94 protein-coding genes (2 of these 94 cut by a window edge) are annotated in these 115343 nt (G+C 33.4%); 31 read left to right on the top strand and 63 right to left on the bottom strand.

Annotated features, from left to right (window positions below; genetic code table 11):
- A protein-coding gene (locus tag KWG70_RS17955; RefSeq protein WP_230935221.1) for a LytTR family transcriptional regulator DNA-binding domain-containing protein crosses the window boundary here: on the bottom strand, positions 1-336 show its start. It extends 462 nt beyond the left edge of the window; the window shows 336 of its 798 coding nt (coding positions 1-336); it begins with the start codon at positions 334-336; its stop codon lies off the left edge, out of view.
- Positions 337-437: 101 nt separating this feature from the next.
- Between KWG70_RS17955 and KWG70_RS06675 the strand changes: the two genes are divergently transcribed.
- Positions 438-1220: a tRNA pseudouridine synthase A gene (locus KWG70_RS06675; protein WP_230935220.1), complete on the top strand. Its 783-nt coding sequence runs from the start codon at positions 438-440 to the stop codon at positions 1218-1220.
- Between the two features lie 589 nt (positions 1221-1809).
- Here the strand turns inward: KWG70_RS06675 and KWG70_RS06670 are convergent.
- Genes KWG70_RS06670 through tsaD form a run of 3 tightly spaced genes read right to left on the bottom strand, consistent with a single transcriptional unit; the run spans position 1810 to position 3621 of the window.
- Positions 1810-2136, bottom strand: coding sequence for a TfoX/Sxy family protein (locus KWG70_RS06670; RefSeq protein ID WP_230935219.1), 327 nt, complete (start codon positions 2134-2136; stop codon positions 1810-1812).
- Between the two features lie 3 nt (positions 2137-2139).
- Positions 2140-2598, bottom strand: coding sequence for a hypothetical protein (locus KWG70_RS06665; protein WP_230935218.1), 459 nt, complete (start codon positions 2596-2598; stop codon positions 2140-2142).
- Positions 2599-3621: a tRNA (adenosine(37)-N6)-threonylcarbamoyltransferase complex transferase subunit TsaD gene (gene tsaD, locus KWG70_RS06660; RefSeq protein ID WP_230935217.1), complete on the bottom strand. Its 1023-nt coding sequence runs from the start codon at positions 3619-3621 to the stop codon at positions 2599-2601.
- Positions 3622-3727: 106 nt separating this feature from the next.
- Here tsaD and KWG70_RS06655 point away from each other — a divergent pair, with 106 nt between their 5' ends.
- From KWG70_RS06655 to KWG70_RS06640, 4 genes are all read left to right on the top strand, one after another.
- Positions 3728-8128 carry a translocation/assembly module TamB domain-containing protein gene (locus tag KWG70_RS06655; protein ID WP_230935216.1) on the top strand — a complete coding sequence of 1467 codons (4401 nt, stop codon included), beginning with the start codon at positions 3728-3730 and terminating at the stop codon, positions 8126-8128.
- 137 nt (positions 8129-8265) lie between these two features.
- A complete protein-coding gene (gene pfkA / locus KWG70_RS06650; protein ID WP_230935215.1) occupies positions 8266-9252 on the top strand; it encodes a 6-phosphofructokinase in 987 nt (328 codons plus the stop codon).
- Between the two features lie 51 nt (positions 9253-9303).
- The gene (gap, locus tag KWG70_RS06645; protein ID WP_230935214.1) at positions 9304-10305 is read left to right on the top strand and encodes a type I glyceraldehyde-3-phosphate dehydrogenase; all 1002 of its coding nucleotides are present in this window, start codon (positions 9304-9306) and stop codon (positions 10303-10305) included.
- A 58-nt stretch (positions 10306-10363) separates the two neighbouring features.
- Positions 10364-11224: an N-acetylglucosamine kinase gene (locus KWG70_RS06640; protein ID WP_230935213.1), complete on the top strand. Its 861-nt coding sequence runs from the start codon at positions 10364-10366 to the stop codon at positions 11222-11224.
- A gap of 84 nt (positions 11225-11308) precedes the next feature.
- Here KWG70_RS06640 and KWG70_RS06635 read toward each other — a convergent pair whose 3' ends face one another.
- Positions 11309-11731 carry a hypothetical protein gene (locus KWG70_RS06635; protein WP_230935212.1) on the bottom strand — a complete coding sequence of 141 codons (423 nt, stop codon included), beginning with the start codon at positions 11729-11731 and terminating at the stop codon, positions 11309-11311.
- Positions 11732-11862: 131 nt separating this feature from the next.
- Complete coding sequence (locus tag KWG70_RS17950) at positions 11863-12234, bottom strand: hypothetical protein (protein ID WP_317206752.1); 372 nt, start codon at positions 12232-12234, stop codon at positions 11863-11865.
- A 203-nt stretch (positions 12235-12437) separates the two neighbouring features.
- Between KWG70_RS17950 and KWG70_RS06625 the strand changes: the two genes are divergently transcribed.
- Positions 12438-13118: a DUF2461 domain-containing protein gene (locus tag KWG70_RS06625; RefSeq protein WP_230935211.1), complete on the top strand. Its 681-nt coding sequence runs from the start codon at positions 12438-12440 to the stop codon at positions 13116-13118.
- Here the strand turns inward: KWG70_RS06625 and KWG70_RS06620 are convergent.
- The 3 genes from KWG70_RS06620 to KWG70_RS06610 form a co-directional block, all read right to left on the bottom strand.
- The gene (locus KWG70_RS06620) at positions 13115-13528 is read right to left on the bottom strand and encodes a glyoxalase (protein ID WP_230935210.1); all 414 of its coding nucleotides are present in this window, start codon (positions 13526-13528) and stop codon (positions 13115-13117) included. The two genes, KWG70_RS06625 and KWG70_RS06620, sit on opposite strands and share 4 nt — an antisense overlap.
- Positions 13529-13676: 148 nt before the next feature.
- Positions 13677-14426, bottom strand: coding sequence for an SDR family NAD(P)-dependent oxidoreductase (locus KWG70_RS06615; protein WP_230935209.1), 750 nt, complete (start codon positions 14424-14426; stop codon positions 13677-13679).
- 53 nt (positions 14427-14479) lie between these two features.
- Positions 14480-15085, bottom strand: a complete 606-nt coding sequence (locus tag KWG70_RS06610; protein ID WP_230935208.1) for a TetR/AcrR family transcriptional regulator — start codon at positions 15083-15085, stop codon at positions 14480-14482.
- A gap of 95 nt (positions 15086-15180) precedes the next feature.
- Here KWG70_RS06610 and KWG70_RS06605 point away from each other — a divergent pair, with 95 nt between their 5' ends.
- Entirely contained in the window at positions 15181-16065 is an 885-nt protein-coding gene (locus KWG70_RS06605; protein WP_230935207.1) for a DUF72 domain-containing protein, read from the top strand.
- Positions 16066-16068: 3 nt separating this feature from the next.
- Here the strand turns inward: KWG70_RS06605 and KWG70_RS06600 are convergent, their stop codons facing one another.
- Positions 16069-16683, bottom strand: coding sequence for a dioxygenase family protein (locus KWG70_RS06600; RefSeq protein WP_230935206.1), 615 nt, complete (start codon positions 16681-16683; stop codon positions 16069-16071).
- A 129-nt stretch (positions 16684-16812) separates the two neighbouring features.
- Here KWG70_RS06600 and KWG70_RS06595 point away from each other — a divergent pair, with 129 nt between their 5' ends.
- Positions 16813-17202: an acyl-CoA thioesterase gene (locus tag KWG70_RS06595; protein ID WP_230935205.1), complete on the top strand. Its 390-nt coding sequence runs from the start codon at positions 16813-16815 to the stop codon at positions 17200-17202.
- Here KWG70_RS06595 and KWG70_RS06590 read toward each other — a convergent pair whose 3' ends face one another.
- Complete coding sequence (locus KWG70_RS06590) at positions 17203-18441, bottom strand: mechanosensitive ion channel family protein (RefSeq protein WP_230935204.1); 1239 nt, start codon at positions 18439-18441, stop codon at positions 17203-17205.
- Positions 18438-18731: a DUF3817 domain-containing protein gene (locus KWG70_RS06585; RefSeq protein ID WP_230935203.1), complete on the bottom strand. Its 294-nt coding sequence runs from the start codon at positions 18729-18731 to the stop codon at positions 18438-18440. The genes KWG70_RS06590 and KWG70_RS06585 overlap by 4 nt, the downstream gene beginning before the upstream one ends.
- Before the next feature lie 447 nt (positions 18732-19178).
- Between KWG70_RS06585 and KWG70_RS06580 the strand changes: the two genes are divergently transcribed.
- Positions 19179-27953, top strand: coding sequence for an HYR domain-containing protein (locus KWG70_RS06580; RefSeq protein WP_230935202.1), 8775 nt, complete (start codon positions 19179-19181; stop codon positions 27951-27953).
- A 143-nt stretch (positions 27954-28096) separates the two neighbouring features.
- Here KWG70_RS06580 and KWG70_RS06575 read toward each other — a convergent pair whose 3' ends face one another.
- A complete protein-coding gene (locus KWG70_RS06575) occupies positions 28097-28924 on the bottom strand; it encodes an OmpA/MotB family protein (protein WP_230935201.1) in 828 nt (275 codons plus the stop codon).
- 196 nt (positions 28925-29120) lie between these two features.
- Between KWG70_RS06575 and KWG70_RS06570 the strand changes: the two genes are divergently transcribed.
- The 3 genes from KWG70_RS06570 to KWG70_RS06560 all read left to right on the top strand — a co-directional run bounded on the left by KWG70_RS06570 (position 29121) and on the right by KWG70_RS06560 (position 34164).
- Positions 29121-31595: a zinc-dependent metalloprotease gene (locus KWG70_RS06570; RefSeq protein WP_230935200.1), complete on the top strand. Its 2475-nt coding sequence runs from the start codon at positions 29121-29123 to the stop codon at positions 31593-31595.
- A gap of 114 nt (positions 31596-31709) precedes the next feature.
- Entirely contained in the window at positions 31710-32432 is a 723-nt protein-coding gene (locus KWG70_RS06565) for a DUF6090 family protein (RefSeq protein WP_230935199.1), read from the top strand.
- Positions 32433-32505: 73 nt separating this feature from the next.
- The gene (locus KWG70_RS06560) at positions 32506-34164 is read left to right on the top strand and encodes a tetratricopeptide repeat protein (protein ID WP_230935198.1); all 1659 of its coding nucleotides are present in this window, start codon (positions 32506-32508) and stop codon (positions 34162-34164) included.
- A gap of 7 nt (positions 34165-34171) precedes the next feature.
- On the opposite strand, the gene KWG70_RS06555 is transcribed toward KWG70_RS06560, so the two are convergent.
- Positions 34172-35158: a lipase family protein gene (locus KWG70_RS06555; protein ID WP_230935197.1), complete on the bottom strand. Its 987-nt coding sequence runs from the start codon at positions 35156-35158 to the stop codon at positions 34172-34174.
- Between the two features lie 87 nt (positions 35159-35245).
- A complete protein-coding gene (locus KWG70_RS06550) occupies positions 35246-35518 on the bottom strand; it encodes a hypothetical protein (protein WP_230935196.1) in 273 nt (90 codons plus the stop codon).
- A gap of 199 nt (positions 35519-35717) precedes the next feature.
- Between KWG70_RS06550 and KWG70_RS06545 the strand changes: the two genes are divergently transcribed.
- Complete coding sequence (locus KWG70_RS06545; RefSeq protein WP_230935195.1) at positions 35718-36365, top strand: class I SAM-dependent methyltransferase; 648 nt, start codon at positions 35718-35720, stop codon at positions 36363-36365.
- Positions 36366-36590: 225 nt separating this feature from the next.
- A complete protein-coding gene (locus KWG70_RS06540; protein WP_230935194.1) occupies positions 36591-36932 on the top strand; it encodes an HNH endonuclease in 342 nt (113 codons plus the stop codon).
- Positions 36933-37106: 174 nt separating this feature from the next.
- Here the strand turns inward: KWG70_RS06540 and KWG70_RS06535 are convergent, their stop codons facing one another.
- From KWG70_RS06535 to KWG70_RS06455, 17 genes are all read right to left on the bottom strand, one after another.
- Complete coding sequence (locus KWG70_RS06535; RefSeq protein WP_230935193.1) at positions 37107-38915, bottom strand: CocE/NonD family hydrolase; 1809 nt, start codon at positions 38913-38915, stop codon at positions 37107-37109.
- 13 nt (positions 38916-38928) lie between these two features.
- Positions 38929-39540 (bottom strand): hypothetical protein, encoded by a 612-nt coding sequence (locus tag KWG70_RS06530; protein WP_230935192.1) that lies wholly within the window; start codon positions 39538-39540, stop codon positions 38929-38931.
- A 120-nt stretch (positions 39541-39660) separates the two neighbouring features.
- Positions 39661-40383 (bottom strand): LytR/AlgR family response regulator transcription factor, encoded by a 723-nt coding sequence (locus tag KWG70_RS06525; protein WP_230935191.1) that lies wholly within the window; start codon positions 40381-40383, stop codon positions 39661-39663.
- Positions 40370-41599 (bottom strand): sensor histidine kinase, encoded by a 1230-nt coding sequence (locus tag KWG70_RS06520; protein WP_230935190.1) that lies wholly within the window; start codon positions 41597-41599, stop codon positions 40370-40372. The genes KWG70_RS06525 and KWG70_RS06520 overlap by 14 nt, the downstream gene beginning before the upstream one ends.
- 402 nt (positions 41600-42001) lie before the next feature.
- Complete coding sequence (locus KWG70_RS06515) at positions 42002-42415, bottom strand: VOC family protein (protein WP_230935189.1); 414 nt, start codon at positions 42413-42415, stop codon at positions 42002-42004.
- 1 nt (position 42416) lies between these two features.
- Entirely contained in the window at positions 42417-42668 is a 252-nt protein-coding gene (locus KWG70_RS06510; RefSeq protein WP_230935188.1) for a hypothetical protein, read from the bottom strand.
- A gap of 40 nt (positions 42669-42708) precedes the next feature.
- A complete protein-coding gene (locus KWG70_RS06505) occupies positions 42709-43017 on the bottom strand; it encodes a hypothetical protein (RefSeq protein ID WP_230935187.1) in 309 nt (102 codons plus the stop codon).
- Between the two features lie 10 nt (positions 43018-43027).
- A complete protein-coding gene (locus KWG70_RS06500) occupies positions 43028-44002 on the bottom strand; it encodes a deoxyhypusine synthase family protein (RefSeq protein WP_230935186.1) in 975 nt (324 codons plus the stop codon).
- Complete coding sequence (gene speB / locus KWG70_RS06495) at positions 43992-44930, bottom strand: agmatinase (protein ID WP_230935185.1); 939 nt, start codon at positions 44928-44930, stop codon at positions 43992-43994. Before speB ends, KWG70_RS06500 begins: the two co-directional genes overlap by 11 nt.
- A 1-nt stretch (position 44931) precedes the next feature.
- Entirely contained in the window at positions 44932-46386 is a 1455-nt protein-coding gene (locus tag KWG70_RS06490) for a type III PLP-dependent enzyme domain-containing protein (protein WP_230935184.1), read from the bottom strand.
- Between the two features lie 603 nt (positions 46387-46989).
- Entirely contained in the window at positions 46990-47175 is a 186-nt protein-coding gene (locus tag KWG70_RS06485) for a hypothetical protein (protein WP_230935183.1), read from the bottom strand.
- Positions 47176-47179: 4 nt separating this feature from the next.
- Positions 47180-47899: a hypothetical protein gene (locus KWG70_RS06480; protein ID WP_230935182.1), complete on the bottom strand. Its 720-nt coding sequence runs from the start codon at positions 47897-47899 to the stop codon at positions 47180-47182.
- A 2-nt stretch (positions 47900-47901) separates the two neighbouring features.
- Positions 47902-49392 (bottom strand): hypothetical protein, encoded by a 1491-nt coding sequence (locus tag KWG70_RS06475; RefSeq protein WP_230935181.1) that lies wholly within the window; start codon positions 49390-49392, stop codon positions 47902-47904.
- Between the two features lie 254 nt (positions 49393-49646).
- Complete coding sequence (locus KWG70_RS06470) at positions 49647-50036, bottom strand: response regulator (RefSeq protein WP_230935180.1); 390 nt, start codon at positions 50034-50036, stop codon at positions 49647-49649.
- Positions 50037-50165: 129 nt separating this feature from the next.
- Entirely contained in the window at positions 50166-52160 is a 1995-nt protein-coding gene (locus KWG70_RS06465; protein WP_230935179.1) for a serine hydrolase, read from the bottom strand.
- Between the two features lie 35 nt (positions 52161-52195).
- On the bottom strand, positions 52196-53440 hold the full coding sequence (locus KWG70_RS06460; RefSeq protein WP_230935178.1) for a serine hydrolase domain-containing protein: 1245 nt from the start codon (positions 53438-53440) through the stop codon (positions 52196-52198).
- A 19-nt stretch (positions 53441-53459) separates the two neighbouring features.
- Entirely contained in the window at positions 53460-55307 is a 1848-nt protein-coding gene (locus KWG70_RS06455) for a class A beta-lactamase-related serine hydrolase (protein WP_230935177.1), read from the bottom strand.
- Between the two features lie 176 nt (positions 55308-55483).
- Here KWG70_RS06455 and KWG70_RS06450 point away from each other — a divergent pair, with 176 nt between their 5' ends.
- From KWG70_RS06450 to KWG70_RS06440, 3 genes are all read left to right on the top strand, one after another.
- Positions 55484-56494 carry a sensor histidine kinase gene (locus KWG70_RS06450; protein ID WP_230935176.1) on the top strand — a complete coding sequence of 337 codons (1011 nt, stop codon included), beginning with the start codon at positions 55484-55486 and terminating at the stop codon, positions 56492-56494.
- On the top strand, positions 56487-57182 hold the full coding sequence (locus tag KWG70_RS06445; protein ID WP_230935175.1) for a LytR/AlgR family response regulator transcription factor: 696 nt from the start codon (positions 56487-56489) through the stop codon (positions 57180-57182). Before KWG70_RS06450 ends, KWG70_RS06445 begins: the two co-directional genes overlap by 8 nt.
- 381 nt (positions 57183-57563) lie before the next feature.
- Positions 57564-58346 carry a hypothetical protein gene (locus KWG70_RS06440; RefSeq protein ID WP_230935174.1) on the top strand — a complete coding sequence of 261 codons (783 nt, stop codon included), beginning with the start codon at positions 57564-57566 and terminating at the stop codon, positions 58344-58346.
- 3 nt (positions 58347-58349) lie between these two features.
- Here the strand turns inward: KWG70_RS06440 and KWG70_RS06435 are convergent, their stop codons facing one another.
- The 15 genes from KWG70_RS06435 to KWG70_RS06365 all read right to left on the bottom strand — a co-directional run bounded on the left by KWG70_RS06435 (position 58350) and on the right by KWG70_RS06365 (position 77413).
- Positions 58350-59261 carry an AraC family transcriptional regulator gene (locus KWG70_RS06435; RefSeq protein ID WP_230935173.1) on the bottom strand — a complete coding sequence of 304 codons (912 nt, stop codon included), beginning with the start codon at positions 59259-59261 and terminating at the stop codon, positions 58350-58352.
- A gap of 169 nt (positions 59262-59430) precedes the next feature.
- A complete protein-coding gene (locus KWG70_RS06430; protein ID WP_230935172.1) occupies positions 59431-60531 on the bottom strand; it encodes a type 1 glutamine amidotransferase domain-containing protein in 1101 nt (366 codons plus the stop codon).
- A 157-nt stretch (positions 60532-60688) separates the two neighbouring features.
- A complete protein-coding gene (locus tag KWG70_RS06425) occupies positions 60689-61114 on the bottom strand; it encodes a hypothetical protein (protein ID WP_230935171.1) in 426 nt (141 codons plus the stop codon).
- A gap of 65 nt (positions 61115-61179) precedes the next feature.
- Complete coding sequence (locus KWG70_RS06420; RefSeq protein ID WP_230935170.1) at positions 61180-63474, bottom strand: T9SS type A sorting domain-containing protein; 2295 nt, start codon at positions 63472-63474, stop codon at positions 61180-61182.
- 177 nt (positions 63475-63651) lie between these two features.
- Complete coding sequence (locus KWG70_RS06415) at positions 63652-65346, bottom strand: tetratricopeptide repeat protein (RefSeq protein ID WP_230935169.1); 1695 nt, start codon at positions 65344-65346, stop codon at positions 63652-63654.
- Between the two features lie 223 nt (positions 65347-65569).
- On the bottom strand, positions 65570-66025 hold the full coding sequence (locus tag KWG70_RS06410; protein ID WP_230935168.1) for a GNAT family N-acetyltransferase: 456 nt from the start codon (positions 66023-66025) through the stop codon (positions 65570-65572).
- A gap of 32 nt (positions 66026-66057) precedes the next feature.
- Entirely contained in the window at positions 66058-68088 is a 2031-nt protein-coding gene (locus KWG70_RS06405) for a M13 family metallopeptidase (RefSeq protein WP_230935167.1), read from the bottom strand.
- 67 nt (positions 68089-68155) lie between these two features.
- On the bottom strand, positions 68156-69226 hold the full coding sequence (locus KWG70_RS06400) for a hypothetical protein (protein WP_230935166.1): 1071 nt from the start codon (positions 69224-69226) through the stop codon (positions 68156-68158).
- On the bottom strand, positions 69214-70179 hold the full coding sequence (locus KWG70_RS06395) for a CHAT domain-containing protein (protein WP_230935165.1): 966 nt from the start codon (positions 70177-70179) through the stop codon (positions 69214-69216). The genes KWG70_RS06400 and KWG70_RS06395 overlap by 13 nt, the downstream gene beginning before the upstream one ends.
- 7 nt (positions 70180-70186) lie before the next feature.
- A complete protein-coding gene (locus KWG70_RS06390) occupies positions 70187-71116 on the bottom strand; it encodes a DNA/RNA non-specific endonuclease (RefSeq protein ID WP_230935164.1) in 930 nt (309 codons plus the stop codon).
- 193 nt (positions 71117-71309) lie between these two features.
- A complete protein-coding gene (locus KWG70_RS06385; RefSeq protein ID WP_230935163.1) occupies positions 71310-71996 on the bottom strand; it encodes a DJ-1/PfpI family protein in 687 nt (228 codons plus the stop codon).
- A gap of 13 nt (positions 71997-72009) precedes the next feature.
- On the bottom strand, positions 72010-72474 hold the full coding sequence (locus tag KWG70_RS06380) for a hypothetical protein (protein ID WP_230935162.1): 465 nt from the start codon (positions 72472-72474) through the stop codon (positions 72010-72012).
- Positions 72474-74072, bottom strand: coding sequence for a hypothetical protein (locus KWG70_RS06375; protein ID WP_230935161.1), 1599 nt, complete (start codon positions 74070-74072; stop codon positions 72474-72476). The genes KWG70_RS06380 and KWG70_RS06375 overlap by 1 nt, the downstream gene beginning before the upstream one ends.
- Positions 74073-74122: 50 nt before the next feature.
- The gene (locus KWG70_RS06370) at positions 74123-75628 is read right to left on the bottom strand and encodes a tyrosinase family protein (RefSeq protein WP_230935160.1); all 1506 of its coding nucleotides are present in this window, start codon (positions 75626-75628) and stop codon (positions 74123-74125) included.
- Between the two features lie 93 nt (positions 75629-75721).
- The gene (locus KWG70_RS06365; protein WP_230935159.1) at positions 75722-77413 is read right to left on the bottom strand and encodes a patatin-like phospholipase family protein; all 1692 of its coding nucleotides are present in this window, start codon (positions 77411-77413) and stop codon (positions 75722-75724) included.
- A gap of 188 nt (positions 77414-77601) precedes the next feature.
- On the opposite strand from KWG70_RS06365, the gene KWG70_RS06360 reads away from it, so the two are divergent.
- Together KWG70_RS06360 and KWG70_RS06355 are read left to right on the top strand one after the other, a co-directional pair.
- Positions 77602-78516: a M23 family metallopeptidase gene (locus tag KWG70_RS06360; protein WP_230935158.1), complete on the top strand. Its 915-nt coding sequence runs from the start codon at positions 77602-77604 to the stop codon at positions 78514-78516.
- 203 nt (positions 78517-78719) lie between these two features.
- A complete protein-coding gene (locus KWG70_RS06355; protein ID WP_230935157.1) occupies positions 78720-79334 on the top strand; it encodes a hypothetical protein in 615 nt (204 codons plus the stop codon).
- Between the two features lie 81 nt (positions 79335-79415).
- On the opposite strand, the gene KWG70_RS06350 is transcribed toward KWG70_RS06355, so the two are convergent.
- Entirely contained in the window at positions 79416-80285 is an 870-nt protein-coding gene (locus KWG70_RS06350) for a hypothetical protein (RefSeq protein WP_230935156.1), read from the bottom strand.
- 183 nt (positions 80286-80468) lie between these two features.
- Positions 80469-81098, bottom strand: a complete 630-nt coding sequence (locus KWG70_RS06345; protein WP_230935155.1) for a peptidase associated/transthyretin-like domain-containing protein — start codon at positions 81096-81098, stop codon at positions 80469-80471.
- 517 nt (positions 81099-81615) lie between these two features.
- Here KWG70_RS06345 and KWG70_RS06340 point away from each other — a divergent pair.
- The 6 genes from KWG70_RS06340 (at position 81616) to KWG70_RS06315 (ending at position 96997) form a co-directional block, all read left to right on the top strand.
- A complete protein-coding gene (locus KWG70_RS06340) occupies positions 81616-82068 on the top strand; it encodes a hypothetical protein (protein WP_230935154.1) in 453 nt (150 codons plus the stop codon).
- 273 nt (positions 82069-82341) lie between these two features.
- On the top strand, positions 82342-83652 hold the full coding sequence (locus tag KWG70_RS06335) for a hypothetical protein (RefSeq protein ID WP_230935153.1): 1311 nt from the start codon (positions 82342-82344) through the stop codon (positions 83650-83652).
- A 74-nt stretch (positions 83653-83726) separates the two neighbouring features.
- Positions 83727-85193, top strand: coding sequence for a T9SS type B sorting domain-containing protein (locus tag KWG70_RS06330; RefSeq protein ID WP_230935152.1), 1467 nt, complete (start codon positions 83727-83729; stop codon positions 85191-85193).
- Between the two features lie 4 nt (positions 85194-85197).
- A complete protein-coding gene (locus KWG70_RS06325; protein ID WP_230935151.1) occupies positions 85198-87678 on the top strand; it encodes a PorP/SprF family type IX secretion system membrane protein in 2481 nt (826 codons plus the stop codon).
- A 75-nt stretch (positions 87679-87753) separates the two neighbouring features.
- Positions 87754-95970: a T9SS type B sorting domain-containing protein gene (locus KWG70_RS06320; protein ID WP_230935150.1), complete on the top strand. Its 8217-nt coding sequence runs from the start codon at positions 87754-87756 to the stop codon at positions 95968-95970.
- 22 nt (positions 95971-95992) lie between these two features.
- Positions 95993-96997, top strand: coding sequence for a PorP/SprF family type IX secretion system membrane protein (locus tag KWG70_RS06315; RefSeq protein ID WP_230935149.1), 1005 nt, complete (start codon positions 95993-95995; stop codon positions 96995-96997).
- A 7-nt stretch (positions 96998-97004) separates the two neighbouring features.
- On the opposite strand, the gene KWG70_RS06310 is transcribed toward KWG70_RS06315, so the two are convergent.
- On the bottom strand, positions 97005-97445 hold the full coding sequence (locus KWG70_RS06310; RefSeq protein ID WP_230935148.1) for a hypothetical protein: 441 nt from the start codon (positions 97443-97445) through the stop codon (positions 97005-97007).
- Between the two features lie 175 nt (positions 97446-97620).
- The gene (locus KWG70_RS06305) at positions 97621-98487 is read right to left on the bottom strand and encodes a winged helix-turn-helix domain-containing protein (protein WP_230935147.1); all 867 of its coding nucleotides are present in this window, start codon (positions 98485-98487) and stop codon (positions 97621-97623) included.
- 129 nt (positions 98488-98616) lie between these two features.
- On the opposite strand from KWG70_RS06305, the gene KWG70_RS06300 reads away from it, so the two are divergent.
- From KWG70_RS06300 to KWG70_RS06290, 3 genes are read left to right on the top strand one after another with little or no spacing between them, the layout of a single operon-like run.
- Positions 98617-99195, top strand: coding sequence for a YceI family protein (locus KWG70_RS06300; RefSeq protein ID WP_230935146.1), 579 nt, complete (start codon positions 98617-98619; stop codon positions 99193-99195).
- Entirely contained in the window at positions 99192-99788 is a 597-nt protein-coding gene (locus tag KWG70_RS06295; RefSeq protein WP_230935145.1) for a hypothetical protein, read from the top strand. Before KWG70_RS06300 ends, KWG70_RS06295 begins: the two co-directional genes overlap by 4 nt.
- A gap of 37 nt (positions 99789-99825) precedes the next feature.
- Positions 99826-100017 (top strand): CpXC domain-containing protein, encoded by a 192-nt coding sequence (locus KWG70_RS06290; protein WP_230935144.1) that lies wholly within the window; start codon positions 99826-99828, stop codon positions 100015-100017.
- 1 nt (position 100018) lies between these two features.
- Here KWG70_RS06290 and KWG70_RS06285 read toward each other — a convergent pair whose 3' ends face one another.
- From KWG70_RS06285 to KWG70_RS06275, 3 genes are all read right to left on the bottom strand, one after another.
- Positions 100019-100471 carry a YybH family protein gene (locus tag KWG70_RS06285; protein ID WP_230935143.1) on the bottom strand — a complete coding sequence of 151 codons (453 nt, stop codon included), beginning with the start codon at positions 100469-100471 and terminating at the stop codon, positions 100019-100021.
- 32 nt (positions 100472-100503) lie between these two features.
- Positions 100504-101262 (bottom strand): subclass B1 metallo-beta-lactamase, encoded by a 759-nt coding sequence (gene bla / locus KWG70_RS06280; protein WP_230935142.1) that lies wholly within the window; start codon positions 101260-101262, stop codon positions 100504-100506.
- Between the two features lie 118 nt (positions 101263-101380).
- A complete protein-coding gene (locus KWG70_RS06275) occupies positions 101381-102553 on the bottom strand; it encodes a metallophosphoesterase (protein ID WP_230935141.1) in 1173 nt (390 codons plus the stop codon).
- A 213-nt stretch (positions 102554-102766) separates the two neighbouring features.
- Between KWG70_RS06275 and KWG70_RS06270 the strand changes: the two genes are divergently transcribed.
- Positions 102767-103588 (top strand): sensor histidine kinase, encoded by an 822-nt coding sequence (locus tag KWG70_RS06270; protein WP_230935140.1) that lies wholly within the window; start codon positions 102767-102769, stop codon positions 103586-103588.
- Positions 103585-104283: a LytR/AlgR family response regulator transcription factor gene (locus tag KWG70_RS06265; RefSeq protein WP_230935139.1), complete on the top strand. Its 699-nt coding sequence runs from the start codon at positions 103585-103587 to the stop codon at positions 104281-104283. Before KWG70_RS06270 ends, KWG70_RS06265 begins: the two co-directional genes overlap by 4 nt.
- A 1-nt stretch (position 104284) precedes the next feature.
- Here the strand turns inward: KWG70_RS06265 and KWG70_RS06260 are convergent, their stop codons facing one another.
- Both KWG70_RS06260 and KWG70_RS06255 read right to left on the bottom strand, forming a co-directional pair.
- Positions 104285-104830, bottom strand: a complete 546-nt coding sequence (locus KWG70_RS06260) for a DUF4251 domain-containing protein (protein ID WP_230935138.1) — start codon at positions 104828-104830, stop codon at positions 104285-104287.
- A 64-nt stretch (positions 104831-104894) separates the two neighbouring features.
- A complete protein-coding gene (locus KWG70_RS06255; protein WP_230935137.1) occupies positions 104895-106016 on the bottom strand; it encodes a DEAD/DEAH box helicase in 1122 nt (373 codons plus the stop codon).
- Between the two features lie 81 nt (positions 106017-106097).
- Here KWG70_RS06255 and KWG70_RS06250 point away from each other — a divergent pair, with 81 nt between their 5' ends.
- Positions 106098-106904: a DUF1853 family protein gene (locus KWG70_RS06250; RefSeq protein ID WP_230935136.1), complete on the top strand. Its 807-nt coding sequence runs from the start codon at positions 106098-106100 to the stop codon at positions 106902-106904.
- A gap of 273 nt (positions 106905-107177) precedes the next feature.
- Here the strand turns inward: KWG70_RS06250 and bshA are convergent, their stop codons facing one another.
- From bshA to KWG70_RS06215, 7 genes are all read right to left on the bottom strand, one after another.
- A complete protein-coding gene (gene bshA / locus KWG70_RS06245) occupies positions 107178-108314 on the bottom strand; it encodes an N-acetyl-alpha-D-glucosaminyl L-malate synthase BshA (RefSeq protein ID WP_230935135.1) in 1137 nt (378 codons plus the stop codon).
- A 12-nt stretch (positions 108315-108326) separates the two neighbouring features.
- Entirely contained in the window at positions 108327-111281 is a 2955-nt protein-coding gene (locus tag KWG70_RS06240) for a glycoside hydrolase family 3 N-terminal domain-containing protein (RefSeq protein ID WP_230935134.1), read from the bottom strand.
- 166 nt (positions 111282-111447) lie between these two features.
- The gene (gene serB, locus KWG70_RS06235; protein ID WP_230935133.1) at positions 111448-112671 is read right to left on the bottom strand and encodes a phosphoserine phosphatase SerB; all 1224 of its coding nucleotides are present in this window, start codon (positions 112669-112671) and stop codon (positions 111448-111450) included.
- Between the two features lie 17 nt (positions 112672-112688).
- Complete coding sequence (locus KWG70_RS06230) at positions 112689-113174, bottom strand: ABC transporter ATPase (protein ID WP_230935132.1); 486 nt, start codon at positions 113172-113174, stop codon at positions 112689-112691.
- Between the two features lie 33 nt (positions 113175-113207).
- Complete coding sequence (locus tag KWG70_RS06225; protein WP_230935131.1) at positions 113208-114719, bottom strand: PH domain-containing protein; 1512 nt, start codon at positions 114717-114719, stop codon at positions 113208-113210.
- Positions 114694-115212: a PH domain-containing protein gene (locus KWG70_RS06220; RefSeq protein WP_230935130.1), complete on the bottom strand. Its 519-nt coding sequence runs from the start codon at positions 115210-115212 to the stop codon at positions 114694-114696. Before KWG70_RS06220 ends, KWG70_RS06225 begins: the two co-directional genes overlap by 26 nt.
- Before the next feature lie 7 nt (positions 115213-115219).
- Positions 115220-115343: the 3' portion of a hypothetical protein gene (locus tag KWG70_RS06215; protein WP_230935129.1), read on the bottom strand. It continues 74 nt past the right edge of the window; 124 of the gene's 198 nt are visible here — the last part of the coding sequence; its start codon lies beyond the right edge, outside the window — the gene reads right to left on this strand; its stop codon occupies positions 115220-115222.

The raw sequence follows: 115343 nt of genomic DNA, 5'->3' as shown, positions 1-115343 counted from the left end.
ATTGGGATGCCATTCAACAATAAAATGTAGGTAAAACAAGCGCAGAGCAATAATGGCAATACCAATAAAAATGGTTATTAAGAGTAATTCGTTTGATAATTTCCAAGTCGCTCCGTTCTTTTTGTATAGCCATGTTTGTATTGGTAATATGACAACATACAATAAAGCGCCAATCAATCCGTAGATGGGTAAATAAATAAGTTTTTCTGTGTCTCCAAACTCATTTACGTCTAGTGGTTCTGTGAAGTATAGGAAGACAAAAATCCAAATTGCTAAACCTAAAGCAATAATAAGATGATGTTTAATTGAAGGGTCAAATGGATATCTCGTATTCACTAGCACATTTTATGCTTAAAAATAATGCTTCAATAGATAATTACCAATAACATTAGCTGCAAAAATTTTGTAAAAACTCACAAATTAGCGTTCTTGCCTTTATGTTCAACAAACGCTTTTACTATTTAATAAAGATCCAATACTTAGGCTATCGTTTTCATGGTTGGCAAAAGCAACCTAAACTCAAAACGATTCATTTAATGATCGATAGAACACTTAATTTTATTCTCGACGGAAAGCAATTTAAAACGTTGGGCTCAGGACGTACAGATGCTATGGTATCTGCCAATGAAACAGCATTTGAACTTTTTATCTATGAGAAAATTGAAGATGAAGAGGCTTTTTTAGCATTGTTCAACCATAATTTGCCTCAGGATTTAAGAGCACTAGCAATTGAGGAAGTAGATGCCGACTTTAATATTATTCAGCATTCGAAAATAAAAGAATATGTATACTTGTTTACTTATGGTCAAAAATGTCATCCGTTTTGTGCGCCAATCATGACTACCATTCTTGATGATTTGGATATTGAACTCATGAAAAAAGGTGCACAATTGTTTCAAGGCACGCATAATTTTAAGCCGTATTGTTTTAGAGCGACAGACAATGGTTTGTATGAAAGAACAATAGATAGTTGTAGTCTCGTTGAAAATGATTTGTTTACAGCTAATTTCTTTCCGAAGAACACCTATACACTTATTGTCAAAGGAAAAGGCTTTGGTCGAAACCAAATCCGTTTAATGATGGGAATACTTATTAAACTTGGTAGAGGTGAAGTGGATCTGTCTTACATTGAAAATTCATTAAAGCCAGAAAGCACATCTGTTATGGATTTTATTGCACCAGCTTCTGGATTGATACTGAATTCAGTAGAGTTTGAATAAATTACTCCAATTTAGATTTGCGTTTAATGACGAAACTTATAAAAACTAGAGCACAAAATAATATACAAGCTTCTATAATATGTGATGCCACAATTAATAGCATCTCCGATTCAAATTGAGAACTTTCAGTGAAAACACTTCGATGATAGGATGCATTTATAATCACCAGTTTTTCAAACATAGCGCCCGAAAACAATGTTGCTATTGAAATTGGTATCATCAATAAACCAACGTAACGCATCTTTGAGCGTACAGTTTTTAACCAGAATAATTGTATTAATCCACAAAATATAAATGGTCGTAGTAACATCAGCCAATAAGCCCAAGCATACGGACCTGTAGTTCTTTTTTTAAAAAACTCAAAATCACTAGAATGATAATAGGATATCGTCGAGGCCAGATACAAAATTAAATAGATAATGGCCAAAATTCTAGCTACTCTGATTGAGTGCTGTATAAAATTATAAATCAGCTTAGTTTTAAAGAACAAATACGTAATTAATGCAAATATGGTTATTAATGCAAAACCAAAAAATAAATTGTCTAAAAATTGGTTGAATAGCCTTGAGATGACATGAAAATCGCTCATCTATAATTTACTTTTTGCATGTTCTAATCCTAATTCGATATAATGTAATAATTCAGTTTCTGTTTTAACCCCTTCGTTAGACACATAGACGAACTCTTTCATTGGTCTTTTTGTAAAATCCATTGGTCTTACTGTAGGTTTGGCTAATTCAACTTCCATTTTATCTGCAATAATTCTTACTGCTAAATCTTCTTTAATGATGCCTACGGTCATTTTACCTTCGTATAGAAATGAGAGACCTCCAAACATTCTTTTTTCAGTAAACGTTTCGGGAAAGAACTTGAGTTGTTCTCTAATGCGGTTGGCGAGTTGCTCGTTGAATGCCATATTTTATTTGCTTTTCGTTTTTAGATGTCTGAATATAGAAATTATAATATTAACTATAAAAAGCAGTTGTACTATTAATAACGAAAAATACATAGTAAGATTGAAGATGTTCTCATTATTGCTGAGTAGTGAAGTAAAAGGGTCTGGGTCGCTAAAGTAAGTGAAGTATAGTAATCCTGCGTGATAAAAATAAATGCCACCAAGAGTAATAATAGTATGAGTTGCAGTTAGTGTTGAGTATAATTTAATGGACAATTTCTGAAATATCCAATACATAAAACCTGCTAATAGGTACAGAACACATAATACAATTGCCATTTCTCGTTGAGCAATAACAAAATAGGTGTCATGAACATTAATATCTAATGCACTATTACCAAGGTGGAATATCGACGCTTCTCCAATTAAAATAATCACAAACGCTGTGATAAAGAAATAGATATGTGGATAATACTGTTTCAATTAGATTTTTAATCTTGCCGAAGCCATCACACTTTGATCTGCATAATTACCTTCAAGGTATTTTAAATGGCCAACAATAGCAATCATAGCCGCATTGTCTGTTGTATATTCAAACTTTGGCACATAGGTGGTCCAGCCAAACTTATGTTCACCATCTTTTAAGGCCTGACGTATTCCAGAGTTTGCTGAAACACCACCACCAATGGCAATATGTTTAATTCCAGTTTGTTTGGTCGCAAGCTTAAGTTTGTCAATTAATATCCCAATTATTGTATACTGAATAGAAGCACAGACATCATCTAAATGTGCTTCGATAAAGTTGGGATTGGCTTTTACTTGCTTTTGAATAAAATAAAGAATAGCCGTTTTTAATCCAGAGAAACTAAAATTAAGTCCGTCAACTTTTGGCTTAGTGAAGGCATAGGCTTTTGGATTACCCAATTTAGCACGACGGTCTATTTCGGGTCCTGCAGGATATCCTAATCCTAGTATTTTTCCACTTTTATCAAAGGCCTCTCCAACAGCATCGTCAATAGTTTCACCAATAACTTCCATGTCAAAATACGAATTCACTTTCACGATTTGGGTATGACCTCCAGATATGGTCATTGCTAAAAACGGAAAAGGAGGTTTTTTAAAATCGGCCTCATCAATAAAATGAGCTAAAATGTGTGCCTGCATATGATTGACATCAATAAGAGGAATATTCAAACCATAAGCCAACGATTTTGCAAATGAAGTTCCAACCAATAAAGAGCCCATTAACCCAGGACCTCTTGTAAAAGCAATAGCGCTGAGCTGTTCTTTATTTACACCTGCTTTTTTTAATGCTTGATCAACTACAGGAACGATATTTTGTTGGTGTGCTCTTGAGGCTAATTCTGGAACCACGCCACCATAGGCTTCATGTATTTTTTGATTAGCAACAATGTTACTTAAAATCTTTCCGTTATGCATTACAGAAGCTGCAGTATCATCGCATGATGACTCTATAGCAAGAATATATATATTTTGTGATGTCATTAATATAAATTAGGCACAATAATTGTTAATTTTGAGGTCAAAGTTATAACTTTCATAGCGTATCAAGAAATTCCTAAAAATAGTATCAAAAATATTAGCAATTATTTTGCTATTATTCATCATTTTGGTGTTGGTATTTTCTATACCTGCAGTTCAAACAAGCGTTGGGAAATATGTGACAAAACGAGTTAATGATGATTTTGGTACGAATATCAATATTGGTAAGGTCGGACTTCAATTTAATGGTGATGTAGAACTCAAGGAGATTTACATTGAAGATTACAAAAAAGATACACTTATTGCCATTGACGAGCTAAACACATCCATCTTAAATTATCGTAATATTTCTAACGGTAAATTAAATTTTGGCGATATAGATATCATGAACCTCACCTTTAATGTTAAAACCTACGAAGGTGCCAATGATACTAATCTAGATGTTTTTGTTGCAAAGTTTGATGAAGATAACCCAAGAAAAGAGAAAAGTGAATTTTTGTTATCCTCTAGTGATGTGTCTATATATGATGGTACATTTAGACTCATTGATGAAAACCGAGACACACATAAAGTTTTGGAGTTTAACGACCTCAATATTAACGCTACCAATTTTGTTATCGCAGGTAGTGATGTCAATGCTCGTATAAACACATTAAACTTTAAAGATAGTCGTGGTGCTTATGTCAAGAATATGTCTACCGATTTCGAGTACACACTAACACATATGACTTTTGATAATCTTAGTATCAAAACCGACAACTCTAGTCTTATTGGAAATGTGCGGTTCGATTACAATCGAGAAGATTTCAAAGAATTTGAAGACAAGGTTAAGGTAACGGCAAATTTTAGAAACTCAGAAGTGTTCTTAAATGATCTTAATACATTCTATGACGAATTTGGTAAGAACCAAAAAGCAAAATTGAGTGTTAGCCTTACAGGAACTCTTAATGATTTAAATGCTGAAGACCTTCAGCTTAATACTAATGGAAGAAGTAAAATCTATGGTGACATAAACTTTAAAAACCTCTTTAGTAAAACTGAAGGCGATTTTTCTATGAATGGTCGTTTTGATAATTTGTCATCAAACTACTACGATTTAAGAGCGTTGCTTCCCAACATATTGGGAGAATCTATCCCTAGCGTATTTTCAAAACTTGGTAACTTTACCATTACCGGAACATCGTTCATTACAGATACTAGAATCGATGCAGATTTAAATATCAACACGCAACTTGGTTTGATCGTATCTGATATGGAGATGAATCATGTAGATGATATTGATAATGCGAGTTATAAAGGAAATGTGGTTTTTGATGAATTTAATATTGGAGCTTTATTAAATGATCCAAAAGTAAAGGCCACCTCATTTAATTTGGATGTTGATGGTCAAGGATTTACTCTTGATAATTTAAGCACCCAAATTACTGGTAAAGTATTTCATATTGAATACAATGATTATGATTACAAAGATGTTGATGTTTCGGGTAAATTAGGAAATCAAATTTTTAATGGATTATTACAATCTAATGATCAAAATTTCAAATTTAAATTTAACGGATTAGCAGATCTTTCAAAAGAAGTAAAGACATTCGACTTTAACGCCAACGTTGAATATGCCAACTTAAAAGCACTTAACTTTATTACCAAGGACAGCACCTCTGTATTTCGTGGAAATGTGACCACTTCGATGAAAGGTTCTACAATTGATGACGCCTACGGAACTCTAAATTTCAAGAATACAACCTATGTTAATCAAAATGATGAATACTATTTTAAAGATTTTAAAATTGAATCTAGATTTGATAATCAAAAACGAATCTTAACTATAAATTCGCCAGACATTATTCAAGGAACGATGAGTGGTGATTTTAAATTTAAAGACATTGGTAAACTGGTAGAAAATTCGGTAGGCAGTATTTACACCAATTATATTCCAAATGAAATTGAAACAGATCAATACCTTGAGTTTGATTTCAAAGTTTATAATAAAATTGTTGAAGTGTTCTATAACGATGTGCAACTCGGACCAAATACTACGATAAAAGGACGAATAGAAACCGATGAGAAACAGTTTAATTTAACATTTAAATCACCGCAAATAAAATTATTCGATTATTTCGCTAATGATATTTCATTGCTCATAGATAATAGTAATCCGCTATTCAATACCTATGTTGAAATTGACACTTTAAGCACCAAGTACTACGATGTATCGAAGTTCAATTTGATTAACGTTACCCAGCGTGATACGCTATTTATTAAATCAGAATTTAAAGGCGGAAAACGAAATGCTGATGATTTTAACCTCAGTATGTTTTATACCATTGATGAGAATAATAAATCGGTTGTAGGGTTTAGAAAATCTGACGTTACCTTTAAAGGAAATACCTGGACCATAAACGAAGAAAAGAATAACCTTCATAAAATAGCGTTTACAAGAGATTTCAAAAATTTTGATATTGGCCAAATGGTAATGAATCATTTTGATGAGCGAATTGAATTGTCTGGTGTTCTCCAAGGTGGTAATTACAAAGATTTAAAATTAGACTTTACAGATGTAGATCTTACCAAAATCACACCTAGAGTGGATAGTTTAGAACTAGAAGGACGGGTTAATGGAAAGTTAGAGGTTCTCCAAAATGAGGGTGTCTATTTGCCTAATTCTACTGTTGTGATTAGTGATTTAAAAGCCAATGATTATGAGCTGGGTGAGTTAAATGCATTGATAAAAGGAAATCAATCCTTAACCAATTATGATGTTGATGTAACGCTTACAAATGACAATTTAAAATCGCTTGATGCCAAAGGAACCATTGATGTAGATTCTAACGATATTGATCTCGATGTTGTTTTTGAAGAATTTCTTTTAGACCCTTTAGATCCTTTTGGTGAAGGCGTAATTACCAACATAAGAGGTTTAGTTTCAGGAAACGCAAAAGTGTCTGGTAGTTTAAAAAAGCCACAATTTGATGGCGATTTATTGCTGGATAATGCTGGATTGACTATTCCATATCTTAATGTGGATTATAGTTTCGATTTTGATTCTCAAGTCAAATTAGAATCCCAAAAGTTTATATTTCAAGATGTAGAGATTACCGATTCTGAGTTTTTCTCTAAGGCGACTTTAAATGGATTTATTGGTCACCAGAATTTTTCAGATTGGCGATTAGGCTTAAAGATTGAAACCGATCGCTTATTGGTTCTTGATACCGAATATGATGAAGAAGAGTTGTATTATGGAACTGCATTTGTTAATGGTACTGCTGATATTGTTGGTCCAACAAATGAATTGAAAATTGAATTTAATGGTAGTACTGCTGAAGGAACAATCTTTAAAATCCCTTTAAATGACTATGAAACCTACGGAGAAAACTCTTATATACGCTTTATTAGTCCAGAAGAAAAAGAAGCTCGTGAAAAAGGCAAAGTAGCTACAGCAAAAGAAGTAAAAGGTTTAGAGTTAGAGTTTAACTTATTTGTTAATCCGTATGCTGATATTGAAATTGTAATTGATAGAAACCAAGGAAGTACCATTCAAGGAAAAGGAAATGGAAATTTACTATTTGATATCAATACCAACGGAAAGTTTCAGATGTTTGGAGACTTCCAAGTCGTAGAAGGGAATTATAATTTTGCTTATGGAGGATTGGTACAAAAGAAATTACAGGTGGTCCCAGGTGGAAGTATACGTTGGGAAGGTGACCCTCTAAAAGCGAATATAGACTTAACAGCTGTTTACCAAACCGAAGCGAATCCATCTGTACTACTTGATAATCCAATTAATCGAAGTATTGATGTTGAAGTAGAGATAAATCTTATCGGACAATTAGAACAGCCAGAATCTGATTTTACATTTAATTTCCCAACAGTGAATTCTACAATTAAATCTGAGCTTGATTATCGTTTAGAAACTAAAGAAAGTCGTTTCACACAAGGAACATTCTTACTTGTTACAGGTTCGTTTCAAAGTGACATTGGTCTAGGGCAGCAAGCTTATGGAACGGTTGCCGACAGAGTTAATGGGTTGATAAATAGTATATTGTCAACAGGAAATGATAAAGTGCAAGCATCTTTTGGGTATAAGCCAGGTGAACAAACGGCCGATTATCAAACTGGTGATCGATTAGATCTTACCTTAAGTACTAAAATAAGTGATCGCGTTCTTATTAATGGTAAAGTTGGTGTGCCTATTGGAGGCGTTGAGGAAACCGTAATTGCAGGAGATGTTAGAATTGATGTGTTACTTAATGAAGATGGGACACTAAAGGCTTCATTTTTTAACAGAGAAAATAGCATTAGAAATTTTGGAGAAGAAATAGGCTATACGCAAGGAGCTGGTATTACTTATAATGTCGAATTTGATACGTTCAAAGAATTACTACAGATTATATTTTCTGGTAAGAATAAAAAGGATAAAGAAAAACCTGTAAAGAAAAAGGAACAAGACCTTGAAAAATTAACTCCAGACTTTATCAATATCAAATCAAAAAATGACTCAAAAAACAATTAATCTCTCTCATTTTTAACATTTTTTCTTTTTTTTATTAACGAAAACGTTTGAGTTTTTGTCACCTTGTTAAATAAACTCCAATTCCATTTTTATTGTAGTTTTTGTTTACTAGCTTTACTTTTTGAAATAGAAATTATATGTCAAAAAAGATAAAAAAAGTTGGTGTAATGACCTCTGGAGGAGACTCTCCAGGAATGAATGCTGCCATAAGATCTGTGGTGAGAACCTGTGCATTTCATAATATTGAATGTGTTGGTATTTACAGAGGCTATGAAGGTATGATCGAAGGTGACTTCAAATCTATGGATGCCCGAAGTGTAAAAGGGATCATAAATAAAGGTGGTACTGTTTTAAAATCGGCACGCTCTCATGAGTTTAGAACTACTGAAGGTAGAAAACAAGCCTATGAAAAATTGACTGAAGCAAATATTGATGCGTTAGTCACAATTGGAGGTGATGGAACATTCACAGGTGCCATGATCTTTAACAAGGAGTTTAATTTTCCTGTTATAGGAATTCCTGGAACCATTGATAATGATATCTATGGGACATCACATACGTTGGGATACGATACAGCACTAAATACTGTAGTAGATGCTATAGATAAAATTAGAGATACGGCAAGTTCTCATAATCGATTATTCTTTATAGAAGTCATGGGACGAGATGCTGGTCACATTGCACTAAACGTTGGTATAGGAGCAGGAGCGGAAGAAATTTTAATTCCTGAAGAAGATCTAGGCTTAGATCGATTACTAGAATCCTTAAGACGTAGTAAGCAATCTGGAAAATCATCAAGCATCGTTGTCGTAGCCGAAGGTGATAAAATTGGTAAAAACGTGTTTGAACTTAAAGATTATGTCGAAGAACATATGATCGAGTATGATGTTCGTGTATCAGTATTAGGACACATGCAACGCGGTGGATCGCCATCTTGTTTTGACCGTGTTTTGGCAAGTAGAATGGGAGTTAAAGCTGTGGAAGCTTTGTTAGAAGAAAAAACCAATTTAATGGTTGGTCTTTTAAATGATAAAATAGCATTAACACCTCTAGATAAAGCTGTAAAAGGTAAATCTGAAATCAATATGGAATTGTTACGCGTCTCTGATATTATGACTGTATAATTCCGACTAAAAAATCAAATAATAACATAATAAAAATAAATAAAGAAGAAAATGTCAAATTTAAAATTAGGAATAAACGGTTTTGGTAGAATTGGAAGAATCGTGTTTAGAGCAACTGTAAAACGTGACGATGTAGATGTTGTTGCAATTAATGATTTGCTAGATGTAGAGCATTTAGCATATTTATTAAAGTATGATTCTGTACATGGAAATTTTGACGGAACTGTAGAAGTGAAAGATGGACATTTAGTTGTAGATGGAAAAACAGTAAGAGTAACTGCTGAAAGAGATCCTAAAAATTTAAAATGGGATGAAGTAGGAGCAGAAGTAATAGCAGAATGTACAGGTATTTTTACAACATTAGAAACTGCAGATTATCATATCCAAGCAGGTGCTAAGAAAGTTGTGATTTCTGCACCAAGTAAAGATGCACCAATGTTTGTTATGGGTGTTAATGACGATGAGCTTACTAGAGATCATAATATTGTTTCAAATGCGTCTTGTACAACAAATTGTTTGGCTCCAATGGCAAAAATAGTTGATGATAACTTCGGATTGGAAGAAGCGCTAATGACAACTATTCATGCTAGTACAGCTACACAATTAACTGTTGATGGCCCTTCTCGTAAGAATTACCGTTTGGGACGTTCAGCAATCGTTAATATTATCCCATCAACTACTGGAGCAGCAAAAGCTGTTGGTAAAGTTATTCCAAAACTAAATGGTAAGTTAACTGGTATGGCGTTTAGAGTGCCAACTGCCGACGTATCTGTGGTAGATTTAACTGTTAGAACAAAAGAAGAAACATCATTAGAAGCTATTAAAGAAGCATTCAAAAAAGCATCTGAAGGTTCTATGAAAGGTATCTTAGGTTATACCGAAGATGCTGTAGTTTCTCAAGATTTTGTGAGCGATACACGTACAAGCATTTTTGATGCTGACGCTTGTATCGAACTCAACTCAAGGTTTTTTAAACTTGTATCATGGTATGATAATGAGTTTGCTTATTCTAATAAGTTAGTTGACCTTGCTCAAAAAGTAAATACATTATAATATTCATTTAAATCCGTAGCTATTCATAAACTACGGATTTATTTTTTATACCTAGCACATGATTTTAATTACTGATAGTGGCTCTACAAAATGCGATTGGATTGCTGTTGATAAAAATGGCGAACAACTTCATGAAAAAATCCGTACCAAAGGACTTAATCCAGCAATTTTAAAAGAGAAAAAACTTAATAAGATTATAAAGAAGAGTGACGAACTCATGCAATTTAAAGATCAGGTCACTCACATCTTTTTTTATGGCGCAGGTTGTGGAACAACGAATCCAAAATTAATTCTTACAGGTGTATTAGAATCTATTTTCACTAATGCAGTAGTAGATGTGCAAGAAGACACTATGGCTGCTGTAAGAGCAACGCTTAATCATAACGATGAGGCTGCAGTAGTTTGTATTTTGGGAACTGGTTCTAATTGTAGTTATTTTGATGGTCATAAGTTGCATCAACGCGTTGTATCATTGGGCTACACAATTATGGATGATGCTTCTGGTAATTACTTCGGAAAAGAGCTCATCAAAGATTATTACTATAATAATATGCCAGAAGATATTAAAGTTGCGTTTGAGCATAAATATAATTTGGATGCAGATTACATAAAATACAATTTATACAAGCAGCCAAATCCGAATGCATATCTAGCTAGTTTTGCAGAGTTTATGTTTTTGAATAAAGATTCAGAATATATAAAAACACTTATCAAAAGTGGAATTCGAGTATTTACTAATAATATGATCTTTCAATATAAGGAAGAGCTCAAGACGGTGCCTGTACATTTTGCAGGCTCTATAGCGTTCTTTTCTGAAACGGAAATACGCGAAGTTGCTGATGAATTAGGATTTACAGTAGGAAATTTTGAAAGACGTCCTATTGAAGGTCTAGTCGCTTATCATATTAAAAATATGTGATGTATGAGTTAAATCATATGAAAATAAAAAAAGGCATTAGAATTTTCTAATGCCTTTTTAGGATAAAATAGGTTGGTTAGATTGTTATTTTATCCAAGTTTTTGACTTTGCCATTTTTGAGAACCATATCAAAAATAGGCAAACAATGACAATCATTATTGGCATTACTTTATCTGTACCTTCTACTTCCATTACATAATAGATTTGTTGTGCTGTAGCACATAAAAATGATATTATAAAAAGTAAATAGGCCCATTTTTTTCTTAGTAATAAACCTAAACATCCTAACACTCCTCCAAATACGGCAATAGCAAATATAGCTGTATACCAAGCTGGATGCTCATAAGCCATTTCAAATTGTAGTTGTGGCTCTAACTCGGCTATCATTTCATCTGTCATAAAATGTCGCGATAAATAAGCTCCAACACCAAGAAGGTTCCAAATTAGTGCTAACACGCTTACGATCCAAAACCAAACAGGTGGTTTATTGGTTGAATAATCTGTCATAATTAAGTAATTTTAGTTAGTAAAACATAACAATTTATAAAAATTAATGCGATAACATAAAAAAACTCAACTCAATTTTATAATAACTATAAAACTAAGTTGAGTTTGTAACACTTAAATTTATGTGTACTTTAATCTTCTACAACATGAAGTACAGGTGTTTTATTAACCCATTTTCCATTTTTAGATTCACCTAAAATAAGAACATCTTTGGAATGCTCATATTCTTTTATAGTTCGCATCATCTGTTCCTTGGTGTCTCTGTGTAATTTAATTCCAGTACTTTTACCTTTATTTCGTATTTCTAAATAGAATCCATCTCTGAATTTTATTGGTCTTGTTGGAGGTCTTCCCATGTATATATATTTGTAGTAATAGTCTCGCATATTAGTAAAAAAAACACCAATATGCAAGCTATTTATTAATAATTCAAAGGTAGCGATTTTAAATCCTGTAAACCAGCTATTTACATAGATATAACTTATTGCCTTATAGATGGTCATTATGCCTAAAAGATACTATGCTTTCAAATTACTGCTTTTTTAATAAATGATATGGAGCAAAATATAAAAGTTTAATACTGAGTGTGTCCTTTATTCGTTTTTATGTTAGCGAACGTATGATCAAAGCGTTAGTTTTAGTATGTATTTAACTGTTTATTACAATCAATACTTTTTCGTATTTTTAAACTGAAAAAACAGATCAAATGGCAACTCCAAAATTCTCAAAAGAAATTCTAGATTTCTTTAAAAAACTAGAAAAAAATAATGATCGTGATTGGTTTAACGAGCATAAAAAAGAATTCAAGACCAATGAAGCAAAAGCAAAAGAGGCATACCAATTTATCTATGACACTTTAAATAAACATGACGTTGTTGATGGATTTAAATTATTCAGAATTTATAGAGATGTACGATTTTCAAAGAATAAGTTGCCATATAAAACGCACTTCGGTGGATCTTTCCACAGAAAAAAGCCAGAGCTAAGAGGTGGGTATTATGTTCATATTCAACCCAATAATGAATCTTTTATCGCGACTGGTTTTTGGGAACCAAATAAAGATGACTTATTAAGAATACGTCGAGAGTTTGAACAGGATGATGATGAGATACGCAAAATTATTGGTCAGAAAAAATTTAAGTCCGTTTGGGGAGATTTTGTTGGAGATGAACTAAAAACTGCGCCAAGAGATTTTGATAAAGATCATCCAGCTATAGATCTTATTAGGAAAAAACAATACATTTTCACTAAAAAATATACAGATAAAGAGGTAACAAGCGACAATTTTATTGACGATGTCAACACCTCGTTTAAAGCTATTAGACCATTTTTTGATTATATGAGCGATGTGTTAACGACCAATTTAAATGGAGAGTCTATTATTTAAATAGCTTTAGCCAATGGTTGTGTAAATAATTGGATATTGCTAACAAGGCGTTCTTTGACAATATTCATCATACGCTTATTTAATGCTGAAGAATTTTGAATATATAGCTCATATTCTTCGACGGTGAATTGTCCGATGATCATTCCCTTTACCGAGTTTCTAAACTTCATATCTTTATGAATGGCATTTTCTATATAAGCTAATTGCTTAGTCAAGGATAGATCATAAAATACATTTTTCCGCTTTTCTATATAGTTTCTAAATACCAGAATCAATAGGTGGTTTTGCATTTTTATAATTGGACGTAAGGTCGCATTTTGAAAGCACTCTTCAGTGGTCATTGAATCATTAACTTGTGCTGAAGCTATTATAGGACGTATAGATTTTAAGTTAGTAGATCGATCATTCATGGCTTTAATTTTTATTAAATATAGACATTAAGCATTCTAAATATTTAGACTGTTTTATATGTTGTCAACGGTGTTATTAACAAAAAGCGTAATGTTTACAATTACATTACGCTTTTTGAAACCAATCTAATCAATCTATCAATTTCATTTATATCTGGCTTAAACCTCCATCAACCTCAAGCTCGATTCCGTTAATATATGATGCAGCATCTGAAGCCAAAAACAATGCAGTTTTAGCAACTTCTTCAGATGTTCCAAAACGACCTAAAGGTACTTGTTGAGCAAACCCTTTACCCATCTCTTCAACAACATCTTCTGGTAATCCCATTTTCCCATAAATTGGAGTGTTAATAGGCCCTGGAGCAATAGAATTTACTCGAATTCCTCTTGATTTAACTTCTGAAGTCAATACTCTGGCAAAAGATCTAAGTGCTCCTTTGCTTGCCGAGTACACTCCTAATCCGTCAAACCCCTTTTGGTTTACTATAGAACTAGTGAACAAAATAGTTCCACCGTCATTTATGTGAGGAAGTGCTTCTTTAGTGGTTAATATTGGACCTTTTACATTGATATTAAATATTTCATCGTAATGCGCTTCAGTAATATCTGTAGTTGGAGTAGGAGGTGCAACTCCAGCATTTAGAAAAAGAATATCAATATTTCCGTATGCATTCTTGGCTTCTTGAATTAAATTTATGTTATCTGATGGTTTAGCAACATCTGCAACCACAGTTATAAATTCACCTTCCAAATTCTTAGCAACCTCTTCGAGTGCTTCTTTTCGTCTTCCGGCTAGAACAACTTTTGCTCCTTCTTTTAAATATAGTTTTGCTGTTGCTAAACCTATTCCGCTATTTGCGCCAGTAATCACGGCGACTTTATTTTGTAATGTATTCATAAAATATAATTATTGTTATTTGAAACAATCGTTTCAAATTGAATTAAAAAAAATTAAATTAATGTTTGAAGTATTGTTTTAATAATACTTTTTAAATGATCTTTATCTTGAACCAAAATGCCGGTCATTCTAAATCCCTGTAGAGAACTAAAAAGATACAAGGCATATTCGCTCGCTATTTTATTAGTATTAATGTCACCTTGATTTTGACCTCTAGAAACCAAATCTTCAAGAAAGTCTAAAGTGTTTTTTTGGTCTCGATTTAAAAACGATGTTATTTTATCATCGTGATTAGCCATTTCAGACTTGCAATTTGCAATAAGACAGCCTCTGTCATTGCTGTGACTGATCATTTCTTCTAAATACATATTAAATAGTAATTCAATGGCTTCAATAGCATTTGTAGCATCCAATAAGACATTGGAGTTTTTCTTTTGATATTTATATTGATAGGCTTTTAAACAATCTAAATATAAATGTAATTTGCATCCAAATGAGTTGTAAATACTTGATCGATTTAAACCAGTTGCATCTACTAAATCTTGCATAGAGGTTGCGTTATAACCTTTGTCATGAAATACTTCTGTGGCTTGTGCTACTACAAAATCTCTATTGAAAGTTTCTACTTTTGGCATATCTATTTGAAATGAGCGTTTCAAAATTAAGCATTATTTTTTTATCAGACTGTTAAGGTTTTGTTATACTGAAATTTCTTAAAAATGGAGAATACATTATCTTTGGTAAAAACAACAATATGAAATTTGGAAGTGTAGAGAATCCTCAGGATTTAGACCTTAGTTTACCTCAAGATCATATAGATACAGCTGGAGTTTTGAGCAAGTTTAAAGATGATAATATTCCAGAGATCTATGTTGGTTGTGCAAAATGGAATAGAGCCGATTTAAAAGGGTTTTATCCTAGAGGGACTAAAGATGAATTGGCTTATTATTCTAACCAGTTTAACTCAATAGAGCTAAATGCCACGTTCTACCGAATTTTTCCACCTGAACAATTTTCAAAATGGTACGATAAAACACCTGAAGGATTTAAGTTCTTTCCTAAATTAAATCAGGAAATTAGTCATTGGAAACGCCTTAATGAAGTGAGTTCAGTCGTTGATAGTTACTTGGATAGTGCCATCAACCTCAAAGAAAAACTCGGAACCATATTTTTACAAATGCATTCAAATTTTGCGCCGAAAGATTTCAATAGAGTAGTGCACTTTATTGAGAGTTGGCCCAAAGAAATAGATTTGGCCGTTGAGTTTCGACATACAAATTGGTATAATGATGAAGCTGTGGCGAATCAGTTATATGATTTATTAGAGCGTAATAATATTTCTAATGTGATTGTAGATACTGCTGGAAGACGAGATTTAATGCATATGAGACTAACAAATGCGACGGCTTTTGTGCGCTATGTTGGTGCAAATCATACAAGTGATTATACACGATTGGATGATTGGGTTATTCGTTTAAAAGAATGGAAGGAGCAAGGCATAAAGGAAATAGACTTTTTTATTCATCAAAACATTGAAAAAGAATCCCCATTATTATCTGCTTATTTTATTAAAAAGCTAAATGCTGAACTAGGTTATGATTTAAAAGTTCCAAATGAAGACAATGGCACCTTATTTTAGGTTCTAGTAGTTTGGAATATTCAATCCTAATATAATATCTCTACTGGCCGATTTAATCAACCCATTACCTTTTAATGTTATAACTCCCGATCCGCCTCTAGGTTTCTTTCGGTTTAAAATATTTGGTGTAATATTTGGATCATCAGAAAAATAAAAATCCTCAACGTAATAGGCATTAATATCTTGTTCTTTAACTGTTATGTGTATATGTTGTGGTACAGTAGAGTTTGGGTATGAAGCTGGACGTGTTGTGTAAAACTCATAGCGACCATTCTTATCTGTCTTTAACCATGTTCTTAAATAACCATGATCTTTTTCCCAACCCTTTGATGATGCATTTGTTGGATAACGACCATTTTGATCGGTATGATACACATATAAAATAACATCCTTAGCAGGTGTTTTTGCATCGTTTTTGTAAACGGTACCACTGACCTTAATTTTATTTGGCATGGTATCAAAACCATAAATTGTATCAACAGATTTTAATATTCTTTGTCCGTATTCATTAACAGCTTCACAGCCTTGACATGGTCCTCCAACTTTGGTATTTTGTGATTGAGCGCAAGCACTTACAAGTAATACTATGCAAACTACTAGTGTAATTAAATGTTTCATTTTGATTGATTTAGCCTTATAAAAATACTATTCCCACAACATTTGAAGGTCTGATTAAGAAAAGTTTAGAAAAAGATTAACAACAGATTATGTGTTTTGCCAATAAATGCCAATCTTTACATAAAAAATATGAGATTTCACACACGTAAATGGGTAAAACCTGAAGACTTAAACCCTAACCATACCTTATTTGGAGGACAGCTACTAGCATGGATCGACGAAGAAGCAGCCTTATATACGATCATTCAGTTGGAAAATTCAAAAATAGTCACAAAGTATATGTCTGAAATCAACTTTATGGCTTCTGCCAAGCAAGGTGATATTATAGAAATTGGTATAGAAGTTATTAAGTTTGGTCGCTCATCTTTAACTATGAAATGTGAGGTTCGGAATAAAATGACTAGAGAAACCATACTCACTGTAGACAATATCATTATGGTTAACCTAGGTGATGATGGAAAACCAGCACCTCATGGTAAAACTGAAGTGGAGTTTGTAAGAGATAGGTTAGAGGAGTAACTATGTTGTTATTCCTGTAGTCAATTCATAAACCTCTAATTCAAAATAAGGGACGGCAGCTAAAGCATGATCGAAGATATCGGACATGATATACTCATAATTTTCCCAGCGTTTATCACTACTAAAACAGTAGATTTCTAAAGGCAATCCTTGTGGTGTTGGTGCTAACTGACGCGTCATAATGGTCATGTCTTTATTAATCGCTGAGTGATTTTCAATATAGGTTTGAATGTACTTTCTAAATACGCCTATGTTGGTAAAATTTCTACCGTTAATGAGTATAGACTTATCCACATTTTTTTCCTCATTAGATGCTCTTATAACAGTTTGTCCATGATTTAAATAATCACTGATCAGCTCTATTTTTTTCAATTTTTCTATCGACTGGTCATCTAAATATTTAACACTAGTCGCTTTTAAGATAATTGAACGCTTAATGCGTCTGCCACCAGACTGACTCATACCTCTCCAATTTTTAAAAGAATCAGATATTAATGCATACGTTGGAATTGTAGTTATTGTTTTATCAAAATTTTGGACCTTAACTGTTGCTAGATTGATCTCGATAACGTCACCATCTGCACCATATTTTTCAAAAGTAATCCAGTCACCAATGCGTACCATGTCATTTATCGATACCTGAATGCTAGCCACAAAACCAAGAATAGTATCTCTAAACACTAAGATAATCACTGCTGAGGCAGCTCCTAAAGTCGTAACGAACTTCCAAAATGAAATACCACTAATAATAGCAAAAGATGAAAATATACCAATGACCCATGCAAAAATCATGAAGACTTGAATATAGCTATCTATGGGTTTATCTTTAAAACGATCTAATGTTTTGAGATAATCTTTAATAGTATTTAAAACACTTCTAGCAATCCATAATGTCAGTATGATTCCAAATACTTTTGAACCCTTTTCTATAATGGTTTCTAGATAGTCAAAATCTGAAAAAATGATAGGAATAAATTCAATAGCGATTAATAGAGGGATAATATGGGCAATATTTCTTGGAACCTTATTCTTAACAAGAATGTTATCGAAATTTGTTTTAGATCTTACAGCAAAAGCATTAAACGCATTTACAAGAACCTTTCTAATAATATAATCAATGATGAATAATACAATCAATAAAGAGATACTAAGCACAAGCATATTTACATACTTTGCAGAAGTGTCATTTAATCCAATAGAGATTAAATAATCATAGATGAAGTGTCGAATATCCATCATAAGGCTTTATTTTTCAGATATTTTTTTTCAATATAAAACGTTCCAAAAGGAATGATAGAGGCCACTAATACAATTAGCAATGTTCTTGTTTTCCATTTAAGGTCTTGCCCAACCATAATGGCCAAAACGATGTAAGCTAGAAATAGTATTCCGTGAGGCATACCAAGTAATTTTACATACATTGGGTCATCGCCTAAATATTTTATTGGTGTTGCTACAAATAATAATAAAATGTAAGACACACCTTCTAAAAGTGCTATAATTCTGAAACTATTTAATAAAGATAACATTGCATTTTAATTTGTTGCAAAATTACCTCATGTGATACGAATAGCCTCAATATTTAGCTGTTTTTTTTAATCCACTTATCCTTTCTTATTAATTTGTAAAACTTGAAGAATTATTTTTTTTGATGGGGTTAAATTATCAAATTGATAAATTCAACTACAACGTTGTAGTGATTTTTGCCGATTATTCATTCATCCATTTTTTTTAACAACTTGTCGAAAATGCCAATAAAATCATGGTTTTTATCCACAAAAAATGCGAATAGTAGATTTTATTTTTAACTTTAAAAAGCTATTAATCGACAGAATTGTTCCGTTGATTTCCCAAAATTTACAATAAACACGTAAAAGTGCTCTGTTAAGTACAGTTTCATAATGTACTTTTCATGGTTATTTATGGTCTATATGTTTGGTATATAAACTAATTAGATAACTTAATAACCAACTCAAATGGAGAAAAAACTGTTTTTTCTATCGTCCCTAACCTTCCTGCTATTTATTAATCTAAATCTGTATTCACAAAACTCTGGAATCTTTGAAGCCTATGTCATAACCGATACAAATGGAGGTGGGAACTTTTATAATAATTTAGTTCCTTCAGGTGGTTTTAACGGTGCAAATTTTGGAGATTTTAACCCTAGTAACACGCTTATTTTAAGAGGTGGTCAAGCCAAAACATTTAAAAATGGGAGTCATAATGTTTTTAATAGTAGTCTGTTTTACCGAGTTTATCAAACAGGTTCTCCTTCTGGATCATTTATTGAAATCAATTTAAACTTTGACCAAAATTTAAGTAATCCTGGCGATCAACAATGGGATAATGTCCAAACTGGTAATCAGCAAAATATTGATTTGTTATCTGGCTTATCGACAGGGAATTATACCGTAGAGGTGTTTGTAAGGTCTCAAGTTGACACTAATAATGACAATCAAATCGATTTAGATAATTTTTGGAGTGACTTCGGAAATAACTTTAAAGCAACCTTTAATTTTTATGCAGATGCTGATAATGATGGCTTTGCTAGTGACGTAGATTGTGATGATACTAATCCTGCTATTAATCCTGGTGCTACAGAAGTATGTGATGGGATTGATAACAACTGTAATGGTGATGTTGATACGGCCGATAGCAATTTAGTCGATACTGAAGCGCCTACAGCAGTTTGTCAAGATCTTACGGTTGAATTAGATGTCTCTGGAAATGCAACAATAACTGCTGCAGACATTGATAATGGGTCTTCCGATAATTGTGGCTCTGTGACTTTAGGCCTAAGTCAAGATACCTTTAGCTGTGCTGATATTAATAGTGGAGGCCCTGGGATTTCAGAATTATTCATTTCAGAATATATTGAAGGATCATCTTCAAATAAATATATTGAAATCTATAATGGAACAGGTGCAGATGTAGATCTTTCAGATTATCAATTGCGCTTGTATTCTAATGGCAGCGGTTTACCATCAACAACAAATACCTTATCAGGAACATTAGCTAATGGTGATGTGATCGTCTATAGAAATTCTGGTGCAACACTTTATGGAGGCCCTACAACAGTACTTTCAGCTGTTAACTTTAATGGCGACGATGCTGTAGAACTTTATAAACTAAGTACTGGAAGTGCAGTTGATATTTTTGGTGAAATAGGTAATGATCCAGGTTCACAATGGACCGTTTCTGGTAATAACACACAAAATCAAACCTTGATTAGAAATCCAGAAGTACTAGCAGGTAACACAGTTAATAGTGCTGGTTTTCCAACCTTAGGTACAGAATGGACTGAAACAACTCAGGATGATATTTCAAACTTAGGAAGCCATACTGTGAATACGCCAAGTGCAGGGCTGGAAGTTACGCTAACTGTTACTGATAATGCTGGTAACCAATCTACATGTATAGCAACTATAACTGTTGTTGATCTTTTAGGACCAACACTAGACATAGCAAATTTACCTGATGTGGAAGAACAATGTGAAGTAACATCGTTAACAGCTCCAACAGCAACCGATAATTGTGGTGGAACAGTTACAGTAAATAATGATGCAACATTACCAATTACAACTCAAGGAACGACCATTATCACCTGGACTTATGAAGATGAAAACGGAAATACTTCAACACAAACACAAAACATTATAATTGATGATACCGAAGCGCCTACAGCAGTTTGTCAAGATATCTCAGTTGAATTAGATGCCTCAGGAAATGGGACAATTATACCTTCTCAAGTAGATAATGGATCTTCTGATAACTGCGGAAATGTAGCCCTAAGTTTAAGTCAAACAGCAGTTACATGTGCCGATATAGGTGGTGGATCTTCTGGATCTGGTATTACCGAACTTTTTATTTCAGAGTATGTTGAAGGTAGTTCAAATAATAAGTGTATAGAAATTTACAACGGTACAGGTGCATCAGTAGACCTTGATGCTGAAGGATACATTCTGATAAGATACACAAATGGAAGCTCAAGCGGAACAAATATTCCTCTAAGCGGAACGATAGCTGATGGTGATGTCCATGTAATATGTAATGGACAATCTTCCAATGCTATTTTAAGTATAGCCGACCAAACATCGGGATCGATAACATTCAATGGTGATGACGCTATGGTTTTATTTAAGGACGGAACGGCTATTGATATTTTTGGTCAGATTGGTAATGACCCAGGTTCACAATGGTCAGTCGGTGGGAATATGACAGCAAATAGAACCTTGATAAGAAATTCAGACGTACTTGTGGGCAATACCATTAATACTCCTGGTTTTCCAACGTTAGGAACAGAATGGACAGAATTTCCTGAAGATGATATCTCTAACTTGGGAAGTCATACAGTAGACACACCAAGTGCAGGACTGGAAGTAACGCTCACTGTTACTGATGATGCTGGTAACCAATCGACATGTATAGCGATCATAACTGTTGTTGATCTTTTAGGACCAACACCAGACATAGCAAATTTACCTGATGTGGAAGAACAATGTGAAGTAACGTCATTAACGGCTCCAACAGCAACCGATAATTGTGGTGGAACAGTTACAGTAAGTAATGATGCAACATTACCAATTACAACTCAAGGAACGACCATTGTCACCTGGACTTATGAAGATGAAAATGGTAACACTTCAACACAAACACAAAATATTATAATTGATGATACTGAAATGCCTACTGCTGTATGTCAAGATTTAACAGTTGAATTAGATGCCTCAGGAAATGCAACAATAACTGCTGCAGACATTGATAATGGGTCTTCCGATAATTGTGGCTCTGTGACTTTAAGCCTAAGTCAAGATACCTTTAGCTGTGCTGATATTAATAGTGGAGGCCCTGGGATTTCAGAATTATTCATTTCAGAATATATTGAAGGATCATCTTCAAATAAATACATTGAAATCTATAATGGAACAGGTGCAGATGTAGATCTTTCAGATTATCAATTGCGCTTGTATTCTAATGGAAGCGGTTTACCATCAACAACAAATACCTTATCAGGAACATTAGCTAATGGTGATGTGATCGTCTATAGAAATTCTGGTGCAACACTTTATGGAGGCCCTACAACAGTACTTTCAGCTGTTAACTTTAATGGCGACGATGCTGTAGAACTTTATAAACTAAGTACTGGAAGTGCAGTTGATATTTTTGGTGAAATAGGCAATGATCCAGGTTCTCAATGGACCGTTTCTGGTAATAACACACAAAATCAAACCTTGATTAGAAATCCAGAAGTATTAGCAGGTAACTCAGTTAATAGTGCTGGTTTTCCAACCTTAGGTACAGAATGGACTGAAACAACTCAGGATGATATTTCTAACTTAGGAAGTCATACAGTTAATAGTTCAGGAGGAGGAATAGAAGTCACTCTAATTGTTACTGATGATAGTGGAAATCAATCGACTTGCACAGCAACTGTAAACGTAATAGATAAATTGGCGCCTACTCCAGATGTGGCTGCGCTTGCCGACATCACTGCAGAATGCGAAATCACAAGTTTAGTAGTACCAACAGCAACTGATAATTGTGGTGGACTAGTGACAGTAAGCAATGACGCATCATTGCCAATTTCAACACAAGGCACGACTGTTGTCACATGGACTTATGAAGATGAGAATGGTAATACAGCTACACAAACTCAAAATGTAGTTATTAATGATGTCACAGACCCAGTTGCGGTTTGTCAAGATATTACTGTAAGCCTAGATGCCAATGGAATTGCATCGTGGTCTGCAGCAGATATTAATAATGGAAGCACAGATAATTGCGGGATATCATCTATTTCAGTTGACAATACAATTTTCGATTGTAATGATGTGCCTAAATTGGTGATTTCAGGCGTCATCGATGGCCCTTTAAGTGGTGGTGTTCCAAAAGCAGTAGAACTATATGTATTATCAGATATTGCTGATCTTTCAGAATTTGGAATTGGAACATCATTTAATGGCAATTCTTCCAATGGAGCAGATTTCACATTTCCTTCAACATCTGTTTCGGCAGGAACCTATATTTATGTGGCTTCGGAGACAACAGGCTTTGTGAATTTCTTTGGTTTTTCACCAGATTATACATCTGGAGCACTTGGCGTTAATGGTGATGATGCTTTTGAATTATTCCAAAACGGAACAGTAATCGATTCATTTGGAGAAATTGGTGTTGACGGAACTGGACAACCATGGGAATATTTAGATGGTTGGGCTTATCGTGTAAGTAATACAGGACCTGATGGAGATATATTTAATTTAAGTAACTGGACATTTAGTGGAACTAATGCTTTAGACGGTGAAACTGAAAATAATACAGCAACAACTCCATTCCCTGCAGGAGGATTTACAGCGAGCTCGGGATTAACATTTAATACGACTGTTGTTTTAACAGTGACAGATTCCAATGGGAATAGTAGCTCATGTACAGCTACAGTAACTGTTGAAGATAATAGTCTACCAGAAATCTCTTGTCCATCAGATGTTGTTGTCAATAATGATGTTGGTGAATGTGGTGCGATTGTTACATTTGTTGCTCCTGTAGGCACAGATAATTGTATTGGTGCAGCGACCACTCAAACTGCAGGCTTAGAATCAGGTTCTTTATTCCCGATAGGCACAACGACAAATACATTTGAAGTTACTGATAGCTTCGGAAATAGCGTAGAATGTAGTTTTACCGTAACCGTTGTAGATAATGAAGCGCCTAGTATTACTTGTCCATCTGATATTATAGTTAATAATGATGCAGGTGAATGTGGTGCTACTGTAACTTATGCAATTCCAACATCAGATAACTGTCCTGGTGCAACAATTACACAAACCGCTGGATTAGCTTCTGGAGATGTTTTCCCAATAGGAACGACAATAAATTCATTTACAATTTCGGATGCTTCTGGAAATTCGGTGTCATGTAGCTTTAATGTTACAGTTACTGATACTGAAGCACCAGTTATTACTTGTCCGTCAGATATTATTGTTGATAACGAATTAGGGCAATGTGGTGCAACAGTAGTTTACAATATTTCTGGAACAGATAACTGTACTAATGAAACACTGACCATGATTTCTGGATTAGCTTCTGGGGAATTTTTCCCAATTGGAACCACAAATATAGCTTATGAGCTTGTAGATGCCTCCGGCAATACTGTTTCATGTGCATTCACAATTACTGTAAATGATACGGAAGCTCCAACTATTAATTGTCCAAGTAATATTGTAGCGGTCAATGATCCAGGACAATGTTCGGCAATAGTGAACTACACAATAACTTCAGGAGATAACTGTCCGGGAGCGACTGTAACGCAAACTAGCGGATTGCCTTCTGGAGTGGCTTTCCCAATAGGAGTAACGACAAATACATTTGTTATTACTGATGCATCAGGAAATTCGCAATCCTGTAGTTTTGATGTTGTTGTTAATGATTCTGAAGCGCCAGCCATTGCTTGCCCTTCAGATATTTCGGTTGTAAATGACCCTAATTCTTGTGGTGCTGTGGTTGATTATAATATTACAGGTTCAGACAATTGCCCAGGCCTTAGTATTACTCAAATATCAGGATTGGCATCAGGAGACATATTTCCTGTAGGAATAACTACTAATAGCTTCGAAATCGTTGATGCCTCTGGCAATACAACAAGTTGTTCGTTTAATGTGATTGTAACCGATTCTGAAGCACCATCTATAACATGTCCTTCACCTATCATCGTGGATAATGATCCTGGATTATGTGGTGCAGCGGTGAATTATAGTGTAGATTTTTCAGATAACTGTCCGGGAGTTACTATAAATCAAACATCAGGATTTGCGTCAGGAGCATTATTTCCAATAGGAACAACGCTAAATACATTTATCGTCACCGATGCAGCTGGAAATACAAATACCTGCAGTTTTGAAGTCACTGTAAACGATAATGAAGTTCCTGTCATTGCTTGTCCGTCAGACATTCTTACAGGAAATGATATTGGTTCTTGTAGTGCTATTGTGACTTATGATATAACGAGTAGTGATAATTGTCCAGGAACTGTAATAACACAAATAGAAGGATTACCGTCAGGATCACAATTTCCTATAGGAGATACCACTAATAGGTTTCAAGTTACTGATGCTTCTGGAAATACAGCGATATGCTTTTTTATAATTACTGTAGAGGATACAGAATCACCTACACCTGGAGCTGCATTACCAGATATTATTGCGCAATGTGAAGCTACAATTGTACCACCAACTGCGCCAGATAATTGTAAGGGCACTGTAACTGGAACAACCAACGACCCAACAACGTATACTGAACAAGGTGTGTATGTCATCACATGGACGTTTGATGATGGTAATGGTAATACATCGCAACAATTACAAAATGTAATTATTGAAGATACAACGGCTCCTGATATGCCAATAATCAATGATTTTGTAGATCAGTGTTTTGCGGCAATTCCTGTTCCGACGACAACAGATAATTGTGCTGGACTCATTTTTGGTACGACGACAGACCCAACTAATTATACTGAACAAGGCATATATAATGTCAACTGGACGTTTGATGATGGCAATGGAAATAGTATTGTTGTGCCACAAACTGTGATTGTAGATGATACTGGTAATCCGATTCCAGATACTACTAATTTGCCTACACTAACTGCTGAATGTAGCTTAGATATTACTGATATTCCTACGGCATCAGATGATTGTCTCGGAACTATTCAGGGAACAACTACCGATGCATTATCGTATTCAGATCAAGGAACTTTTACAGTGACATGGACGTATGATGATGGTAATGGCAATGTAGTAACGCAAGCACAAACGGTAATCATAAATGACACCACTGCACCAGACGCTATTGTATTAGCTGATGTAGTTGAGCAGTGTGAAGCTAATATAATACCTCCAACGACCACCGATAATTGTGTAGGTTTAGTTACAGGTACAACATCTGATCCATTAGTTTACACAGAACAGGGTAATTATTTGATTATCTGGACTTTCGATGATGGTAACGGAAATAGTTTTAATGTATCTCAAAACGTTATTATTGATGATACTGAAGCTCCTATTCCTAATGATGCTAGTTTGCCAGATGTTATAGGCGAATGTGAGGCCATAGTTTTAGATATACCAGTGGCTACTGATAATTGTGAAGGCGCAGTTATAGGTCAAACGAATGATCCATTAACTTATACTGATCAAGGTACATATGTCATCACATGGAATTTTGATGATGGCAATGGAAATATATCGTCACAAACTCAAAATGTTATTGTTGAAGATACTACAGATCCAGTAATTACAGATTGTCCATCAGACATTACACTCTGTGGTGCTCAAGCTGTAATATGGGTTATGCCTTCAGCAACAGATAATTGTGATGTCACATTAACAAGTACTCATGAACCTGGAGATGTTTTTGATGTTGGAACCACTAAAGTTATATATACAGCAACAGATAATGCTGGAAATACAGCAATATGCAGTTTTGATGTTATTATTAATCCTGTTCCAATGATTACTATAGAGGAAACACCTCTTGATGGTTTCTGTCAAGGCTTAGGAGAATTAACGGTTGATATTTCTAATGCATCAGACTTTAGTCAGCCATTGTCTATTCAATGGTCTACAGGAAGTCAGGATGATTCGATTATAATTGATGATAATGATACTTATACGGTTACTGTAACTAGTGCATCTGGTTGCGTAGCAACAGCATCATATACCTCTAGTACTAATCCTGAAGATGTATTAAGCGGATATGTTCTTGTGGGTAAACGAGGCGTGAGATTATTTGGCAGTCGTGTGATTGGAGGAGGCGTAGGTGTTACCGATAATAATCGTACAGCGCAAGTGAGAGCCTTTAGTCAGGTGTATGGCTTTGTGAAATCTGATAATATTTTTATTGATTGGTTTAGTTATGTTCAGGATCCTATTTACAGTGATGCTGATATAACCTTACCAACATTCTATAACAATACAGCAAGTAGTTATTGTGGTGATGATATAACAGTTCAGCCTTATGATACAGTTGTATTAGATGAAGAAGTGTATGATGATGTCTATGTACGTTATGGAGGAACATTAATCATTGATTCACCTGAAGTCTACATTGATAAGTTTAAAACTGAATCTAATGTGACCATCATTTTCAATCAATCCTCTTCAGTGATGATTGATGAGCAAATGCGAATAGGTAAAAACAATACGATTAGTCGTAATGGGAATGGTGCTATATTCTATGTAGAAAAAGATGTTCGAATTGATAGAAGTGCTGATGTTGATGTTAATATTTATTCTAAACGAAGCATTAAAGTAAATCGATCAAATTTCTTTGACAGAACAAAAATGCGCGGATTATTTATTGCTTTGAAAAATATAGAATCGTCCTTCTTTGTAGATTGGTATCCATCAACAGGATGTGCTACAACACCAATTCCAGATGGACCACCTTCATGTTACAATTATCATAGAGATGTTGTAGAGACAGATCTAGAGATCGAAGAGGATGACGTTAAGCTTTATCCTGTACCTACAGTTGATGTTTTAAACATCGCTTTAGAAAGTCCAGTGGCTACCAAAGCGAGTTATTCGATTGCAAGTATGCGAGGAGAGGTTCCTATTCAAAGTGAATGGGATATCAACCAAGGACATAATGAGGTAAAAGTAGATGTAACGCGTCTATCAGATGGCCTTTATAACCTAATTATAAATATCAATGGAGAAACCATTAGCAAACAGTTTGTGGTGAAACGTGGTAAATAATTTATAGTAGTAAATGAAAATGAAAAGGCAGCTCACAATGAGCTGCCTTTTTTAATGCGATCTTAAACTATAAAAAAAGACTGTTGCTGGAAAACAACAGTCTTTTCATGGATCAATTAACCATAATTTTATAGGTCAAGTAATTATTCGTTTGAAGCCATCATTGCAAAAAACTTATCGATATTTGGTAAAATTACGATGCGAGTTCTACGGTTTTTGGCTCTATTTTCTTTAGTCTCATTATCTGTTAATGGCTGATAAAAACTACGTCCTGCAGCAATTAATTGCTCTGGTGCCACGTCGTAATCATTCTGTAATTTTTTAACAACAGATGTCGCTCTAAGTACACTTAAATCCCAGTTGTCTTTTACAGCAGCACTGTTTTTCATTAACTTGTTATCAGTATGTCCTTCGACCATAACGTCTAAGCTTTCTTCAGAGTTAATGACATTGGCGATTTTTTGTAAGATATCATTGGCCTTGTTGCTCACTTTATAGCTTCCAGAATTGAATAACATTTTATCTGAAATTGAGATCATTACTACAGTCTCTTCAATATTAACAGCAATGTCCTCGTCCTCTTCAATATTATCCATCGATTGCTTAAGATTGAATTGTAAGGCAAGATTCATAGAATCTTTTAATGTCTTTGCTGTCGCCATGTATGCAGGAGGCACATTTCTTAATGACTCGCGCATCGCTTCTTTTTGATTTTTGGAAACAACTACACCGTCTACCGAAACTAATTTAGCGTCGTTATCTTGAGTGAGTTCATTTATTTTAGAATTATAGCTATCTACACGTCTTTGAATTTTTTCAAATTGCATCTCTAATTCTTCTTTTTCGACTTTAGTTTTAGTCAATTCGCTTTTTAATTCTCCGTTATTTTGCTCTAAAGCGAGGTATTTCTTCTTAGAAACACAAGCGGTTAAAAATAAAGCTGACAGTACTATTACTGAAATTCGTTTCATAATTGTTATGTTTAAGTTTTTGGTTATGTGTATATCTACGAAGTAAAACCGATTACGGACTTTTCTACCACAGATTATTTATTAACCATTAATTGTTAACTACTGAAATTGGAGCCCTTAAAATTTTGTGAAATCCATTCACATCCTGACTTACTTTGATTAATTTTAAGGCATAATCACACGAAACTATCCAATTATGAAAAACGTATTGCTTTTTACATTGACATTACTCTTTTGTTTAATGCCAATGTCACACCAAGCACAGTCCAAAAGAAAAAAGAAAAAGAATCAAAAAACAGAAGTTGCTAAACCGGCTCCAAAGAAGAACAACGGAAAAATAAAACCTTATGATCAGGTCATCACCAAAGATGCCGTAACTGATGACGGCTTATTCAAAGTTCATAAAGTAGGAGAGAAGTACTTCTTTGAAATACCAAATGTACACCTCGGAAAAGACATGCTTTTAGTTAGTAGAATCGCGAAGCTACCAGCTAACTTAGGAGGCGGTTATATTAACGCAGGATCGAAAACAGGAGAACGCTTAGTCGCATGGGAACGTTTTGATAAAAAGATATTAATAAAAGAACGCTCGTATAATTCGGTAGCAGATGAAGAACTGCCTATCAGTATTTCTGTTAAGTCAAATAACTACGAGCCTACTTTATATGCTTTTGATATTGCAGCATTTAGTAAGGATTCATCAGCAGTTGTCGTCGATGTTACTAAGTTTTACAGTAGTGATGTTAAAGCCATTAGTGGTTTGCCTGGACGATTAAGAACTACCTATAAAGTAAGGAACTTAGATGGTTCACGTAGTTTCATTAATTCAATGAAAAGCTTTCCGCAAAATATAGAAGTTGTACAAGATATGACCTATAATGCGTCACAGCCACCTTCGGCACGTTCGGCAGAGACCATTAGCTTACAAATGAATCAATCTATGATTTTATTGCCTGAAGAGCCAATGCAACCTCGTTTTGCCGATGATCGTGTAGGTTGGTTTACATTTAGTCAAGTCGATTATGGTAGTGAGAAATTAAAAGCAGATACCAAAACTTATATTCGCAGGTGGCGATTAGAACCAAAAGACCCTTCAGCATACGCCAGAGGAGAACTTGTTGAGCCAGTGAAGCCAATTGTATATTACTTAGATCCAGCGACGCCTGAGAGTCTTAGAAAATATATCAAGGAAGGTATTGAATTATGGCAAGGTCCATTTGAGCAGGCAGGTTTTAAAAATGCCATAATTGCAAAATATCCACCAACAAAAGAGGAAGATCCAGATTTCAGTCCGGAAGATATACGCTACTCTGTTGTACGTTATGTGGCTAGTGAAACACGAAATGCAGTTGGACCAAGTGTGTCTGATCCAAGAAGTGGTGAAATCATAGAAAGTGATATCATATGGTATCACAACCATTTACGTTCGTACAGAAACCGTTATTTACTAGAGACAGGAGCTGCAAATCCTTCGGCGAGAACCTTAGATACACCTGCGGAGGAAATAGGAGAGATGATGAAAATGGTGATTGCTCATGAGGTTGGTCATGCACTTGGATTACCGCATAATATGAGTGCTAGTAAAGCTTATGATGTTGAGAGTTATAGAAATGGGGCGTTCACACAAGAATTTGGTATTGCTTCAACGATTATGGACTATGCACGTTATAATTATATCGCACAGCCTGGAGATCAAAATGTTCGATTTATTCGTCAAATTGGTCCTTATGACAACTACGCTATAAATTGGGGTTATCGTATGATTCCTGGTGCAAGCTCTCCAGAAGCCGAACGTAATATGTTGGATAAATGGATCATGGAAAAAGCTGGTGATCCTAGATATGTATACGGAAGACAAAGTAGCCGATTTGATCCTACATCTCAAACTGAAGATATTGGAAACGATGCCATCAAGGCTTCGGACTATGCCTTAAAGAATTTGAAGTATGTGTCTGAAAACTTACCACAATGGACGAGTAGTCAGACCAATGATTACGATGATTTACAGGAATTATATGGTGAATTATTAGGCTGCTATAATCGCTATATCGGTCACGTACTTAGTAATGTAGGTGGTGTTGAAGAGAATCTTATTACACCAAGACAAGGCGGTATTGCGTACAAAGCCGTTCCGAAGGCAAAACAACAAGCATCAATGCAATGGTTACACAAAAATGCCTTTGCAACACCAACATGGCTAGTAGATAAATCTATGCTGCAAAATATTGATTATGCAGGCTATACTGAGCGTTTACGTCGTTTGCAGAGTAGGTATGTTAATGGTTTATTGAGTTTTGACCGTTTGGGCCGACTTATCGATCATGAAACTTTAGACCCAACAAATTACAGCGCCTTATCCATGATGCAAGATCTAAGAAAAGGTATTTGGAGTGAAGCCAATATGACAAAAAACGTCGATGTATACCGTCGTAACCTGCAACGCGCTTATATAGATCGTATGGCGTATTTAATGACCGAGGATATGGATGCTCGATTTGGTTCAAAGGCTTTTAATGTATCCCAGTCTGATATTAGAGCTTTGGTACGTGGTGAATTAAATACCTTAAAGCGTCAGGTTGCCGCAGCTGGAAATAGAGGCGTGAATTTAGTAACCAAGTATCACTATAGAGATATTGTAAAACGTATCGAAGATATTTTAGATCCTAAGTAGAATAGGCGTCTTAACTCTTATTAAAGCACCTTTTTTGAATCACTTCAGAAAGGTGCTTTTTTATTGTCGGAACATTGAACTATATTTATGGAGCAAAGTTTTTAAAGACATCTCATGAGTATTTTTAACACTAAACGTATGGCAGCATTATCTAAAAAAGGCATTTTCAAATACATCACTTATGGTATAGGTGAGATTATCTTAGTCGTTATTGGTATTTTGATTGCCGTAAATATTAATAATAAAAACCAAGAGCGTAATGCCCAGAAGAAACTTCAAAGCTATCTGCAAGTCTATCAACAAGATTTGGAACAGGATACTTTAGTGGTCGGTCAGGTTTTAAAATACGTAGATGATAGAAAAGAATTCTTTAAACTATTTCTTAGTGATACGGTAACTGCTCAAACCTATCAAAAGAATTTAGAGGGTTTCGGACTCGTATTATCGTATTCGCCATTTAAACTTCAGAAGAAAGGGATTAATCTGTTGGAAAACTATGTCAATGATAATGAAACAGAGCAGGATACGCTTATTTCAAGAATATTGACCAATTATAGAGCTTTTGATAATTTATTAGTTGAAACTAATGAAAGGATAGGAGATGACATCGATAATAACCTACTGTATTTCAAGGAAAATGAACCTTGGATTGCAGATTTACTCATGGGCAGAATATCCAATCCAGATATGCTCACGTATTTCTTGAGTGATAGTTATAGAGCGCGATTAGCGATACATTCTACCTTGATCTACGGAAATTTAGAACCTATGTTAAAAGGACTTCAGAAGTACAACAAGGAAACTTTAGAGATGCTCAATAAACGATTGGAAGAATAAAAGGCCATTGAAGTGTAACAACATTCTGGTTTTAGGCTCTTATAAGTACAATCAATCAAATCATCATCAATTCATGAAAACATCACTTCGCTTTATCAGTATTAGTTTCATGCTTATAATGAGCATGTGTTTAAACGCTCAAAATGCCTTATCTGCAGCAGAATGGCAAGAAGATCTTAGATATTTACAAAATATCATTCACAAGGAATATCCCATTTTATTTAAAAAGATCACAGCTAAAGATTTTGATGCCACTGTGGAGCGACTATATAAGGAGATTCCGTCTTTAGAAGCTCATGAAATTCCTGTGGCTTTTGCAAGAATTGTGTCTTCGTTTGAATATGGTCATACTCAAATTACGTTTAGTACAGTCGCAAAAAACGGCGTACTTCCTGTAAATCTTTACCATTTTAGTGATGGAGTTTACATTGAAGGCGTACAAAAAGCACACGAAAAGACATTAGGAGCCAAAGTACTAAAAGTAGGAGGTATGCCTGTTGAAGAGGCTTTGGCCTTAATACGTCCAGTAGTTCCTGCAGAAAATGATTCCTATTTTAAAGGTTATGGCTTGCGATTTTTAACGGTTCCTGATGTGTTACATGCACAACGTGTGATACCAGAATTATCAGATACGATTACATTAACACTCGAAAAAGACGGAAATGTATTTGAGTATACATTTCCGAAGATTGGCTTAAAGGAGTTGTCAAGAGGCTATTTGTATACGATACCAAATGACACTTGGATAAGTTCAAGGGCAATGGATAAAACACCATTGTATCTCAAACATTTAAATGATAAGTACTTCTTTTTTGAATACCTGAAAGATAGTAAAACGTTGTATGTACGTCAGAGTACTGTGGTTAATCACGAATCTGAAACCCTAAAGGATTTTTACAATCGGTTATTTGATTTTATTGATAGTAATGATGTGGAGAAGCTCATTTATGACGTACGTTTAAATGGTGGCGGAAATAACTATAACAATGTGCATTTGATTAAGGGATTAATGGCACGACCAAGCATTAATAAGAAAGGACATTTCTTTTATATAATTGGACGAAATACATTTTCGGCATGTCAAAACCTTACCAATGAGATTACCAACTACACCGAAGCGATTTTGGTAGGTGAGCCTACGGCCGAAAACGTTAATTTCCTTGGCGATAACAAACCCGAAAGGCTCCCAAATTCTAATATTACTGCGTATTTATCGTATGCATGGTGGCAAGACAAACCACAATGGGAAAATCGTGATGCCACCTTACCACACATTGCTGTAGATATGAGTTTTGACGACTATATCAACAATGAAGATCCAATAGTGCATGCAGCTATGAATTTTAAAAATGATGGCGATTTTATTTTAGATCCGATGGCGCACTTAACCCAGTTATTTACCGAAGGTAAGTATGACCAAGTGAAGTCTGATGGTGCAAAAATCGCAAAGAATCCTCAATATCGTTATTATGATTTTGAAAATGAGTTTAGCAAAGCAGGCAATCGATTGGTTCAAAGCGGAAATCTGCAAGCCGGACATTTCGTCTTGGAATTAGTGGCCGACTTATATCCCGAATCGGTAAGTGCAATATACAGTCTGGCTAATGTGCAAGAGCAGTTAAAGCTGACTGATAAAGCCATAGTGAGCTATAAGAAAATCATAGATTTAGACCCAAAAGGCTCTTTAGCTACAGTTGCTAAAAGTAGGATAGAAGCGCTAAAAAAACAGTAATTAAGAACTAGAACGTACAGACATTACTAGAACCACAAACGCCTTTCATATAGCGGTATCCACAGCTTACATGATGTGCATCACCAACTTGGATGAGCCCTTGTTTTCCTTTTGTGAGTTCTAATAAGATTTCACCAAATCGGAGTATAGGGTTGGAGGCTGGGAAACTGTTGTCAATTACACCATGTTTATTTATAAACTGAACGTTTTTGGTACCTACAGGTTCATAATCCCATTGCGCAGCCTTCTCTAATAATTCTTTTATAATCTCTGGAAGCAACGGAAATTTCTCTAGAAGTTCTATAAATGTTTTTCCTGGTGCTAAAAACGGTACAAGATCTAAATAGTTTTCAAAATTAGTACTATTAGGAAATGCCGCATCATAATTAGAAGCGAAGACCGCATCGCCAGGTTTTGGTCCAGCGAAAGTCACAACATGATTAGCTGTAAATAAGCTTTTATTTTTAAAATATAGCGCAGCTATAGGAGCCATAGCGCCACCTTTACTGTGCCCAGTTAAATAAATGGGTTTTTCCTTACGAGGATCGAGCTGACTTAAAGCATACAAGATTCCGGTTTCTAAAGACAATAAAGCATCGAGAAAACCCTCATGAACTTTTCCAGGATATCCAGTAATGTAAGGCACAGTATTGGCGTAGAATATATTTTGAATCCAATCGGCTATCGACTGAGCAGTTGGAGGGATAGGCGGCAAGGTTCCTCTAAATGAAATGATAATACCTTCGGCTGTTTCACCAATAAAGCAAGCTTCAATCTTTAGAAACTCATTAGGTTTTAAAGGAGAAGCCACGACAACAAAAGGATCGCTCAATAATTTAATTGCATTATACTGATTGATTGTATTATGATTATCCGGATTTTTAGTTGGTTTCGGTCTTAGATCTTTACGATAGACACCATTTGGAAATGAGGTTTCGATAAGATACGCTGAAGCAGAAGCACATAATAATCTGCAATGATCTATAGTTGCCATAAGTCTGATATTTTGATTTATCCAAAGATAATTTCAGAATATGAGATACAGGCCAGTAGAATTACGTGGTTTTAAAATCCCGAAATACTAAGCAGTACGTCTTTGATCGGCATGCACAGATGCTTTAATTTGCAGCAAATGATTGACAATAGAGGACAATTCGAATTTTAAGAGACGTGCATCTTTTCGGCTAAAATCTTCTACATGATGTTTGTAGATAGATTCGACACCTTTCTTAATGGAAATAAAGTAGCTATCGTCGCTCGCATCAAAGGTAACAGAGCTTTTGAAATTACTTTCTTTTAATAACCAATACGACAAACTATTGATCTGATTGAATAAGGCTAAATTTTCGTCCATAATAGTAGATTTTAATAGTTTTGAGGGATACTCTAAGTTACTACTGAAAGAACAGTTTTGATACAATTTAGGGTCAAACAACCCATAAAATCGCCAAGCGAAATGCATATGTTAGATTTTACCGTTGAATGACTTCATAATGTTATAAATTGATGTTAATTAACATCTGCAACTTGTATTTGTTTTTTAACTTGTGTGTATGAGATTTTTTGTAATATGCTTATTATTAGGCGTTTATCCAATTCAAAGCTTTTCTCAATATAAAGAAATGGATTGGAAAGAACGTGACACATGGATGTCTTTAGATACCATATTTACGGCTATTGGCATAGACAAAGGCGATCATGTTGCAGATATTGGTTGTCATGAAGGGTATTTAAGCGTACGATTGGCCAAAAAGGTTGAAAAAGACGGAAAAGTGTATGCAGTTGATCTTCGTACAGATCGCTTAGAGACTTTAAAAACAATAGCCAAAGAACGGAAACTAGATCATATTAAAACCATAGTTGGTGATTATGACAATCCGAATCTACCCAAAGGACGACTAGACACGGTTATTATTATGGACACGTACCATGAAATGACCGATTACATGGAGATTCTAAAACATGTGAAAAAGTCATTAAAGCCAGGTGGCCAGATTGTAATTATAGAAAAACTCAAGTCGCGTATTGTAGGCAAATCCCGAGATGAGCAAACTGATGCTCATAGTTTAGGTCCAGAGTATGTAGAGAAGGAATTAAAAAAAGCTGGATTTAAAATCCGATACCAAAACAACGATCTAGGTGATTGGGAGAATGATCCAGATAAAGTGATTTGGATGTTGATTGCAATTAAGGGGAAGTAAAAAACCACAGCCATACAAAAGCTGTGGTCTTCATCAATTAGTTACTATGAGCCTGTATACAACACAGATTAGTAATAATTACTTTATATATAATTGTACTATAATTTATATTATGTAAAATAAAAATATGCTGACATAATGAATTCTCACCTATTTGAATAAAATAAGATATTACATATCGCTGAGATTCGTGTATTTAAAATTTTTCTGAACGATTCTTATGATATGGAAAAGCTATCTCAATTAACTAGTGATGATTATAAAATCATCCTAGTGTTCATTATAGTAATTCTTATTCTAATAATAAAATATTGTTATAAAAAGTACGTTTGGCGGCGTCAATGGAAAGCACGACGAGATTATTACAGAGATGTCTATTTAAAATCTGAAGCCTGGCAGCGAAAACGTTATGTAGTCTTGAGACGAGATAATTGGGAATGTGTGCATTGTGATTCCAAAGCCACTCAAGTACATCATACGCGTTATGCTAAATACAATATTGGTAAAGAAACTATTGAATGGCTAGAGTCGGTATGCAAACCTTGTCATAATGGTTTGCACTCTTAATTTACTAACTACTTCTCTATTATATGTAATTTGAATCATCCACGGGATAATTCTCTTGAAATAACCTATTGTTTTAGCCAAATTGACGAAGGAGATTCATGAATACCTTTGAAAAACAATAAGAATCTTGTGAATAAAATTTTATGAGGCCAAGGTAAACATCGAAATTCTATTTTACATATTAACCGGAAAATGAATATAGCTATCAGTATACCATTTAATTTTTAAAGGCTCTTCAGCATCTTTAATATTTTCTTCACTCACATCTTTTCCTGTACCATAGTTTAATTGTGAAAAAGGATGTTTAATTCCATTTAATAGAACAACTATTCTACTTCCCTTTTTAATTTTTTTACTGGTCATTCTAAAATTATGAATGGGTATTGACGTCTTTTTATTTGGAGTCAATAAGTTTCTGTTTTCTATATCCTTAGATATACTTGCTCTTGTAGTAAATGGTAGTGTCAAGCTAAAAAAAGATCCGTCAGCCGTTTGTTCGTATAGTAAAACGTTACAATCAAAATCTTTTTTATTGATGGACACATTTAAAACTCCACTTACAGAACCACTAAGTTCTACATCTTCATCGAAGGGTTCTGTGACAAATGAAAATCCTTGGCCAACAGTTAAAGTTTCTGATATAATGTTTCGATCTCCACTTAAATTCCAAGAAAATTGACTACGATCAGAAAAATCAATCTCTTGTTCTATATAACTTGTTTCATTAGAAATATTAGATAAACTAAAGTGTTCGTTTACCCCAAAATTTCCAGTATTATAGGTCGATTTAAACGCCACACCAGAACGATGTTTACTCAAATATACCTTTAATGTATCAGTCGCAATTTTATCGAGCGATGTTATATGTTTCCAAGTATTTGCACCCATCACTTGATAATTGATTTTATCCTTTAGCAAAACAGGCTTTTTGGCATTTTTAAAAATGTAGTCGAACCAATCAAAAATTAAATTTTTAATATTTACCTGTGCTACAGGGTCTATGGTATAACCCAAAATATTCTTTTCAGGAAGTTCTTGCGCTCCAAAATGTGAATAAGGCCCAATCAAAAGATAATGCTCTGCATTTGTATTGAATTGATAATGAGATTTTAAATAGTGCATAGTTCCAAACTGCCCACCATCATAATAACCTGTAGTACTTAAGATGGGAATATTAATTTTAGAAAAATCCTCTTTAAACAGTGTCATATTTTTCCAATAAGCATCAAATGTTGGATGCTCTAATTTTTGATTGAATCCTGGATTTGGCATACTATCTAAACTATCCAAATTTTTATAAGCCACTCCTTTTTTATACCAATCGAAATACAAATCATTCCAACGTTTTCCATTATAATAAGAAACTGTATCAAGTGTTTTGTTATTCGTTACATAATGCCACCAAGGGTAATGAAAGTTAAAATAAACACCATTTTCCATTGGTTCAGCAATACCTGGAGCTGCAGCAACAGATGGTACTATAGTTTTTAACGCTGGATGCACTTTTTCTTTCATAGAAGCCCACTGAACAAAGCCTACGTAACTACCTCCATACATGCCAACTTCATCATTGCTCCACTCCTGCTCTGTAATCCAATCTATGACATCGTACACATCGTTACCTTCATGAACATAAGGAATTATTTTATTTGGACTTAAGTTTTTACCTCTTGTATAAGATACAACTCCTACATATCCTTTATCTGCTGCCTCATAAGCTCTATTGATATCATCTTTTCGAGTATATATTGTATGAAATAATATAGCTGGTTGTGGTTCTTTTTCTGCTTTACTTCTAACTATTATTGCAGATATTTTAGCACCGTCTCTAGTTGAAATTAGAATAGAATCTTGCACAAAATACTCTTTGCCTTTTATACTTACTGCTCTTGGTTCTTGCTGTTCCTCTTTTATAGAATTACAAGAAACTAATGCTACTAACAGCAGGAAAAATGTGACCTTTAATATTTGTATGAATTTCATTTTAATGGTTGCTTTATTTTGAATATTCAATTAATTCCTCGGTATAAGAAAAACCGTCTTGAACTTGAGTCATTTTTATAAAATTCTTAATTTCTGGAGCATATAACCAAACTTCATCTGTTTTAGCACTATAGCCTCTTGAATTTGAAACGGTTCCTTTGTACTCAATGGTGTAGGCCATAAATGCCCCTGCTCCTACTGTTTCTTTTTTAAAGGAAAGCACTTCTACATCCTGACTTTGATTTCCTGTAGTACCATCTTGACTGGTCCAGTCTTTTTCATATTTCCACTTTTTACCGACTTCTAAAGGCCATTTATATTTTGGTGTATCACTTTTTTCTGGCTTTACAATTTCAGACACCAAAACGGTATCTTTGTCTATGGTCATTCCCAAGGCGCCATTAAAATCAACTATTTTCCGAGTATCGGTTCCATCCGATCTTACTTCACCTTCATCAGTAACACCTTTATATTTCCATACCCATTTCTCTCCAATTGTATAATCAGTTAATACGGGTTGTTTAGTAGCGGTTGTTTCTGGATTACTTTTGCAAGAGTCCAAAAAAGATATTGCCACAATCAATACTAATTTGGCAATGTAATTTAGAACTGTAATAATTTTCATAAAATTAGTTTTTAATGATTTATGATACAAATTAAAGACAGTTAACTGGATCAAAAAACAAAAAGTACAGGAGCGTTAATAAATGTAAATGAACGTTAGAAAATTGAACGATTATTTTTTTTATAAACTATTCCAGTTTTTAAATTTTACCGATTGTCTGCTAGATACTTCAACTTTTTCTCCAGTAGTTAATATAATTTGTAATTTATTATTGAAGTATGGATGAATCTCTTTAATGTAATTTATATTAATCATTTGACTTCGATTAACACGGAAAAAGACTTTAGGATCTAATTTCTCTGCTAGTAAATTTAAAGAACGCTTTATCATCGCTTTATTCGAGCCAAAATAAAGACGTGCATAGTTTTCTAAAGATTCAATAAAATGAATATCTGTTAGTGGAATAAAATGACATTTTTCACCATCTTTTATAAATATCTTTTGATGCATTGGTATAATTGTAGGCTCTAATTTTACTCTTTTAGATAATTCTACCTTTACCTTTTCAATGGTTTTAGAAAAACGTTCATCTCTCAACGGTTTTACTAAATAATCCAACGCATTCATGTCAAAAGCTTTTACAGCATATTGGTCATAAGCCGTTGTAAAAACGACATCTGGTACATTTGTTAATTCTTCTAATAAATCAAATCCAGATTTACCAGGCATGTGAATATCCAAAAATAAAATATCTGGTTGTAATTCTTCAATTAAAGGTATGGCCTCATCTACATGACTTGCTTCACCAATAATTTCAAACTCTTGATGTTTTTCTAATGCACGTTTTACTTCTTCTCTCGCTAAACGTTCGTCATCAATGATTATGGTTTTATATCTTTTCATCTTCTACATGCATTGGAATTATTATTTCTGCAACTACATATTCATTTTCTTTCACTGTTAAACTAAAACTAGCCTTACCTTTATATTGAATTTCTAGGCGTTTTTTTAAGTTTTTTAAACCTAATCCAACACTTTTATGTTGGTTAATTACTCCTGGGTTATCAACTGTAATACAAATATTACTATCCTGTTTATTAATTTTCAAGAAAACAACACCACCTCCAACTTTTAAGTCGATTCCATGTTTAATGGCATTTTCAACTAACAACTGAATACTTAACGTGGGAATCTTATAATTAATGAGGTCATTGTCAATATTGGTATTTAGTTGCAGTCGTTCTTCAAAACGCATTTTTTCTAATTCAATATAATCATAAACTAAAGCAAGTTCATTTTTAATAGATATTAAACCTTTGTCTTTTTCATATAATGATGAACGCAATAAATCTGATAATAAATCAATTGCTCTTCTTGCAACGTTAGGATTTTCGATTACCAATGATTTAATTGAGTTTAAGGAGTTGAATAAGAAATGTGGATTTAATTGAGCCAATAAATTATCTAATTGAACTTGTTTAGCTATTAAAGATAATTGAGCATTTTCTTTAGCCGTAACAACTTCTTTTTGATAGTAATGATACAAGTGATACGCCAATATCCAAATAGACATTAGTCTAAGTCCTGTAAGTAAAATTGGATCCCAGTAAATTATGGCTTCAAAGAAATTTTTACCCTCGCCTGCAATAAAAGTCCAGTACGCATACCATTTTAAATTGTTTATTAATACATATAAAACAGCTAATAAAATTATAGTAGGTACTAAACGGATTAGTAATTTTTTTATGGGTAAACTACTCCATTTTGCTTTTAAGGCAAATAGTCTGTACATATGTGTTAAAAATATTCCTATAGAAATGTCTAATACATAATTTAACAACGTACAAAAAATCCCGTAATTATCTCTTGTATATACTGTATAAGCCCAATAAACTGAAACAATACTCCATCCAATTAATTGACATTTCCAATATAGAGATATCCTTGTTTTATTATTATTTATTTTATTGTTGATATCCATTCTTAAGCAAAGCAACGAAATACTTTTAAATAGTGAAAGGAAAAGTACAGGAACGTAAGATATGAGGTTTAAATGTAATTTATAAAAATTATATTCCATTCCACACACATTACGCTTCCCTCCTACGTCGCTTCGCATAAAAAGTGTTTTACTCCTAATTTTTTATTTTTAAAATAAGGTGCTCGTGAACCTTGAATGAGTCTAGCTAGCGCTGAATCTCATTCTTCGATTTCATTAACATCGAAGAGAAACATTTCTCAAGAAAAAAATAAAGAAAATGAAGTAATGTCAAAGCGCAAGCTGGCTCATTCACTAAAAAGGTCTACTAGACCTTTTCTTAACGTTCTGTCCTGCTTTTTACCAAATCGAAGATTCACGAATTCATTAATATAATATGAAAACCAATGAGTAAAGCTCAAGTTACATAACGCAGAACATTATAGTACATTTAATACAATTTGCGTCATAGACTCATTTATGAGACCAAGTTTAACATAGAAATTCTATTTTACATAATAATTAATCTTCTAATCGAATTAATTATAGATCAAAAACATGTTTTGGTTCCTTAAAACTTTTAAACTCCAACATATAGCCATTTGGGTCTTTAACAAAAAATGATAAATGTTCGCCAGGATTGTTTTTTAAAAACGTTGTTTGTGTTACTAATTCTAAATTGAGGTTATTCAGTTTTGTATACATTTTCCCCCATTCTTCAACATTTAATATAATTCCAAAATGAAAAGAAGGCAAAGTTTTTCCCTCGAATACATAATTAGGACAATTAAAATTAAATTTACCTGCTTGAGTAAACGTTATTTGATGTCCAAATAAATTAATATCTACCCAATTATTAGAATATCTTCCTAAAGTAGCTCCTACTGTATCTACATAAAACATTTTAGTTTCAACCAAATTTATACAAGGCAATGAAAGGTGAAATAAATTATCCATATTAATTTGCGTTAATTAGTTCTAAATATTCTATTCTATATATAATAAAGTCATCTTCATCATCAACAATATCTTCAGAGTAAGCTATATGAAATACTTTGTTTAGCAGAGTTTTATCATTTTTTAAATCAAACCTCATTAATATTTGAGGATGTATCTCTTCAAAATCCATATCTACACCATTATCAAAAGTAAATGTATAGAATCCGTTTTCATAAGATTTAAAAATTACTGTTTCATACATTGGTTTCATAACTACTTAGTTTATAATTATGGTTTTTAATTTTCATAGATTATTCTAAATCCTCTTCATTTAAAGCATCAATATCTATATTATCATTAATAGAATCATTATCATCCTCATCGTCATTATCGACCTCTAGTTCTTCTTCATGTTCTTCCATAGCTTGAACTAATCGTTTTCCAACTTTTATTAAATAGACAGTATCTTCAGTTCTTACTTCAACCGCTTCAATATATTCATTTTGGGCATTTCTAAAGGCTATTATATCTTTGTCAGCATATCCTTCAGGGAATTTTTCTATTAGAAGATTTAAAATATCTTCATTCAGTTTTTGGTAATCTACAATTTTACGAATCATTTGTTTAGTATTACATGCCTAACAAATAGGCAAAGATTAATGGAGCAACAATCGTAGCATCACTCTCAATTATAAATTTTGGTGTATTAATATCTAATTTTCCCCAAGTTATTTTTTCATTAGGAACAGCACCAGAATACGAACCATAACTTGTAGTAGAATCACTTATTTGGCAGAAATAACTCCAAAAAGGTGTATCTGTTCGTTCCATATCTTGATATAGCATTGGCACGACACAGATTGGGAAATCTCCTGCGATTCCACCTCCTATTTGAAAGAAACCAATTCCGTTTTTAGAATTATCAGTATACCAATCTGCTAGAAAGGTCATATACTCGATTCCAGACTTCACAATATTTGCATTTACTTCTCCTTTTAACACATAGCTTGCAAAAATATTTCCCATAGTACTATCTTCCCATCCTGGGCATACAATTGGTAAGTTCTTTTCTGCAGCTGCATACATCCAAGAATCTTTTAGATCTATTTCATAGTATTCTTCTAGTACTCCAGATAATAATAGTTTATACATATACTCATGTGGTAAGTATCTTTCTCCTCTTATATCGGCTTGCTTCCAAATTTCATAAATGTGTTTTTGCAATCTTCTAAATGCTTCTTCTTCTGGAATGCAAGTATCTGTAACGCGATTGAGTCCTTGTTCTAATAAATCCCATTCTTGTTTAGGTGTTAAATCACGATAATCAGGAATTCGCTTATAGTGAGAATGTGCAACTAAGTTCATGATATCTTCTTCTAAATTTGCTCCTGTGCACGAAATAATATGTACTTTATCTTGACGTATCATTTCAGCAAAAATCTTTCCTATTTCAGCTGTACTCATTGCTCCAGCCAAAGACACTAACATTTTAGAGCCTTTAGTTAATTGAGTTTCATAGGCTTTTGCAGCATCAACAACTGTAGCAGCATTAAAATGTAGAAAGTATTCTTCTATAAAGTTGGTAATGGTGCCTTTAGTAGTCATCTTCTTCTTTAAATTTTAAATAGTTACCTAATATATTAGACTCATCGTAAGTCTCTTCATAATTATCTTCAGAATCCTCGTTTTGAAATTTATAACTCAACATTTTATAGTATAATTTGGCTGCAAGAAAATCTGATGATTTATCTATTTCATTAGGGCATAATTCAACAATATCAAAACCGACGACATTTTTTTCTGCAAAGACTTGTTTCAAAAAATCTAAAGTTTCATACCAGAACAAACCTCCAGGCTCGGGAGTACCAGTACTTGGCAAAATGGAAGGATCAAAAGCATCTAAATCGAATGTAATAAATACATTGTCTGTCATTTGATCAATCGCTGAATCCATCCAAGAATCATCCATAACCATTTCATGTGCAAAATAGGTTTTATCTAGATTCATAATGGATTTCTCCATAATGTCCATAGATCGAATACCTACTTGAATTAAATTTGTGTTTTGACTGGCTTCATAAACTGCACAAGCATGATTACAAGTACTACCATCATAACTTTGTCGCAAATCTGCATGAGCATCAATATGCAATACTGTTAAACTTGGGAACATTTCATTAAATGCTCTAATTGTTCCAATAGATATAGAATGTTCTCCGCCAAAAACAGTCACAAATTTGTTCTTTTTTATATAGCTTTTAGTTTCCTGATGTACAGCATCTACCATAGCTTCTGGTGTAGCATTTATCGTTATAGGTTGAGTTAAGTATATGCCTTGTCTATAAACTTCAGAATCGGTTTCAATATCATAGAGTTCCATGTTTTTAGAAGCTTCTAAAAATGCTTTAGGTCCTTTATCTGCACCTTTTTGCCACGTACTTGTTCCATCATAAGGGACAGGAATCAATACAATCTTCGAATGCTCTAATTTTGCATACTCTTCTGATATTCCAGCGTAAGTTTTAATTTCCATTTTATTTGTCTGCTAATTGTAATTCAGTATTTAAATTTTGAATCGTGTTAATTTTAGGTTCTTTATCATAGCCTAAAATCTCAAGTAACTCTTCACTTTTTTGTTGTTCTCTAAATAATTGTGTTGTAATATTTCCATGTGCATCTTTATTTATTAAAATATGCTTGGGAGCAGGAATTAAACAATGCTGTAAACCTCCATAACCACCTATAGATTCTTGATAAGCTCCAATGTTGAAAAAGCCTATATATAATGGTTTGTCTTTATGATATTTTGGTAAATAGATAGCATTCATGTGTTGCTCGCTATTATAATAATCATCACTATCACAGGTTAAACCTCCGAGAAGAACACGCTCATAAGCATCATTCCAACGGTTTATGGGCAACATAATAAAGCGTTTATTAATCGCCCAAGTATCTGGAAGTGTTGTGATGAATGAAGAGTTTATCATATTCCATTTTTCTCTATCATTCTGCTGCTTTTGATACAAGACTTCATAAATTGCTCCACCACTTTCACCAACTGTAAAACTTCCAAACTCTGTGAAAATATTGGGGACATCTACACCTTCTTCTTCACAAGTCAATTTAATTTGATTGATGATTTCATCAATAATGTATTCATAATCAAAATCAAATGCTAATGAGTTCTTAATAGGGAATCCACCTCCAATATTTAAACTATCAAGAGTTGGACATATCTTTTTCAAACTTGTATATACTTTAAGGCATTTTAAAAGTTCATTCCAATAGTACGCATTATCTCTAATACCAGTATTAATGAAGAAGTGAAGCATTTTAAGCTTTACTTTTGGGTCGGCTTTAATTTGCTTGTTATAGAATGGAACTATGTTTTTATAACCGATTCCTAATCGAGAGGTGTAAAATTCAAATTTGGGTTCTTCTTCCGAAGCTATACGAATGCCTATATTATAGTTTCCATGAATCTCATTTGACAGTAAATCAATCTCCTCATAATTATCAATAATTGGAATACAATTTTGATGACCATTATTGATTAACCTTGCGATATTCGTTACATATTCTGCTCTTTTAAAACCATTACTAATAACATACGTATTATTGTTTATTTTTCCTTCTTCTTTTAAAATCTCTACGATATCTATATCAAAAGCAGAAGATGTTTCAATATGAATATCATTTTTTAAAGCTTCGTTCAAAACATGATTAAAATGTGAGCTTTTTGTGCAATAACAATAGTTATAGCTACCATTATAGTTATGCTTATTAATGGCAGTATTAAACCATACTTTTGATTTATTAATATTTTCGGAGATTTTAGGTAAGTATGTGAATTTTAATGGTGTTCCATAAGTTTCAACCAATTTATTTAGGTCAACATCATGAAAGTGCAAGTAATCTTTGTCAAGAAGAAATTCTTCTTGAGGAAAATCAAATGTCTGATTGATTAAATCAATATATTTTGTGTTCATTATAAATGTGATAAAAGTTATTAGAATACGAAAGCATGTAGCTTTCCTAAAAAGAATTAATAACTAAAATCAAATCATAATTTGATATTGCATTTTGGGGATAAAACACAATTTATATAGAGTAGATATATTTTTTACTACGGAAGTTAGCTTTAAATTTCGGTGACTTACTCCGTAAGCTTCTTTTGAATATGACTTCCTAATTTTCAAAAGACCGAACTTATAAACATGTTTCACTTTGTTCAGCTAAAAGCTCCTATGATAAAAGCTTTTGTAATACTAAATTAAATACAAAAATTTAATATTTCACTGTTTTTTAATTTTTTTTATAACATTCTCCCATTCCACACACATTATGCTTCCCTCCTACGTCGTCGCATAAAGAGTGTTGCATTAACATCGTAGAGAAACATTTGTCAAGAAAAAAATAAAGAAAAAGATGTATTAAACTTTCGCTTTTACCCAAAGCTCAAGTTACATAACGCAAGTACATTATAGTACACTTATGTGCCGTTTGCGTAATAGCTCATTTATGAGGTATTTGACATACTATTAAAATATGATGATTCTGTAGATGAATAGTTTTTAAAGGCATACAATGTTTTAAGGATAACATTTCCATATTAAATCTTTTTTAATAGGATCCCACTCCCAGCCACAATTAATTAGTATTCCGGGATCTGAAGATTTTTCTTTAAAACTTATTTTTATAGCCTGTAAATTTTGGGCATTTATTGATTCCAAAAATATTTCAATTGCCGCATTGATTTGTTCTGTTTGTACTTCCATATTTTTAATCGTTATTAGTTACATATATTTGAATTTGATTAGTGATACCAATTGGTAAACCTTCATCATCTATTATTGTAGCCGTTAAATTTATAAACTGATCAGGGTTCACTGGTCCAGGGCTATAAATAAAAGATATTTGACCATTGTTTGTAACTAATGACGTATCTCGAAATAATCCATTTACCGCTATGCCATTTTCGAATGTATCGCTAATTATTATTTGATAACCATTAGAAGCTTTTTTTCCCTCGCTATTTAATATAGTACCAGTTATTTCAATTTCACTTTCAAAACTATTTGCTACGCTAAAAGCTGAAGCTTGGAGGCTAATAGTTGCTGGAACAGATTTAATACTACTCAATTTCGAGATGGTCTTAAACTCGTTGATATTGAATATGACTTTTAAACTATCAACAATAGTAGTACTGATAACACCAATGTTTGCTCTAATAACTCCATCTGGGTCTTTAACAGGTTGTATCTCTAACTCATTAGTATTAGAATCAATAAATCTACCATTAATGATTTGAGCGTTTGCATTTATTAGATTAATATCACTTCCTGCATTAAACCTTACGGTAAATACGGCACTATCAAAGCCATCTGCTTTAATAACTTCTTTATTTTTCGTGACTATTGCTAAGTCATTAAATCGTACAGTTTCTGTACTACAAGCATATACAAATATTATTGCTAATAAAGCTTTACTTAATTTTTTCATAATTAAAATCCTATTAATTTGGTTAATTTTGAGGCCTCACTAAATAGTCCTAAATCAAATGACAAACTTAGATATGGAGCTAACTCAACTTTCGTATTTTCTACAATTGGATTTGGTTTTTTTTCGCGTACAAATAATGTTCCGAATCCAACTCTAATTTGCCTTGTTAGCCTGTAGTTCATTCCTAAAGTTGGACTTATTCCGTTATAAAAATCTTCATAATCCTCAGTATCAATTTTTCCCAATGTTATTCCAACTGAGACAGACCACCTGTGTCTAAATTTTAAATTTGGAATTTCTCGTAAATATTGTGTTCTATTAATACCAGAAAAATGCCAGTTTAATCCAAGATAAGGTCGAGCAATATACTTTATATCACCGGAGCTGTTATATCCCACAGCATTAACGATGCCAACATCTGGTACTAAGGCACTAGAATTTGACGTTTTTAGGTCATTACCAAGTGTTGTTGCATGTATTAATATTATTTCTGGCAGTTGAGCATTTACGAGGTTTTTTAACTTAACATTAAATGCTACTAGACTTTGAAGATTGGATTTTAATGTATTAATTTCATTAATAACAAAACTCGTATAAAAAAGGTTTATGTTTCCATTATTTTGAATTAATTGCAATGTTTCAACTTCTTTTTTTAGCTTTTCTAATAACTTTATATTGTTTTTTAAATTTATAATTCTTTGATCGTAGTTATAAATTTTCACTTTGTTATCCATACCAAAACTAAAGGATTGAATTTTTAAATTTTGGCCATTAAGAAACATTGGCATTACCTCATTAAATGTTTTAGATTCGAGATCTTTATCTTTAAAACTATTTGCTATCGTAGAAATAATTGCTGGCGTAATTCTTGGATCTATTACTATAGCATTCAAATTTGGCTGGTTTATTGGGTTATTATAAAAGCCAAGAATAGGTGTTATTCTTGCAATGAAACCAGCAAAATTACTTGGAAAGGCAGAAATCGGAATTGTAAACTTATCCAAATTATCTCTTAATGGAATTATATTATCTTTAAAGTAGTTAATTTGATCTTGAACTGAAGCTGGTCTAGAAACCATATCAAAAAAATTATTAAAAATCAATTGATTTGAATCAGAATTTTTTTTGAACACTGTAATTACGTAAGTTCTTTCTGGGTCTAAGGGTGATACAATACTCTGACTTGAACTCTTATGCTCTTTATTTTTATTTATTGTTAAATTTTGTAATCTCTTGGCAACAGTTGACAATTGTACTCCTGGTCCTTGAACCAAATTGTTTTTTGTTTTTACTTTAAGTTTGTCTTCTTCATATTTTACTTCAAATAAATATGCTTTGTAAATATTATTTGGATCAATTCCTTTGAAGATTATTTTAAAATAGTCATCAAATGGCATTTTACCGGTTAATTCATCCTTGGAATAGTCATAAGTTAATTTTGATAACTTTTCTTGATTTATTTCTTGCGCTAGAATATTATTTATTCCAAACAAGAATAGTAATAAATAGTAAAAATTAGACTTCATATCAAGACGGTTTTATTATTGAATAAAATTGGTTATAATAGTCAATAGAAAAAATACCCAATACTGGGTAATTCATAAAAATTATGCTGCTTTATGACTAAATAGGGAGAGATAATCACTAACAATCAAGTGATTACCTTAAATATACTAAAAATATTTTAATTGGTTCTAGACATAATGCTTCCCTCCTACGTGGTTGTATAAAAAGGTACTCGTGAATCTCATTTAAAATTATTTAAAGCTAATTCTATGGCTATGCTGACCTGACGTTCATTAAATGGTTTTAATATATAAGCATAAGGCTTTGTTTTACTAGCTTTCTCTACAATGGATGAATCTGAATAAGCCGTTAGAAAAATGAATGGAATATTGTATGTTTCATTTATGATACCAGCTAATTGAATACCATCTAATTCGCCCTCCAAAACAATATCTAACAATAGTATATCTACATCTGGATGTTGTGATATGAGTTCTAGTGCGTTCTGAGCGGTACCAGCAATACCTAAGATTTGATAGTTGCTATTACCAAGTCTATTTGAGATATCTTGAGCAATGCGCTTGTCATCTTCAACAATGATTATTTTAGCCTTTTTTGTTTTAATAGTCATGCGTTATTAAATTAGATTCTATTCAACATTGTTTATGGAATAGAACATTTTATGAGCATGTATAAATGTAATCAAAGCATTTTAATCTGAATAAAAATGTTATGTTTAAGTCTATGTATGTGAGGATTGTTATTTAGCAAATGTAGGCACTACAGTGTCAAAAATAGGCATCATGATTTTATCGTCGTCTCTATCATGACCAGAAATGACAATGGTTAAATCCAATTCTTTGACGACCATAACGCGTTGGCCTCCGCCTCCCCAAGCCAATGTCATATCATAGCTTTTATCACCAACCTTAACTGGCGTATAGTACCAAAAATAGCCATAACGATAGTTTTTAGGCATCCAATCTATTGCTGGTGTTACAATACCACTTGTGGCTTTGGCAAGATAGTCTTCAGAAATAAGTTGCTCGCCATTTAATTTACCATTATTGAGCACCAAATGTCCTAGTTTGAGCATGTCACGAGACATTAGACTGGCGCGCCATCCTGCTTGAGGTAATCCACTTACGTGTTTTGACCATTTATAATCGGTAATACCAAGTTTATCAAGTAGCTCGGTTTTAATAAAGTCTTCGGCTGTTCCTGGAACAACAGCATCAATGACTGCCATTACCATTATCGGATTAAAATTACCATACAAAAACGTCTGAGACGCATCGGTTATAGGTGCGCTTTGCTCAAGAAGCGTTTGAACCAGCCCTTGACCTTTTAATCGAACGGAATCCTTCTCAAATGCTTTCCATTCTTCTCTGTCAATAGTTAGTCCTCCATGCATGGTCAATGCCTTATGAAGTGTGATGTTTTCGGCCCCTTTGGCAAGTGTTTCAGGGTTAATCTCTTTTAGAAAACTAATCAAGGGTTTGTTGAGATCTTCCATAGATAAGTACCCCATTTGAATGGCTCTACCTAAAACCAAACTGGTATATCCTTTTACAGCTGATGCTTGTCCGTGTGGTACGTTAACACGCCCTTTTTTATAATAGGATTCATAAACCAATGTATTCTTATGCGAAATAAGTAGCGCATCGTAATTACCATATTTGCCGTCAAAAATCTCTTGGGAAACTTTGCGAATCATCTCCTGATCTTTATTACTCACAGCTAAGGTGTCAACCAATATGCCATCGTTTCTATCCTCTGGTGTTGTACTGACATAGGGCTTGTTGAGATTTGGAATCGACCAGAATGATACCTCTTTACCCAAACTTGAAATAGGATGTATCAAAGATGACAACCAAGCGGCACTGCGAACTGCTGTTGTGGGGAATGCAGTACTATGGTTCCCATCAATCACTTCTTTATATACAGATAAACCATCATCTCGTCTATCATTTAATAATTTAATAAATGCCTCCATAGGCGCAACCACGCTCTCTTCTTCCAATGAGCCATATGCAATAAAAACATTGGCATTCAAACTTGAGTTTCTATTGGATGGTTCATAAGGTCCAAATTTGGCATTCATTTCCGTTAGATAATCGACTTCACCTTTAACTGTTGGACTTCCAATAATGTAATTATTAAAGGTATCAGGTTGAGTCATTAGAATATACGCACCAAATTCACCACTCAATGAATAGCCAAAGTAGGTGCGACTGTTTGGGTCTGTACGAAAGGTTTTGTCTACATAGGGAATGATGTCATTACGAATAAAGTCAAGATGCTTATGAGCTTGTCCAAACTGTATTTTTTTTTGAATTTCAGGATTGCTGTGTTCTCTTATCGAGTAATCTCGAAACCTACTCACATAGACTCCTACGTCTTTTTTTAGATTCTCATTGATGTCCAATTGATAAGAAATTCCAACTAGAATAACATCTTCAAGAATAAATTCTTGGCAGGAAGAGAGTATTTCAAGATGCCACTTAGCGTCTGTATAATAAAGTACAGGATAGGTTTTATTCGTGTTCTCTGAATAATCTTCTGGCAACTCTATATACAATTCATACTGTCGTTCTGTTTGCGTATCTTTTATTGGAATGACTTGAATTTGTGGTACTACTAAGGACGAGCTATTTACGGCTTGGAAATCTTTGTTTGCATTTATTTCTTGTGCAAAGGTATTCGCTGTTTGCAATAGAACTATTAATAGTAGAAGTCTTATTTTGTTTTTCATAATTTCTGTGTGTCTTAAATGTTTGATGTTGTATATTAGTCAAGATCAAACAATCCAGATTTGGAAAGTTGTCTAGATATGATATTAAGTTGATTCCGTTCTCGATCAATATTGGCGGTTCCAAAATAGGCGATTACCAAATCTCTAGAAGGTGAAATATAAAGACCTTGACCTCCATGTGCGCCTTTATACAAATCGCCATCTTCATACACAGCTCCCCATTGATAACTGCTGTATATCGTGTCTCCAGTTTGTCGTGATTTTATTTTAAGGTTTTTATTGACATCTCGGATTTTATATAAGTGTGCATCAGAAATTATCGGATTGGCATTTTTTCTACCACTAGGTGTAAAAGCAAGACCAAATCTGGCAAGGTCTCTAAGTGTTGTAGACATACCATCGGCATATGAAATCGAGGTTCCATTGGTATTGAATCCTAAAAGAGCACTGTGTTCAGCTCCTATCTTTTTCCAAATTTCCTGTTCCACAAAATCCCGAAAGGTAAGACCACTAATTTTCTCAACGAGTAAGGTTAATACCATAGCATCTGCATTACTAAATTGAATTTCTGCTCCAGAAGGTTTGCTAGATTTTGCAAGAGCTAAATCTTTAATTGGATCAAAACTTGCTTCATAGGTCTCCAATGGGACACGATCAATGCCAGAACTCATAGAAAGTATATCTATTACTGGAACACCTTCCCAACCTGAGTTTTTTAGACCATCAAAGTAATAATCAATGGGTTTGCTCGTGTCGATTAAACCTCTATCCTCCAAAATAGCTACTGAAGTACTTACAAAGACTTGGGTTATTAGCATGTTAATATGCAAATCGGTTGGAAACATTCTTGGATAGCCTTCAAAAACGATTTTACCTTTATGAATTATAATTAAGCCATTTACTTCAACTTGCTGTACATAGTCATTTAATGATAGTCCTCCACCCTTTTTTAAATTGGCTGGAGTAATAAAATGTTTCACATCATCTCTTGGTGTTTCCTCAAGAATTTTTGGTGTATCAGCTCTCAGTATGCGTGAGTGTTTTTTTATCTCGGAGAAGTTTAAATAAAAATACCGCTCCAAATCGCCATATTCGGTCCAATTGCCGCCTTCATAAATGCGCTTATGGAATCCATAGATCTCTTCTTTTGTAAATCCGGAATAATTATAGGTTTCATATTTTGGAGTTCCAGTATTTAAGATATCGGTGTTCTTTTTTGGCTCATTTTTACATGTAAGAAAAAGAACAATTAAAAGTAGTAGTCCTAATTTTTTTTTCATAATCTCTTAGTATTTATAACTATTTGTTAGCGACTGCTTGCTTGCTTTTTTGTAATTCCGTAAGCCTGTACTTGGCTTCGTTATTTTGTGGATTTAATTCAAGTGATTTTGAGTAATTTAAAATGGCCTGATCAGTATCTCCAATTTTCGCACAAGCTTTTGCATAACTTTCGTAGACTCTAAAACTTTTTGGATAGAGCATGATGTTCAATTTGAAAGTGTTTTGCGCTAATTTCATTCTGTTATCATGGTAAAAATCATAACCTATGTCATTGAGATAGTCTTCAGTAACTCTAGGGTTAGAAGGATCATATTTGATTAAAGTTCTATAGGCTTTAAGCGCATTTTCAAAGTCATCTTCGAGAAGGAATTCTATAGGCTCTTTTTTATCTGTATTGGTCTTGACAAAAGTTGCAGCTAAGGCCTTATCGCTTCTATAAAGATGAATTAAATTGATAGTTTCGTCTTCGGAATTTGGTTTGAACTGGATAAATCGGCTAGAATTTCTTCTAACAAAATTATGATCTGAGACTTTGATGAGTTCATCAGCTTCTACGTCAAGTATATTTTTATAGAATAGTAGGTTGTCCTTTTCAAAAACTTCTACAGTGACGTTATCGGACTCGTATCTACCAGTAATTTCATCAACTAAAGACTGTTCAATTTTCATTTTTTTATATACAGGAACATAATTATCCCAATTATATGTTTGTGCTACCGAGCGTATCACTTCAGCATTAAATTCTGGAAATGTAGAATTGGTCATTACAACCACGCCATAACCTTTATCTCTATGAGCTACTATTTCGGTATAGAAACCTGTATTCCATCCGTGATGTCTTAGGTAGATTTCATCCTTTTTATTAAAAAGCTGAAATCCTAAACCCAATGTAAATGACCAAGTAGAATTATCCACTCCATATGGTGTCCCCATTAATTTTGTCAGGTCTTTTGATAATCCTTTAGTACTCTTACCTTCTAGGGTTTGCTGTACGTTGGTAATAAATTTTGCATAGTCCTCAGCAGTAGTCCATAGCCCACTTGAAGCCATTGATGGGCTAATATGCCTTCTGCCTTCAACCATAGAACCATCTGATAAATAACCAGTGGCCGTCATCGCTAATTGTTCTTTAGTAAGTGATTGGTTAAACGTGCTGTTGTTCATTTCTAAGGGTTGCAACACGAATTCATGCATGATCTCTGGGAATGTTTTTTCTTCAACATCCAGCATCATTTGTTGTATGGGCACATAGCTAGCATATGCAAAACGAACACTTTCACCAGGCTCTTTATTTACAGTAATTGGCTCGTTTGTTGCTGGAAAAGCTCCGTTTAGAATCTCTACAAGCGTTGGAATTTCTTCATTGATACTATAGGATCCCGTTCCGCGAGGATATATTCCGGCAGAGTGATTTAAAAGATTTCTTATGGTGACTTTGCTTTCCTTGTTAAATTCATTTTCGGGTACTTTCCAGGATTTCAAGTAGCTATTAACATCTTCATCTAAGTCTAATTTATGTTGTTCTACGAGACGCAATGCACCATAAGCCGTTACTGGCATACTGGTTGCCGCTGCCTGAAAAAGGGTGTGTTCTGTCACAGGAACTTTACTTTCTTTATCCACAACGCCGTAAGCTTTTGTCCATGCAATTTCACCATGATGTATGACTGCAATACTCACACCTGGAATTCCATAATGTTCCATACGTTCTTCTATAGACCATGTTGAATCGCCCTCTATATGTATTCGAGTTGTGAGACCAGTTTCTACCTTTTTGGTTAAATCGGTTGTAGTATCAGAATTTGATTTTTCTGTACATGATTGAAATAGAATGATGATAAAAAGAACTGTGATACTATGCTTCATAATTTTTTGTTTAATGCTGAATAAAGATATAGGATAACCCATGTCTATTATCTTAAATATGATAAACACAAGGGTTAAATGACAAAGTCATTTCATCATTGATATATGGCTTTCATAAGAAATTATAGAATAATGCCTTTGTAGATAGTATCTTTATCGTTTTAATAAAAGTGTGTATGTTTAAACGATCATTGAAGAACACTATTCTTCTTAACATAGGAGCCTTTTTATTGGTTTTTTTACTTGAAACAGTAAGTAATTTGTTTTTCAAAGATAATTTTGATGATAGTTATTCTTTTTACGCACATGGACTTGATTATACTGTTATGATTATGGGTTTCATTTGGGTAAATCATTTTATTCTTATCCCATTTTTCTTAGATAAGAAAAAGTATGTTTTATATGCCATACTGCTCATTGGAAGCTTATTAATTTTTTCCTACTTCAGAACAGGAACTTGGTCTGGTACATCTAAAATATTCTTCTTTCTTCTTTATACCACTGGAGCTGGAATGGCTGTTTTTTTCTTAAGAAGAAATACACTTATCCAAAAGGAAAATGACGAGAAAGAAAAATTGCAAAAAGAAATGGAGCTTAATTATTTAAAAGCACAGGTGAATCCACATTTTTTATTCAATTCTTTAAATAGTATTTATTCGCTTTCGAGGGAACAATCATTAGAAACTCCTGATCTCGTCATGCAACTTTCAGAATTAATGCGATACCAATTAGAGAGTTCTAAAATGGAATCTGTTTTATTAAAAGAAGAGCTTGAGTTTATAGAAAATTATGTATTACTTGAAGAAAAAAGACTGAGTAAACGTTGTACTGTTGAATTTTTAATTGAAGGCGATCTTTCAAGTTTAAGAATTTCTCCAATGTTACTCATCCCATTTGTTGAAAATGCGATTAAACATGGTGCTCAAAGTACAAATGAACAGAGTACAATTGATATTTCTGTCTCTATTAAAAATGGTACTCTTTACTTTTGTGTGGTAAATTCGAAGCCTTCCATGGTGACAGAGTCAAATAGAAAAGGAATGGGACTTGAAAATGTGAAGAGACGTCTAAACCTTTTATATTCTAATTCACATGTCTTAGACATTGATGATGCGAGCAAAGAATATCGTGTAAATTTGTCTATTGATTTGACAGTTTCAATATTAAAAAAAACAGATAATGATTAAAATCGGAATCGTAGATGATGAGCAGCTTGCACGTAAAGTGTTAGAAGAGTATTGCTCAAAAATTGACAACTTTGAATTAGTAGTAAGTACAGGGAATTCGATTGAATTCGTCAATTTTATTCAGCAGAATAATGTTGATCTTGTTTTTCTGGATATAGAAATGCCTGAATTGAATGGGATGGAAATTTTGCGTTCTATGATAAAGCCTCCTAAAGTTATTTTAACTACAGCGTATTCTGAGTATGCATTAGAAAGTTATAATTATGGTGTCGTAGATTATTTATTGAAGCCTATAAAACTTGAGCGCTTTTTAAAAGCTATTAATAAAGTTTCAGTTCCAAAAATTGCAGAGCCTAAAAAAAGTGATGCGAATAAAGAACTTCAAATAAAGCATGATGGTACACCAGTTAATATTTCGTTTAAATCAATTCTATACATTCAGAGTTTTGGAAATTATTTGAAAATTTTCACAGATTCAAGAATGTATCTTATCTCCGAAACACTTATTAATATAACGACATCGCTATCTGACAATTTTCAACGCACGCATAAATCATATATCGCCAATTTGGAGAGCGTTACAAAAGCAACCAGAACACATTTACTAATTGAAGACAAAAAAGTGCCTGTAAGCGCTATGTATAAGGTTGTTGTGTTTAAAAAATTGGAGGTTTTAGCGAAGTTATAACATGGTTAATTCTGGTTTTTGTTATATGTTGCTTCCCTTCTATGACACTTTTAAAATTAGTTTGCCCATTTTTTCTCCAGAAAACAACCTAAGATAGGCATCATGAAAATTGTTTATATCTTTAACAATAAGATGGCTTTATTTCAGACCTAGACTTTCAGCTTAATGCTGGCGCAGTTCAGTATCTAAGATCTAACGAATTAAAGTTATAAGTTTTTATCAGAATATTCTTTCAATAGCAATCTCATTATCAACTAGTTGTAAAATATTTTATTTGATATTCTCACCCTAAATGCTTATCTTACAGGATACAGTTTTGGCAAGTAGTCTCCACAATTCTTCTTCAACTGAGGCGACAACATGTAACATAAATCAATCCATATGAAATTTTTAAAATCAATCCGTCATAGTGTTCCTGTAGCACTAGCATTAATTATGATCTGTACCATTATCATATCATGTGATTCAGGTACCAAAGAAGAAACAATTCAAAGTGAAGAATCTGTTGTACAGGATAGTACATTTATAGATGCTAACGCCAAATATGGAAAGACGATTAGCAATGTAGATGCATTAAAAGGAACTCAAATGTTCATGAATAACTGTGATTACGGACGTTATCTTGTCGCTATAGAATCTATAGCAATGTATCGTAGTCCTAAAAATGGTATCCTACAAATAGGGCAATTATCTGGTAAAGTCGTTTGGGGTGATGTGCCTTGGGAAGTTATCGACGTGGATCGTACAGAACAATTTACTGAATTAGGTTGGGAACCAATCGAGACACTCACTGATTTTTCAATTGAAGATATTGGATCACTAGCTTATATCAATGTTGATCGCATGACTATGGGTACCTTAAAGGTTAACGACTATGAGTTATTAATATTAAGAGAAATGCAAGGTATTGAACATCCTACTAATTCGAAAATATCAATAGGATCTTCTGAACTTGATGAGATCGATTGTTTTAAATATATCGAATGGGATTGCTCAAATATTGCTTGTTCTCAATCCTGTGAAGACAAGGGTGGCGATTGTAATTGTCCTGGTTATGGATTTTGCAGTTATACATTCAATATAAGATGTATGGTCATTAATTGTAAGAAAAAATGTGTGAGATACTGGCCAATAGGTGGTTTAGCATGGTGTTCTTGTGAGTAGTTATTAGATGTTTTTACGATAAGCTGAAGGCGTCGTCTTTTCAAACTTTTTAAAAGCAGAATTGAATGACGATAGGCTACTGAATCCAACATCAAAAGCGATTGAAGCTATGGTGTAATTTTGAGAAGAATCGTCTAATAGTAAGGCTTTCGCATCTTGAATGCGATAATAATTGATAAAATCGTTAAAGTTCTGTTTCGCATATTGGTTAATAATTTCAGAGGTTTTCTGAGTGCCTTTACCTATGTGTTTTCCTAAGCTTAATAATGATAATTGTGGGTTGAGATAAAGTTTTTCTTCTTTGAGTAATTTTGATATTCTATGATATAAAACGGCATCATCATTTTGCTTAAATATTGAACCGTCAATATCCATAATTTTTAACTGAAATGCTTTATAACTTAAAAAATAAATGACCAAAGAATATACAATAGGTCCAGTCACATACGGAACAGCATCTTCTATAATATTTAAACAATAAGACAACCAGATAAATATAAATCCTATAATAAGTAGCTGTAGCCAATTAAAAATAGCTCTTTGAGATTTGGTGAGTAGGACATCTTTGTATGATTTTTTTACACGTTGTATTATACGTCCTGAACTATAAATATAAAACGCCAAGTGTAAATAAATAAAGATAAGGACACTGGCGAATACAGCAATGACTTCTTTGCTGTTACTATCGAACCAATTTTTCGTTACAAAAAAACTCAAAGAAAACACAGTTGCAAAGGGTACTAACTCTACTAAATAATTTTTTGGCATCTTGTAATTTTCATGTGTCATACCCAATACATACCAACGTAATAGTGGACCAATTAACAATAAAAATGCTAAACCTGCGAATATAAAAATGGGTTCTAAATCGCTACCAAAATTGAGCATGACCGATTTCCCAATTCTAAAGGCCATAAAATATAGAATGAGTCCTAAAAGTATATTTGTAACCGACCGTCTCTTTTTAAAGAAGCACAAAAAAGTAGCGAATAGAACACCGTGTAAGAGTCCTGCGCTACTTATTATGATAAGAAGTATGTCTGAAAAATTCAATACGCTATTTTATTCAAATGTAGCCAAATTTTTATTCTCTTGAGTCTAATTTCTTAGCATAAGATGCCAGTCTGAGAATATTTGTAAAGCGTTTTACATCGCCTTTCATAACACCAATAATACTATGCTTAGTAACTAATAATCTACTCATAGGTTCCTTTTTTTCATGCATGATATGCTCCATGAGTGCTTTGGCTTTGTCAATCCCTTCTCGTTCATAGGTTAGCAAAACACTAACTGCATTTTCTTCACCTGTAATAGGTCTCGTTTTTGGTGTATATCCTAACTGTTTAATCATGGTTTCGGCTAAAACCCATACTGACCAAGGATTTTGACCTGTAATGAGATGATCGTCATGGCTCATTTTTTCTAAATACATGCTGCCTTCATTAAAACGAGCTCCTCCTTCTATCAATTTATCTTGCAATAAAAAAGGGAATATGGTTTCGGCATCTGAAATAAGTAACAATTCTTCTTTATTAGTAAAACTACTTACTGTCTTGTTTTCCACTAAATACTGACCATTATCTAAGGTGACATTAACCAAAGCCGCTGGCCCATGACATACGGCTCCAATCACTTTTCTTTCTTGATAGTACTCTTTAATAATTGCTTGTATAGCTGCATTATTTGGAAAGTCGAACATAGCACCTTTACCACCAACAAAATATACAGCTTCATAATCAGTTGTTATAACGTTGTCAATCTTGATCGTATTATTAGCCTTATGTTGGGCTTCAGAATCATTTAAAAAAGCATAATCGTATTCACCCATATCCTCATCATCTATAACAACTGGAGGCTTCCCTCCTAACGGACTTGCGATATCAACTTCAAAGCCGTTAGCAGTAAATACATAGTAAGCTCTTGCTAATTCGGTCAGCTCATACCCTGTACTCTTCCCACTCGTTCCCATCGTGCTAGTGCTTGTGACAACAGCTAATATTTTTCCGCGAGGTTCTGGAATGTTTCTCGTGACATAAGCTAGATCATCAGTTTTACTTGACTCCATCTCTATTTGCCTTGGAGGCACTAGGCTCTTAATCCAAAAACCTAAACATATTAATAGTATAATGATACTTGCTAGAGTACCTAATGTCCATTTTAGTATCTTATATTTTTTACTTTTCATTTCATCTTGTTTTATGATTGTTTTGCTAAATTCAGGAAAGACGTTCACAAATACTGACGAAATGATAATTCCGTTAGACTAAAAATTATTTAATAATTAAAAAAAGCGCTACAATTAAACCGATTGTAGCGCTTCTTATATACTAAAAACTAAATTGTTATTCTATATCTGCACAACTGTTGATATCATACCCTTCTCTAAAATAAACACTGTGTGTTTCACCGTCATCATTAATCCATTTCAATACGTAATTGTCGCAAGTGAATTGCGGAGTTAATGTAGAGAAATTTCCAAAGTTAAGATCTATGGTTACTTTGTCTCCTTCATAAAACCAATCTAAACCTACTAATTCTGGATTTTGTTGGTTAAACTCCTCAAGTGTAGGAAATGTCCCGTCGACACTATAAATATTAAAGCGTTTAGTATCCGTAAACTCATATCGAATAGTGTTTTCAAAACCCATTGGTACCCATCTACCAAGAATAGTTGCTTCAGGCGTGATTTGATTGTCATCAGAATTATAATCATCTGATGAACAGTTTAACATCGTTAATGCCAATAATAAAATTAGTGTCTTTTTCATAATAGTTGTTATTTGATTCACCTATATAACAACTCAAGTTTAACAACTCCTGAAAAAGGCATGTTTTAATTCACTATTAATTTCTTTACGGCAAGACCATTTTTAGTTTTTACTCTTAAAAAGTAGATGCCTGAAGCCAGACTTTCTAGGTTTAAATTATTAATTCCATTAGTAAAAAAACCATTTTTTAGCACTTGTCCATTTAAATTAATAAAGGTGTACTCAGCATCATATGAAACTGAAATTGTGACTCTACTGTCTGTTGGGTTAGGGTATATAAGGAAGTCATTTGGATCAAACGTTTCAACCGACAATGTAGAACAGTCTTCACTAAATACAGTTTGCGCATCTCTATTGGTCCAATTTGTTGTTGCATAGACAGCATCATCAACTGTGATACACATTAAGGACGGATTGTTTAATGTTGAAAAATTTGGTGTTGTTATAGCCGAATTATTTCCATTACTGATATCTAGATCTTCTAGAAGATTATCATCTCCATTGAAAAAAACCAGCATTGGATTAAGTGATAAATTTAGTCCCAGTAAGTTATTAGCATTGCAAAGGAGAATTTCCAAATTAGGATTTCCTAAAAGATTTAAAGCTCCTAGTTGATTATCTTGACATTGAAGCTCAACCAATAATGAATTTTGATTTAAAATCAAACTTGTCAAAGCATTACTATTACAATTAAGAGTTTCAAGATTTACATTTTGTGACGTGTTTAGATTTGCAAGGTTGTTTGAATTTAAGTTGAGATTGGTGAGATCGATACAACCAGATATGTCTATTGAATTCATACCATTTCCAAAGGCATTGATGGTTTGTATAGTATTCGTTTCGCTTAAATCTAGGTTTGAAATATTGTTATTGTTACATGACAGATCAGTCAAACTTTCAAAGCCTGTTATACCAGTAAGATCTGAAATTCCTAAGTTGTCTAAACCTAAAAACGTTACTGAAGAAATATTAGCTTTCGGAACATAATTATCTAAGAACCCAGAATCATAACCTAAACTTATTAGCTGAGTCTCAAAACTATCGTCTGGTACATAAATGATTGCAGAATCACAGCTTAATGAAAAACTAGATTGTACATCAATGTTAGTCCAGTTAGTCGTACTGTATGCAACATCATCTACTGAAATACAATTTAAATTTGGATTATTTACAGCGTTAAAAAATGTAACATTTGTATTGTTTCCATTGTTAACTTCTAAATTATACAGTGAATTATTATCACAGCGCAAACCTGTTAATGCTGTATTATTGCTTAAGTCTAAAAAAAGTAAATTATTATTCTGACATCGCAATTGTGTGAGTGCTGTATTCTGACTTAAATCTACAGTCTGTAAAATGTTATTCTGACAAAACAGTGTTGACAACGAACTAAACCCTTCTATTCCTGTAAGATCAAATATATTATTACCAGAAATGTCTAAAGTGGTTACATTTTCAATGTTAGCAGTTGTAACATAATTGTCTAAAGGCGCTGTATCGTAGCCTAAATTTATTAATGCGAGTTCAAAATTATTATCAGGTATATAGGTTGAGTTATAATTACAGTTTTCCAAAAAGAAGGACTGAATATCAATAAGCGTCCAATTTGCACTACTATATGCGGCATCATCAACTTGAATACACAACAAATTTGGATTATTTGTTGCATTAAAAAGTGTCATATTTAAGTTATTACCATTATCTACTCTTAAAGTGTTTAAGTCATTATCCTGACAGAGTAGACTTGCTAAATTTGGTTGAAGTTCTAGGTTCAGGTTGGTAATGTCATTGTTATAACACAATAAACTTTGAAGATTAAATGTTTGCGAAAAATCAAGATTGGTTAAAAAGTTATTCTCACAACGTAAAGAAATGAGAAAACTGTTTTGTGTAACATCTAGATTAGTTAAAAGATTGTTATAGCAAAATAAATTAGTGAGTAGTGTATTCTGACTCACATCTAAGTTTGTGAGCTGATTTTCTCCACAAAATAAGGTTTGCAAATCAGGATTCCCACTCACATCTATACTTGTGAGTTGATTATTTCCGCAGCGTAATACTCTAAGAGCAGAATTTGAAGTAAGGTCTAGTGATGTGAGTGTATTGAAATTACAATATAAGTTCTCGAGAGCTGCAAAATCTTCAATACCTGTAAGATCAGAAATCCCTTTGTCGAAAACATCAAGATCGATTAATGTATCAATATCAGAAGTCAGCACTTGTCCATTAATAACACCATCACTATCTATAGATAGATCAATAAGTGCTTGTTCAAAATTTGAATCAGGAATAAGCGTGTTTTGTGCGTTGTTAAAAATGGTAAAAAAAAGGCAAATACTGCTAAGTAATAGTTTTTTCATAATTACTGGTTTGAGGTTTATAAAATGAGATAATCATGACTTAAAAAGATGCAATGATTTCTTTTTTAAAGATAGAATTCAGTAATCATGAACTTGTGATTGTCTAAAGACAAAACTGGGACAAATGAAAGGCTAACAAGTTATTTGATAAAATTAAAGGGACAAAAACGGGACAAACTATATGTTATTGATAAAATCCTGAAGTTGAGCATCTGTATCAAAGGCAAGTTTTTTACGTATGCGGTATTTATTTTTTCTTACACTTTCTGGAGAAATACCCAATATGGAACTAATCTCGAAATTTGATAAATTCAATCTTAGTAGTGCAGCAAGTTTAAGATCACCTTGAGATATGGACGAATTATGCTGAACAAGATTGGTTATAAAATTTGGGTGGACTTGCTCAAATATTACTCTAAATGTCTTCCAATCATCATCAGTTAATATGGTTGTATTATACAACTGTTGGATGTTTTCTTTATAGTTTGCATCTTCCTCTTGTTGTGCTGGAAACGTTTCTAATCTTTCCTGAAGGTCTTTAATTTGATTATTCTTAGAAATCATGAGTTGCATGAAATTATTGAGCTCAGTCACATAATGCTTGTTTTTAGTTTCTTCACCTTCTAACTTTAGTTGCGTAATTTCATTCTCCTGCTCTTTTAGTGTTAGCTGCTGTTGGAATCTATTCTTTCTGGCTCTATTTCTAAAAAAGAAAAAGAGAAGAATCAATCCAATAAATATAATTGATGCGTAGATGATTAGATTTTTAAAGCGTTGTTCCTGCTTTAAGATTTCCTGATTTTGTTTTAAATTATCAATTTCACGTTCTTTCTTTTCGGTATTGTATATGCCCTCCAATTCTGCAATTTGAGTAAGCGTTTGTACGTTTATCAAACTATCTTTAAGTGCTGTATAGTGCTCATATGCAGTTAATGCAGCTTCATTCTTACCTTGTAATTTATAAATTTCGGAAAGTAATTGATACGCTTTTTTTCTGTTATTTCTGAAAGCGTCAAGTTTAGAAAATGACAATACCTGAATTGCATAGTCCTCAGCTCTATCTAAATTGTTTTGCGCTATCTGACATTTAGCTAATCCCATTAAAGAATTTGAGCGTTGAAAGGTATTCTTTTGCACACCTGAAATACTCAAGGATTGCTCAAAATATTGAATGGATGTTGCAATATTATCCAATTTGAGATAGGCATTGCCTAAACCATTATAACAAACAGCCATGGCCTTTCGTTGCTTATTTGCCTTTTGTAATTCTAGCGCTTTATTAAAATATTCAATGGCTTTTTCATATTTATCAGTTTGTAGATATACAGCGCCAATATTTCGATAAGACAATGCAATGTCACTATTGACATTAGCTTTCTTCTTCTCTTTGAGTGATTTGAAATGAAACTCTAAACTCTTATCGTATTGTTCTTGTAGTTGCAAGGTTTTACCAATTAAATTGTATGAATAGCTCATACCTGAATGGTCTTTCATTGCTTCTTTATACGTCAATGATTTATAGTAATAATCTAATGCTGTTTTATAATAACCTTTTCTTTGATTCATAAAACCTAGAAAGGTCAATGATTTGGCTATTCTGATACTATCATTAATTTCTAATCCTAAGTTATATGCCTTTTCAAGATATATTTTGGCACTGTCTAAATTTTGAACTTCAGCAACATAACACCATCCAATCTGTGAATAGGTTTGAGCAATTTCCGAAGGGTCATTTATGATGTTTTGAACTTCTAATTCTTTAAAAAGATACGTTAAGGCTTCATTTGCATTGTTCTGTCTATGGAGGCCATATAACTCACTATAATATTCTGCTTTTAGTTCTAAAGAATCTGTTTTTTGTATAAGATGCATTATGCTGTCCTTGGCTATCTGGTTTTGTGAAAACAGATGACTGAAGTAACAGCAGCATAAAACGAGAATTGTTTTTTGGAAAAAGGAGTTTAGCATTCTACCGAAGTTACAGCTTTAAAATTAAAACAAAATAGCTATTAAAATAAAAGACAGTTTGCACTTTTCTCAAATTTGAACATTTTTATAGATATTTACTACGTATTTAAACCTATTTAATATTGACTTAGTTTAGATGTAACTTCATACCTTCATGAGATGCCACAAATCCTATTTTTTTATAAAATTCTATGGCTTCTGGTCGTTTTTTATCGGTAGTTAATTGTAGTACATGAGCATTTCGTTCTTTAGCTTTATTAATCGCCCATTTAAAAAGTTCGGTACCTAAACCTGTTCCTCTATAATCCTTTCGTATTCTAACAGCTTCAATCTGTGCTCTAATGCCTCCACGATAGGTTAGGTATTGAATAAAAGACAATTGCAATGTACCAATGATTTCTTCTTTATCATTTTCAATAACAGTAAGCATTTGGTTTTTATCACTATCAATATTATCAAATGCAGAATAGTAAACGTTAGGCAAAGGGTTTTGAAAATTCTCTCGTTTTTTTCCAAGAGTATCATCGGCTATCATAGCTACAATAGCCGAAACATCATCTCTTTTGGCGTTTCTAAATGTCATATCTATCTGAATTAATTATTTGGAAGATTTATTTACCAAATCTTAATCCGTTCCTCCTCTACTCTATAATTAGCTTCACCTGCTTTCACATCAAAGGCCTCGTAAAATGGAGTGAAGTTCATTAAAGGTCCGTTAACACGCCAAATTGGTGGCGAATGAGGGTCATTGGCAACATAATTACGTAAGTAGGCCTCACGCATCTTAACACGCCAAATATTAGCAATAGACAAAAAGAAGCGCTGATCTGGTGTATAACCTCCTATTTTTATTGTGTCTTGACCTTGTTCTGTCATTTTAAAAGCATCATAGGCAATAGCAATGCCACCATTATCTGCAGTATTTTCGCCAACAGTTAAAGCGCCTTTTAAATGGACACTATCTAATACAGTAAATGCGTTGTATTGTTCAACAATTTGTTGTGTTTTAGCTTTAAATTTTGTGTAGTCTTCTTCGGTCCACCAATTTGATACATTTCCGTTTTTATCAAATTGCGCACCTTGATCATCAAAGGCATGCGTAAATTCATGACCTATAACCATTCCTATTCCTCCATAATTTGCAGCATCATCTGCATATAAATCAAAATAAGGCGCTTGTAAAATACCTGCAGGAAATACAATTTCGTTGAGTGACGGATTATAATATGCTGTCACTGTAGAGGGTGTTGTTCCCCATTGATCTCTATTTGGTGCTTTATTAAGTTGGTCTAATTGATATTGATAGGCGTCCTGTCGTAATGCAACTACATTCTCAAAAAATTGATTGCGATCAATAGATACATCATAAGTACGCCAAACATCTGGATATCCTATTTTTTTATTAATAGCATAAAGTTTGTCTTTGGCCTTTACCTTAGTACTATCACTCATCCAATCTAAGTTATCAATACGTTTTTCTAGTACTTTTTGGAAATTATTAACTAACTCCAACGCTCGTTTTTTTGCATCTTCATTAAAATAGCGCTTTACATATAACTGTCCTAGAGCAAATCCTATTTGTCCGTCTACTCGTCTAACCATACGCTTTGCTCGTGGTTGCTGTTCAGATTGTCCAGATAGTACTTTTGAATATTCAAAAGACGCATCTTGAAAGGGCTGACTTAAAATATCATCATGAGACGCAATAGAGTTTGCCTTTAAATAAAGTTTCCAATGGTCTAAAGACACAGATGGTAACATTGTATTTAAATTATCATAATAAGTTGGTTGAGCCACATCTACAGAATCGACTTTTGCCCCCAAAATATGTAATAGGTCAATCCAATTAATGTTTTTATGGCTTTCATTTAATTCTGAAACAGATATCTTGTTGTAGTTCGCTTTAACATCTCTTCTTTCAATTCTAGTTTTGTGTGATTCTGCCAATTGCTTCTCTATGTTGTAAACGGTTTCTGCATTTACTTTAGCATTAGCATCACCAACAAGTTCAAAAAGTGTTGTTAAATACGTTTTATAAGCCTCTTGAATTTGTTTTACTGAAACATTATCTGAAAAGTAATAATCACGGTCTGGTAAGCCCAATCCTGTTTGCGCAAAGTGTAGTATATTTAGTGAGCTGTTTTCTTGATCGGGTGATACGTATGGAGCCAACATCGAATAATCTCCAGACTTTAATTGTGTTGCAACAAAAGTTAGTATTCCTTCAATATCACTAATTGCATTAATGTTATCTAAAATTGGCTGAATGGGTTTTAATCCACGCTTGTTAATACTTATCGTGTCCATTCCTGAAGCGAAGAAATCACCAACTTTTTGTTCTATACTACCTACAGGATGTTCCTTTTGAGATACCTCTTCCAAAATAGTCTTTAATAATTCCTGCTGTGGAATGTTTAAAAACCTATAAGCACCTACACCAATTTGATCATCGGCAATAACTGCGTTTTCAAACCAGTTTTTGTTGACATGATTAAAAAAGTCATCCCCTGGTTTAATAGAAGCATCTATACCATCAAACACAACAGGTTTTATAACAAGATCAGTATTGGTATTATCAGATGTTTTGTCGTCTTTGCAAGAAAAAAATACAAGTAAAATAAATGAGAGGTAACGAATCGTTTTCATAGAAAGTGATATTAGTTTACCCAAAGATATGCATTTCTAATCGTGCATGGTCATCTTTAATATTTTGTTAATACTTATCAGTTTTTATAGGCTGTTGTTGCTTTGTTATCATTCTTGATTTTGAAACTGAATCTGGATCTCCATTATAGTGTATTATAAACAAGTTGTTTTTATCTTTTTCAGAAACACCATATCCTTTGCCTAAAGAAGTATTAAATTTAACTTTTGTGGCTTCAAACAATTGCTTTGCAATTTGTTCTGCTCTCTTACTATTGTTATTGGTATAATATAAAACTGTAGGTCTATTTGAAAAAAAAGACATTTTTTCTTCCCAATCTGGAAAAACCGTCAGTTTGAAACCACTTTTGCCTATAAGAGATTCAATACGTTTTTTAATTCTTTGATCTGGTTTGTAGGAATATAATCGTATTTGCCAATCATTATTTTTAGCATCTTCAACTTTCGTTGACTCAAATTCTATCTGCACAGTAATTTTCTTCCAATCGTATCCTTTTTTACTTTTAAAAGGCTTGACATTTACAATATTAATGCCACTGTTCTTTAAACGCAATGCCAATTCTTCAGCGTATTGTTTTTTGACTAAATCACCATAATAAATAGTATTTACCTTATTTCTATCTGCAACATTTATAATGGAATCAAAAATGTAATGAGGAGATTCTATTCCTCTGATTACTTTTTCTACAACGTCTCCATCCAATTTTCTTTTATAGTATCGAATGGCAACAGTGTCTGATGCGAATTTTTTAATTGTATTAACTCTAGTTTCAATAGAATCTACAGATTTCAAGATTTGAGTATTAGTTGTAGATTTCCGTATTTCGTTCAATTGTTCCTTTACTTCATTTGCACTATACACAGCATATTTCTGTATAGAATCAACTTGTTGCTCGGCTATTAAGGCTCTTAATTCTTCATTTTTCTTTTCTAATGCTTTTATTTCTAGTTCCTGCTTGGTGTTAGCGATCTGTCTGTTTTTTTCTGCTTGGATATGAGCACTATAAAAGTAGAAGCTGGCCAATCCAAGTAAAATAACTAAACCCACTAATAAATTTATTTTATTAGATTTTTTATTACGTTCTTCAATTTCTTTGATTCGTTCTTCTATTTTATCCATCGCTTTAGTTTTAGTTCTCTTATTTTAAAAAACTGCTTGTTGAATGTTTCTATTTCAGTATCTGTTAATTGCGGTCGTTCAAGAAATTGAAGACGTCTTATACCCATTTCTGCAATTGCATTAATACACTCTTTTTCTGTCATTCGCCAGCGAAATGGAAAGAAAATAATACTTGTAGGGCCAGCACTACTAACAGTCGTTAGAAATTTGCCTTGATCATATATAATTGAAAAAATGGTTCCAACAACTGCAATAGTGCCAAGAACAATCATCCAAATGGTAAACTCTTTTATGTTTTGCTTGCTTTCTATTTTAGCATTTTCAATTTCTGCCTCAGATATGAGTCTCAATTGAGATTCGCCCAATTTATTATCGTCATCGTCTTCTTTTATGAGATGTTCTGATGCTAAAAGTTTTGGAATCAAATCTTCATCATAATCGTCCATACTCACAATGCTTTTGGCAGTATTAAAAGACTCTTTAACCGATTTTCCATTGAAATGGGATGTGTAAAATGCCTTGGCAAACTTTACAGCTGTATCATTAGGAATTTCATCACGCATTCCTATTATATGAGCATGTTGTTTTTCTAATGTATCTATCCCGTTCAAGCTAAAGCAAGCATTAAGAAATACACATGTTACATGTGCTTTATAATTTGCTAAGTAGTCGCAAAATTTAATGACATCAACTTCCTTTTTGTAACCTTCATTATCATTAAAAAAGAGTACACCTTCTTTACTTCCATGACCAGAAACATGCAAAATATTAGGCTTGATCTGTTCCAAATCACGATGCAAATCTTCTATGGTAACGGCATCTCTGGTGTGAAATTCAAAATCGTCTCTACCTGTGCTGACCTGCAACGCATTTCTAATCTCGTTCTCTTCTTTACCGAGCCTGAGATTCTTTGTTCCTATAGGATTAACTTTTATAAATAATATCTTTATCACAACAAAATTATAACGTTATATTAATACGGACATTTTCAATACTTAAATTGTCTTCTGAACGCACATCAACACCAGATAATATAAGCTCTTCGGGTGTTTTATCTACAAAATTTTCATTTGCCTTCTGAAATGAAAGACCAGAAGTTTTCTCGATAAATTCTACTCTTACTTGATACGTTTCAGCATCTTTAAAAGTCATAAACAAATCACTTTCTGGTTCTGCCTCGGCACGAACTGAAGGTTTAACAATTCGTCGCTTTTCTAATAGATGTTTCTGACTGGTTATAAACCCTGTTCTTTGCAAGACACCATTCATTTTATAATAGACCACTTTCCAAAATATATATGGAATTTGTATGATATCATCTTTAACTTTAGTTACAAAATCAGGATCATTTTCAAAAAAAACAGGTCCTGTAAACACATTAATTTTAATGTCATTTTCTACGGTTTGATGATGCAAAATATAATCTTCAATCCTTCTCCAAACCCCTCTATTGAGTCGATCTACCTGAGGCATAGCATTAGTAAAATAAAATGTCGATTCGGCTGCTTCAATGGCTTTGTTACGATCTGTTGCCCACTGTACATCTTCTCGCTTCGTAAGATGGCCTTTATCGAAATCACTTTTATCTGCTCCGTATAGTTCTTGCCCTAATTGGGTGTCTTTTGGAATACGTTCATCTTTTTTCCATTTATCACCTTTTCCTGAGAAAAGTTCATCTCTATTAATTTTTTTAAAAAGATCGCCATGAATATTACAAGCAGTGAAATAAGGGAACTTTCGTAAAGGATTGTGTAGCACACTATAATTAAGATAATCAAGGTAGTATTCTGATATATCGAAACCATTATCCTCTATTTTTTCTTTTTCTAAACAAGAAATTTCGGGAATTGAAACCTCAAAATCATCCATAAAAGAACGCATATAACTCATTGTTTCACAATTTTATATGTTCTTATTAGGGAGATCCACACTAAGATAGTAAAATATATTGAATTGATAATGAATTACATAAGATTATGGTCTATTCTCATCCTACTATAGCTTTCAATAGTAACATTAGTTGCACACCTATAACTATGTTAGTCTAATGCTAATCTATTAAGACAATTAATATTGGAATTTATTAGGCAAGCCCCTTTACTGGACAGGCGCCGGCCTCAGGAATTTTGCTTTTTACAGGCGGATCAGGATAATACTGCATTGTTTGTTGAATTTTAATAGCACTAGCTTCACCTGCAATTAACTTGACTAAATATAGCGCTTCATCTAGTCCTGACGAAATGCCTCCGCCTGTCACTCTATTTCCACTTTTAAGATAACGCAGATTATCTTTAACTACGGTCACTTCTGGGTAACGACCGAAGCAATTAACAAATTTCCAATGTGTTGTGATTTTATGTCCATTTAACAATCCTGTATTTGCTAAAAGAATAGCGCCTTCACATACAGAACATACCCAATCGGCATTAGAACCTGCTTTTTTCACAAATGCCGTATAAGGAGATTTTGGGTCAGAGATAATTTCGGCTAAGGTCTCTGGTCTTCCTCCTGGAACCCATATCAAGTTTGGGTTTAAAGCAATATCATCTTTGAAAGTGGCTTCTATTGCAATCTTTAATCCATTGTTAGTTGTAAAGGTTCCTTCATGCTCACCAACAAATAATATTGTGATATCTCTATGAAATGATTTGTCAAATGCAAGCCAACTAAATATTTCTCTTGGTGCTGCAATATCCATCAAATCAACGCCATCATAAATAGGAATAACAATAGTAAAAAGCTCTTGAGTTTGTTTTGTTTTAGTTTCCATGTTAGTCAATGATTTAAGTTGTGGCTGCAAAAGGATGTTTAAATAACTTGATGATTTTTTGAATACTGTTGCCAGAGAGATTGCTCAATACAATTAATCCCAAAACAACATATAGCCACCAGTTTTCAGTAAAATTCAAGCCATAAGAAATCATCAAAATGATCATTCCCAAGCCATATAAAACTAAGCTCGACCACGATTTATTTAAATAGTGTTTCCGCATTAAGAAAAAGCTTCCAACTAAAAATAGTCCAAGAACAATATAACTCCAATTAGAATTAAAACTTATTTGTTCTAAGCCTAGAAAACTAAATAACGAGGCATAAGCAGCCCAGCAAATTGGGCATTTTGGAAATAAAAACAGTACTACTGCAGTCACTACATTTAGAATACTCGTTTTCTTTCCACTCTTATTTAATAATCGTTTAGGAGGATGGTGCTTACTACAAGAACAGATTGTTTTTTTTGTGTTTTCCATTATTCCTGTTTTTCTTGTGATGGTTTCTTTTGGTCTCTATCCCATTGTGCAGTTTTGAGTAACCAGCTAAAGTCTCCTGATAACTGTGATCCAATTCCTAATGTCATTTTACCGTTTTGTGATGTGTATGAATTAAAGAGATATGCGCTAGAGTGACAACCAATACAACTTTCAGTACCAAAAATGGTAATATTTGATTGAGAGTTTTCCATAAGTCCTGCTATTTGATTACCGCCTTGGAAAAAAGTTTCCATAGAGATATTTGTTAGGAATGCCAAATTTGGCTTACCTCCTGGCTTGTTAACAACACTTTCTGGTATGTAATACAAACTGTCTGTGCTTATACCTGGTTTTGCATTTTGATCTAAAGGATATTGCGTATCAATTAACTGATAATATTGCCATACACTACCTTGCTGTTTGAAATACTCTTGCATTAAGGTGTTTATTCGTTTTACACGTACGGGAATATCTACCATGCGTTTAGATTGTGTTTTCATTTGAGCACTATCGGTATAATAATTTAAAGTATCTCCTGTTACATTCCAATAGTTACCATGCTCACTAGTGTGGTATAAATAGGTGTTTTTATTATTACTAACATCAACATTTACTGGGCATATCTCGCAATTAGGATTAGTGAGTGTTGGATGAATTACCTTAATCTCTCCATCGACTTCGGTTGTATTTTGATCTAGATTATCAATGTGTTCAAATGTAGACCATACCCATTGTTTTCCTGTTGGCGTTTTTTGACTTATATGAAAGCCAATTAATCCGAGGAGTGCTTTTTCTGGTTTTTTAGTCGATTCGTTAATAATATATCCTTCATCTTTAAAATAACGCTCCTGATAATCGTTGTCTTCTAAAATTTTCCAGGCTAGTTTAATTTCAACAGCACCTAATTGTTGCTTTTCATAATCTCCTTTAGGAAAATTGGCATTTACATTAGTTTTAGAAAATTCTAATTGACCATTAATATTATAAAGCTTATTCTCTACCACGTAATCAAACTCCTCTTTGTTCATTAGGACTTCGTAAACCACCACATTACCATTTTGATCAAATAATTTTCCCGCAAAAGCTTGATCGGTTTCATTTGCAATATTGTTGTTACCTGTATGCGTTGGTGTTGTACTATTTAATATGATTCTTGAATCAATATCGTTCAATACATTTGTTTGAAGTCCTAAACCACTATCAGTTCGTGGACTATCCCATGGTTCAGGTGCTTTCCCATCAAAGCGGTAGACCTGAAAGGCCTCTTTCCATGTTAGCCAAGTTGGTGTACCTTCATCTGTGAAATTTTTACGAGCTTCACCATTTTCATTTAATGGCCAGTTTATAGCAATAAGAGCTTGCCAACTGTACATATTAAAAAGTTCATTAAGTTGGTAAATATCGCCTGCATCTTTAAGCTCTTTTTGCAAGGCAGGGTTTACATCAACAGGTATGTTAGAACTAAACTCTAGAGGAGCTTGAACTGCGACATAACTACTCGTTTTGTTTTGTTCACAAGACAAACCAAGTATAAGTATGGACAAAACAATTGCTTTTATGGGATGTCCCATAAATAGACATGATCTATTAGATTTCATAAAGATTATATTTTAATGTTAGTTTAATAGGAAAACCAGAATGATTATACCTATTCGTTTCTTAATAATAATCTTACGTTAATAGTAGGGTTTCCCATCATTTTATGAGGAAAACGATCACCAAATGGCGCATGATTTAACGGTTCAATCCAAGTTTCAAGCTTGCCAGACTTCACCTCCTCTAATGGGAGCTTGAAATCGACATGTACAATTGGGTTTTCTACACAGTTAGGACATTTATCAACTTCAGATGGTTGGAAAAATGCTTTAGATGCTATTTTTTCGCCATCTTTTAATAAGTGTACACTAAAACTTCCTGGAATTTTAATACGATTGATTCCTTTAACACGCACATTAGCAATGTCTGTATCTACATGGAATTTTTCTGATGCTGCCACTGAGCCTCTTCGTTTTGTTGTAAATGCTGCCATAGCTATTTCTTTTGTTTCTTTTGCAGGTGGATCATAATCAACATCTAAGTTTGCTATCGAATCTACAATTTTGACCGTGTTTAGATGCGGAGCATTATTTGTAAATGGAGGTAAACTCTCCAAAACAGGTATTGTAAAAATATTTCGACTTTCAGTTGTTGTGATTGTAGATAACAAACCGTTTATATCTGTTGCATGCATGCCTTTTTGCCACTCCCAAAACATACGATCTATATTACAGTGATAGAACCAAAAAATTGGATCAAAAGCTGCAACATTTTGATCTGCCATTGTTGGTCCAGTAGCCACATGACCTCCATCGTGAGCACTTATTGACGTATCATTTGGAGCACCTCCAAAAGCCTGACCTCCATGATAGTCTTCCCAATCCTGTTGTGTTTTTGCACGTGTAAAATCTGTTAAAACATCATATTGCTTAAATAAGCTTTCCATTGTTTTAACAGAATTTCGTTGAGTTACATAGCCTTTTTTATAATTGCTGTTTAAATCTTCTGGTAATGTATAATTAGCAAAGGGCGCCTGGTTTAAAAGATCTGGAAAATCATTAAAAAGATCCCAGTATGGCAGTGTTACATCTTCACATCCTGGAATTGTTCGCAATGCATTTTCAAAACTGTATAGATAAGCACGATGCCATGGATTATATCCAGGAATATGATGCATACAATATGCATTAGGAAGACCATGATAACCTGCTTGTATAAAATATCCATTTGGATCATTTGTTTTTAATTTCATAACACCCGAAAATGCCTTTTTTAGAGTAGCTATTTCATCTGAAGACAAAGAACTAACATCTTTTCTGACACGTGTCGCGGATGCTGTTGCCATCATTTTAAGTCTGCTTGATTCCTTTGGAGGTGTTCCTTTTGGATAGTTATTGGTCATCCAATCTAAAAATGTTTGCACTTGACTTTTAGGCCATGGATGTTTTGGTGGCATATTACCTGCTGCTAATTGCCCATAAATACCTGGCGCATTTGATTTTACCGAATCATAGTCATTTAAAAGTATGCCATGAGGTGACATATGATCAATATCGATTTGCGTAAACATATCTCGGATGCCTCCATACCATGTTGGTGCTGCGGTTGAATTACTCATAATTTAGTGTGCTTTAAATTGGTTAATTTTTTAATACACTAAAATTATATATTACTTGTAGTATATTTATGCGTATAAATACCTGTTTTATAATTATTTAAGTTGATTAACCAACCATAATGGTTGATCATTAAAAGCTTTCCAGTCTTTTTCCAAGGCCTTATACAATTTATCTATTTCAGTAAAATCATTAATGCCACTATTTGTATCAGCTTTTAACTTTAGGATATAATCCATAAGTTCGTAACATACCGTAAACTGACCGCAAGCAATTAAAGTTTCCATACGGTTTTTTGCAATATCGGTTTTGTCCCACCATAGTGTTGTGGGTGTTTCAGAAGCCGTTAAACATACACTTTCTAAACCTTTACTAGGTTTTGGCTGTATTTGGTCATTATAGTTTGCACCTTTACTATAAGGTGTGTCTTGACCATTTAATTTGTAAACTGTTGCAGTTACACGCCTATTATTCAATTCAGGTTTAGAATAGAATAAATCATAATTTAAGCGCCTCATTTGTTTTAAAAAGACATCATTTATCATTTTCATGGCAGAAGTTAAGCGATCTGTTAGCATGCGTTGTATTAAACCAATATCTAGTTTTTGAAATGTCAAAATATCATCCAATAAAGGTTCAGGAACATTCTTTTTAAACAGCGATTTTAATCGTGACAGTACAGATACTTTTACCACCGAAGCAACTAATCCAAAAACAGTTAGAAGTAAACCCATACCCATTATAGTACTACCTAAAATATATAATCCAGTATAAGCTGTAGGCCCAAAAACTTGCATATTGTTTAAAAGTATAAGTAGTAAACCAATAATAAATGTCATCCAATACAAAGGTTTTATGGTAAAGTATTGCAATATTTTATTTATTACCCGTTTAACCGTTGAAGTTTTTCCAACAGTAGAGGTATCTTGCTGCCATGGTTTCATTTTATAGCTCCCAACATCATTTACTATTATTAGATCTAGACCATCAGGCATACGTTCATTAATCAACATCATACTACCTATACCCTGATTGTCTGCAATTCCACCATCCATGATGCCTACGCCATCAATAAATCGATCTAACTCTTTTAAGTTTTTATAGTCTGAAGCATTGTGATTTTCAAAATAGTCATCTGGAAATACTAAGGGTTCAAATCCAACAGGAAAACAGGACGAAGATGCTATAACATCACCTAACTTTACCTGATTGCGCAAGGCATTGACTTCCTTTTGAAAACTCTTATATAATGGATTATTACCAAAATAACCTCGGTTTTGAAAACGATAAGTCAGTCCAAACGAAAAGTCGGTCGCATTAAAACATACTTGTTCTAATTGTTTAATATCATCTTTTTCAAATTCTTGAAACTGACCTTCAAATAGTGGCATTTCAGCATAAGTTAAGGCAAAGGCATTAATTAGTGAACGCTTTTTATAAGCATGTCTTTTCCAAACAGTATCATCTTCTAATTTTGCAATTGCAGTTTCTAAGAGTGAGTCATTTTCTGGAGTAAATGTATTGTAGAAGTGTTTAAAAAAAGTTTTAAAGTCATAGTTTGGATCTTGAACAGCTTTGGCATAGCCTACACCTGCTAAGGTTCCTCCACTAACCGTACTTAATGCTCTGACCGAATCTAATAAAGGGGTATTCTTATATGATGCTTGATCAAGGTAAGACAATACACCCAAAGCAAAAAAAGTGGCACGATAACCTCCACCACTGAAACATAGTCCAATGGTTTCAAATGGTTTTAAAGGTCTATTTTTTTCTAGTTCTTCAGACATGAGCAATGAAAATGTTTAGTTCTATAAATATAAGTATTTATTAATCCATATCTATACGTACAATTACCTGATTGTTTAAAGTGAAATGAAATTGTTAAATGTTAGTAACTCTAACAATACATTAACAGAATTGACGTTAAATTTATTTAAATTCGCCATGCAAAAATTAGTGCTATTATTCTATTAATATGAAATCATTTTTCAGTTGTTTTCTTATTCTAATATCTGTTAGTCTGTTTGCTCAAAAAAGTCCTGAGTTTAAATTATTAGATCTTTCAGAATTAAATTTTATAACAAGTATTGATTCAGTAAAAACTGAAGTTGTTAAAGAGAAAGATACGCTTATCCCTATAAATATTAAAGCAGAATATTGGGATCATACAGTCTATAATCCATATAAAAATGTGGAGGTTACATTTCCGCTGCAGCTTAATTTTAAAGATTCCACCTACTTCTCTCCTATTGGGAAAGAAAAAGTGGTAACGTCACGCTATGGTTGGAGACGTGGACGACCGCACAAGGGAATAGATATAGATTTGGTAACTGGAGATAGTCTTTTTGCTATGTTTGATGGTATTGTACGCATGTCTAGATATAGTAGAGGTCACGGAAAAACTGTTGTGCTAAGGCATTACAACGGATTAGAAACAGTTTACGCACATTTATCTGCTTATGGCGTCAAAGAAAATGATACGATAGTTCGCGGACAGTACTTAGGAAAAGGAGGCGTTTCTGGAAATGCAAGAGGTAGCCACTTACATTTAGTTGTGAATTACAAAGGTGTATCTATTAATCCTGAGTATTTATTCGAATTTAACGACCACAACAAAATACGATCTAAAGAACTATGGATCACTAGAAAATGGACACGCCCAATTGCACATAATTCTAAACGTCAAAGCAAAATAATTCCTTTGCTTTCTGAAGAAGAGGCTATCGCTAGTTTAATAAAGCAACAGTCTATTTATACCGTTAGACCTGGTGATACGCTATCTAGAATTTCAAGACGAAATAATGTTAGTATCGCATCACTTTGCAAAACTAATGCCATCAAAAGAAATGCTGTGATTCGCGTTGGTCAAAAATTAGTGATCGAAAAATAATAGTCTTCATACCTTATCACTTACTTCAATTAACTGATTTAAAATTCAAGTACAAATACGTAGTACACAATTGCTGATATGGATTTGAAATTCAGGTATTTGTACTCAATTTTCAGGAATGTGTTTGCTATAATTTTACAGTATTGTTAGCATCAAACTTTATAAGCTAGCAATTGTATTATTAATCTTTAAATCATTTTATTATGGAAAATTTAAGCACAGTATTTGAAAATCCTGCATCAAACGCAACTGGAGCTGCAACAGATGGTGTAGCAGTAAATGCTTACGGACAAGGTCAATGCTCTGGCGTAACTTACACAGTACCAGCGCATGGTGACATTAAAGTTGACTTCAAATTGAAGTTGCAATGTGTAACACCTGAGAATGTGAAAGCACTAGACCAACTAATTAGAGGTATGTTGACTGCATCATACCAAAAGAAGTATGATCAATTAACTAAAGAAAGTAAAAGTGGAGGTTATGGCTTCTTCTTGTTTTTCTCTGCTGGAGGTGGTAAAACATCTTACTCACAAACGACACATACTATGGAATCTTATGGATTAGATAGAGCACAACAAACAAAGATTATTGATGCCATGATTAAAATGGCAAATCAATGGAATACGTTCTCTTACAAAGGAGAAATTTCTAATACTGAGTATGATTATTCAGTGTCAGGTAGTTTGTTTGCTATTGTGATGGATGCAACTATCCAAAAAGGAGAACAACATACACAACTAAGGTTCTTAGGTCCTAACGTACACTTAAAAGGTAATGATGGAACGTCTTCTTTACCTTCAACAGGGAAGCTGTATTAATGCATTAAAACTCTCTTTTCTTAATAACTAGCTCATAATAAGCGAAGCACTTTTATTAGTGCTTCGTTTTTTTAGCGTCTTTTAGAAATGGAACTTGATGTATATGTCCTTGGTAACTAAATGTCGCTTTTGATTAGTTGTTGAAAGCGCTAAATTCTGATCTTCAGCATTAGTAGTTGCACTAGTAAGTAGAAATAAATCTCGCATATTTTCTGGTCGTTCCATAATGATAAAATGACCAATATCTACAAGTTTAAATCCGATACTCATATTAGGGAAGTTTTCAAACTGAAATTGGAAACCTGTACTTAATTGCCATGTAAAAGGTGTAGTTCTCGTAATTTCTGGCGCTATAAGTCCTGGACCAAAAGTGTTATCCTGACTAGTAGTATCATTCTTAAGATGCATTGTAAGCAACACATTTGAGATTTGCGAATCCAGTTTTATAAAGGAAAGCCCTATTCCAATTCCCGTTTCAAAAGATATTACTGTAGCTCTATCAATGTCTATTTTAAATAATTTAAAAGCTGCAAGTAACGAAAGTGATGTAGAGCTAATCTTGGTATTTTGCATGAAAACTCCAGTTGCGGATAGCAATAGGTTATTAGATATAACTTCCTTTTCTTGACTAAACTGCATTGATGAATTATATGCATAACTATTTCTTCGTTGCATTACTAATCCCAATGAAATTTTAGGTTGTAGAGCGTATGTTAACTCTAATCCGTAATACCCTAAATTTGATAAGTCCTGTCTTGAACTTTGTCTCTCAGAAAAAACAATCTGGTCTTGCGGATGACTTGGGAAACTAGAAATAGTAAAGCTATTACCTCCTTTAATGGTTGGAAAAGAGAGACCATAATCAATTACAAATGACAAACGAGATGTCCAATCATCTCTATATGATTGTGCTGAAATAGTATTAGTAAGTAGAAGTATGCAGCAGATCAAGTAACAGCGAAAACTTAAAACGGATAATTGATTCAGACATAACATGATATACAAGATTTCTATTATTGGATTAACAGACAATCTAGTAAATTCACCTATCACATTTACAAGTACTTATACCTGTTTTTCTAAAGTATTGATAGCAGATTAAAAATTAAAAAATTTGTAGGTAAAGACTTTGAATTATTTTGAAGCTTCTATATCCGTTTGAAGTACTATATCTTTTTGGACTACAAATATATTACCTTCTTTCTTAAGCTTAAGAATTCTAGTAGGATCACCTTTTTTGGCCATTCTTTTTCGGCATAACTTTGTTAGTAGCGGATCTTCATCAAAAAGAAAGCTAGCAATGTCATATTCCGTTTTAGAAGCTTCTTTTACTGTTGGAAATAGTTGTTGCATTTGGTTATAACGTCTGTCATTTCCTGGAATATATGTATAAAAAGTATAGTGTCCGTCGGCATCAGTTTTAATCCAACCTCTGTTGTGTACATAACGCTTACCATTTGCCTCTCTCAAATCAAAATCTCCATTTTCATCAGCTTGCTCAATAAATAGAATTACACCTTTAGCTGGTGTAACACCATCACTCTTATATATAGTACCAGAAACTTTAAGCTTATTTTCCTTTAATTCAAAACCAGGAATAGTATCTGTATTATTCAAGTGGAACTCAGAATAATCATATAAAGGGTGACGTTCTAGATAATCAGTAGAATTACTTTGCAAATCAGTCGTAGTTTCTTGAGCACAAATTGTATAATTCATACTTAAAAAAAGACTAAAGTAAATTAAGATTATTGAATTTTTCATGAGGTTAAGCATTTTAGATTTACTCAAAATTGAGAGATTTATATCGTAAACCCTTAAAAATCACATGAATGTTCAAATTTCACGATGAAATGTACTTAGACGTAAAATATATCGATGAAATGTTCATAACAATCACATACAGAAGTACATATTATGTGTAAAAAGGGGAGCAAGATATCGATTCCTAAAGGGTTAATCTTTATTGCATTCAGGCAGATTAATTCTAAGTTGGCATGTCAATAAATTGAGAATAATAAATGTAAAAACAAGCAATGATTTTGTGAATTTAAAAGCGGATTTTTTTCTAAAATCTCTTGATAAATTGCCTCTGAGATCATGAAAAAGACAAAAAGTATTTCGTCGTATAAATATGCATTTTATCCAGTAAATAAGCAGTTTATCCAAGAAATATGCATTTCATATGATAAAATAGTTTGCAAAAAAACCCAGAAATTAGTTGTTTTTTTTAATTAATTGTATAGATTTGCTTATCTAACGTTAATAAAAAACCCAAAAAATGAAAACTAAACCTACTTTAATTATCGCTGTTTTTTTTCTGATGGTTAGCATCGGTTTTGCCCAAAAAAAGAATGCTCCAATAAACATGATTAGTGGAAAAACGAGTATCTCTAAATATCATAGTCATGAAGAATTAGGTAAAATGTCTAAAGGTGCTTTACTTAATCTGTATATAGAGCGTATTGAAGTTATTGTAAATATTCTACCTAATATTGCATTTGCTACAAAACCAGGTGTAACTATGGAGTCTTTAGGAATACCTGAAACTAAAGAAAATAAAAAAGCTTTAGAAGATAATAGAGAAGCTTCTGTAGATTATTTTGACAGTACTGTAGAATTTCAGAAAAAAATATTGCCTTATTCTGATACGCGTGATTTGATTGCTGCAATTATGTTTTATGAAGAAACATTGAAATCTTTGCATACTTATAATGATTATAAAACAGATTAACATTAGTTAGTATTTGTAAAAATAGTTGACCTCAACATTGCGTTGAGGTTTTTTTTTAAATAATTTCTTATAAATATTAAGCGACTGATTTTGCGTTTGTTACCATAATTGAGTAATTAATTTTCATAAAATCATAAATTTGTAAGAAAAATAATACATCATATCAAATATTATGCATTTCGTCGATATTTTTTGCATTTCATAAGTATTGTTCATATGTTTGATACATATAATTTAGCGCCCACTTGTCTAACGTAAACGAATTTAACCGCTATGAAAAAAATTACTCAAATTACACTTGTCCTATTATTAGTGTATGGCAATATGTTTGCCCAGCAAGAGAAAGGAATTATTGGCTATAACAATTGGCTAAATCCTTGGACAGAATTTAAACCGAACAAAGTTGAGTATGGTAAGCCTACTAAAATATTAAGTGGAGATATTACCAAAGATACTAGACTATACAAACGTGATATATATCTTCTCCTTGGAGATGTTTTTGTAACTGATAGTACAACACTTACTATTGAGCCTGGTACAGTGATTATAGGTGATTTTAAAACTAAAGGATCGCTGGTTATCAGTAACGGATCAAAAATAATTGCTGACGGCACACACACAGACCCAATAATATTTACTTCAAGTAGAAGTGTAAAAAAGCCTGGTGATTGGGGAGGACTCTTCATTCTTGGTAATGCACCAACAAATAAATTTGGTGTCGAATCATCTTTGAACTATGGCTTAGTACCTTCTGCGGCTAAAACAATTAGCTATGGTGGTAATAATCCTGCCAGTTATTCTGGTGTTTTACGCTATGTAAGAATTGAATATGCTGGAAAGAGAACCAAAGATTATGGTTATTTCAATGGATTGACCTTAGCTGGTGTTGGACAACAAACCATTATAGAAAATATTATGGTTAGCTATTGTGAAGGTAATTCATTTGGTATATTAGGTGGCGATGTGATTTTAGATAAAATGGTATCGTACAAATCAAGTATAAACGATTACGACTTTAATTATGGTGCTCAATGTAAAATTAACAACTCATTGGCTATAAGATCGCCATATGTATCTGGAGCAGGAAAATCAAGATGTATGTATGTTGCCGCTCATGATCAAAAAGAATCTGCCGATTTTTCTCAAAAACAAACCTTTGTCAGCGCAGAAAACTTGACCTTAATCAATTTAAGTGATGATTTGCGTAACGATATTAAAGTTGGTTTGGTTAACGAAGCTATTTACATCGGAGAAGATGCCTCGTTTACTATTGATAAAAGTGTTATTTCAGGTTTTAATCCTGCTGTAATATTTGATAGAAACATAGAAATTAATAGTGAAAATCTTGAACGGATAAAATTCACCAGAACATATTTCAATAATTGCAAAGGAAACATATTTGTTGAGAATATTGCAAATAATGAAGACTTAGAGAATTGGTATGGAAATAGAGCATTTAACAATGTGTATTCAAAAGGTCCAGATTCTGAAACTTTTATTGATGTCGAAAATTTAAAACGACCAGATTTCAGATTGAGAATCAATAGAATAATCGCTTCAAATGACATTGACGATGACGATTAAAATTATAAAACCAGCTATTAATCTTTAATTAAAGAATTGTTGCTTATAGATAAAAAACTACGCCCCAAACTACAATGTACTACACTAAATCCCTACATAAATTCCTTTTTGGATTTTGTTGTTTATTTATTCTTGTTACGCAAGAAAAAGTAAATGCCCAGATAGTTATTGGTTCACCTAACCTAGGTTTTAGTCAAGCTTGTGCTAGTGCGTCATTCAACACTTATAGCACTACGTTTGTTTTTTCACCTGAAAGTGCTTTAGAGGCATCAAATCAGTTCACTATAGAAATGTCTGATGCAGATGGAGACTTTTCAAACCCAACTGTAGTATATACTTCTAATGCTGGAGCGATTACAACATCACCTGCAACGGTAAACTTTTCACTACCTACAACAACCGCTGGAGAAAATTATAAAATAAGGATTAAAAGTAGCGCACCTGCCGCTACAAGTTCTGGTTCGTCCACTTTTGCAGCCTATTACAAAATTCAAGATTCACCTTTCACTATAAATAATTTAGTGTCGACAGGTGCTTATTGTTCTGGAGGAAGCTATCTATTAACCATTGATAATCCAGGTACAGGATCAAATGATTCTCCACTCAACTACCCTTCTCTTACATTTAATTGGTTCAAGGAAACTGGACCGACTACAGCTGTGTTCCTTTCAGAAGGCCCAACGCTTGAAGTAAGTGAAGAAGGAACCTATTTTGCCGAAACAAATTATGGTACATGTACATCAGATTCATTTTCTAACCGTGTTGCAATTAGTGAAGTTACTTCAGGACAGGCTAACGCTGGAATCGCTTCAAGTTTAGGTAATCCCTTTTGTCCAGCTCAAGGCGCAACAACATTAAGTACTATTGGTGGTAATAGTTACCAGTGGTTTAAGGATGGTGCCGTAATTCCTGATGCCACAAATCAAATGTATCAAGCCAATGAATCAGGTTCGTATTCTGTTCAAGTAGATTTAGGAAACTGTTCAGCCTCTGGCACAATTGAATTAGAAAGTGAGCTTTTTGAAGGTTCACTAAATGTATCTGAAACAAATACGATAGAAGATGGCGAATCGCTATATGTAGTTGTGACAACTACTGCGAATAATCCAGAGTATGAATGGTATCTAAATGGCAGTATTATTTCTGGTGTTACAACTGATAATTATGATGCTACCGATTTTGGCAACTACAAAATAGTAGTTAGCGAAACATCAGGCTGTGTTGGTTCAAGAGAGTTCCTATTCGAACTAAGCGAAGCTTTAGATCCTTTTCCTGAAGTAGCAAATATTCCAAATGTTATAAGTCCAAATGGTGACAATATAAACGATACATGGGTAATTCCAACACGATATGTAACTGGTACTAATACAGAAGTATTAATCATGACAAATCGTGGAGAAATAGTTTTAAAGACCAATGATTATTTAAATAATTGGCCAGAAAATGATTTGAATTTGACCAGTATTAATCAGGTCTTTTATTATGTGATAACCACTGAAAATAACGAAACTAGAAAAGGTTCAATAACAATAGTGAAATAATAATATGAAAACACATCTTTTGGTTTTAGTATTATGTATCTGTTCTATACAGATGTTCTATTCTCAAGAAGATGATGGAGTGGTTTCGCTTAGCCTACCCGTAAGGAATTCTTTAACCTTCAATCGATACGCAATTAACCCAACATTTAGCTTCGTTCGTGAGCAAAATAAATACATTAGTTTTTCCAATAAAAGAGAATGGGTACAGTTTGATGACGCCCCACTCACCTATCTCGCTGGTTATACTGGTAGATTTGGAGAGAATATTGGTGCCGGTTTAAGTGTGTTTCAACAAAACTATGGTGTCTTAACTACGTTTGGTGGTCTGGCCAATTTCGCCTACAACGTTCAACTGGATAGAGATAGCAACCTTACCTTCGGACTTAATATTGGTGCCTACAAAAGTGGTATAAATACTGGTAATGTTGTAACAAATTTTGATGATCCTTCTCTACAAAATGTTCCTGAAAACTTTTTATTAGCAATTAGCCCTGGAGTTAACTATGGTTTAGTATTCCTAGACTTTGGTGTATCAATCAACAATTTGGTAACTTATAATTCCAATACATCCGAACTTATCAAAGATGATCCAGAACAAAGTATCCAAGCGCATTTAATGTATACAGGATATATGAATACTAGAGGTTTCTTTGATGAAAGTAAATTTTCTGGTCTTATTAGATCAGAATTCAAAAAAGACGAAACTGTAATATCTGCTATTGCAATGCTAACAGTTCCAAAAGGTATCTGGGCTCAAGTTGGATATAATACAGTGTTTGGTGCTTCTGGAGGCGTGGGAATCAATATTACACCACAAATTGCTATCGAATACAATTATGAGAAAGCCTTAGGCGATTTGAATAATTTTGGACCTTCTCACGAATTTACACTAGCGTATAGATTCAAAAACAAGCAAAATTACGATTATAGTAGTGGTGATGAAGTAAGCGGATTGATTTCTGGTAATAAAAGAAAACCTGTTGTATCTAAAATATCTAAAGCTAAAGCTGATGCCAATCGTAAATCTTCAGCAGAAAGAAAAGCCGAAGCACAGGCTAAGTTGTTAGCTGAACAAAAAGCTAAAGAAGAAGCTGATGCCAAAGCAAGATTATTAGCTGAACAAAAAGCTAAAGAAGAGGCTGATGATAAAGCAAGATTACTAGCTGAACAAAAAGCTAAAGAAGAGGCTGATGCCAAAGCAAGATTATTAGCTGAACAAAAAGCTAAAGAAGAGGCTGATGCCAAAGCAAGATTATTAGCTGAACAAAAAGCTCAAGAAGAAGCTGATGCTAAAGCAAGGTTACTAGCTGAACAAAAAGCTCAAGAAGAGGCTGATGCCAAAGCAAGATTATTAGCTGAACAAAAAGCTCAAGAAGAGGCTGATGCCAAAGCAAGATTATTAGCTGAACAAAAAGCTCAAGAAGAGGCTGATGCTAAAGCAAGGTTACTAGCTGAACAAAAAGCTCAAGAAGAGGCTGATGCCAAAGCAAGATTATTAGCTGAACAAAAAGCTAAAGAAGAGGCTGATGCTAAAGCAAGATTATTAGCTGAACAAAAAGCTCAAGAAGAGGCAGATGCCAAAGCAAAAGAGGAGTTAATTACTAACCCACAAGATGAGCTCGGGAAGTCTATGTATGCATTAGCACTGGAGACAGAGAATTCTAAAACAACTCAAAATGAATTATTGAAAAAGTTCGATGATATTGTAGCTATTAAGGATAAAGATTTAAAAGATTTAAAAGAAGAAAATGATTTAAGCGAACAAGGTATTGCAGTAACGCCAAAACCATTTAAAAGTATTACTGCCGAAAATAACGCCTTAAATGCAATCAAATCTGATTTAGACGCTGTTATAAAAAAGCGAGGCGAAGATATTGAAAAGCTAAAAGAATTATATGAAGACAAATACGAAGCAGCTACTATTACTAATGATGAAGTGTATTTGTATTACCAAAAAGCATTAAAACGTCTAGAGACAGAACAATTAAATGCTTTAGAAGCGAAAGTTACATTAGAAACGCGATTAGAAGATATTAAAGTAGCAACCGAGTTTGAAAGACGACGACGAATCAAACGTGCTGCTTTTGATAATGAAGACGAGCGCTATGCTCAAGATAGAGCGACGTTACAAAACATCAAACAATCTACTGGATTAAGCAGCACGCCGCTTAAAACTGAAGATTTTGATTTTGGGGAACAGCAAAGTGATAATATTCAAATTCTCGAGAATGTAACCAATGTTGAGAATGGATACTATTTAATATTAGCTGTACATAGTGACGTTAAGAAAAGAGATGACTTCTTGAGAAAAGTTGTTGCCTCTGGACGAACAGATATAGACTTTTTCTATGATGTCAACACAAGTAAATATTACATTTATTACGATAAGTTTGATTACATAGAGGCTGCAAATGAAGGATTAAAATCAAAAGGAAACAGACCGTATAACGGTAAAATGTCTATTGCAAAAATTGAGAATAAATAATAAGTAAGTTATGGCCCAATTCCGAATTCAGAGATTGCCCTGTCAATGAAAAAGGAATTATAAATTTTAAATATCATGAAAAGACCTACATTTTCTAAAATCACCATCATTGTTTCATTACTATTTTTTGGTCTTATATCATATGCCCAAAATTACGAACCCTTTACGCCTCGATTTAATGAGGATTTAAAAGGAGATATTGTACTTATTGGAAATAATATATTAGGGCCAGACAATAATGCATTCAATGATAACTCCGTATACAATCACAATGTTAATATGCAATATATTGATATTGATGGTGATGCATCTACTTTTAGTTCGTCTAGTGCGGATCTAGAAATTCCAAATCCAAATTGTTATAGAATTATTTATGCTGGTTTATATTGGGGAGCTGTTAATCCTGGAGATGAACCGATTACTGAAGTAAAGTTCAAAGGACCTATTGGAGGGTATAACGATATACAAGGTACTATTATTTATGATGCCAATGGAACGACTGTTGATGGAGGTGATAGTTTCTCTTATGCATGTTTTGCAGATGTAACAGCGATTGTAACAAGTTATGGCTCAGGAGTTGATTTAGGAACTTATACAGTTGCTAACGTTTCTTCTGGTTTAGGAGAAACGGCAAACTTTGATCCGTATAATGGTACTGGACAATCTGCAGGTTGGTCATTGTTCATAGTCTATGAAGATCCTACACTTCCTGGTAAGTCAATTACTAGTTTTGATGGCTTTAGTGCGATTAGTGTGCCTGGCAACAACCCAACTTTGGACATTCCAGTTGACGGATTTAGAACGGTCCCTGCTCCTGCTCCAGTTAGAGCAAATTTTGCTTTTGCCACGTTAGAAGGTGATAGTCCTATTTTAGGAGATCGATTACGACTAAATGGTGTTAGTTTATCGACTGTCGATAGGCCTGAAACTAATTTCTTTAATAGTTCGGTAACACGACTTGATGCTACACCTGTAGATAATAGGGTTCCTAATAGTACCAATACTTTAGGTTTTGATACAGGAACTATTGCTATTCCAAACCCAGGAAATACTGTTATAGCCAACGATGCCACTTCAGGAGTGATTAGATTAGAAACCAGTGGTGATACTTATTTTCCATACTTTTTTGCCTTCGCTGTTGAGATTATTGAACCTAATATTGTACTAACTAAAATCGTAGAAGATGATGCAGGTAATGATATTGGAGGTCAAACCGTAGGTCTTGGTTCATCATTAAACTATGTCATTGGTTTTCAAAACACAGGAAATGATAATGCTACTAACTTTCAAATTAGAGATATACTTCCAATCAATATTATTTTTAACTACCCTGACGATTTAGTATTACCTCCTGGTGTTACTGTTGCCAGTTATAATCCAGTAACACGAGAGATAATATTTGATATTGAAGATTATTTAGTTGAAGAAAATGATCCTGTATATGAAATTCGCATTGAAGTTCAAGTGGTTGATTCTTGTGGTGAATTAGCAGATGCATGCTCAAATATTATTAATAATCAAGCATTCGCTACATATAACGGCTTTTTTAATCCTACGTTCCAAATTACAGATGATCCAAGTTTAAATAGTAATACAGGATGTTTATTATCTCCACAAGCTACTAACTTTTTAGCTGATCTAGATTGTACGTTTATAGAAGATATTATTTTATGTGGTTCTAGTGTAGAACTAACTGCTGCTAATGGATACGATTCGTATTCTTGGTCAACAAGTCCAACAGGAACACCAGTCATAGGAACAACACAAACAATTACTGTTACCAATGTTGGTACTTACTATTCATTTAATACAGCCATTGCACCTTGTCAATCTATTGAGCAAGAATACCATGTAGAACTATTTGGAGGTGATATTGAAAATCCGGTAATACCTTATGCAGATGAAGTAGTGACCTGTCCAAATGATGGAAAGTTACTACCAAATATATTTTTATGTGGTGCCAATGATTCTAGGTTTATTGAAACAAATATCACTAGTGCAACATCAATTATTTGGGAACAATTAGATGAATCTAGTTGTCCTGCTGTAACCGATCCAGATTGTGCTAATGAAGATGATACATGCACGTGGAATCAAGTGGGTGACGGACCAGATTTCTTAGCTAATACATCAGGTCAGTTTAGGCTAACTATAAATTTTTCAGGTGGTTGTTTTGTGCAATTTTACTTTAATGTTTATCAGAATTTATTAAATGCCGATGTTATAGCTACAGATATTATTTGTACAACTCCAGGAACAATAACAGTAATTGATGTACCATCTGGCTATGAGTATAGTCTTGATGATATTAATTATCAAACGAGTAATGTATTTACAGTAAATACTCCGGGATTATACACTGTGTACATAAGACAAATTGGAGTACCAACAAACCCATGTGTATTTACTGTTCCAGATGTTCAAATTAGAGACCGTGATTTTACAGTGTCTACAACAATTATTCAACCATTGTGTAATGGTGATTTAGGAAGTATACAATTGGCTGCTAATGATGTAGATCCACAGTATTCATTCTCATTATTTGAAGGTGGAACATTAGTCAATAGTGTTGGACCAATTATGGAAAACACCTATACATTTGCTAATTTAAATCCTGGAACATATACAGCTACAGTTGAAACTGAAAATGGTTGTATTTATTCTGAAGATGTCACTATTGTAGAACCACCATTGTTAACGGTTACAGCAGCAATTACAATTCCATTAACATGTACCGATGGAGAAATTACTGTATACCCTGAAGGTGGAACACCTCCATATTTCTACTTTGTAAACGGTTCTACAGATTTTCAAACAGTACCAGAGATTGTTGTTACTACAGCGGGAACATATGACATAACTGTAGTTGATTCTAATAATTGTAGTGCTAGTACATCAATAATAGTTGATCCGCTACCAGAACCTGAATTCAATATAGTAACAACAGATATATCTTGTTCTGGAGAAACAGGTAGTATCAATATAAATGTAACTGCAAGTAATGGTTATGCATTAGAATATAGTATAGATGGTGGAGCAACCTTTTTCAATTCGCCAGTATTTCCTGGTCTTGCTGCAGGCGATTATGATGTTGTAGTACAATATTCTATTGGAGCATCTGTATGTTCCACAGTACCGCAAACAGTCACTATAATAGCCAATGATGCGATATCTGGCACTGCCGAATTAGACGCACCTTACACATGTACTTCTAATGGAACAATTATAGTTACAGGTGTCACAGGAGGAGATGGACCATATACATACAGTATTGATGGCGTTACATTTCAGGCAAGTAATACGTTTACTGGTTTAACAGATGGAACATATACAATTACAATACAAGATACTAATGTTTGTACTGCTATCACAAATGAAATAACGATAGACTCATTAAATCCTCCAACTGATTTAATGTTTGACAACTCACCTATTACGTGTCCGTCAAATACAACTACAGTTACCATAACAGGAACTACAGGTGGTATTGGAGTTTTAGAATATCAAATTATTGCTCCAGCGACTAGTGCTACACCATACCAAACATCTACCAATTTTGCTGGATTAGAACCTGGAACCTATACATTTCAAGTACGAGATGAAAATGATTGTGTATATAGCGAATCATATACTATAAATCCAATTCCAACTCCTACAGTAAATGTGGTATTAACTCAAGATTTAAATTGTACAGTTACACCAGATGCCATTATAACAGGAAACATTACAGGTACAGCACCATTTACCTATGCTGTATCTATTAATGGTGCGGCATATGCATCCTTAGGTACTACTGGAACATCGTTTACATATACAACAGCAACAGACGGAACATACCAATTTGAAATTACAGATGCTAATGGTTGTATTGCAGAATCTAGTGTGATAACAATAGAGCCATTATCGCTTCCTGACCTAAGTGTTGTAGTACAATCTGAACAGATCCTTTGTAATGGAGATTCTAATGGAGCTATAGATATTACAATCGATACTACAGTAGGAACACCTCCATTTACCATAAATGTAAATAATGATACAACAGGAACAAATTATGGATCTCAAACATCAGGATTACCAGCTGGTTCATATACTGTTACTATTACAGATGCAAATTCTTGTACAGCTAATGAAGTTATTGTTATAAGTGAGCCAGATCCTATAGTTGTAGATTACAATACAGTAGATATTAGTTGTGGGCCAGGTGGTGTATCACAAGGTTCTATAATTATCAACTCTGTTACAGGTGGAACAGCACCATATAATTATTTTGTTACTGGAACAAACGGTTATGCTAACTCCGAGCTAAATGCCACAGGGTCTACCTCTGTTAGTTTTGATGTCGTAGATTTTGGATTATATGAAATTAATGTTGTAGATGCCAATGGTTGTTCTGTATTAGAACAAGATGTATTGGTTGCCTCTCCTCCAACCGATCTAGATATCTCAGTAACTGCTACTGTAGATTGTCTTACTGGTGGAGAAGCAGTTGTGAGTATTGGATCTACTTTAACTAGTTCTGGACCATTCTTTTTCAGTATATATCAAGGTCCTATTTCAGTATATCCTAATCCGCCAGGATCATGGATTCCTGAAGATACACCTGGTAGTGAATCTGCAACATTTACTGGTTTAACTTCTGGTGTTACTTATACATTTATAGTTTATGACGCCTCAACTAATTGTAGTTATTATGAACCAGCGACAACACCAATTCCAACAAATTCAACGTTGACATTGAGTGCTGTTAGTTCAAATAATATAACATGTACTGGAAGTGATGATGGAAATGTGTCATTTACAATTAATAGTGTCTATGGAACTGCAGTAAACGTCAATTATGAAATTTTTGATGCATTAACCTTAGCTACAACAGGTGTAACAGGTTCTGGTAGTGTTCCAGCAGGTGGTTCAATTACTATAACCGATTTAGGACTATTGCCTTTTGGTAATTACTTTGTTTCTATTACTGAAACATCTGGAGCAAATTCTGGTTGTGGTGTAGTGACTGCGCCTTTCAATATAACTGAATCTGCTATCCTATTGAACTTAGATGTTTCTATAGATCAAAATGCGAATTGTAATACAAACTCTGGACTGATTAGTGCAATTGCACAAGATGGTACCGCTCCATATCAATACCAAATAACAACTACCGCTGCTGCACCATTAGCAACAGATGCTGGTTGGGCTTCGGCAAGTACATTTAACGTAGATGCCGGAAACTACTATGTACATGCTTTAGATGCTTATGGATGTGTTGTTTCAAGTCCTATTGTGGTTTTACCAATGGATACGACGCCTATCATTTCTGCTACAGTTACTAACTTGTGTACTGTAACGGAAGGAAATTTTGAAATAGACGTTACTTTAGATACTCCAGGTATTGCACCATATAGTTTTAGTATTAATGGTGGCGCTTTTCAGACACAAACAGCTCCATTTACGATATCTAATTTATTCTCAGGAACGCATACAATTGAAATACAGGATGCCAACGGATGTGGCAACTTAGTATCAGTTGATATTCAAGCACCATTAACATTAACTCCAAGTATTACAGCATTATCCACATGTAACGATGATGATGGCGAAATTACCTTGGTGACAACAGGAGGTTCAGGAACATATACATATAGTATAAGTCCAAACCCTGCATCCATTAGTTTAAGTGGAGATGTGTTTTCTGGTGTACCATCAGGAGTTTATACAATTACTATTACAGATACTGTAACTTCATGTACAGAAGAAACAACAATATCAATACCAGAAGCTATACCTCCATCATTTACGACAACACCAACAGGAGTTACATGTTTTGGGGATAATTCTGGGTCATTTGATATAGACATAAGTGGTTATACAGGAACTTATACTTATGAAGTATTTGACAGTTTAGGTGCTTCAGTTACTGGAGTGGTAAATGCTAATACATCTACTAATCCATTAACTGTATCAGGAATGTCAGCTGGAACGTTTTCTGTAGTTATTACTGAAACAGAAAGCCCTTTCTGTTCAGCTAATTCAACTGTAGTTATTGCTTCACCTTCTGAAGTCTTGGCTTTAACTGCCAATGAAACATCTAATGTCACTTGTGATAACAGTCAAGGAACTATAACTGCGATTGCAACTGGAGGTTGGGGTGATTATGAATATGAATTAACAGGAGATGCTACTGTGGCGTATTCTTCAAATGGTACGTTTACAGATTTATCAGCAGGAAATTATACAGTAAACGCTAGAGATGCTGAAGGCTGTATTGTTTCTGTTGATGTTACGCTTACAGAACCAACACCTATAAACGCTACATTTACGCCTAATACATCAGTATTGTCATGTTTTGGAGATCAAGATGCATCCATAACGATTACCAATGTTACTGGAGGTCAAGGAACAGAATATATTTACACCTTAACTACTATTTTGCCTACACCTAGTACATCTGGTCCACAAACGACAAATGTATTTAGCAACTTAGGAGCAGGAACATACTCTGTTACTATAACTGATAGCTATGAATGTTCATTAACTTCGATTGATATCGTTATTACAGAGCCTACACCTATCCAAGCTAGTTTAGTCACAGCAACAACTCAAACATGTTTAACTGAATCGACATTAACATTAAGTGCTTCAGGAGGAACTGGTATTTACACCTATAGTAACGATAGTTCTTTCACAACTATATTGGGAACATTTAATTCATCTACAACATTCTCTGTGCCACCTGGTACTTATCAATATTATGTAAGAGATGCAAATGGATGTATTGCTAATGTGTCTAATGAAATTACTATTGATCCGCTTCCAGATTTAGAGATAAACTTACAATCAACAAACCCAACAATAAATTGTGCTGGTGATAACAATGGATCTATTGTAGCAACAGCTCAAGGTGGATTAGGAGATTATGTATATACTTTAGAAGATACACTTGGCAATACAATTCCTGCAACGCAAAATAGTCCTGGTATATTTACAGAACTTATCGCCGGAACTTATATTGTTACTGTTGTAAGTGGTGATTGTAATACGGCTACAGCTCCAATAACTATTACAGAGCCAACTGCGCCTCTAGAAGTTGATTTCGTTGTAAATGATGTGACTTGTAGTGGAAATGATGATGGTGTATTAGAAATCAATGCTACTGGAGGAACAGGAATTATTAAATATGCGATTTCTCCACAATTAGATCAATTTTTTGAGACCAATATTTTTGAAAATTTAGCGCCTGGTACTTACGATGTTATTGTACAGGACGTATTAGGTTGCTATGTAACTTTTGATTTCACTATCAATGATCCTCAACAAGTCATTCTTAGTATTGTACCAGATTCACTATTTGAAGAAACTTGTGAAGGAGAAGGTAATGGTGAATTTAGTATTGATATTTCAGGAGGTAGCTTACCTTATAGTGTGAGTTTAGATACTTATGATGGTCCTTATACTACAGGAGCGGCTGGTCAAACTATTTTTGATTTTACCGGATTAGGTGGTGGTGACCATACGGTATACGTGCGTGATGCTCAAGGTTGTGAATCTGAGTGGAACATAACCTTCCCGGAATCGGTGACAATTAACCCAGTCATAGAAATTGAATACTTATGTGAGAACAATGCACTTACTAATACAGTTACTGTAACCGTTGATGAAAGCATTACTGATCTTTCACAATTAGACTACTCTTTAGATGGAGGACCTTACCAAATTAGTAATGTATTTACAGACGTACTACCAGGAACAGATCATTATATCGATGTTAGACATACTAATGGTTGTATTCAAACAACAGAATTATTTGACATAGAAGATTATGCACCAATATCATTGGTATTAGTTGAAGGTGATGAGGCTGGAGAGATCATTGCAAATGCTGCCGGAGGAACTGGTGTGTATCAGTTTACGTTTAATGACGAAGATTATGGCGATACTAATGTATACTATGTAACAGAATCTGGTGTCTATACTGTAGTTGTTACAGATAGTGCTGGGTGTGAAGCTGTAGCTGTAATTGAATTAGAAATTTTAGGGCCTTGTATACCTAATTATTTCAGTCCGAATGGTGATGGTGTAACCGATACTTGGTCTCCAGGATGTACAGAAGATTTTCCAAACCTAACCTTTGATATTTTTGATAGATACGGTCGTAAAGTTGCAACCTATCGTGTAGGTGAATACTGGGACGGAAGATATAATGGAACAGAACTACCAACAGGTGATTATTGGTATGTCGTTAGACCAAATAATCCAGCTGTAGCTAAAGAGTATGTTGGGCATTTTACACTTTACAGGTAATAGATTTAAAACAATTATTGAAATGAAAAATATCAAACTATATATTCTCTTAATGTTCTGTTCATTTAGTTTTGGACAAGAGCTAAATTTGCCTGTGTGGACTCAATACTTAGCAGATAACGATTTTATCATCTCTCCTACTTATGCAGGAATTGGAGATAATTTAAAAATACGAGCTAACGGACTTACGCAATGGGTAGGTATTAAAAATGCACCAGACAATCAAGCTCTGTATGCCGATTTCAGAATCGCTAATCAATCTGGTATTGGTGTATCTATGTATAATGATAGAAATGGTAATACACGTCAGAAGGGAGCTAAGTTCTCTTTTGCGCATCATATCATTCTAGACTATACATCTAAGCAATATTTTTCATTTGGTATGTCATACAATATCAATAGCTTTCGAATTGATATTGAAAACTTTCAACCTACAGAAGAAATTCCTATTGTAGATCCTAGTATTACTGATGATAGATCAGTAACCAATCATAATTTTGATGTTGGCTTACTTTACCGTTGGGATCGTTTTTACCTTAGTGTTAATGCCAATAACATTTTAGAAAAGAAAATTGATGATTTTACAGGTTTTGAACCTAATAATCTTTTAAACTTTCAAGCCTATACTGGATATGTATTTGGCAACAAACGAAATAATAGTGTTGAGTTTGAACCATCAGTGTTTTTCCAATTGTTTAATAGTGATGGACGTTCTGCAACCGATTTCAATTTTAAATATAGAAAATTCAATAGATCTGGTGATTACTACTGGGTTGGTGCTTCATATCGTTTCTTAAATGATCAATTTTTAAAACCATTAAACTTTGGGCCTATGGCAGGAATCATGAAGAATAGATTATATTTTGCCTATTCATACCAATTAACAATTAATGACCTTTCTGGATTTAACTCAGGTACACATAGTATTACTATAGGATTAGATTTCTTACAAGGCATCAGTAATTGTGCTTGTACAAAAGGAACAAGCTATAGAAAGTATAAAAATAACGGTAATAATAGAAACTAAGTATCTACTAAACTAGCATGTTGTTTAAATAGCCAATTAATGTCGTTACACTATCAACCTGTTCTGGTGTAGGAGTTGCAACTTCAACTGCTGTATCAACAATTGTTTGCCAACCAAGACCAGCCGTAAATACTGGTATTAATTGCATCCACTTTGGCCTATTTGCATCAAAGGCTTTTCTGTATACCGTTGGAAAAGCAACTATAGATACAATTAAGGCAAATACAACAAAATAATAGTCTTGGTATACTTCACCAGGAGTACCAAAGTTTCTTGCTTCTTTATAAAACGCATAGAAAGGTTGAATCAGAACACCAGCAAAAAGTGCTAACCATTGAAAAATTGCTTTTGGTCCAGTTGATGGGTCATTGTCTCCTTGGACATCAGATTTAAAAATTGTAGTGCTCTCTCTATTTTTGTAAAGAGAAAAATAGTTTTGTGAAGCCATAATATATTGATTTAAGATAGTTACATAAACTAATTATAACTCATGTAATAGATACCACATGAGTACTGTTTTTGTTGGCCATTATCGACCTTAAAATTCTTAAATAGGGAGAGATATAACACTGATTTTCAGTGCTTAATTCAAATATACTGTTTTTTTTATAATTGACGATGGCTTAACTAACTTCTAGCTTATAACCCACACCATGAACATTGGTAAGCTTTATAGCATCATCATCTTTTAGCTTTTTTCTTAACTTGGAAATATAAGTATCTAGGCTTCTTCCAACAAAAACACCATTGTCTTCCCAAACTTTTTTAGTGAGCTCATCACGCTTGATGATCTGATTTGGATGTGCAACAAATATTTCTAAAAGCTCACATTCTTTTTTAGACAAACTAATTTCCTCAGCTTCTTTAACTAATTTGTTTTGTTCTGGATAAAACCGAAAACGACCTATCGATGTATATTTTTTATGATCATTTTCTGATGCAATTTCACGTTTTTGTTTTGAATAGAAACGATCAATTATGAATAAGATCACGATTGACAATAAAAGATAAAATAAGTTCTTTCTATTAAAAAATGATGTTACCCGCTTGAAAAAGGTAACTTCAATAGTATAACATCCATTGGGTAAATAACGCCCATTACACGGTATGATCGTGCTTTCTTCTTCCTTACTCATCTGATAACTATAAGCAACTTCTTGGTCTAAACACTGTAATACTTCTACTCTATAATGCTTTGGAAGTTGAGATATATTAAGTGTACTATCTATAATGGTCACCAAATTATTTGGTTCAAATGACAGTTGCTCATTAAATGATACTTGATACTTATAATCACTCAATTTTTTAACAGGTAAAATCAATGATGTAGAATCTTGATTGGATAATAATAACTGATTTCCTACCTCACGTAATGAAATTTTCACACGCTCAATAAACGCTTCATTCTTCTTATCTGAATTAGATAATAGCCATCCAATAATCACCAGGATAATTGAAACAGTATAGGTGTAAATTCTTTTCTTGCTCATAATTTCCTGTAAATAACATACAATTTCATGACTTTTTACAACTCTTGACACTTCTTTTACACTTTTTTGACACTTTTTGCTAAAGCTGCCGATAGTTTTACATCCAGTATTAATTAAAAAACAAAACTTATGAAAACGCGAATGTTATTACTTATTACAGCTATTTGCACATTATCATTTAGCTATGCTCAAGAAAAATTAGCTATAGACACCTCTAAAAGTGAACTAAAATGGTTTGGGGAGTATACCTTTTATTTTGGAGGGCACAATGGAGCTATTAATTTTAAAAACGGTCACTTTATAAAAACTGGAGATATTATCACAGGTGGCGAATTTACTATAGATATGAACAGCATTACATGTGACGATATTAAAACTGCAGATGCTAATGAAAGTCTTGTTAATCATTTAAAAGATCCAGACTTTTTTGATGTCGCAAAATTTCCCGAAGCCAAACTAAAAATTACCAATGTAACGTATCACGATCCTACTCATATGAAGATTTTTGCAAATTTAACCATAAAAGGTATTACATTGCCAATAGAATTTCAAGCTGAAGTTGATTTCGCAAAAGAACAAATGACCACTAGGTTTAAAATTGATAGAATGCGTTGGGGAATTAACTATAATAGTAAATTGCGAGATGGTGCCATTTCTGATGCTATTGGCTTTGAAGTAACACTTAATTTGAAAAAACTAAATGAATGAAAAAAATAGTACTAATTATCGGACTTCTACTCTATTCTTTTTCTATTAATGCTCAAGAAGAACAAGAAAAAGGTGTATTTGTATCTGATACGACTTGGTTAAAAGAGATCATAAAATTCCCACTAGGTTTTGCTCCAGAAATAAAATACGAAGGGTATGAAGATCTCAGGTTTGCAAAGAGTTGGAGAGATAAAGACCATCCAGATTTTTGGTGTTATACTTTCGTATGGCATATTAAAGGTATTCAAAAGTTTACAGCTAAGGATTTAGAACAACAAATGGGATTCTATTATGATGGACTAATGAAAGCCGTGAATAAGAAAAAAGATTTTGAAGTCCCTAAAACTACTGCTCTCATTATAAATACAAAAGGAAATGGTTATGATAAAGCTGATTTTGTTGGAAAATTAAACGTTTACGATGCGTTCAATACTCAAAAAATGATAACTTTAAATCTATTGGCTAAGGTTCATAATTGTGAAGAAAACAACACATCAAATATTAGTTTCAGATTGTCACCCCAAGACTTTGAAGGAAATATCTGGGAAAAATTTAAAGATATCGAACTTAGGGATGATGTTTGTGAGGATTGATTATATTTATAAAATAATCTCATTAAATATCTAAAAAATGCCAATTATTCCTTGTCCTAATTGTCAATCTAATATTGAATTTGAACTGCATGATGTTTTAAAAGAAAAAGAATTTACTTGTCCTAATTGTAAGACTGTTATTACAATGGTATATGAAGACAATAAACAGTCCCTTGACAAAGCAAAGAAAGCTTTGGATAAGTTGAAAGATGAATTAGATATTGATTAGATCATTTTATACTATTCCAAATATCTAAATACATTTTCCATGTGTTATTTTCTTTTTTCCAAACGATAACATATTTACCTTTCCATGACACTTCCTCTCCACTACCTAATAAAGTGGCACCTTGATAAACACCATAATCATAGGCCTCATCACCTAAGATTTTAATTTCATGCGAAGTCACTTTATGATATTTGATGCTAACACCTTTTGGTAGTTTCCAGTAGTTAATAATGGCTTCTGTTCCTTCTATAATCTCTTTATTATTTGGAAATATCTTCGCATCAGCTGTATACGATGCACCTATCATTTTATAATTAGATGCTTTTATATATTCGGAAAATGTCTCAGTGTTTTTAAGTATTTGAGCAATGTCATCTTCATTACCTGTGTAAGTTTGAGCTATAGCAAATTGCATAGTACATATAAGTAGTAGTATTGAACATATAGATTTCATAAGCTATGATATTGATTATTGAATTGTATATTTTATTGGTCGTTGATTTTAAATAATTCTATGGTGTAATCTAAAAGAGCTGTGTCTCCATAACTACCATGACCAGGAACAATAAACTTTAAATCTGAATACCTGTTTTTTATTTGTTCCACTGTTGTCGACCATTGATCGATATTTGCATCATTAAGATTACCCTTACTAGCTTCGAGAGTTTTTATCAAGCAACCTCCAAACAAAGTTTCCTCACTTGGGATGTAAGCAACCACATTATCTCGAGTATGACCTTCTCCAAAAAATGATAAGATTACGTTGTTATCACCAATTGAAATGTCTTTAGTGTTATTAAAACCAGACTTTGGAAGCACACTACTATCCCTTTGAGCTAGTTTAATTGTTGCGTTATTGGCAATTGAATTTATACCCTTATCATGAAATGCGTCTAATCCTCCTAAGCAGTCTACATGAAAATGAGTTGGAACCACAGCTTTTACTTCGCATCTTAGTGTCTCTTCTATCCACTCTATGAGTTCCTTGGAAGCTTCAATGGTTGTTGGCGTGTCCAATACTATAGCTTCATTATTACTAATAAAAATCATACCATTGCAAGGAACCTCTGTTCCACTTTTTAATTTGAGATACGATTCATGAACAAACACATGTTTATTAACTCTAGTAATGGATAACACATCAGTATCATAGATTACTGCGTTGCTATCTGGTTTTGAACAGCTATAAAAACCTAGTACGATAATAACACTTACGAAAACGTTAAGTAAACTAATGTTTTTCATGATATCCCTTTTTCCAATAAACGCTTCTATATAAATCAACAGACTATAATTTGACAATGATTAAAGATAAGAATTAGATTTAATTGAGCTTCTGTAATCTTACAGAAGCTCAATTAAATTATATACTTTTTTTTCTGCCATCATCTAGAACACGATAATAGTTGTTATTCTCTATTAACAACCCCTCAGATGCACCACTTGGAAAGTTTTTATGATAATCTTTTGGATGCTGAACATCTATTGCAATCACCTTACCTTTAAATAAACGTTTTACTTTTGTTTGAATTGTATGTCCGACGATAACGGCTTTAGCATCAAATTTTTTAAGACCCAACTCAATATCATCTTGAGATAAATCATCCTTAAAATAACCTCTGTACCATGAAGGACCTGTTTTAGTAGCTGTTAAAAACTGCTCAATGCCAGCTTCTTGCTTTGGGTAATATCCTTGATAATAGTGCTTTCTAACAATGTTATTTATGGCATTGATATCTACAGACAATTTAGCTAAGTTAGGATGGATTCCACCATGTACAAATAAGTGACCGTTTATACGTTCTATTGTATTTTTGCTAGATAGCCATTTTCCGATAAACGAATTTTTATCATATAGTTGGTATTGTTGTTTGCCTAAAATTCTAGATACGGCAATATATTTGTGCTCTGCGGCTTCATAATCACCATACATGTTTTTCAGTTCGTGATTGCCTAATATAAAATGTACTTGACCTCCATGTTTACTCGCTTCTTGTTCAAGTTTATATATAAACCATAGGACTTGTGTTACAGAATTTCCTCTATCAACAAAATCACCAACTAACACCAAATGCCCTTTTCCAAAAGTCCAATTAAGTTTTGTATCAATAACCTGACTATTAATTAAAAAGTCCCGAAACGTTTTGTAACCACTCTCAATATCAGAAATTGCTAATATTTTATTGCCATCATTATAAATGGCTTTCGGACTTTCAAAATCAGATTTTATATCAAACTCGAAAGTGGTATCATCTAACGGAAAATAACAAGTCACACGTGTTGTCTTGCTAGATTGATGTAGGGTTTTGTCAACATAAAATCCTTCATTCTTATTACCTTTTACATAATTAATACTCATTATAGAGTCATTTTCGTAAAACACATAAGGACCTTCATTGCTGAGATCTTTTTGTTTTGGATGATCACCATAATGCACGCTTGCTCCATGATATAATCCAAATAGTATAGCGGCAATAGCTAGGGTTAAAATAGTGACTGTGATATGTTTTAAATATCGTAATACTCGTTTTTTCATAATATTCGCTTTTTGATTGATTTTAATACTGCAAACCTATATTTCAAAGACTAACCAAAATAACTTTAGGGATATAAAGCATCAACATAGTGGTGCATAACTAGCTAATTATCACAAAGTTGCTTTGCATACACAAAATGAGTGTTTAACCTCACTTACAGGTCGTTTGTCAACTTCTTTTGTTGCCATGATATATTGACTTAATATTGTGTTATGAAACATCTTTTAGATAGAAAATACCGTCTTATACTAACAATTGTTTTAGTTGGTTCTGCTCTAATTCCAATTATAATTACGGCTTATGAAATTCTTACAACAGATAAAGATTCTGTTGTATTCCTTGAAGGATATAATCCGATTGTTAGTAGTTTGATTATTGCCTATTACATTTTCCTTATCGGCTTAGGTGTGTTATGGATTATAAAGCAATTGAAATCGTATGTTTTGCTTAAAGGTGAAATTCGCAAAACTGAACTCATGCATTTAAAGAGTCAGGTCAATCCACATTTCTTCTTCAACATGCTAAATAATCTATATGGTTTAGTCGATAAAGATTCAAAACAAGCACAAGAATTGATATTAAAATTATCAGATATGATGCGTTATAGTATCTATGAAGGGCAAAAAGACACTGTTTTACTTTCCGAAGAAATAGACTATTTAAAAAACTATATTGAGCTTCATAAGATGCGCTACCATAAAACTATAGATATTCAATTTAATGTTGATATTGATGATAATGATTATCAAATTATGCCATTATTATTTATTATACTTTTAGAAAACGCATTTAAACATGGTGTGGAAAATTTAAGAGAGAATGCTTATGTTTACATTACTATGTCTGCAAAACATGAGCAAGTCCATTTTGATATAAAGAATAATTTTGATGCAACTCTAGAAAATGAACATGAAGGTATTGGGTTAGAAAATCTAAAAAGACGTTTAGAATTAGTATATCCAAAGCATCATGACTTACTTATTTCTAAGACTAATAACATTTTTAATGCCCAACTTACAATTTCTAAACTATGATTACATATATCATTATTGATGACGAACATATTGCACATGATATCATAAAAGGCTATTGTGATATGCTACCAAATATGAAGCATATGGCAGATTGTTATGATGCTATAGAAGCTTTAGATTATTTAAGCAATCAATCTGTAGATCTTATTTTTTTAGATCTCAATATGCCGAAATTGAAAGGTTTTGAATTTTTAAAAACACTAAAATCACCTCCAAAAGTTATTGTAACCACTGCCTATAGTGAGTTTGCTTTAGAAGGTTATGAGCTTAACATTATAGATTATTTATTAAAACCATTTGGGTTTGAGCGTTTTTTAAAGGCTATTAATAAGGTGATTGGCTCAGGTATAAGCAGTAAAAAGTCGTCAACACATGATCAGACATCTACTACAAATCAAATCTTTTTAAGGCAGAACAAAAGTTATATTCAAGTTGATATTCCTAGTATTTTATTTATCGAAGCTTCAGGAAATTACACTAAAGTAGTCACCACAAATGATACCATTACAATAAGAGAAAAAATTTCTGAAATGTTAGTGTCCTTACCTACCGATGAGTTTTTACAAGTCCATAAATCATTTGCAGTGGCTAAAACACATATTTCTAGTATAGAAGGCAATAGAATACATATACAAGATTATATTGTCCCAATTGGGAAAATGTATAAAATGAATGTCAACGAGTTATTGAAGTAATTTATTCTGAAATAGCGACTACTTTTCCTGAATATCGTATAGGAAAGCGCTTGGCTCCTTGTAACATAATTTCACTTTTTAAACTAGGAAATAAGGTCACAATAACATTAAAGTTTTCGTTATGACTCTTTGCCGAAAACTTGATGATATACGAATTATTATCCTTTTTGGTAACCTCATAATCTTTAATCGTATTTTTAAACTCTATACTACCATTACCTGATCTATCGGTCACCATTTGACGTTCCCCAAAATAAGGTAAATACGAATCAATATTATCATCTGATAACCTGAAGTGGTTAGGATTACCAATCAAACTAAAACGTCCAGCATTAGCATCGCCAGGAGCTAACAAGCCAGAGTTTTGAAGAGCCAATAAGCCACTTGAAGCCTGAGGATAAGCCCAATCTGATTTAATTTCAAAAGATTTCCCAGCAACCAAAGCGTCTAAAGTTTCTATTTGCTCTGGAGTAGCACTAGACTTTGTAGAACTACACGATAGTAAAAAACAACTTACTATCAACACAATTATATATTTAGCTTTCATAGCAACAACATTTAGTGCTATTAAGATACGAATAAAGCAGCGTATATGCTTGCTTTTTAACATTTTATAAAGTCATTTGCTTGAACTTAATGCCCAAATCCTTTTGAATACCTTGGATATTTTGCTCCTCTCCCGAAATTATAAGTGCAATTGACGCTCCTGTTTTACCAGCCCTAGCTGTTCTTCCACTTCGGTGTGTATAATACTCTAATTGGTCTGGTAATTGATGATGAATAACAAATGCTAAATTATTTACGTCTATACCTCTTGCCGAAACATCAGTTGACACCAAATATTGTAACGATTGATTTTTAAAGGCGCGCATCACTTTATCGCGTTCCTTTTGTTGCATATCACCTTGTAGTGCATCTACTGAGAACCCTTCAGCTTTTAATACTCCTGTAAGTTGATTAGTTCCTGCTTTGGTTCTACAAAAAATAATACCTCTATCCGTATCAAATTTATCTAATAATCTCGTAATGATATTTGCTTTTTCCTTGATTGAAGTCACAATATAGTGATGAGAGATATTTGCATTTACAATGCTATTCCTATCAATCTCCACACGAACGGCATCATCAGACATGTACGTCCTTATAATTTTTTGGATCTCTTCAGGCATCGTTGCAGAGAATAACCATGTATGTCGAGTACCAGTCGTGTATTTTAAGATCTTATTCAAATCTTGTTTAAATCCCATACTCAACATTTCATCTGCTTCATCTAACACTAAGGTTTCAATATGCTTAATATTTACATCTCCTCGTTCTATAAAATCTAATAAACGTCCAGGTGTTGCCACAATAATATGAGTTGTGCGTTGTAAACGCTTGATTTGAATGTCCATTTTCTCACCACCATATACGCCCTCTGCAAAAATTTTTGCATCACAATACTTAGTAAACTTAAACAACTGCTTTTGTATTTGTTGTACCAATTCTCGTGTAGGCGCCAAAATCAAAGCTTGCACATGATCCTTTTTCGGATTTATATTTTCAAGGATTGGCAAACCATATGCTGCCGTTTTACCTGTTCCTGTTTGAGCTAAACCAATAAAATCTGTATCGTTCTTCAGTAGTACAGGAATCGCCTCTTCTTGTATTTGCGTTGGTGTTTTAATATGAAGTTCCTTCAATCCTTTAATAAAAGGTTTAGAAATCCCTAAGTCGAAAAATGTCTTATCCATAATCAAATTAATATGGCGCAAAGGTATTGTTATTCTACAAGCTTTCAGAATTAATATTCGTAATTTCGAATCTCAATGCAAATGGAATCAAATCATATTCAAAATCTGTATCAAGCCTGCTATAAAACCCCTTTACTTTGGAAAGGCAATGCTGTTTTAGATGTAATGCAATTAGAATTTACTACTGAGCAACATTCTATATTTCTTCGGAAATTGGAACGGCAACTTAGACTTGGGCAATTAGCCGAACAATTTGTGTTTAATACACTGGAACTTTGTGACACTATTGAATTATTAGCTGAAAATATTCAAATTCAGAAAGGAAAACAAACGCTTGGCGAATTAGACGCTCTAATGACCTTAGATAAAAAACCCATTCATCTAGAAATCGTTTATAAATTTTATGTGTATGATGCCTCTGCTGGTGCATCTGAAATTGAGCAATGGATTGGCCCAAATAGAAAAGATAGTTTATCTGAGAAACTAAAAAAGCTAGTTGACAAACAATTACCGCTACTCCACTCTAACGATTGTAAGAGTACATTATCACAATTAAAGTTAGAGCATTTAAACTTTGAGCAACGCATTGTATTTAAAGCACAACTCTTTGTGCCTTACCAACACAATGTGAGTTTTGAACATCTAAATGAAGATTGTGTGTATGGGTTCTATATTAATGTGATGCAGCTAGAAGGATTTGTGGATTGTCAATTCTATGTCCCAGCAAAGATCGATTGGTTTCTCAATCCCAATGATAATGTTGATTGGTTGAATTATTCTAGTTTCAAGATAGCAGTAAACGTTTATCTAGAAAATAAGCAATCGCCTTTGTTTTGGATGAAAAACAAAACTAATGAATTAACTAAAGGCTTTTTGGTGTGGTGGTAATAATTTACCAATCTGTTTTTTCAGTTTTAGTCCTAGAAAAATACTTAATGCCAGTACTACTATAATATGGGTTAAATTTCCATCTGGATGCCCATTTGATCCTCCACTCATATAGAATATATCAACCCATAGGGAGTATCGTTCATATGATAATAGCAAGGGGCTTGGGTAATATAAACGGAGTAATGATTTCAAAATCAATATAAAATAACAACTTAAAAACAAAAATGCTCAATCCGCTAATTAAGATATCTGTTATTTTAATTGGTCTCATTACAATATCAAGCACTTTTTTAGAGTATCCTCATAAATTGCCTCATATTGTGGTACAATTTCATGAATATCAAATTTCTTAGAAACAGCTTTTGCATTAGATTTAAATGCTGTCAAACGTTGTTCATCTGTCAAAATATGAAGTGCGTTCTTAGACATGTCATCCACATCATTTATGGCACTTAAATACCCTGAAATACCATGCTCATTTACTTCTGGAATTCCACCTGTATTACTTGATATCACTGGCACACCAGACGCCATAGCTTCAAGTGCCGATAATCCAAAGCTCTCTGTTAACGATGGTAATAAGAATAAATCACTAAAACAGAGTATTTTGTCTATTTCGTGGCTATTTCCGAAGAATACCACACGATCACTAATTCCCAATTCGTCACATAAACGTTCTGCTGGTTCACGTTCAGGACCTTCGCCAACCATCATCAATTTTGCTGGGATTTCTTTTTGAATGTTATAAAACACTTTGATTACATCGGGAATTTGTTTGACTTCTCTAAAATTACTAATATGCGTGATGATCTTTTCTTCATCTTTGGCCATCATCGCACGTTGGCAATCGGTAAAATTAGGTTGATGCTTTGCCAAATCAATAAAGTTGGGCACGACATTAATGTCTTTCTTTATATCAAACAAGCGCAACGTATCATCTTTTAAACTTTGAGATACTGAAGTAACAGCATCAGATTTGTTAATACTGAAGGTTACAGCTGGTTTGTAAAATGGATGACTACCAACTAGTGTAATATCTGTACCATGTAAAGTTGTTACAATAGGAACATAAATACCTTCCTCTTGCAACATTTTCTTTGCCATATAAGCAGCATAAGCATGCGGAATAGCATAATGTACATGCAATACTTCTATTTTATGAAGTTTGACCATATCTACCAATTTACTAGATAAAGCCAATTCATATGGCTGATACAAAAATAATGGATACTCTGGCACATTTACTTCATGATAGTGCACATTGTTACTTAGTAACTCTAACCGAACAGGCTGGCTATAAGTAATGAAATGGATTTCATGGCCACGCTTAGATAATTCTAATCCTAATTCTGTAGCTACAACTCCACTACCTCCAAATGTTGGGTAACAAACTATTCCTATTCGCATATATTTGTATCTCTATTTTTTGTGTTCAGCGATATCATTTTCAGAGTCATCATCAATAATAGCCTCATAGATCAAACGCTGTATTTCGGTTCTTATATTTTCTCTTAACAATAAATTCTTTCCAGCTTTTGGATAGGTTCTATTGGCCAGGAATATGTAAATAATTTCTTCTTCAGGATCTGCCCAAGCATAGGTTCCTGTAAATCCAGAATGCCCAAAACTTGTCATCGACACACAGCCACATGTTGGACCTTCGTCTCCTAGTTGTGGTTTGTCGAAACCTACACCTCTCCTTACATTTTTATGACAAAAATGACAGGTATTAAATTTATTAACAGTTTCAGATTTTAAATAGCGTTTACCACCATAATATCCTTTCTGAAGATACATTTGCATGATTTTGGCAACGTCATTGGCATTACTAAACACACCAGCATGACCACCTACACCATTTTGCATGGCTGCTCCCATATCATGAACATAACCATGTACTTCTTGAAAACGAAAGTAGTCATCAACTTCTGTAGGAATAATATTCTTATCGCTAAACTTGGCAGATGGATTATAAGTTGTATAATTAGCGCCTAGTGATTGATAGAAATGTTGTTGTGCCAATTCATCTAATGGTTTATCATAATAACCTTCAATATATTTTTTAAGAATATAGTATGGTAAATCACTGTAACGGTAACGTAGCGAAGATAATAACTCTGTCTCCACAATAATTTTCTGGATGGAGTCTGGGTAATCATGTCTTAAATACATGTTCTCTGCTACCTTAATATTGAATCGTGGTGACGATGTTCTCCTGTAATATTTAGTTAGTGGTTTTTTTGTAACCGAATCTAAAGTAGACACGTAAAAAGGCACCCAAGGTCTTAGTTGCGCATAGTGCGATAGCATTTGCTTAATGGTCACATTCTTTTTATTAGAAGAACTATATTCAGGAAGTATACGAGATAGCTTTGTGTTTAAAGACAAAGCCTTCTTTTCTTCAAGTTCCATTAAAAGTGGTAAGGTTGCTAAAATTTTTGTCAAAGAAGCCACATCATATAAATCCTCAAATTTGACTTTTTCCTTTCCTTTGTACGTGTGTTTACCGAAGTTCTTATTGTAAATAACCTTTCCTTTTCTGGCTACCAACAACTGAATTCCTGGCGTCATCTTATTATTAACCGCATAATTAGCAACAGAGTCTAGACGCTTGAGCCTATCTGAACTCATTCCAACGCGTTCTGGTAAACCATAGCTTAATGATGAAATAGAACTGTAAGTAATGCCATCACCAACCTTAAAATGACCTCCAAGAGATACTGGAATTGTTCCTTTGGACGGAATCGCACCAAAAATTAGTTGTGCAGATTTTTGCTGAGCTATAGCACTGTTTTGATAACTCATCACAATACCTTCAATATTTTCTATACTTGATAAATCAATAAGAGAATACGGTCGTGCGAAAACATCTAAAACTACTGTATTGGTTCTAGCGATCTCATATAACCAAACTAACTCTTTGTCTTTGAATTTATAACCTTGCCACGGATTTTGATTTTTCTTATGAAAACCAACAATAACCGTATTATAATTTTGAAGCTTGGTCATAAGTTCATCGAGTTTTTTGGCTTTAACCTTATGAACCTTTGTATATTTTTTAAGCTCATCATAGAATGTAGAGCCAGTGTCATCTCCTAATTCTACATAGGCAATCTTTTTAGTTTCAAGATTACGAAGTGGTAATAGATCAGATTTGTTTTTTAATACTGTGATAGCACCTTCAAGCAATTCTTCATACAGTGCATCATCTTGTAATCTGTTGAGATCATTAACCAAAGTGTTAGTGCCAATAGGTTGATAGTGATCTAAACCAACTTTATATTTCGCCATTAAAATCTTTTTTACCGAATGTGCCAAGCGCTCTTCAGTGACGTCTTTATCATTATAAGCTTTAATGATTTTTGCAATGGCTTTTGGAACATCTTCAGAGATAAGTAAAACATCATTTCCAGCTTGAAAAGCAGCGAGATCTATGTCACCAGGCGTACTATAGTTAGAAACACCTTTCATTTCAAGAGCATCAGTAAAAATAAGTCCTTTGAATCCCAAAGAGTCTTTTAGTATATCTGATACGATATGAGTAGATAATGACGATGGGAATCCGTCACGTGGCTCTAAACTAGGCACATTTAAATGTGCAACCATAACACTAGACAAGCCTTCTTTTATAAGCTGTTTATAAGGATATAATTCAATAGAATCTATACGTTTTTCATTGAAATTGATCGTTGGAAGTGTTTTGTGAGAATCACTATCTGTATCGCCATGACCAGGAAAATGTTTTGCATTAGCTAATACACCTGCATCTTGCATACCCTTCATAAATGCCGAAGCTTTTGCCGTAACATTATCTCTGTCTTCTCCAAATGAACGATTACCAATAATAGGATTCTTAGGATTAGTATTAATATCAACAACTGGTGCAAAATTAAAATGCACGCCAATACGCTTACAATGCTCTCCAATATGATAACCTGTACGTTCAACAAGCTTGTTATCTTCTATAGCACCTAGTGTCATGTTCCATGGAAATGCATAGGTAGAATCCAAACGCATACTTAATCCCCATTCAGCATCCATACCAATTAATAAAGGTGTTTTAGAGATTGCTTGGTATAAGTTGTTTAGTTTTGCTTGACGTATTGGACCACCAGTAGAAAATATTAATCCTCCAATATGATTATTGTTGATCAATTTAGCGATTTCGGCTTCATTACTTTTATTGTTATTAGAAAACGCACGAACCATAAACAGCTGTCCGACTTTTTCTTTCAAACTCATACTATTGTAAACACTATCCACCCACTTCTGTTGGGCTTCTAGGTTTTCATGTGCTAACGGATGACCTACATCTTGAGAGAACGTAGGCAATACCATTGAAAAAATACAAATGAGGGACAATATATAACGCATAAACTAAAGGTCTTTTGATTTGTTCTTAATTAGAACTAAAAACTATGCCAAAATAGTATTTTAGTATTAAGTATAAAAGACTTTAAGATAGATTTATAAAGAAGGTTGTGAACAAATAGAAACACCATCACTTACTTGAGAAGTGACTAGAATTGATTTACGATACTTAATCTATTAAATCTATATGTCTATCATGGTATCCTAAAAGATAGAGCACACCATCTAAACCAATACTAGATATGGAGTTTTGTGCATTATCCTTTACTTTCGGTTTGGCATGAAATGCTATCCCTAATCCTGCTAAATTTAACATTGGTAAATCGTTAGCACCATCTCCAACAGCAATAGTCTGACCAATATCTATGCCTTCTTTTTTCGCAATTTCTTTAAGGTAATCTGCCTTTTTATTGCCATCAACAATATCTCCAATATAACCACCTGTTAACTTACCATCTTTAATTTCAAGCTGATTAGCATACACATAGTCCATGCCCAGTTCTTCCTTTAAATAGTTACCAAAATAGGTAAAGCCTCCTGAGAGGATAGCAGTTTTAAATCCATAACTTCTTAAGGTGTCTATTAATCGTTTGGCGCCTTTGGTAATCGGCAGATTAACTGCAAGATCATGCAGCACATCTTCGCTTAACCCTTTTAAAAGTTTCATTCGTTTTTTGAAACTCTCATTAAAATCTATTTCACCTTGCATGGCAGATTCTGTGATGGCTTTTACTTCGTCACCTACACCAGCAAGTTCTGCTAGTTTGTCAATGACTTCAGTTTGAATAAGTGTAGAGTCCATATCAAAACACACCAAGCGCCTATTGCGTCTAAAGATATTATCTTCTTGAAATGCTATATCAACATCCATGTCTGTGGATATCTCCATGAATTTTTCGGTAAATTCAAATTTACAATCAATTTTTCCTCGAATGGACAATTCTATAGAAGCTCGCGGATATTCCTCCTCTCTTACAAGAGACGTTCGTCCTGTAAGTCGTTTAATAGCATCTATATTGAGGTTTCTGTCAGAAATAACCTGAGTGACCTTCGATATTTGTTCAGCTGTTAAGCGTTCACCTAAAATTGTAATGATGTATCGGTCTTTCCCTTGCAGTTTTACCCAATTTTCATAATCTTCAGATGAAATTGGAGTGAATTTAGCAGTCACACCTAATTCATAAGCTTTAAAAAGCAAATCTTTTAATACAGAAGCCGAATTATTTCCCGATTCAATTTCAAATAAAAACCCTAATGATAATGTATCATGTATGTTTGCCTGACCTATATCAAGCACTTTAGCTCCATAATTTGATAAAACACTAGTTAAGCTAGAGGTTAATCCTGGTTTATCCTGTCCTGAAATATTTAATAAAAAGATGTCTTTCGCCATACGTCAACTACAACTGGTTAATTTAAAAATCTGCTGTGCCAACTCTCACTAGCAGGAACTTCCCAATTTTCTTTAAACTCGGCAATATTAGTAACGAGATTATTAAAAACGATGGTTTTTTTCGAAACAGCTTTGTCTTTTACCATCTTTTTGAAGTCTAAAAGCGACTTATAAGCCACATATTCTCCTTGCTTATAAGACACATTCATTTTGTCCATTAAATCTACATTATAGTCTTTTTCCAATTGTTGGATAAAATGTACAGAAGCATCTATACTACAACCTGTAGCGCTATTTAAGTTCTGATTTAAAGCTATAACTATAAATCGCTTATATTCAATTGTATAGCCAGATTGCAAATCACTTCCATGAGCAGTCCAGTTATTAATAAATATATCGAGTTTTTCTTTTATTTCTGAAAGCTCATCATCAGTAAATGATCGATTCGCTTGGTAAATCCAAACGCGAGATTCTTCAGGAAGAGTATTAAAATCAACTAGCATCTTTTATTTTTTTCTGAGGACAAAAATACAATATTACATCCAATCTTTGTCTTGTGATTCTACTTTATACAATAAGAAATCATAGATAGATTTAGCTTCACTTTCTTTAATATAAGGGATCTTAACAGACTTTGATGCTGTTGAGATAATTACAGATGTTATTTGTCTTCGTTTTTGAAATATAGTTTGTTTTAACTTAACAGCTTGAATCTTATGAATTTCTAGAATATTAACAGTTGTATCTATGACTCCACCTCCAATAGTGACAAATTCATCATTAATCTTATAATACGCTTTTTTAAAACCATAATACACATATAAGATGGCTAAAGGTGCAAGAATAAGGTTTATCCACCATACATTACTTCCAAAGATTACATGCGCAATACCATTAGCAATGACAGCAGTTATCAACATATCAAATGCCAAAATACGCTTATAATAGTATGCTGGTTTGTATGCTTCTAAATGACTAGTATAATTATCTAACAGCTTATCTATTAAATGATTTACTTGAGTTTTCTCCAAGGCTATAATCACAAAATTCTTTTTTTGTTTAGCATTCACCATGGCTTGCTTCACCGACATAGTATGCAACCCAAAATATTGCTTAAGACGATTGGTTTTGATAACTATATTTTGAATCCTACTTGGCGTTAAGCTTAATGAGACCTTATTAAATAGTCCTTTATTTATCTCAATGGTTTTTTGATTTTCAACCACTTGCAAATTAAAATTAGTAATAAATGTTTTTATTACTGAAAACACTAATGAAAATAGAATTGCTAGAACGACTATAAACAGATTGGTCAAAAAAATACCAAATAAGGTGGCTTCATCCAATTGGATGACCCCTTCAATACGCTCCCTTATCTTTAGATCTTTAACGTAATCTTTGAATTCGTAATATAACCCAAACACAAAGGACGCAATAATAGCAAAGCTTTTTAAATGATTTTGAGATACACCTTCAAGCAATAATCGTTTAGGAGATACTTTAAAAAACACTGTGTTTTGCTCATCAATCAAAGTCGAATCACTATCAGTGCTAACTTGATTTTTATTGAAGAGTTCTTTCTTAAGAAGCAATGCTGTTGATTTATCTAAGGCACTAATTTCAATTTCTGATTTATTATCACCAGCAGTTTCTATATTTAATGATACTACATTTATAAGTTGCTGTAGAAAGTTTTGTTTCACATAAACATTTTGAATTTTTGATTTTGGAATAATGGTATTATCCTTATTGAAAATCCCTGTAGACAAATGAAAATCATCTCTACTAACATAAAACCTAAAATTCAAATACTTCAAAATAGCGAAGACTAGTAGAACAATTAAGATGCTGACAATAATTAAAATTATGATGGTAGGGCTTAAATTTGCAAAAGTCTTCTTCTTCATTAATGAAAGCCCGAGAGCTAAGAATAAAACAAAGAATTTTTTAAAAAACTTGAAGGTATTAAATCCAAAAATGATGATGATACCTTTAGCCGATTGACGAACTGGTTGAGAAAAATCACTGGTTTCCATTGATTCTAACACTTATGTAGTCGTTTATCTGCTTTGCCTCTTCATGTGGAAGCCCTTTTATACTTAAATCACTTCCAGATTCTCCAGCCGTATAGAGATTAAGCGTAGCAAGATTAAATTGCCTGGCCAACCAACTTCGGGATTCTTCAATATGCTGAATTCTTGAAATTGGCACTGTCGTGATAGAATTAACAATCAATCCGCTTGCATAGATAACATCATGGTCTCTAACAGCATATTTACGCTTTTTAAATGCCAGAATTGCAATGACAAAATTGACAAAGCAAAACGTCATGACAATTGAAAATATAAACCAGAAATTGTCTTGAAAAGCTTCTCTTTCAATAAACAGTTTGCCAGCAATCAACACTCCTGAAAAAGCAGCACACATTGCTAGTTTATTTAAAATTATAATCTTTAAATACCGTTTGGAAATTGACTTTAACTTAACGTCTTCAAGCTTTGGTAACGCATCATTAAATATTTGAGAGTTCGTAAAGCTCATAGAATAGTTATTTTTTCTGCTGCTTCTTCAATGCTCTATAGGTTAAGAAGCCATACATAACAACAGCAAAAGGAAAGTAGAAAGCCATTCTTCCCCATTCAAAACCTCTACCTAAGAGATAATCGAATACG

Origin of the sequence: Psychroserpens luteolus (assembly GCF_021032705.1) — a bacterium.
GTDB lineage: Bacteria > Bacteroidota > Bacteroidia > Flavobacteriales > Flavobacteriaceae > Psychroserpens > Psychroserpens luteolus.
The sequence above is the reverse complement of the archived record's forward strand: the minus strand, read 5'-3'. Positions and strand labels throughout refer to the sequence as shown.

Excerpts from the sequence above, each read along its gene's own strand:
- KWG70_RS06675 (WP_230935220.1), top strand. The coding sequence starts at position 438 with ATGTTCAACAAACGCTTTTACTATTTAATAAAGATCCAATACTTAGGC.
- KWG70_RS06670 (WP_230935219.1), bottom strand. The coding sequence starts at position 2,136 with ATGGCATTCAACGAGCAACTCGCCAACCGCATTAGAGAACAACTCAAG.
- tsaD (WP_230935217.1), bottom strand. The coding sequence starts at position 3,621 with ATGACATCACAAAATATATATATTCTTGCTATAGAGTCATCATGCGAT.
- pfkA (WP_230935215.1), top strand. The coding sequence starts at position 8,266 with ATGTCAAAAAAGATAAAAAAAGTTGGTGTAATGACCTCTGGAGGAGAC.
- gap (WP_230935214.1), top strand. The coding sequence starts at position 9,304 with ATGTCAAATTTAAAATTAGGAATAAACGGTTTTGGTAGAATTGGAAGA.
- KWG70_RS06640 (WP_230935213.1), top strand. The coding sequence starts at position 10,364 with ATGATTTTAATTACTGATAGTGGCTCTACAAAATGCGATTGGATTGCT.
- KWG70_RS06635 (WP_230935212.1), bottom strand. The coding sequence starts at position 11,731 with ATGACAGATTATTCAACCAATAAACCACCTGTTTGGTTTTGGATCGTA.
- KWG70_RS17950 (WP_317206752.1), bottom strand. The coding sequence starts at position 12,234 with ATGACCATCTATAAGGCAATAAGTTATATCTATGTAAATAGCTGGTTT.
- KWG70_RS06625 (WP_230935211.1), top strand. The coding sequence starts at position 12,438 with ATGGCAACTCCAAAATTCTCAAAAGAAATTCTAGATTTCTTTAAAAAA.
- KWG70_RS06620 (WP_230935210.1), bottom strand. The coding sequence starts at position 13,528 with ATGAATGATCGATCTACTAACTTAAAATCTATACGTCCTATAATAGCT.
- KWG70_RS06615 (WP_230935209.1), bottom strand. The coding sequence starts at position 14,426 with ATGAATACATTACAAAATAAAGTCGCCGTGATTACTGGCGCAAATAGC.
- KWG70_RS06605 (WP_230935207.1), top strand. The coding sequence starts at position 15,181 with ATGAAATTTGGAAGTGTAGAGAATCCTCAGGATTTAGACCTTAGTTTA.
- KWG70_RS06600 (WP_230935206.1), bottom strand. The coding sequence starts at position 16,683 with ATGAAACATTTAATTACACTAGTAGTTTGCATAGTATTACTTGTAAGT.
- KWG70_RS06595 (WP_230935205.1), top strand. The coding sequence starts at position 16,813 with ATGAGATTTCACACACGTAAATGGGTAAAACCTGAAGACTTAAACCCT.
- KWG70_RS06590 (WP_230935204.1), bottom strand. The coding sequence starts at position 18,441 with ATGATGGATATTCGACACTTCATCTATGATTATTTAATCTCTATTGGA.
- KWG70_RS06585 (WP_230935203.1), bottom strand. The coding sequence starts at position 18,731 with ATGTTATCTTTATTAAATAGTTTCAGAATTATAGCACTTTTAGAAGGT.
- KWG70_RS06580 (WP_230935202.1), top strand. The coding sequence starts at position 19,179 with ATGGAGAAAAAACTGTTTTTTCTATCGTCCCTAACCTTCCTGCTATTT.
- KWG70_RS06575 (WP_230935201.1), bottom strand. The coding sequence starts at position 28,924 with ATGAAACGAATTTCAGTAATAGTACTGTCAGCTTTATTTTTAACCGCT.
- KWG70_RS06570 (WP_230935200.1), top strand. The coding sequence starts at position 29,121 with ATGAAAAACGTATTGCTTTTTACATTGACATTACTCTTTTGTTTAATG.
- KWG70_RS06565 (WP_230935199.1), top strand. The coding sequence starts at position 31,710 with ATGAGTATTTTTAACACTAAACGTATGGCAGCATTATCTAAAAAAGGC.
- KWG70_RS06560 (WP_230935198.1), top strand. The coding sequence starts at position 32,506 with ATGAAAACATCACTTCGCTTTATCAGTATTAGTTTCATGCTTATAATG.
- KWG70_RS06555 (WP_230935197.1), bottom strand. The coding sequence starts at position 35,158 with ATGGCAACTATAGATCATTGCAGATTATTATGTGCTTCTGCTTCAGCG.
- KWG70_RS06550 (WP_230935196.1), bottom strand. The coding sequence starts at position 35,518 with ATGGACGAAAATTTAGCCTTATTCAATCAGATCAATAGTTTGTCGTAT.
- KWG70_RS06545 (WP_230935195.1), top strand. The coding sequence starts at position 35,718 with ATGAGATTTTTTGTAATATGCTTATTATTAGGCGTTTATCCAATTCAA.
- KWG70_RS06540 (WP_230935194.1), top strand. The coding sequence starts at position 36,591 with ATGGAAAAGCTATCTCAATTAACTAGTGATGATTATAAAATCATCCTA.
- KWG70_RS06535 (WP_230935193.1), bottom strand. The coding sequence starts at position 38,915 with ATGAAATTCATACAAATATTAAAGGTCACATTTTTCCTGCTGTTAGTA.
- KWG70_RS06530 (WP_230935192.1), bottom strand. The coding sequence starts at position 39,540 with ATGAAAATTATTACAGTTCTAAATTACATTGCCAAATTAGTATTGATT.
- KWG70_RS06525 (WP_230935191.1), bottom strand. The coding sequence starts at position 40,383 with ATGAAAAGATATAAAACCATAATCATTGATGACGAACGTTTAGCGAGA.
- KWG70_RS06520 (WP_230935190.1), bottom strand. The coding sequence starts at position 41,599 with ATGCGAAGCGACGTAGGAGGGAAGCGTAATGTGTGTGGAATGGAATAT.
- KWG70_RS06515 (WP_230935189.1), bottom strand. The coding sequence starts at position 42,415 with ATGGATAATTTATTTCACCTTTCATTGCCTTGTATAAATTTGGTTGAA.
- KWG70_RS06510 (WP_230935188.1), bottom strand. The coding sequence starts at position 42,668 with ATGAAACCAATGTATGAAACAGTAATTTTTAAATCTTATGAAAACGGA.
- KWG70_RS06505 (WP_230935187.1), bottom strand. The coding sequence starts at position 43,017 with ATGATTCGTAAAATTGTAGATTACCAAAAACTGAATGAAGATATTTTA.
- KWG70_RS06500 (WP_230935186.1), bottom strand. The coding sequence starts at position 44,002 with ATGACTACTAAAGGCACCATTACCAACTTTATAGAAGAATACTTTCTA.
- speB (WP_230935185.1), bottom strand. The coding sequence starts at position 44,930 with ATGGAAATTAAAACTTACGCTGGAATATCAGAAGAGTATGCAAAATTA.
- KWG70_RS06490 (WP_230935184.1), bottom strand. The coding sequence starts at position 46,386 with ATGAACACAAAATATATTGATTTAATCAATCAGACATTTGATTTTCCT.
- KWG70_RS06485 (WP_230935183.1), bottom strand. The coding sequence starts at position 47,175 with ATGGAAGTACAAACAGAACAAATCAATGCGGCAATTGAAATATTTTTG.
- KWG70_RS06480 (WP_230935182.1), bottom strand. The coding sequence starts at position 47,899 with ATGAAAAAATTAAGTAAAGCTTTATTAGCAATAATATTTGTATATGCT.
- KWG70_RS06470 (WP_230935180.1), bottom strand. The coding sequence starts at position 50,036 with ATGACTATTAAAACAAAAAAGGCTAAAATAATCATTGTTGAAGATGAC.
- KWG70_RS06465 (WP_230935179.1), bottom strand. The coding sequence starts at position 52,160 with ATGAAAAACAAAATAAGACTTCTACTATTAATAGTTCTATTGCAAACA.
- KWG70_RS06460 (WP_230935178.1), bottom strand. The coding sequence starts at position 53,440 with ATGAAAAAAAAATTAGGACTACTACTTTTAATTGTTCTTTTTCTTACA.
- KWG70_RS06455 (WP_230935177.1), bottom strand. The coding sequence starts at position 55,307 with ATGAAGCATAGTATCACAGTTCTTTTTATCATCATTCTATTTCAATCA.
- KWG70_RS06450 (WP_230935176.1), top strand. The coding sequence starts at position 55,484 with ATGTTTAAACGATCATTGAAGAACACTATTCTTCTTAACATAGGAGCC.
- KWG70_RS06445 (WP_230935175.1), top strand. The coding sequence starts at position 56,487 with ATGATTAAAATCGGAATCGTAGATGATGAGCAGCTTGCACGTAAAGTG.
- KWG70_RS06440 (WP_230935174.1), top strand. The coding sequence starts at position 57,564 with ATGAAATTTTTAAAATCAATCCGTCATAGTGTTCCTGTAGCACTAGCA.
- KWG70_RS06435 (WP_230935173.1), bottom strand. The coding sequence starts at position 59,261 with ATGGCCTTTAGAATTGGGAAATCGGTCATGCTCAATTTTGGTAGCGAT.
- KWG70_RS06430 (WP_230935172.1), bottom strand. The coding sequence starts at position 60,531 with ATGAAAAGTAAAAAATATAAGATACTAAAATGGACATTAGGTACTCTA.
- KWG70_RS06425 (WP_230935171.1), bottom strand. The coding sequence starts at position 61,114 with ATGAAAAAGACACTAATTTTATTATTGGCATTAACGATGTTAAACTGT.
- KWG70_RS06420 (WP_230935170.1), bottom strand. The coding sequence starts at position 63,474 with ATGAAAAAACTATTACTTAGCAGTATTTGCCTTTTTTTTACCATTTTT.
- KWG70_RS06415 (WP_230935169.1), bottom strand. The coding sequence starts at position 65,346 with ATGCATCTTATACAAAAAACAGATTCTTTAGAACTAAAAGCAGAATAT.
- KWG70_RS06410 (WP_230935168.1), bottom strand. The coding sequence starts at position 66,025 with ATGACATTTAGAAACGCCAAAAGAGATGATGTTTCGGCTATTGTAGCT.
- KWG70_RS06405 (WP_230935167.1), bottom strand. The coding sequence starts at position 68,088 with ATGAAAACGATTCGTTACCTCTCATTTATTTTACTTGTATTTTTTTCT.
- KWG70_RS06400 (WP_230935166.1), bottom strand. The coding sequence starts at position 69,226 with ATGGATAAAATAGAAGAACGAATCAAAGAAATTGAAGAACGTAATAAA.
- KWG70_RS06390 (WP_230935164.1), bottom strand. The coding sequence starts at position 71,116 with ATGAGTTATATGCGTTCTTTTATGGATGATTTTGAGGTTTCAATTCCC.
- KWG70_RS06385 (WP_230935163.1), bottom strand. The coding sequence starts at position 71,996 with ATGGAAACTAAAACAAAACAAACTCAAGAGCTTTTTACTATTGTTATT.
- KWG70_RS06380 (WP_230935162.1), bottom strand. The coding sequence starts at position 72,474 with ATGGAAAACACAAAAAAAACAATCTGTTCTTGTAGTAAGCACCATCCT.
- KWG70_RS06375 (WP_230935161.1), bottom strand. The coding sequence starts at position 74,072 with ATGAAATCTAATAGATCATGTCTATTTATGGGACATCCCATAAAAGCA.
- KWG70_RS06370 (WP_230935160.1), bottom strand. The coding sequence starts at position 75,628 with ATGAGTAATTCAACCGCAGCACCAACATGGTATGGAGGCATCCGAGAT.
- KWG70_RS06365 (WP_230935159.1), bottom strand. The coding sequence starts at position 77,413 with ATGTCTGAAGAACTAGAAAAAAATAGACCTTTAAAACCATTTGAAACC.
- KWG70_RS06360 (WP_230935158.1), top strand. The coding sequence starts at position 77,602 with ATGAAATCATTTTTCAGTTGTTTTCTTATTCTAATATCTGTTAGTCTG.
- KWG70_RS06355 (WP_230935157.1), top strand. The coding sequence starts at position 78,720 with ATGGAAAATTTAAGCACAGTATTTGAAAATCCTGCATCAAACGCAACT.
- KWG70_RS06345 (WP_230935155.1), bottom strand. The coding sequence starts at position 81,098 with ATGAAAAATTCAATAATCTTAATTTACTTTAGTCTTTTTTTAAGTATG.
- KWG70_RS06340 (WP_230935154.1), top strand. The coding sequence starts at position 81,616 with ATGAAAACTAAACCTACTTTAATTATCGCTGTTTTTTTTCTGATGGTT.
- KWG70_RS06335 (WP_230935153.1), top strand. The coding sequence starts at position 82,342 with ATGAAAAAAATTACTCAAATTACACTTGTCCTATTATTAGTGTATGGC.
- KWG70_RS06330 (WP_230935152.1), top strand. The coding sequence starts at position 83,727 with ATGTACTACACTAAATCCCTACATAAATTCCTTTTTGGATTTTGTTGT.
- KWG70_RS06325 (WP_230935151.1), top strand. The coding sequence starts at position 85,198 with ATGAAAACACATCTTTTGGTTTTAGTATTATGTATCTGTTCTATACAG.
- KWG70_RS06320 (WP_230935150.1), top strand. The coding sequence starts at position 87,754 with ATGAAAAGACCTACATTTTCTAAAATCACCATCATTGTTTCATTACTA.
- KWG70_RS06315 (WP_230935149.1), top strand. The coding sequence starts at position 95,993 with ATGAAAAATATCAAACTATATATTCTCTTAATGTTCTGTTCATTTAGT.
- KWG70_RS06310 (WP_230935148.1), bottom strand. The coding sequence starts at position 97,445 with ATGGCTTCACAAAACTATTTTTCTCTTTACAAAAATAGAGAGAGCACT.
- KWG70_RS06305 (WP_230935147.1), bottom strand. The coding sequence starts at position 98,487 with ATGAGCAAGAAAAGAATTTACACCTATACTGTTTCAATTATCCTGGTG.
- KWG70_RS06300 (WP_230935146.1), top strand. The coding sequence starts at position 98,617 with ATGAAAACGCGAATGTTATTACTTATTACAGCTATTTGCACATTATCA.
- KWG70_RS06295 (WP_230935145.1), top strand. The coding sequence starts at position 99,192 with ATGAAAAAAATAGTACTAATTATCGGACTTCTACTCTATTCTTTTTCT.
- KWG70_RS06290 (WP_230935144.1), top strand. The coding sequence starts at position 99,826 with ATGCCAATTATTCCTTGTCCTAATTGTCAATCTAATATTGAATTTGAA.
- KWG70_RS06285 (WP_230935143.1), bottom strand. The coding sequence starts at position 100,471 with ATGAAATCTATATGTTCAATACTACTACTTATATGTACTATGCAATTT.
- bla (WP_230935142.1), bottom strand. The coding sequence starts at position 101,262 with ATGAAAAACATTAGTTTACTTAACGTTTTCGTAAGTGTTATTATCGTA.
- KWG70_RS06275 (WP_230935141.1), bottom strand. The coding sequence starts at position 102,553 with ATGAAAAAACGAGTATTACGATATTTAAAACATATCACAGTCACTATT.
- KWG70_RS06270 (WP_230935140.1), top strand. The coding sequence starts at position 102,767 with ATGAAACATCTTTTAGATAGAAAATACCGTCTTATACTAACAATTGTT.
- KWG70_RS06265 (WP_230935139.1), top strand. The coding sequence starts at position 103,585 with ATGATTACATATATCATTATTGATGACGAACATATTGCACATGATATC.
- KWG70_RS06260 (WP_230935138.1), bottom strand. The coding sequence starts at position 104,830 with ATGAAAGCTAAATATATAATTGTGTTGATAGTAAGTTGTTTTTTACTA.
- KWG70_RS06255 (WP_230935137.1), bottom strand. The coding sequence starts at position 106,016 with ATGGATAAGACATTTTTCGACTTAGGGATTTCTAAACCTTTTATTAAA.
- KWG70_RS06250 (WP_230935136.1), top strand. The coding sequence starts at position 106,098 with ATGGAATCAAATCATATTCAAAATCTGTATCAAGCCTGCTATAAAACC.
- bshA (WP_230935135.1), bottom strand. The coding sequence starts at position 108,314 with ATGCGAATAGGAATAGTTTGTTACCCAACATTTGGAGGTAGTGGAGTT.
- KWG70_RS06240 (WP_230935134.1), bottom strand. The coding sequence starts at position 111,281 with ATGCGTTATATATTGTCCCTCATTTGTATTTTTTCAATGGTATTGCCT.
- serB (WP_230935133.1), bottom strand. The coding sequence starts at position 112,671 with ATGGCGAAAGACATCTTTTTATTAAATATTTCAGGACAGGATAAACCA.
- KWG70_RS06230 (WP_230935132.1), bottom strand. The coding sequence starts at position 113,174 with ATGCTAGTTGATTTTAATACTCTTCCTGAAGAATCTCGCGTTTGGATT.
- KWG70_RS06220 (WP_230935130.1), bottom strand. The coding sequence starts at position 115,212 with ATGAGCTTTACGAACTCTCAAATATTTAATGATGCGTTACCAAAGCTT.